The organism is Chryseobacterium hagamense (genome assembly GCF_007991455.1).
Classification (GTDB): domain Bacteria; phylum Bacteroidota; class Bacteroidia; order Flavobacteriales; family Weeksellaceae; genus Chryseobacterium; species Chryseobacterium hagamense.
The window spans coordinates 115,344-230,686 of record NZ_BJYJ01000003.1; the positions used below are offsets into that span (position 1 = coordinate 115,344).

Genomic DNA, 115,343 nt, shown 5'->3' on the forward strand with positions numbered 1-115,343 from the left:
CGCTGACACCGGCAGAAGATAGCAGAAGCCCGCAAAACAGTGCTGCTGCCTGCTTAGAACATAAAGATTTTTTTACCATAAAATTAATTTTTGTGAAGAACTAAATCTAATCACAAACCCAGACAGCCGCATCCTGCCCCGTCCTGTTTACCTTTTATGAATCAGCCATTTATGGAATAAAAAAAAATTAAATAACCGGAAGGGTCTGAAAATGGAAGACCCATACTGTACCGAAATCCATCCGTTCTATCCGAGTTTTACCGTTAGGGGCTGTAAAATGTTTTTAAGCCATAAAGTGTCGGTATTAACATAACGTGAACTTGAAGAAAAACCGGATCAACAGGTCCGAAGCCGGAAGCCGGATGCGGGAAGTTTCTCTTGTAAAAAATACGATCAGAGGCCTTGATGATCAGACGAAACCTTTTATCATTTTATTCAACGTAAGCCCGATGCAGAAATGTGATCGCAAGGCTGGAAGAGGGAGACAGGATGCGGGAAGTTTCTCTCGTCAAAAATATGATCCGAGGTCCTAATGATCAAACTGAATCTTTTGTCATAGACCTGGTTTTATTTTTTTCAACTCAATAAACGATTCAATTCAAATTGAATAGAGCAAAATTTACTCTGCTTTAAAGTTCTGAAGGAACGGCTTACTCTTAACTTATTTTGGATTTATAAATAATCCTCAACCGATTACTGCCGATCTGAAAGATGAGATACAATTAAATCTTATCTTTACCAGGGTCAGCTGGACTCAATCAATTTGCAGATTCAATCATAAGAGAATATTCTTTGAATCAAATATTTCTTAGATTTAAAAGCCGGCTGACTACGGAATACCAATGGCTCAACCATTTCAATTGATTGATCCTCAGAATTCTACAGTATCAGTAAAAACTTTTAAAAGATAAATGAGTGACATGAAGAATTTTTTTCTCTTTCTAAAAGGTGATCCGCAAATCACCAGGTCAGCGGGAATAAGACCCAAGTTAAAGCTCACCGCTCTGATGCTCCCTGCCATGTTTTTTGTAATCGTCATCTCCTCGCTGGTGCAGATTTTATTGGTAAAATGGGGAATTATCGGCCAGGTAAAATCACATGGGATGATCCCCGATTATATGAAACCGATGTCGCGATTACAAATCGTCCTTGAGATTGCACTTCTCGCTCCTTTGCTGGAGGAAACAGCTTTCCGCGGATTTTTACAGAATAACTCTGCCTGGTTTAAAACAGCTGTATTTTCTTTAAGCTATCTCATGATCTGCCGTATTGGCGGTCTTAATTTCTATGAATTGAATCCATTAACCGGCTGTATCCTTTTTGTCTCTGCTTCTTCCTATTTGATTTCAGAACGAATAATCATCAAAATGATGTACTGTCTTAATCAGCCCTATTGCCGAGGTATTCTCATCTGGTGCAGCGCATTTGCTTTTGGCCTGTGGCATTTTTATAACTTCGATTTCAGCGGGGCAGATTTGTTGACCGTGATGATAAGCCTCCTTCCGTTCATTATAAATGGATTGATTCTTTCCTATGTTACGGTAAAAAACGGGCTTTTGTGGAGTATTTTCCTGCATGCCTCCAATAATATTTGGCCGTTGATCCTGTGGTTATAGCGTTAATTACAATTGCAGATGTGACTTTCAACAGGCGTCCTGCATTCCATACCCTGAAGTTATCATCTATTTCAGGATTCAGGAGTACACTATCGGTCAGTTAACGATATTCCTACAGCCCGATCATCTCATTATGTAATAGTTTTCACTGATCCTAAAATTTCCCGGATTCGCTTTATCTGCTCCGGAGACAGTTCTTTTTTAGGAATCAGTATTGCAGATCAATTGTTTTGATAGATCAGAAACCACTGTTTCTTTTCAACTATTTTATAAATTTTCGGCCATAGAATTTCCATGTAGAACGATTCGCCCCCTGCCCTGATCCTGATCTCGTCTTCAGCCAGATCCATATCCAGGGTTTCTCTCAGATGATTACTTGAGTAGTAATTTCTTATAATGGTAATAAATATCACCATAGGCTGAATGACGGCAATTAAAAGCAGGGTGATATACTGATAAATTACAGGTTCCGGAAGATTTAAAATCTCTAAATGGTAAAGCGCGATCCAGAGCACCAGTAAAGACGCAAAAGAGACAAGCAATATCATCAGCGGCTTTGTATAGGCCAGGCTAAATAATATGCTCAGATATTGCCGGATGGTTACCTTAACTTTTAATTTCATTCGATCCTTTTTGAAATTATTTTTTGCGATGACATTCTTCCGCTTGCAGAAGTGACGGGTTCAGAAATTCTAAGATTCCTGTTTATCTCCTGTGAAAAACCAAAACTGATTTTTAATTTAAATCCTGAATCCGCCATTTTTGCCGGCTGCTTTCAGCAGAAATTTTTCTATTTGTTTAATTTTTCCAGTTCGGGCAATTCACTTTTATACTTTTCAACGTCCCAGGTCAGATTCCAGTTTTTAACATAGCCGGAAATTGGGGCCAGGCCGACTTCAGCTCTTCTCTTGTCTACATTGTCGGGATCGGCTAAAGGTAAAACATAGAACGCTTTATTATTTGGATTGGTTCCTATCTGACTTCCATAGATTTGCTTTCTACCTTCCCGGATTTCTATTCTGTCAATTAACAAAGCAAGAGAACCCGGACTTGCATTCCCTCTTGTTACAGCTTCTTTCATCATCGGCAAATATTTTTTCTGCGTTTCCAGATCTGCATGTTGAATGACCAGGAATAAAGTACTGTTGGCTTGTGCACCTACTTTTTCTTTACCCACCCAGCCATTTTCATCTAATATTTTTTTTACTTTCAACAGGTTGACTGAATCCGTCTGATTTGTGATTTTCCATAGATCCTGCATTTCCTTAGATTCCGGACCGAATTTTTTTTGAATTTCATTCATTTGGATTCTGTATTTCTGATCTTCTTCAAAAATCGCCAATAGTTCGGTCTGCAAGGGTTTGTTATAGTTTGCTTCCATTAGCTTCAACTTTTTTTCTAACTTTGCAGTGGTTTTCTCCCATTCTTTTTTTGAATGTAAATTTTCTAAATCGGTATCAGAACTTAAGTGCTTCAGATTTGTCCAGCCGTTATCGATCGCTAAGTTCAGCCATTTAAATGCTTTTTCGGTATTTCCTGCTAAAGATGATGCGCACGCCCCGTTGTATAAGTGATTGGGATTTTTACTTTCCATTTTAAAAGCTTTGCTGTATAAATCAGCAGACATTTTATAATCTTTTGATTCATATAACTTATCGGCTTCGTTTATTAATTTCGAATATTCCTGAGCATTAATGCCTGTGAATAAAAATAATAATACCAAAGTATAAATACTGTTTCTCATTTTTCCCGGATTTAATATTTTTTTTAAAAATTTAGTTAATCAGTAAATTCGTGTTTATTTTAAATTTTCCTTTACCCTACAGTCTGCATTCAGCCGGAATGCAAAATGACAATCCTCCTGCAGCGGTTGAACAGCCATTTACACTAAAAAGATATTTCTTGCTATTATTAAGATTTTTAAGCTGATGGAAAAAAGACAGGGATTTGCCGAATAGATTCAATTCAATAATTATTAATTCAGACTGCTGTTTTAACTCTGGAATTAATTTTTCCAACGTGCTGATAATTTCCAGGCAGCAGCTGAAATTAAAACTGAAGTTAATCCTCTTTCAGATATTGAATTTAAGACAAATTTAATTAAATATAAATTTTATTCGCCATTAAAAGCTAAAATAAGAAATATTTTCTTTAAAAAACAGATGTGGAACAGTGGATGTTATCATTTCATCCAATAAGGCAAAATCGGTGTCCGGGAAAAAATGAGGACCGGGCTTCTGAAATCCGGGAGGCTTCAGATGCATTTGTCCCATGTTCATTTTGATGGCAAATGAGCATTCAAGGCGGAGAAAAGCAAGCTACCACAACAGGAAAAAAAAGAGAAGCAACCGGTTCTTTATATCTTACCGACAGAACACAGCATTCTCCTCCTGTAAGCGAGCCTGAAAGGTTGATCTCTGCTTCCATCCGTAACTTTACAGTGAAAGAACCGACGCTCGGCAGAATGGCTTCAGATGTAAAGCTTAATTATCTTTTTAATCCTACACACCGATATATTTTTTAAGTACTTCAGAAAGGTCTGCCTGACGTATCGGTTTGGGAAGGAAATCATTCATTCCGGATTCGAGACATTTTTCTTTTTCACCCAGCACATTTCCGGCGGTAACGCCAATAATCGGTACCTGGCCGTACCCCGGCAGCATTCTGATATTTTGAGTTGCTTCAATACCGCTCATCACAGGCATCTGTACATCCATAATAATAATGGAAAATGCTTTTTTCCGGCATTCCTCCAGAGCCTGCATCCCATTGACTGCTTCCGTCAGACGTATATCCGGAGCGAGAGCCTTCATTATCCTGTTGTTCAGGAGCATATTCACCGGGTTATCATCAACCAGAAGCACTTCCAGTTCTGAAGCAAATGTATGCGGCCCTTTTCCGGGCTGATCCTGAATAATTTCAACGTTACCGTTTTCGTCTGCCATCCTGAGGATTTTGAACAGGTCATGTGATTTGATGGGTTTCAGCAGTAAATGAGCATTTTCTGTCTTCCGAAGCGAATTAATGACATCCAGTTCTTCGGAAGAAGAAGAGAGTATGATCATCGGAGCAGGCTCTTTTCGCTGGCTGAGTAGCGCTTTTATCCTATCTATTGTTTCCAGTCCTGACATGACCGGCATATGGTAATCCATCAGGATCACATCAAAACGTTCGCCTTTCAGCAGGATTTCCAGGGCTTCCAAACCGTTGGAAGCCAGGGTAGACGTGATGTTTTTGTAGGTAAGCATGTGTTCCAGAATGATCCTGTTGGTTTCGTTATCATCTACCACCAGGGCTGTCTTAACAATCATCTCTTCCTCTTCAATCAATTCGGAGATTTCGTAAGGAACCTCAATATCGAAGAAAAATAAGGAGCCCCTTTCCTTCTCGCTGGTCAGCGACAGACGGCTTCCCATATATTCGAGAATATTGTTCGAGATCGTCAGTCCGAGTCCAGTGCCGCCATACCGTTTGCTGATGGAACTGTTTTCCTGGGTAAAGGCATCAAAAATATATTTCTGCTTCTCAGCAGGAATGCCGATCCCCGTATCCCGTACCGAAAAGCGCAAAGCAATGGTATGGTCATCCATGCCCAATTTCTCTACTTTCAGCTCGATTTCCCCTTTTTCCGTAAATTTCACAGCATTTCCCAGAAGATTGATCAGAATCTGTTTCAGCCGGGCTTCATCAATGAAAAGGGTTGCCGGAAGCCCCGGCTCAATATTGAGAAGAAGTTCGATATTTTTTTTCCGGGATTGGTAAAGAATGACATTGATGACCTGGCTCAACATACCATAGACATCGCATTTATCAATCAGAAGTTCCATTTTCCCGGATTCTATTTTAGAAAAATCCAGGATGTCATTGATGATGCTGAGCAGGTTTTCCCCTGATTCATTGATATAATTCAGATACTGGATCTGTGTTTCATTCAGCGGTGTTCTGAGGAGCAGGTCTGAAAAACCGATCACTCCGTTCAGAGGCGTACGGATCTCATGGCTCATATTGGCCAGGAATTCGGATTTTGCCCTGTTGGCGATATCTGCCGTCTCCTTTGCATTTTTCAGTTCTTCATTGATTTTTACGGCATTGGTAATGTTCTGTACGGAAATGATTACCCCTCCGACTTCATCTTTTGTAAGGTACCAGGGTCCGACTTTAAGGTCGTAATGCTGAATTTCCTCTCTTCCTTCCACCATCAACGTAAAATCCGCATTGGTATACAATTTTCCCAACAGTGCATTCCTGTAAATCTCTTTTCTTTCTTCGGGTACATTCGGAGATATGGTAAATAGATTATGACCGATTAGATCGACGTCTTTCATATTGAATTCTTCCCTCCACCGGCTGCTTACCGCAACATAGTTAAGGTCTTTGTCGAACATTGCCAAAGGAATGGGAACATCAGTGGCAAAGGACTGCATCATTGCCTCCTTCCGGGTAACTTCCAGAAACATTTTCTTTAACGCATCAATGTCCTGAATGATTCCGAAAACCCTGTTGCAGAGGTCATCTTCAAATTCGGGAACCCCTTTTATCCTTACCCAGATCGTAACACCGTCATTACGCACAAGCTGAAGTTCCTCATCAAAAGAAATCCCTTGTCTTATGGCCCTGTTAAAGAGATATTTTATTCTTTCTCCGCTCTTTCCTTTGTAAAATTCCAAGGCATTTTCAAAAGTGGGCTGAAAATTATTTTGGGTTTTGTGAATTTCTCTTGTACATTGGGACCAGGACAGCTTCCGGGTCTTCAAATTGGCTTCCCAGCCTCCAACCTGGGCAACCGCACTGGTTTCCTCAAGCATTTCCTTGGTGTGAAACAGATCTTTTTCCAGCTTATCCCGGCGGATGAGGTCGGACTTCAGCTGTATATACACGAAAATAATGACCCCAACAGTGGCCACCGCTGAAAAGATGATAAATAAAACGGTCCAGTTGGAAGACTTATTCAGATTTTCATTTTTTACAGCAAGCTGGACTTCCTCGTATTTTACAAATTTCTGAACGAGCGTACGGCACTTATCCATGGCCCTCTTATTCTGCACCAGCTCCTCCGTGGTCATTAATATTCCTTTTTTACGGTTATCAATATAAGAGGCATATCCTTTCATCATCATTTCTGAAGTACGCAGCAGTTCAGCCAGGATATCAGTCTGGTGTTTATCCTTAAGATTAAGCCTGTCTTTTCCGGAAACAAGCAGCGGATATTCATTCCCGCTTTCCGTGAAAGGTTCAAGAAAATTTTTCCGGCCGGTAAGCTGATATCCCCGATTGCCCGTTTCAGCATCCAACAGCGTATTCAGGATATCTTTTACCAGACTTATCGATTCCTTACCTTTTAAGAAACTTTCCCGGTTCTCCATCTGGTTATGGATGCTGACATAAGATGCTATAGAACTCGCAATAAGTAGGATCAAAGAAAGTACTACTCCTATCTGGAAATTCCTTATCGTGTTTTTAGGCATTAAATAATAGTTTGGCGGGAAGATACTAAAACCAGATCAAAAAAAGAAAAACAGCTTACAGGAAAATCAAAATAAAAATCAACTTTTCATCATCAATAAAGCAGAAATCCAATACTGCCTGTACGATCAGTACAGAAGCAGAAAACAGATATAAACATGGCTGTCAACTATATACCTATCAGCTCATTGAGAGCAGGTCTGCACATTGAAAATATTATTTCTTAATTCATGTGATGTTTAACTAATAAAGTAAACTTTTGCCGGCAAAAAAGAAGATCCGAAAATACAAATAAGTCAGATACCGGTTGTCTAATACGTAAGGCTGGGCTTTTCTTCCGGTACCGGCATTTATGAAGAATATCAGATCAGTACTTTTGAATTTGCCCGGGAGTTTGCCGATGCGCTTCAGGAATACAAAAGCCTGTGCAGGGAATTCGCTTAGAATAAGTTCCATAAATATAATGAGATACATCCTGAGACTGCATTATCGCATCATGAAAGACAAGCTAGAAAAGTTCTTTCCTTCAAAGCCTGCCTGCTTTTATTACTTTCAATTCCGTTTTTCAGAAGGGTACGGAATATAACGGGATACATCACAATCATCAGGCATCATCCCTGATACGGTTCATAATAAGCAATGGAAACCTGCGGATGAAAAGCAAACATGAACGTTTCAAACCCTTTGTTTCCGTTAATGTCTTTGCTGAGCAGATATCTGTTGTCTATTATATCAATCAGCAGCAGGTCGGGCGTATGGAAAGTAAGCCCGATCTTATGCTTTAAGGGATCTTCCACGTTGGAGCTGATGAGATCCAGAGTAAAGTTTTCAACAGGAAAAAAAGTATTTCCGAGGACATCGGGGAGACTCCGGATTTCGCCTTTTAATTGCGAAACATAATTGGCGGCTGCCGAACTCAGTAAAAAGGGAATTTTCCCCGCGTGCGGGTTTTTAGACAGCAGTTCCCAATAATTCTTCACCGGATTTTCAGGATCATCAAATACCTGGTGCTGAATTTTATATTCAAAGTAGGTATCCTCAAAGACATAACGGTCCCAGACCATTTCGGAAGTCCGGTCGATCACGATCCGGAATGCAAGCTTTATTTTTGCCTTCATCTTTTCAGGTTTAATAAATAAAAAACAGGGCAGCATGATGATCCTGCCCTGATTCAAAAACAAATTAATATAAACTTCTAACAAAAAAAATATCCGGTAGGTACTCTTCGCTTTAAGAATTCCGTTCAATCCATCCTGAGAATATCGCTCCGGTTACGGTGATGATGAATATGTAAACCGGCTGTAAAGTTTAAAATTCCATTTTTTTCCGGGCTGTCTTATATCTCAAAAAAAAACACAAGTGCATTTTCACTTAAAGCTTCAAATTCCAGAGTTTCAATACCGTGCAGCACTATGGCATCCCGGGTTTCAAGCAGGCGGTTCTGAAATTCAAAAGCACCGTTGATCACCATTCCGAAAATTGAGGTATCAGGATGATGAAGAGCATAGACCTGTTCCTTCCGGCCTTCATAAAGCCCGATGAAATTCGGAAATTCCAGTTTTTCCGAAACCGGAAACAGGATATTCCGCTTTCCGATACGGAGCTCTTCCGTAAAAAATGCGTTTTCCGGCCTCAGCGATTGCAGCTCGATCATCAGGAAATCACTTTTTTCGGCACTCAGATAATTCTTGATGCTCACTTTTGATTTTTTTGTTGATTTTAAAGTAAAAACATTTTCCGGACTAATAATTTTCCGGAAACCGTTGATCCGGATCTTTCCGTAAAGCGTAAGAATGATCAGTGTTGAATTTTCCGGTATTTCCCATTCTAAACCGCCATTTTCATCCAGTATGACCTCGGTAACCTTTTTCAAATGGCCGGCATGACCTTCATCACCGATGATCCGACTGACAACGGATTGATTTTCTTTTGTCCATGATCCAAAATCAGCTTTACGGATCCGGGAAGGCGTCTGAACCAACATAATTTTAAGCATTAAAAAATTAAAAAAGCGGCATCTGACACCCTCTCCATCATCCGTTGCATGGTCATCTACCGCTTCGTAAAAACTAATAACGATCTTCTAAACCGATACTTTTATGGTATGAGACAACGCAAAACCTCCGCTTACGCTTCCCGAAATGCTGGACATTTCATTGGAAGTCCCGTCGCTGAAAACATTATCATTTGAATTATAGGTATAACCGCTCATGCCTTTATACCCCGTACTTGCCGCCACCTGCACCACTGCACTGTCGTTTCCTTCAGGAAATGCGATCTGGGTGACCAGCAGAGACTGGCCGGCCGTATTGTAAATATGAACGTGAATATGGGTAGCCCTGCCGCTGTACCAGCCCGGGAAAATAGAAGTGAATTTCACTTTTCCCTCCGCGTCCGTGGTCTGTCTCCCCCTTAAAAAATGGACGGATGTATAATTTGCCGACTGCATACCCGTTCCTCCGTATTCCGAGTAATTCCCGTCTTTATCGCAATGCCAGATATCGACGATCGCTCCCTGTAAAGCGGCACAGCCTGCTTTTACATTCTGGACGGTAATGGCAATGGTAAAGGGAACCCCGGTCCTGTCGCTCACGATATTGGATTGAACCAGACCGGAGGGTGACTTGGTGGGAAAAGGACCTTCGGTTTCCGAATTGGTGACGGAACAGGCCGTTGAGATGGTGTTGTCAATAGTCCCTGTAACAGAATCTGTGTCATCATCATTTCTGCAATGAATAAATATCGGGGCGGCCAAAGCCGTTACGCCGGCCAAGCCTAAGCTTTTTAAAAAGCTTTTTCTGTCAATGGTTTTCATACTTTCTCATTTTTTCTTGGATCAAAAGTATCTTTAAAATAACCGCTTGTGAAATTTATGAGGTAAACGGAAAAAATGTGTCGGTGAAATGTTTTTTAATCTCCGGATTGTTCAGAACTTAAAAATTTCCCTGAACTTATTGAATGTGAATCCGACCGTATTCAATTTATCTTTAAACGGTTACTTAATTAAGAAATAAAGTCAGGATTACTTCAGTCAGAACTTTAATTGGAATTCCTTCTGGTAAAACGAATAATCGGTTTACGCTTCTGGCCGGATTTATCCTATCCTGTAAAAGCCGTTCTTCAGGACTTTAAGACCATGTTGATTCAGCCGTATTCAACTTGAATTCACTCTTTTATAGAATTAAAAAAAGTTGAAGCCATTGACGCAGGATTCTGCATAAGAATTTTCATTAACAGAATTATTAAAGATTTAATTTGATGGTCAAGACCTTTGATCCTATTTTGACAGGATAAACTTCCTGCATCGGCAACCTCTTCCAGCCATTTAGTACTGATTTTACCCGGCTTTAGATTATTTATTTAAAATTCTAATCACCTCCTCTTTGTACGTATCTCCAATGGGAACAATAAACCCTCCGATATGAATATTTTTATTCACTACGGTTCTGATGTTTTCTAAAGGAATAATAAACGACCGGTGCACCCGGATAAAATCTTTCTCCGGAAGTTTTTCCAGGATACTTTTCATTGAAGAACGGGCGGTGATCGTTGCAGCATCTTTAAGATGGATCCGGATATAATCGTCAAGGCCTTCGATAAGCTGAATGGTGTCGAAATTGATTTTGTGAAGCTTGTAATCGGCACGGATCAGGAGATGCCTGGCCTCATTCGGCTCCTCAATATTTTTCACCTTTTCCACCGCCGTTCTGAACCGTTCAAAAGAAAAAGGTTTCAGAAGGTAATCCACGGCATTTACGCTGAATGCATCCACGGCATACTCCGAATAGGCGGTCGTGAAAATAACTTTGGTGTTTTGTGAGATGCTTTTATAAAAATCCAGCCCGTTTTTTACAGGCATCTCAATATCCAGGAAGATCAGGTCTACCGGAAATTTGTTAAGATGCTTCCGGGCATCGCTCTGCCTGTTGAACACCTTCTCCAGGGTTAAATTTTCAATTTTCCCGGCATAATTTTCTATAATCCTGAGGGCGAGAATCTCATCGTCCAAAGCAATGGCTCTGATCATATTTTACCTGTTTTTAGATTAAACTGACGGTTAAATCAACTTCGTAAATTTCTCCATTTTCACTGATCTTTACCGAATGTTTTCCGGGATAAGCCTGCCTGAGGTGTTCAAAAGTATTTTTCAGGCCGATTTTAAAACTGTTCTGACCATGAACGGAAGCATTGACAATTTTATTGTAAACCACAAAATTCAGAACACCTTCCACAACAGCGATTCTTACGGAGATCTTTGATTTTTCCTCCGCATTGAACCCGTACTTGAAAGCATTCTCAATAAAATTGATCAGCAGGAAAGGGACGATTTTCAGATTGTTGAAATCTCCGGCTTCGGTATAGGTAAAGTCCAGGCTGCTGTCCGTACGGATCAGCTGAAGGGCAATATAATCTTTGAGGTATTCGATTTCTCTGGTTAGATCGACAAGGTCCTTACTGCTTTCCTGTACAACATACCGCATCACATTGGAGAGCTTCAGGATTCCGTTCGGGGCATCGTCCGATTTCAGTAATGCCAGAGAATAGATTGAGTTGAGGGTATTGAAAAGGAAATGCGGCTGCAGCTGGTATTTTAAATTTAATAATTCAGCTTTCGCTTTCGACCTTTCAAGTTCTTTCTTCTCTATATTTCGGAAAATGAAAACCGAAGAGAGCAGTGAGAACAAAAACGGCAGCAGTGAGGAAAAAATCATCTGATAATAGGAAGTTTCATGCTGCGGGCCAAATCCGGGAAAAGGATGCCCACCGTCCATTGGCGGCGGTCTGTTGCCCACAGGCACCCGGTTTCCCATCTCCACCGGCGGTAGGTTTTGCCCGAAACTATTTCCCGACGTCAGCAGGTCGGGAACCATCACCATCAGGCCGAAACAGATCAGAATGCAGGCGGCATACACGGAAAATCTGTTTTTGCTGTACAATTTCGGGAGAAAGAGATTGAGGTTCAGGTAAAAGAATAAAATAACCAGTACGAACCGTATAAATTCCCTTTGAAACGGCGAAACCCTGAAGACGGATAATGTTCCGTCAAAATCCGGCGAAGAGACAATAGGAATCGACATCAGCAAAGGGATCAGGATAATATGCGGAAGAATTTTTTTCATTGAAAACTAATAAACATAAGACTTTGCACCCGGAGATTTTAAGTTTTTGTAATATAGGATTTTATCCGTCGATCTGCAAACTATTTTCAATCCGGGGGGAACATGAACAAACCGGGAATCTTCTGAATGCGATGCTAAGAAGTTAAGACTAAGTACAGCAACTCGGAAAAGTTTTTAGTGAAGGCAACTCATCGATGTATGGTCCGTTCAATCTGATTATTCGGAAATTGGAAACAGTCGTAACAGATTCATTGGGAAATACCGGCTGGCCTACGATGGAAAATCAATCTTTCATTTTAATTAAAAATCCGGCCGGCTGGCATTATCTGTTCAGTTGGGACAGCCTTTGGGGGCAGAACTGAGCAAGTCGGGCACTGAGACGATTTCGATATCCGTGAATGTTCTTAAATAGGCTTCAATAAACGGTTTATGAGCTGCACCGACAACCAGCAGGGCCCGGCCTCCCGCAATGGGGGCCGTCGCTTCCCGGATGGCCACGGCCATCCTTAAATTCTGAGCTTCCCATGCCGCAACACGTTGACGGCCGGCCTTTCCCATTTTTACGCTCCGAAGCATGGAAAACCACTGCGCATCGGCATCAAGCTCCCCGAAACGGGCCGAGTTCTTCCATTTCAATACCGGCATGACCTGAGCAGCAGAGCTCAGCTTCATGGTGTCTTCAGGAATAGCGCGGAAAGCTGCCGTATGGTGGTTGAATAAATCTTTTAATCCCGGTTCTGCGTTTACCGCATCCTGCATCTCTTTATTATCAGGAAGCAAAACATCACTGGCATGGTCGCCCGCTCCGTATACGCGCTCCAGGCCAACATCGGCAGCCAGACGGGCCGCTATGGATGACAGCTCGCTGCGAAGCTCAGCAAACCGGGTCAGGCGCTTTGCCAGTGAGACGGAAATTCCGTCCTGGGCGATCCGGTCGGCGGGAGCGAGGCGCATCCACTGTACCGTTGCGGAAAACGGCTCGGCAGCCGCTACAAACAAGGCAGCGAGGGATCGCCGCTGAGACGGGTTAAGCTCTTTTTTCTGAACCAGACTGTCTGCCTTTACCAATGCCCGGGCCGCGCTCAGATGCAGTTCGGCCTGGGCTGTTTTTGCCATTTCCAGCGTAGGCCCTGCATATTTGCCGGCATCCCCATGATAAGCCGCATAAGCGTCAAGACCCATGACCTGTTCGCCGGATAATGCTTCGGTAAGGATAACCTGCGGATCATAAGTCCGGAGCCGGCATAGAAGAGGTTCCAGCCAAGCTACCTGAAACCTGGCGGAGGCGGCATCGAGATGAGAGATTCCCAACACCATGACTTTGGTCTGAGGCAAGCCCAACTGTTTTTTGGCAGCTGCAGGATCAAAGGCCGTATTTTTTTGGGCATCTATAAATTCTGAAGAGATAAACATCAGAAAAGCAAACAGAAATAACCTGAAAATTAATTTCATAGAAAGTTTTTAATAACGGCCCGGGCGCCTTGTGTTTTATTAAACCCGGAAATGTAAATATAGGATAATTCGGGACTCGTTTCCGCTTTTACAAAAATACTGATCCTCCCATTTTCAGGTAGATCAAAAATTTTTAATGTCCAAGTAATAATTATTTTCAGAATTGCAGTTATTCTCAGCAACAACCGGCGGATGGCATATCGTTTGAGAATATCAGATATCAATAAATATGTATTCCCAAAGCCCATAGGCTATAATTTTGAACCCCTTTTATAAATATGAATAAACCAGAAGCCACCGGCGCTGAAGACAGTGATTTCAATATAAAGAACTTTTTTGCTTCTCCGGTTCGGGACGACAGCAATGACAGGTTTGCCCTCCTCATGACCGAGGCCATTAAGGGCATCAATTCCCTGAAGCCCATATCCGGGAACAGCAGTGCATTTCTTGGTGAAAACCCGGAACTTACCGTCACCCGGGATAAGGCCCAAAAAGCGGTACTGAAACCGGAAGGTGAATCTTTTACCGACGTTTTAAACCATATCATTTCCACATTCGAAGGTTTGCCGAATTGGGGCCACCCGTTGAATATGAGCAACATCTGTCCGCAGGAAAATTACGGAGCGCTCGCGGCATCGATGCTTACGCAGCTATTTTCGCCCAACATCCTGGAAGCGGAGTATGCCTGGAACACCTCCATTGCCGAACTGGAATCTTCTGCGATGTTGGCTGATCTGGCAGGCTGGGACGCCGGGAAGGCAGGGGGTATATTTACCTACGGGGGTTCAGGCTGCTGGATGTACCAGTTGAAATATGCCCTGAGCCGGGTTCTGCCAGGTTCAAGGGAGCGGGGCATCAGGACGGATGCAAAGGTATTGTGCTCGGAACAGGCCCATTACGCCATGCTGAACAGCACCGACTGGACAGGCCTGGGAATAGATAATCTTATTAAGATAAAGACCCTTCCTGATACCAACACCATGGATATTGCCCATCTGGAACAGGTACTCAAAGATTGTTTTGACCGTAAAATCCCTGTCGCTTCGGTTGTCTGTACGATGGCCAGCACGGATGCCTGTGCTTTCGATCCTGTGCAAGCTGTGAGGAAACTCCTAGACCGCTATCCGAATGATGATCAATACGGAAAAACCTTGCTGTATTGTGATGCTGTAATCGGATGGTCCTGGCTGGCTTTTAAAGACTACGACTTTGCCGCTAATCCTCAAAACTTTCCGGAATCCGTTTTGGAACCGGCTCAAAAGAATTGCCGTGCCATTCAGGAAATCCAATATGCCGATGCCTTTGGGGTGGATTTCCATAAAAATTTCTCTCCATTGGTAAGCAGCGTTTTTATGTATAGAGACCGGTCTGAATTTGAAATCCTGCTGAAGCGGGAAAGTTCGGCCTATCTGCAGGAACGCGGCGATTACAATCCTCATCATTACACCCTGGAAGTATCACGTTCCGCCGGCGGTTCAATGGCAGCCTGGGCCACCTTAAAATTTTTAGGTGCCCGGGGTATCCGGAGTGTTCTGGCTCACGGACTCCGAAATAAACATTATATGCTCCAGCAGCTGGAACCTTACCCTGATATGACCTGCGTAAACAGGGCTGATCACGGTGCCGTCCTGCTTTTGAGAATTTATCCCGAAGATACCGATGCCGCCCTGCAGTACACACAGGAGCTGCATGACGAAGCTTTCCGGAACCGGTTAATTGAACATAACACCTTTATTGAGAAAATATCTGACCGGTTATGGAAATGGTTCAGGGAGAAAAGGCAGATCGACGGAAAGTTTACGCCCTATCTCAGCATTACCAAAGGATTCAGGCCTGCAATGTATAATTTAAATGCTTCCGATCCTGAAGCCGTCATATATGCCCTGAAAGTTTATCCCGTAAGCACCTATATCACCAGGGCCGATATGCGGCATGCCATCCGCTGCATCAGGCTGGCCCGGAACGAAGTGGTTGAAGACCTTGCCATTCAAGTGTAAATATTTACAGGAATATCTAAATTAACGTGAACTCGAAGAAGGATCTGGATTAACAGGCCGGAAGCCGGAAGTTGATCCTGTCAGGATATGATCAAAAACCCTGATCCTGAACCCAAATATTTTTTTCATTCCGCCAAAAAGCGTTCTTATTTAAACCTCAATGCCTGATTTATATTGTTTTAAAGTTACGAAGGGATGGCTTACTACAGGATAGGATGAAGTCCTGTCAGGTGTAAGTGTTTATTTGTTCTGCCAGGAGGAATTCCATTTAAAATCCTGACTGAATCAGTTTAAATTTTGTTTTTGAATCAAGTAAATAGCTCAATATAATTTCAATACGGCCAAATTCACGTTAAATTACAGGAAGAGGAAGCTTCAAAAAGCTTTCTCTTATTTTTTAATTTATTGGTAAACTGAAATCCGTATCCGGAAATCCGCAGAAATAATCTTCAGTAGCGTTTTATTGCCGGTCCGCCGAATTTATTACGGCATGATCCAGCCCCATCATTCAGTATTCATAAAATCTTCTAACTGAATAATTTCCTGAACTCCAGCGGTGAAACATTGGTTTTGGTCTTAAAGAGCTTGCTGAAAGACTGTGAATGCTCAAAACCCAGCTCATAGGCAATCTCCGAAACGGAAAGTTTTGTGGAGGACAGTTTTTCCTTCGCTTTTTCGATCACGGTATTCTGAATGTACTGCTGGGTATTCATCCCGGTAAGCGAACTCAGCATGTCACTCAGGTAACGTTGTGAAAGTTTCAGTTCCGCACTGATGTATTTTACGGAAGGCAATCCGTTTTTCAGGCTGTTTTCTTCTTCAAAATAGCGGCTTAATAACCGATCCATTGCTGTAATGATATCATGGTTTACAGCTTTCCGCGTGATAAACTGCCGGTTGTAAAAGCGGTTGCTGTAGTTCAGTAACAATTCAATCTGGGATACCAGGACGTCCTGGCTGAAGGCATCGATATTCGTATCCAGCTCCCCGGCGATTACATCAAATAAACCGGCGATAATTTCTTTCTCCTTTGCTGAAAGAAACAGGGCTTCCGAAACATCGTAAGAGAAAAAGCCATAAGCATTCATCCGGCTTCCGAGCGGATAATTCCGGATAAAATCCGGATGGAAATACAGGGCCACCCCCTCATAGCTCTGCACATCCTCCGGCGGAAGAACGATCTGCTTAGGCTTCAGAAAGGCCAGTCCGCCTTCTTCAAAATCGTAATAATCCTGGCCGTATTTTATCTGTCCCCTGAAAGAAGGCTTAAAGGAAATTTTGTAAAAGTCCAGGCTTATTCTCTGTCTTTTGGGAAAGATTTCAACCGGAACCTTTTGATAATCAACCAATGCAATCAGAGGATGCAGGGGGGCAGGAAGTTCCAGAATACGCATCAGCCCGGATATGGTATTGATTTGTCGGATGTCTGTATGATGTTGCATTTCGGTAACGAATTTAATCAATTTTGTTTTGAAGGGCGAATAACAAGATCGCCGATTTCAATATCGGCCGGCTGGCTTATGGCGTAGAGCACCGCATCGGCAATAGCTGCAGGGTTGATGCCCATCTCCTCCATTCCATTCATAACCATGGTTTTCATTTCTTCGTTTTTGATATTTTCCGCAAAATCCGTTTTTACGAATCCCGGTGAAATCCCGGTGATGCGGATGCTGCCGTCCGACTCCTGCCGGAATGCTTCCGTAATGGTCCGGACGGCATTTTTAGTTCCTGCATAGACGCCCATCATCGGTACGATCTTCAGTCCCGCCGTTGAAATGATATTGACGATGTGCCCCGACTGCTGGCTTTTGAAAATCGGAACTGCCGCAGCCATTCCGTACAAAACCCCTTTGAGGTTAACATCAATCATTTCTTCCCAGCCTTCAATATCCAGTTCGTCGATGCGGCTTAACTGGCTGATACCGGCATTGTTGACGAAGACATCCAGTCTTCCGTAGTGGTCAACGGCGGTAGCCGCAAACCGCACCAGGTCGGCCTTATTCGTCACATCAATTTCAATACCGATGGCCTCCCCTCCGGCAGTTTTAATTTCCGCGACCAGTGCATTCAATTTTACGGTATTTCTTGCTCCAACAACAAGTCTGGCTCCACTTTCAGCCAGTTTCAGGGCAATAGCCCTGCCGATTCCGGCACTTGCGCCTGTAATGGCAACTGTTTTTCCTTTACTATTTTCCATCAGGGTCTGTCTTATTTGTCGATCTGTTCTTCTAAAAATTGGGGATACCGGTCACCGGAAAGTATAATTCCACCTGTTTTTTCGTCAATGGCTGCCAGGTCACCGGCTGTCAGTACAACATCTGTACTGCTGATATTTTCTTCCAGACGGTTCAGCTTGGTGGTTCCCGGAATGGGTACGATCCAGGGTTTCTGAGCCAGCAGCCAGGCTAAGGCCAGCTGCCCGGTGGTTACATTCTTCTGTACGGCAATTTCGGAAAGTGCATTGACCAATACCAGATTGGCATTTATATTTTCCTCAGTGAAACGGGGAAGCACATTCCTCCGGTCGACCTCATCCAGTTTTGCCGTGATCATACCGGTAAGGAAACCTTTGCCCAAAGGACTGAACGGAACAAACCCGATTCCCAGTTCCTCTAAAGTCGGGATGATCTCGTGTTCAGGTTCCCGCCAGAATAAGGAGTATTCGCTTTGCAGTGCTGCTACCGGCTGAACCGCATGCGCCCGGCGAATGGTCTTGACACCGGCTTCAGACAGGCCGAAATACTTTACCTTGCCCTCCTGTATCAGGTCTTTTACCGTTCCGGCCACCTCTTCTACCGGAACATCAGGATCCACCCGGTGCTGATACAACAAATCGATGTAATCGGTTCTCAGTCTTTTCAGAGAGGCTTCGGTAACTGCCCTTATCGTTTCAGGCCTGCTGTCTAATCCTGATGCGGGTCTCGCCTCTTTACAGCCGAATTTTGTAGCGATGACCACTTCTCTTCTGTATGGCCGCAATCCTTCACCAACAAGTTCTTCATTGGTGTACGGTCCGTAAGCTTCCGCCGTATCAAAAAAGGTAATTCCCCTTTCTACCGCATTGTGCAGCAGCCTGAAGGCATCTTTTTTCTCCATTCCTTTTCCGTCCAGAAAATTCAATCCCATACAACCGAATCCTAATGCGGAAACTTCCAATCCGCCGTTTCCTAATTTTCTTTTTTCCATACTACTTTTTAATATTTTTAAACTGACATTAATTTCTTTTACAAAATTGCGGATTGCCACCGTTTAAAAAGTAGCCGGATTGGTAATTGTTGTATCCGGATTTTCAGAAGGTCCGGAAACGGGACCGTTAATCAGCTTCTGATCTCATTGCAATAAATATAATGTGCTGCCGAGGGAAAATGACTTACAAACAGGAAGCCGGATGCCGGAAGTTTCTGTTGTTAACAAAAGGATTTTATGCAGTGAAACAATATACGCCGGAATATTTTTATTCCGGCCTTCCGGTATCACATCATACTTTCCTGCTCTGGTCCGGAGGCTTGACGGCTAACGGAAAACAGCATTTTCCAACCGTTCCAGACGGCTGAGAATATCCGTAGGTAAAGCATGCTCTCCAGCGGACACGTGCCCTTTAATCCTGTAAAGCGGATGGTGCTTTACGTCTTTTTCATCCTTACCGGTAAAGCGCTGCAGAAATCCTGTTCCGTCAATCCAGACCAGCGGTGAGGAACTGCCTGCTTTTTCGAGGCTTAAAAATAAAAGATCGCCTTCCTGATAAGGATATAACCCGGGTGTATTTTCCCTGAACTCATAAATCAGATCGACGTTTGCTAATATTTTTTGCAAAATAACATCCTGTACGGGATCGCCATTTGAATAATACAGGATGTTATCCGTCTTGACGGCCGTTTTATCAGACTCAAACATCAGATGGTCGATATCGGAAACACTTACCAGCTGATTCACCTGCAATGTTTCCGTCAAGAGTTTATCGAGGTTGAGGTTAAAGTGGTTGGCCACCTTCAGTATCGTTTCAATTTTAGGTTCGGCCCTCCCCTCTTCATAAGAACTGATGACTCCCCTGTTCAGATCAAACAGATCGGCAAATGCTTTCTGACTCAAGCCTTTTACCTGTCTTATTTTTTTGATGTTGATGCCGAAAAAACTCATAAGCCTATTTTTTTAGCAAATATAGGAATTAAAATAAATTAATGCTAAAAATATTTGCAATTATAAAATTTTAATCTATATTTGTGTAATAAAATTTGAATAAAAACAGATGATCATGAAAAATCAGATATTCAGAACGGTTAAAGAATGGCTGCTGGATGCGGAGTTCACTATTACCCTGGAAGACGAAGCCCAGAGAATCCTGATTATTGAACAGGAATCAAGCGGAATTAAAAATATGATACTCATTGTTTCCGACTCCATCCTTATCATGGAACAGTTTCTTTTTGAAATTAAAAATCCGTCGGAAGCAATCTACCGCTCACTGCTAAAGAAGAACAGGGATATTGTGCACGGTGCCTTTGCCCTGGACCAGACCGGGAAAAGAGTGATTTTCCGCGATACGCTGCCAACGGATAATATGGCACAAAATGAAGTGCTGGCTTCCATCAACTCTCTGGGAATCCTGGTGGGTGAATTCAGTAAGGAAATGATTGAAATGAGTAAATAAAAACACCTAAAAAGAATTAAAATGAATATTTTTTCGAGACTGCTCAACATAGGGAAAGCTGAGATCCATTCGGTGGTCGACGGTTTTGAGGATCCCATCAACCTGACGGAACAGGAAATCCGTGAGATGAAAGAACAGCTGAACAACGGCACGGAAGCCCTTGCACAGCTCAAAGCGCTTTCGATCCGGAAGAAAAATGAAGCCGAAGCAGAGCAGCAGACAGCTACCGATTATTACAACAAAGCCTATATCATTCTCCAGAAATCAGAGCTTGGGGAACTTGAAGCGGCAGAGGCCGACCGCCTGGCAAAGGAAGCACTGAAAAGACAGGGTACTGCCCGCAAAAACGCCCGGCAGCTGGAAGGCGAATATACGGAACTCCATTCTGCATGCGAAAAAATGCAGGGAAGCATCAACCATCTGAAATCGAATATATCCAAGTGGGAAAACGAGCTCAAAACCCTCAAAGCAAGAGTGCAGGTAAGCGAAGCCACGCGCGATATCAATAAAAAAATGACGCTGATGGATACCGGAAGCACGGTAAGCATGCTGGAAAAACTCAGGGAGAGAGCCGCTCAACAGGAAGTTCTCGCAGAAGCTTATTCCAATATGCCGGAAGCAGGAAGGACCATTGATGATGAAATTGATGCAGCCGTGAACCGGTCCGACAGGCAGGCTGAAGAAGCCCTGCAGAAAATAAAGGAAAGCTTAAAAAAGGAATAAACTATGGCCAGCCAGCAGGAATTTTTACAGACCGCTTTTACCCCGGTGAATACCGTTCTGAGCGTATTGCTGATTATGGCGGTCCTGTACTGGGTCTTCACCATCATTACAGGACTGGATATAGACGTCGGCATGGATGCCGATCCTGATATCGACCTTGATGCCCCCGACGGCCAGGTGCATGTTCCCGAAGATCCTTCCGCATGGATCCAGTTTTTAACATTCCTGAATCTGGATATTGTGCCGGCCACTTATTTCCTTACCCTTGCGCTTCTTTTTACCTGGCTCGGATCATTTTATGCGGAGCTGTTTTTTTCTTTCGGAACCTGGCTTGCAGCATTGCTTGTTTTGCCGCTTTTCAGCACCAGCCTCCTGCTGACCAAGCTGATTTTAAAGCCGCTGAATCCCTTTTTCAGGGAGATTAATCATAAAGGGGAAAAAGCCCATGATTTCCTGGGAAGAGAAGGTAAACTGAAATCCACCATTTACGGGAATAAAACAGGAATTCTTGAGGTTTTCATCGGGAGCGATCCTATGACCCTGATGGCGAAAAGCAAAGACGGCGAAAGAATCGAGCATGGTACCACCGTTATCATCGTGGACGAAGACCCCCAGAGGAAATTTTATTACGTCGCAACGGAGATCCGGTTTTAGGAGATCATCAGCTTTATCTTTCGATACGGATTTACGGCTATGACCTTCCGGATTTCCATACTTTGAATACAGGCCCGTTTACCGGTTCTGTTAAATCGGCATGCTGAAATAAACGGGTGCAAAAGCTGCATCCGACCTATAAAAACATATATTAAAATCAATAAACTATACAATATGAATACTACTTTAATTGCAGGAATTGTCGTTATTGTGATCGCATCCATCGGATTAATTTTCTGGATCCTTTCCATGTACAAAAAAACCGTTCAGGGGATTGTGATCCTGAGAACGGGTTACGGGGGCACCAAAGTGTTCTTCAATGCCGGAATCGTCATTCCGGTTATCCACAGGATGGAATCAATGGATATTTCCGTAAAGAAACTCGAGATTGCACGGGAAGGAAAAGCCGGACTGATCTGTAAAGACAATATGAGGGCAGATATCCAGGTGGCCTTCTTCATCCGGGTAAACAAGTCGGTGGACGATATCGTGAATGTAGGACAGACCATCGGCTGCCAGAGGGCGTCCGATATCCATACGCTGAGGGAGCTATTTGAAGCCAAATTCTCGGAAGCGCTGAAAACGGTTGGTAAAAAATTCGAATTCATCGAGCTTTATGAGGCAAGGAGTGAATTCCGTCAGGAAATTCTCGACATCATCGGGACGGACCTGAACGGCTATGTACTGGACGACTGTGCGATCGATTACCTGGAGCAGACTTCCATTGAAAGCCTGGACAAAGATAACATCCTGGACTCCGAAGGGATCAAAAAGATTACCGAATTAACGGCCACCCAGAACATCAAAGCCAACCAGGTGCGCAGGGATGAGGAAAAAACCATCACCAAACAGAACGTGGAAGCCCGCGAAGCTATTCTGGAACTGGAAAAGCAACTGGCTGAGAAAGAAGAATCCCAGAAAAGAGAGGTAGCCAACATCAAAGCCCGTGAGAATGCAGAAATCCTGAGAGTAAATGAAGAAGAAAGGCTGAAATATGAAACGGTACGGATTGCCACCGAAGAAAAGCTCCAGATTGCAGAGGAAAACAAGCTGAGACAGGTGGTTATCGCAGCCAAAAATAAAGAGCGTGCAGATCTGGTGGAAACGGAAAGGGTACAGAAAGACAAAATGCTGGAAGCCACCGAAAGAGAAAGAATTGTTTCCCTGGCACAGATCGAAAAGGAAAAAGCAATCGAGCTGGAGAAGAAAAACATTCAGGATGCGATCCGCGAGCGCCTGACCATGGAAAAGACCGTGGTAGAAGAACAGCAGACCATCAAAGACCTGGAAGCCTTCAAGACTGCAGACCGGATGAAGCAGGTGGAAATTACCCTGGCCAACCAGGAAGCAGAGAAAAAACTGATCCAGGAAACAAAGGCTGCGGAAGGCAGAAAACTCGCAGCAGAGAAGGATGCCCAGAAATACGTTATCGAAGCCCAGGCCAAAAGAGATGCTGCCGAAAAAGAAGCGGAAGCCCGAAAAATTATTGCGGATGCCAAAGCCAAAGAAGAGGCAACCGTAGGATTGTCCGAAGCCCAGGTTCTTCATGCCAAGGCGGATGCTGCCGAGAGACAGGGAATCGTAGAGGCCGTCGTGATCGAGAAAAAAGCGGATGCTATAAAAAAAGAAGGTATTGCCCAGGCCGAAGTCATCAAAGAAAAAGCACTGGCAGAAGCTGCCGGAATTACCGAGAAAGCGGAAGCCATGAAGAAGCTGAACGACGCAGGAAAAGACCACGAGGAGTTCAGACTGACGCTGGCGAAGGAAAAAGAAGTGGAACTGGCCCAGATCGCCATCCAGAAAGATATTGCCCAGGCCCAGGCCGGCGTTCTGGCAGAAGCCTTCAAATCCGCGAAAATCGATATTGTAGGCGGTGACCATACTTTCTTTGACAATGTGGTGCGGCAGGTTTCTGCAGGGAAAGGACTGGATAAATTCATCAGCCACAGCGAAAATGCGCAGCTGGTAAAAGAGCACCTTCTGGGAGACGGTGAAAATATGATCGGGAAAGTAATGGGAATGGTCGACAAATACAATATCTCTTCGGAAGATATTAAGAATATGAGCATTGCAAGCCTTATCTTCAGGCTGAACGGTGTGGCCAATCCGCAGGAAAGAGGCCTGCTGGAACGGGCTTTGGATATGGCTAAAACTTTAGGGATCGACCAGAAACCGGTCCGCTAACCCTCATCCGGCCATGTGATAAAACGCTCATTGGATTCATGATGATCCCCGGGACGTTTTATCCGGGCGGATCGGTTAAAAGCATTTTACTACAGATGACAGCCTGAAGGCTGCCTAACATTTAATACCACACACGATGTCAGAACAAATTCATTCAGGGACATACGAAATCATTCAGAGCCGTCTGAACGAACAGAAAAACGATCTTATCCAAAGGCTTCAGAAGCTGAACGGAAAACGCAAAGAGATTTTCGGCGGAGCAGATTTTTCACTCATTGCCAACGAAAGGATTTCCACGGAACACAACTGCATTGCCAAGGATATTTTTTCGCTGAAAGATCTTCTGATCTTCGGTTCGAATGCGCATCTGGGCCTGCAGAACGAGATCAGTATCTCGGATGTGTTTTCAGTGTACAGAATCAGTAACGGCCGTTTTGAACCGCAGGAGGTTTCACTGATAGGAGACGATACCTTTAATGAAGAATTCAAAAACCTATATAAATACTACAGGAATACCTTTTTTGCCCGTTTTCATTTTACCGAAAATTATCTGTACATGGTTTTTCAGCTGTCTGAAAGCCCTTCGGATACCAAAGCGTTCAAATGGCTGATCCGGGATTCACAGCTCGTTTATGTGGACTCACGGAGTGCCTCCGAAGTTACTTATCCACCGCAGCACGGATTTAGCTGGACGAAAGCAACGCGCGATATGCAGCGCAGCGGAAAATTTCCGCATGTCTCGCTGGCAGATAAGGTTTTTGTGGAATCCATGGGCGGAGATCTTACGATTAAGATCGAAGACAATACCGATACCGGAAAAGGGATTTATTCCGAAGACGTCCTTCATAAAGACCAGAACCTTGATGATGCGGAAATCCACTTCTGCGATCTGGACAATCTGGTTCTGTTTAAGATCAAGCCCTATCAGGAAACCGAGAGGTATTTTATCTACAATCATAAAGAAAAAACGGTCTCCAGAATCGATACGCTGAAGCATTCTGCCGTCCTGCTGCCGGAAAATCAGGGCGTCCTGTTTTCAAACGGCTACGCGCTGCAGACCGGCGGCCTGAAAGTTATTTCCCAGGAGGTCAACCGGCTTCATTACCTGAAAACGGTTCAGGAGCCGAACGGTGAAAATTTCCTGTATGTATTTTATGACGACAGGACTAATAATTACCAGCTGATTTCCTACAACATCATTACCCAGACCATCGAAACGCCGATCCGGTGCAGCGGCTATTCGCTGCTGTCTGACGGCAGGCTTATCTATTTAAGGGAGAGTGTGGAAACCACCAAGCATCACCTGGCCCAGATCTGGCAAACCCCTTACTCCAAAGAACTGCTTCCGGATCAGGATCAGTCGGATACGTTTCTCTATAAAATCGGCAACAAGGATATTGTGAGGGTAATGGCAGAAAGCCAGGAGCTGATTACGCTTCTGAATAAAAAAGATTCTTACAGCGGGCTGTATGACGATATCGTAAAACTTTCCACTGCAATCCTGGATGCTTATTATTTCCTCGGCAATGAAGAGGTGGAGCATATAGACCGGCCTCTAAAGGAAATCAGGAATATTGCCCACGCGGCCATCAACGAGTACGAAAAGGTGGTTGAGCAGAAAAAAAATACGGGTGAAGCTGTTGAAAAGATCAGAACAGCCTGTGATAACATCCTGGAAGAAACGAAGAGAATCCATTACTCGCAACTGACGGAATATATCGACATGCTCTCCCGGATCCGGGCACTGCGCGGGGAAATCACCGGTGCAAAAGACCTGAAATATGCTGATGCGGCAATGCTGGACGCTTTGGAACAATCGCTTGCCGACAGGTCCCAAGCGCTTTCCAATGCCTGCGTGGACTTCCTGCTCCAGGATGATGCCCTGCTCCCCTACCAGGGCAGGGCAAAACGGATTTCAGAAAGTATCGTCAATTTACAGAAGGCGGTAGAAACCAGACGGGTAGAAGAAGAAATCAATGAGCTCTCCGGACAACTTGACCTTTTGGTTGATGTTGTCAATAATTTAAAAATCGAAGACACTTCCCAGTCAACACAGATTATTGAAAACATCTCGGTAATTTTTGCCAGGCTGAACCAGGAACGGCTGGAACTGTCCAAAAGAAAACGGGAGGTATCCGGAAAAGAGCAGTCTGCGGACTTTCAGGCGCAGATGACATTGTTTGACCAATCGGTTATTAATTTTCTGGAACTTTCGCAGACGCCTGAAAAATGCGATGAGTACCTGACCAGGCTTTCCGTGCAGCTTGAAGAAATGGAAACAAAATTTGTGGATTTCGATGAATTCATTCAGAAGCTCGGTGAAAAACGGGAAGAAGTATACAGCCATTTCCAGAATAAAAGCGTTCAGCTTACCGAAGCGAGAAACAGGCGTACCGAACGTTTGTATGATTCTGCCCTGCGGATTTTAAAATCGGTTCAGAGCAAAGCCGAATCTTTTGGCTCCGGGAATGAGATCAACGGATATTTCGCCACCGATCTGATGGTTGAAAAGATCAGGGATCTTTCCAGACAGCTGAAGGAGCTGGAAGATGCTGCTAAATCGGAAGAAATTGAGACGTTGCTTAAAACGGCCCGGCAGGAGGCGGTCCGGAAGCTGAAAGATAAAAATGAAATCTATGCCGACGGAGACCATGTGATTGCTTTGGGCGATTACAGATTCGCCGTGAACCGTCAGCAGCCCGACCTGACCCTCGTCCTGCGGAATGCACAGTATTATTATCACCTAACCGGAACCGCTTTCTATGAACCCCTTGATTCCGGAGCCATTTCGGAATATCAGGAAGTGTGGAACCAGGAATATATTTCGGAAAACAGCCAGGTAAAGCGTTTTGAATACCTGACGTGGAATGTTTTTTCACAGAATAAAAATTTAAGCACTGAAGAAAAGAACCGGAAATCCATACGGTATTTTATAGCGGAGCACTTCGGGGAAGGCCTGGTAAAAGGTATCCATGATGAGGATGCCCTGACCCTGGTTACAAAGCTACAGCAGATGACCAATGAATTGGGACTGATGCAGTTTACCTTTGAAGAAAGAGCCCTCGCCCAGCTGTTCTGGTATTTTCTGGATCAGGAAAAAAAAGACTATTACCGGAAACAGTTTGAAGCGGCAGACCTGATCTCATCATCGTTTATTACCGATAGCAGCTTCGGGTACCTCAATATGGAACTGGCAGATGAAATCGGATCGTTTGTTCAAGGAACCCATCTTTTTACCGGAGTTAACACGTTGAACGCGGCGGATTACCTGAGAAAAGAAAATAAGCAGGCATTTCTGGTTTCGGAAGAAGCAGGCTCACTATATGGATTATTCATGAAGGATTTAGCGGAAAAAGGAAAAGATCTGGAATTTACCGACCGGTTGAATGCATTGAAAGCCTATCCTCAGGCATGCTTTTTTATTGCCGAAAGTGCCCTGACTGCATTTTTACAGCATTCCGGGAAGCAGGATGATCATGATATTAAAAAAGAAACGGCTGTTTTTCTGGTTACGCAGGCTTTTAATGCTGAAAATATCCGTCATGCAAGTTATAAAATGACGTTGCCAAGCCTGAAGTCACTGGAAAAAGATACCGGATACCGTTTAAATTATTATGAATTCATTTCCCGGTTATCTTACTTTACCGAGACGGTTGTCCCTAAATACAGGCAGCTTCAGGAGCTCAAGGCAAAATGGGTGCGGGACAAAAAGAAAGCCCTGAAAATCGATACTTTCAAATCCCGGGTTTTAAGTTCTTTTGTTAGAAACAGGCTGATCAATGAAGTGTATTTTCCGCTGATCGGAGCGAATATGGCCAAACAGCTGGGAACCGCAGGCGCCGACAAGCGTACCGACCGGATGGGCATGCTGCTTCTGGTTTCTCCGCCCGGTTACGGCAAGACCACGCTGATGGAATATATGGCAGACCGGATGGGACTGGTTTTTATGAAAATCAACGGGCCCTCCATCGGGTACGATCCTGTTTCCACCGATCCCGCTGAAGCGAAAAATGCCGGGGCCAGACAGGAACTTGAAAAGCTGAACCTGGCGTTTGAGATGGGCGATAACGTGATGCTTTACCTTGATGACATCCAGCACTGCAACCCCGAATTCCTGCAAAAGTTCATCTCGCTGGCGGACGGACAGAGAAAGATTGAAGGAATTTATAACGGAGAAAGCAAAACCTATGATTTAAGGTCTAAACGTTTCTGCCTGGTCATGGCCGGAAATCCATACACGGAAAGCGGTGAAAAATTCCGGATCCCGGATATGCTGGCCAACCGTTCCGACACCTATAACCTGGGAGAAATTTCAGGCAGCAGGACGGAACTTTTTGATCTGAGCTTAATTGAGAATGCCCTGATGTCCAACGAATACCTTACCCGACTGACCCAGCCCGGAATGGAAAATCTTTACCGTCTCTATGACAGTGTTCTTTCCGGTTCGCCGACAGTGGACCTGGAAGGAAATTTCAGTACAAATGAAATCTCGGATTTCAGGAGCGTGCTGGAAAATACCCTGCGCGTAAGGGATGTGGTTCTGAAGGTCAATAAAGAATACATCGCTTCTGCTGCAATGGCGGATGAATACCGGAATGAACCGGTCTTTAAGCTCCAGGGTTCCTACCGGAATATGAATAAGCTGATCGCACAGATCCAGCCAATCCTGAAGCATGAAGAAGTCGTCCAGCTCGTCCTGAATCATTACCGGAACGAAGCTCAGACCCTGACGACCGGAGCAGAATCTAATATGCTTAAGCTGAAGGAACTGATGAACCTGATGACTGAAGATGAAGCTTTGCGCTGGCAAGAAATAAAGAAGACCTTTCTTCAAAACAAAAGCATGAAAGGCTTCGGTGAAAATGACCGGATGGCGCAGGTAATCGCTATGCTGGCCCAGTTCAGTGAAGGCCTGAACGGAATAAAGGAGGTATTGAAAAACCACTAACCCGGTTGATGCGATAAAAGGACCTGTATGTTCAGTGCGGTTTTTGATGCTTAATCCTGTTCATCAGTTTACTATTTATAATTTGATTAATTTACCCTATGGAACTGTTTATCCTGTTTTCCAGCCTTATTACGCTGGCTGCTTTTTTTTCTTATCTGAATGTAAAATTCTTCAGGCTTCCTTCCGGGATCAGCCTGATGCTGATGGGCGTGCTTTCCGCCCTGGGCATCATTACGGCCGGTTATTTTTCTGAAGGATTTACCGAAATGATCCGGGAGAAACTTTTGTTAATCGATTTTTCGGAATTCCTGCTGGGCATCCTGCTGAGTTTTCTCCTTTTTGCCGGATCGCTGCATGTATCCGTTCCCGATTTACGAGAATCGTCCAGAAGCATCATCAGCTTTGCTACCTTAGGAACCCTGATTTCAACGGCTGCCGTTGGGTTTGCTTTATTTTACATCCTGCCGTTATTCAATCAGGAGGTCCCGATCCTCTATTGTATGCTCTTCGGGGCTCTGATCTCCCCCACGGATCCCATTGCTGTCATGGGGATTCTGAAAAAAGTGAATCTCTCTAAAAAAATAGAAACCAATATCGTGGGAGAATCCCTTTTCAATGACGGGATCGGCGTGGTTATCTTCGCTACCTTGCTGAAAACAGCTTCTGCCGGAACCGGAAACTTCGGAGCGGCAGATATTGCCGGGCTCTTTGTACGGGAGGCTTTCGGAGGGCTTCTGGCAGGGCTTGCCATCGGCTATGCCGGTTACCGGCTGATGAAATCCATCGATCATTTTCAGACTGAAATCCTGATTTCGCTGGCCATGGTAATGGGAGGTTACAGCTTATGTCACGCCCTTCACGTATCCGGACCGCTGGCGATGGTAATGGCCGGCATAATGACCGGAAACCGTGGCAGGGAGCTGGCAATGAGTGATATGACCCGGGATTACCTCGGAAAATTCTGGGAAGTGACGGATGAGGTTCTGAATGCGGTGCTATTTATGTTGATCGGGCTTGAAATTGTGGTGGTTGCATTTGATATCCATTATCTTTTCATCGGTATTATCATTGCGCTGGTGCTTATCGGAGTCCGTTTCTTTTCCCTGTATGTGCCTACTTTCCTATTCCGGTTTAAAAAAGCGTTGGGGAACAGGTCCCTGCTGATCATGACCTGGGGAGGGCTCCGGGGCGGTATATCGGTAGCCCTGTCATTATCCCTTCCGCCAAGCCCTTATAAAAATATCATTGTTTCCATTACATTTGTTGTGGTGATTTTTTCCATCATTGTTCAGGGAATAACGGTTGAAAAAGTAATTAAAAAACTGAAAAGTTGAGATTCCTGATCAAATGACCTGAACCTGAAGTACGCTGACTGAAGGGTTGGATGCGGGAAGCTGGATGCCGGAAGTTTTTACCGTTAATAATAGAGCCGGAGATTATGCATGCTATTTAGTTTTTTTGTTACCGGCCAAGATCTTATCCGTACTAAAAGCTAGGAAGGCAAGCCGGATATTTTTCAGATTACTATCCGAAAACTTTATTTAAGACAGCTTAGATGAGCCAAATATCCTTACTTTTATATTATGTTGACTAAAGAATCGGCTTTATCCCAGAGCATTACTATCCGGGCAGTATATTTAAACAATTAACAGCTGCTGTTTCCCGGATCCTATTTTTAACTTTACAAAAGGAAGCCCTTTCAAAAAGGCATAGTAAAGATATAAAAAAGCCATTCAATTTACTGAATGGCTTTTCTTCATCTCAAAATTAGTTTATTAATACACTATCAATTTTTAGGTCGTACTCTTTTCTGCAGTCAGTTTTCCGGCTAGCTTTGAAACCTTCAGAAGACCTTTTCCGAGCTTTTTAATAGAAGCACTGTCTTTTGTATTTTCAGCTTTATCAGCCGCTTCTACCGTTGCATTCCCCAGCTTTTCCAGCAGACTGCAGATCTTTTTGTTATCTTTTGCAGACATGGCTTCCTTCAGCTTTTCCAGATCATGTAAGATAGGCGCAAATCCTCTCCTGTCTTTAAGGATTTTAATCCATCCGGTAATATTGGGTGCCGCACCGGTCTTGGATTCTTTTTCAATTCCGGTTTCTACCAGTTCGATTGTTTTTTCAACGTGTTCTAATTCAGATTGTTGTTCGCTCATAATTTTGTTTTTTGGTGTATACCGGATCAGACAATACATATGCCAAAACCTCTAAAAAATCAAAAATATGGTATATAAATATTCTTTTATTTTAATTTTAAGTCAAATAATTTACCTATTTAACGAATTAAAAATCAACCCTTTGAAACTTTTGAATAGTGTTTTTAAGAATATAAAAAATCCACCACCAGAAGACTTGTGGTTCCCGGTGATGGATTTGTAGTGAAGTATACTGCTATTTTTTAGTTGACGTTCATTTTTTTACCAGATAAACTCACATGGGAGTTGGCTTTCGGCGATTACTCTCAGTGATTTGGTTACATATAACCTTAGGAAAGCACCTGGCTTGACACTATAAACAGGTTTACCCTGTACAAGAACAGTCATAGGATAATCTTTCTGATCGAAATTGTAGATCACAATCTGCTGTTTAGGATAAATTTCTTTGAAATTAACAGACATTTTAATCTCCTCGCCGATAATGTGGATTAGCCTGTTTCTGTCGTTCACTTCAAGATTGCCTGAAGAATCGATCTCGTAATGATGCGGATCCAGCCGGATGGCATACTCGGATTCGTCATTGACGATTTCGTCCCTTAACTGCGCAGTACTGCCGTCACCGACAAAAACTTCATCACTGATCGCATTTGCACTGATAACCCCTGCCGATGCCATGATTGGAGCAACAAACTCTTTTGCGCCGGATATAAGTTGCGTTCCAGTTGTCGTAACAAAATCATTAGAATTAAAGCTGCTTTGACTTACGTAATTATCCGTAAGATATTTTCTCTGTACAAAACTACCATCAAACATTGGAACTTTATACTGAGCGAATATCCCTTCATTGTTAATATTATAGGCATTGGAAGAACCATTGTTCGAAGAAGTAATATATACACCTCCTGGGTATAGATTTAAGTTACTGAAAATTGTACCATTCTCATTGGCCGCTACATTAAATCCATTTTCAATGTCTGCTAATAATTGAAAGCTTTGACCAGGAAAATATGAATTATTATAATCCGAAACCCAAAGTTTACCTTCGTAATATTGGTCCCTACCAATTTGCACTTTAGAATCAGGCGTTGAAAGAAGACCAGTTAGATTATTGGTTCCGGTTAATGGGATATAATCGCTTTGATTATTATAAGCGTCAGTCCAATTATCAATATCTGATTGAGTGAAGTCATTATTTCCCCAATGTCTTACCCAGTTGCTCCATCCTCCATCAGCTTTGGTTCTTGAAACAATATTGCCATTGTATCTTTCAGCTTGTATCTGTGTAGCTGAATATATATTCTCTGTTTCTAAGTGAAGTAAAGCTCTATATCCATCTTTTGCACCGGTATAATTACCAGAATTAACCGCTCCATAAGCAATACTGTAAAATCCTGTTTGAGATAGAGTATTTAAATCATGATTAGAACCAGTGTAGTCAATTGCAAACTTGTTTAAGTAATTGGTTAATTGATTTATAACCCATGTCTGGTAACCATCAGGATTAAAATTACCTGCATGATAAACTAAATAACCATTAACATAAGCTCCTGATGCATTTGCCAAAAACCAATTTAAGTTTTCATTATTATACGGTTTGACAACAAACCCTGTAGATACGCCAAACCCATCGGTATCATCGTTAAATCTTTGAACATAGTGTGCAGAATCACTATACCCAGCAAGGAGTAATTTTTGACCGCTTGTTAAGCCTATTCCTGCATTAAATGTCTTTTGATGAATTATGGTTTGAGGTGTATCTAAGGTTACCGGGCTTAAATTTACGTTATCCCAAATTCCCCTCCATGAAGCACCGTTAGCACCATCTGGATTATAGAATGTTTTGTAATACAAGCTATTACCATGTCTTCCCATAAAATCAGTGGTAAAAGAGTTTGCAGACATTCGCATAAAGGTACCATATTCATTCATTGGAAAATTAGTATTTCCTGTACCATTGGGTATCTCTACTGATGCTATTTCTGTGCCTATTGGTAACTGATTAGCGTTGGTATTTGAAGTAAATGTAATACCTCTGTTCATCAATGCGGAACTATAAGCTTGTTTCCATTGGGCCGAATTGCCATCAATTTCACTAAAAATTCGCCCTGTCTGATCAAACGTAATCACATCACCTTGTGTTCCTCCACCTGTAACATAAAAGTTTACTCCTGTTGGTGATTGATAGATGCTCCAATCTTGTGGTACATTTGGGTCGTTAAGAACAAACCCTGCTTGCTGATAGAGTGTTCCTGTCATGGTATCACCTGATTTTTTAACAGAATTCGTAGCCAAATCATATCCTTGCTTCCATTGGGCCGAATTGCCATGGGTACTGGAATAGATTGTTCCGTTGTTCCCAATATACACTGCAAAATTTGAAGAATCACCAAAATGGAAATTGATACCTTCACCATATTCTATACCACCAGCATTAAAACCGCCTTGCTGGTAAGAAAGACCATATTGATCTGAATTAGCAAAAGACCATATTCTGTTCCTTCCAGCCACATAATATGTATTTTGAAAACCATTATCTGAGAGTGAAAGCCCTGCTGTCCTTATATTACCTTTTGAATAAATACCCAGATACGGAATATTGCCTTCGTCTTGAAAAGCGTTGGAGACGAGCAATCCACCCATATATGCTTTCTGAGCTTCACTTCCATTTAAAAAACCAAAAGGTGTAGAAGCATTAATACCTGTGTAACCGGCAATGGTATACTTCTTCCAATAATCTCCTAATTGTGATGATAATGCAAAATCGGATAAAGGCTTATGACCGCCGCCGGCTAATAAAATTGAATTGTCATCTAATCCGTTTTTTATGAATCCGTTTGTCTTAATCGGGAAATAGCCATTCCAATCAGTACCAACAAAGTGAAATCCACCACCATCGAATCCTAATTGCCCAATGCTAATACCTTCTTTATAAAATGTCATCGCTGGATTTACCGGATTTATGGCATAAACTATCAATGAGTTATCGCCCCAACTACTGCCATAGGTATCAAAAAACTTTCTGTTTGTTATATGCTGAACTGTATCGGTAGTTAAAAAATCAGATAATGATTTATGTCCTCCACCGCCTAAAAGAACATAGCTATCATCTGAATTTTCTTTACAAAAAGCGTTTGAATAAACTGGTTCAAAACTGGTATTATTAATATTTCGGAAATAAAAACCATTCCCCCTGTATTGAATCGTTGCTGCGTATGAACCACCTTGATGGAATGATAATGCTGGGAAAATTCCTGGACTGGCAGACCCACCACCTCTTATTTCTAAGGCTGTTTCATTATATGCGTTACCAGTTGCACCACCAATACTTTTTCTTCCGTTAATATTTTGGAATGTATTAAGTGTAACATAATCAGAAACCATGTTATTCCAGGAATCTACATTAGCTTGATTGAAATGACCTGAATGCCAGTAATCAACAAAAGATTGATAAGTTGCAGGACTTTGGAAGGTTCCTTGCCATTGTCTTAACCCAAAACCGTTCTTTTTAAAAGCTATCAAATTTTGATTACCACCGGATGCGTCCGGATAACCACCAAAATGTAAAAAATCTGCCCAAGGTGCAGTATTATCGTTATTCCATGCTGTAAAGCCGAATTGTAATTTAGCTACTTCAATATTTTCCGGCCGTAAAATTCTGGCATCACCATAGCCTTTGTAAGTAAACCAACCATCTAAATAGTTTTGAGTTACTCCATAAGCAGGATGTGTTTTTGGGATGAAATTTGCATTAGTCCAATTTCTTGTAGCTACTTCGCTATTGTTATAAAATAACTCACCACCGTAAGGCTGTAAGCTTAGTCTATAAGCATTTTGCTGTCCATCTGCTCTTTGTTGCTGAATATATCCAGTTCCGTCTGATTCGGTAAAAAATACTGTGCCATATTTAGCAACATCACCAGAATTAGCTAAAAACAATTTGTAGTTTGCGGGTAATGTTCCCAAATTTAATGAACCAATAGAATCAGGACTATTAATTGTAAGTCCACCTGTCATGGTATCGCCTGATTTATTTAATTTAGAATCCGGATTAAAATTATGTTGATCCCAAATTACTCCAACACCATGTCCAGTTCTATTATGAAATAGATTATTATTATCACTTTCTAAATAAAAAGCAGCAACCGATGGATTACCCATGTATAGAGTATCAGCATTTTCAGCATTGAAAACTTGTCCACCAGATAATAATAGTGAAGTAAACTTTTTTCCATAAAAAATACCCCCTGTTGAAATATCTCCTTTTGAGTAAATTCCATTGTTTGGAATGTATTGATTATCAGCATATATATCAGATACTAATACTCCGCCTGTTAAAATTTTTTGCTGAGTATCGCCTTCAGTTAGAAACGCAAATGGTTTATCTGATTTTATTCCGTTATAAATACCCGCAATATCATACTTTTTCCAGTAATTTCCTAATTCTGATGAAGCTGCAAAATTTGCACTTACCCAATCTGTATAGGCAAGTTCTCTCCAATTACTCCAATTACCTGCACCTAACCCACGGAAATATATTTTATAATCACCGTTAAATCCTAATTGTCCACCATAACCACCAGGGTGTGTTGAAATGCTCAATATAGAATTTGCATTATTTACCATTGGGAACATATTTGAAGAACCGGTATGTATTCTCTGATTAAATTTAAATTCACTTTCATGAAAAAGAGAATTTGCATCTACATCTAAAGTGTCTGGTGAAAATAAGCTTTGATGTGTATGATTATGACCAGGTAAATAATTATCTCGTTTGAAATCACTTGGTGTTGCTTGACCTTCATTAATAAGTCCAAAAATACTTCCATCAAATTCCGCGCTCCAATTCTGAGCATCGAAAGGTTCATCATCCCAACTATATGCCATAAAGTCAGTTATAGCAATTCTTGGATAGCCTAACCCAATTACTATATTAACATATAATATATTATTTGAATCTTTAAGAAACTCTATTCTAGTTATATCCTCTGAGTTTCCAGCCTTCCATGTAACGTTGGTACCATAGTTACTATTATTATACTTGTAGTTATTAATATTAAATTCATAGTAATCATGAGCGTAACGGTATAACTTAACTGTAAATGTTCCCATGTTCCCAGAAGTAAGACCAGTTTTTATAAGCACTGATGAAAAGTAACCACCAGCAGCATTATTAGCTAAAGTTAAACCTAAATTGTTATGCTTAATACCACCATTAGTAAATAAGCGATTTATATTTGTTAAGCTTTTTCCATTGAAGTCAGGATTTTTTATGGCACCGGTATAGGGTATTAATGAAGATAATTCCTTATGTCCACCACCTGCTAATAAGAAGTAATTATCATCAAAACCATCTTTGATAACACCGCCTGTTTTGATAGGTAAATATTGATTTCCAGATTCATTTAAAAAACCAAAATAGTTCCCATAAAAAATAATTTGTCCTGCTGAATCGACATTTCGGTAAAAAGTAATGGCTGGCCACGAACCATCATTCGAAAATGCCATCAATGCATTGTCCGTATAAAATGAAGTATTGCCTTTGGTGAAAAATCTTTTTGTACCTTTTACATCCTGCTCTGTATTCGTCGTCATCAATTCATCCAAGGACTTATTGCCTCCGCCACCTAAAATAACGTGGTTATCATCGGAACCGGCTACTTTTACCCCCGCTGCATTAATGAATTTATAACCGTCATTATTGGTATTGGTAAAGTGGAACTCAGTATCGAAGTTTAAAATAGCGGAATCCGTACCGCCTTTAACAAAGCCAATCCCTCCTTTGGAGCCGTTATTACCCCATACCACAAGGGGCAATTCACCGAAGTTCTGGCCCTGATTGTAAAATATCTTCTTGCCGGTTACTCCCTGGTCGGTATTTAAAGTAACATAATTACCAATAGAATGGTAGGCTTCATTCCACTGGTCCGAATTCCCGCCCGGTGTCGTAAATTTAGGAGACGTGGTATTTCCGTAAAAGTTTGCATTCTTGCTTACTCCGTCAATGTCTAATAAAGGATGGGCATAGGTATTGGATGCATCCCTCCAGTTAACCTGCCACTGGGAATTCCACATATAGAAGCCGATATAGTTGGGCAGGGCGCCTGACGCATCGGGAAAGGCCAAAAATCTTGGAATCACCCAGTCGGTGGTGGTAATCTTTTTAAATACTTTATCCGCAGTGATGGTTTGCTCCGTATTTTTTGTCACCAGGTTAGGAAGATCAGCAGAAGATGCAAAATCCGAAACAGCCTTATGGCCTCCTCCTCCGAGTAAAACGTGGCTATCATTGGAACCCGATTTTTTATACCCTTCTGATAAAACCAGACCGTATCCGTCGGTATCGGAATTGGTAAAAATATAATGGCTTCCGTCGTACTGCAGAGTCCCGGCATTGGTCCCGGATTTATAAAATACCATGCCGGGATTGGAGCCGTCTTCAGAGATAATTCTTAACCGGTGATTAAGATAGGCGCTTCCGCCAGCTGTTCTGAACCACTTTGTTCCTTCTACATTCTGCTCGGTATGGGTGGTCAGTATTTTAAGATCAGACACAATTTCAGCATGTGTTCTGATGCTTAATTTATTCGTCACAGAGTTCCAGACGACCACAGAACCTGTGTCATTCGGAACTCTCTTCACAACAATTTCGCCTTCTACGGCGATATGATTATTAAAATATTCAGGTGCAATCATCAATCCAGTCTTGCGGTTAAAGTAATTCTGTATTCATTTGGGGTAAGGGGAACCAGTACGTCAATCTGTACTTCATTGGGCGAAACGGGCACACAGCTTACATTGATCTTCCGGTTATCGGCATTCCGGTAGCATAGATAATCTACATCCCGGGTATTCCAGCCATGGGTGATAGGAAAAGTAACCGAAGAACCGTCGCCGATCTGCCATGTTTTGGATTTAATCTTTGCATCCAGGACGGCTTTTGTAGATCTTGGGGTCATTGCTTTACTGCTGTCGGTACCAGTAATCGCTTCTACATCCGTTGCAATCTGGATCAGTCCTTTTACCGAATCCGTAGCATCAACGATGTCCGGAATCCCTTTTTCGATAATCTGGTAATTGGCCGTCACATTTGACGCATTATCGGTATTGGCAATAAGGTGGTCACCTACCGAAACGGGTTCATTACCCACCCAGCCGTTGGTGGTAATCACCCATACCATCCCTGTTTTGATGGTGGCCGAAGTAACCGGTGACGGTGCCGTCATGGAACCTTTTACAGTGGCAGGAACATAACCTCCCGGCTGATAAATCAATGCGCCCGTCAGGCTTTGTCCGATCAGGTTTTCGATATAGGTTTTGATCTTGTTTGAAGACCAGGTATAGGTACCCGATTGGGTAGCATCATTCAGGAAGATCGAAACGATATCGGCATTGGTAAGATTCCGGCCCGCTACCTTGATGACATGCCCCGAGCTGTTGGTAAGGATCTGGCTGAGCAGCATCAGCCCGCTGGTCTGATCGGTCTGAAAAGGATTGTTTGTAAGCGGATATTCAGGATGTACGTAAGCCAGGTTGATCCATTCGCTCCCGTTCCATTGGTGCAGCTTCCCTTTATAGTCAATCACCCAGCCGGCCGGTACGTCGCTCGTGCTTGGCAATGTATCGTAGTAGTGAAAGCGGGTACGTCTGAGTTCTCCGAAAAAATTATCCTGATGTGCGTTGTTGCTTATTACTGCGTTGTTGTTCATATGTTTTGTTTTTATGGTTTAACTTTTAAAATAAGGATGTTAATGGGGTTTTCGACACCACCCAACAGATTAACTTCGATGATCTGATTAGTGGCATAATCGTCGATATTTATTTTTTTTCCTGTCACGCTGTCCCGGGCCTGGATGATTACATGTTCCGTTTCGAGGGTATTGGGAAATCTCGTGCTTTCTGTCACCTGCACCACTGCACTGGTACGCGTCTCTGATATTAAAATGACCTTGTCATGAATCTGCCTGTTGAATTCCTGCTGATTTTTAGGATGGTTCAATCCGTCATAGTCATGCAGAAGCTTCACTTTATCTTCGGATAAACCTGCCTCTAAAGCTTCAAAATCATCACGGCTTTTTTTGATAAAGTCAACAATTTCCTGGAGTTCATCCAGAGACAGATCATTGGATATCAGGATCTTTTTAATATTTCCGATTTCTGCGGTGAGGTCTTTATCCGTATTTTTTAACAGGTCAACAAAAGCATTGATTTCTGTTTTGGTATAGGCATTACCCGGCTGACCGGAACTGTCTACGGTAGCCACATTGCCGATTCCCAGTTTATTTTTCCAGCTGCCGATATGGGCTGGGCTTAAATTTCCCGCATCCAGTAAAGCCAGATACTCCGAATGGGCTTCCGAATCGGATAAATGTTCCTCAAATGCTTTTGCTGAGGCAAACGACTGAAGAATTTCCTTCAGCCCTTCAATACTTTCTTTGGGAATTGGGTAATCTTTATGGTAAAAAGCTAAAAAGGTGGCTTTAAACTGAGCTTCTGTGGGAGTCTCTCCGGTTTTAAACCAATCGATAATGGTATTTAATGGTGTATTCATTTATTGCTGGAATTAGTCTTATAAAAAAATTGATTACTGAAAAACGTGCGCATCACCTGAGGTTCCGCCCCTTTATGAATTCCGTGTTTACAGGAACGGATTTCATACTGCCACTCTCCCATTTCGGGATATGCATTTTATAATGATGATCCTGAACTTATTTTCAGGAATGACTCCGGTTGATTTTTACGGCAATTAAAAAGACAGGTGCGTCCATATTCTGTTCTCCGTTGTGCCTTTTTCCGGCGGATCATCAGATGACGGAACTGATCCATGCTAACGGTTTTCAGAGTTTAATTTCATCTTTGTTATGTTTTTATAAAAGTTTTTTACCACTCCGTCCTGTAGCTGCAGCAGACCGTTCTTTCTGAAACCAGGTGATGATGCTGATGGTAACAGGGTTCAAAATTCACTTTTTTTTAATTCCTGTGAAAGTTTTTTGCCTCCCCGGTTCTGTAGCTGCAGCAGACATCCGCCGTATACAAATTAATTACCGTATGATTTAAGATTTTAAGTATATTGAACCTTTAAATTGATGACTGCAGGAATACATGAAGGCAGGATCATTTATTAATATTAATTTATTCAGACCACAAGCCATGACGTTCACTTCAGCTTTTCCGGAAATCCTTCAGACCGCTTTCTCCCTGTATTTCGGACAGGAAACCCGCTATAAATCCCTTTCCGAAATCCCTCTGGACGGAAAAGCATTATCTGATCTTACCGGACAGAACCTGACCCGGGACGAACACATCATTTTGCTTCTGGCCCTGATGCCGCACCTCAATCCGCAGGCTTTGGATCTCTTTTTTGTGCGTAATGCAAACCTTGACCGCCCCTACACCGAATTCGGAGGCTGGCAGGGAATCTCCCATACCGGATTTCTGCCGACCGGAGAAACAGCTGCCTTTTTATTAACCATCGGCAATCCTGACAACCGTCTGCAGATCATGCAGTTATTCAGCAGGACACATTGGTTTTACCGGCGGAACATTTTACGGCTGAAAGGACAGGGAAAAGACGAACCTTTTCTGAGCGGAAAGCTTTGCCTATCAGAAGAATTCCTGGCAAAGGTGCTGGAGAACGGAACATCCGGGACTGGTTATGGTGCTGAAACTCCTTGCAAGCGCATAACTACTCCTTCAGATTGGGAAGATCTGGTCGTTCCTGCTGAAGTGTTGGAGGAGTTGGAAAACGTTTCCGGATGGTTGCGGCATGATGAAGAAATCCGCTCACGCTGGAATCTGGAAAAATACATCAGGCCTGGTTACCGCTGCCTTTTTTACGGTCTGCCGGGAACGGGAAAAACTTTTGCGGCAGCATTATTGGGAAAACGGTCCGGCCTGGAAGTCTACCGCATCGGTTTATCGGTACTCACTTCCGGGGAAACCGGTGAAACGATTAAAAACCTGGCTGAAATCTTTGATCTGGCCAGACAGAGAGACTGGATTTTACTTTTTGACGGGGCAGAAAGGCTTTGCGGAGAAGATCATGAAAATTCCTTATTGGACAATCGCCGGATCAATGAAGAAATCCTCACTTGTTTGCTTGGGTGCACGGAAGATTTCCCTGGTCTTGTTATCATGGCTGCATCGCTACAGGACGATCCGGACCAACGGTTTTTACGGTATTTTCATTCAGCTCTTCATTTTCCGATGCCCGACCGCAATGCCCGGATCAAACTCTGGCGGCAGATGATTCCCGGAGAATGGCTGTATGAAAATAAGGAAGCTCTTATACAGACCGCCGCCGAAGCAGAATTGCCTCCCGGAAGTATGGTAAATGTCATCCGTCAGTGCGCCGTCAGATTGTTAACTTCTCATCAGAACCGGCTGACGGCCGAAATTCTGAATGCAGCTTTGGCTAAAGAGAAAGCAAAATATTAATGCGATCTAACAATCAATGCAAACCCGATCGTAACAGGTTTTTTTCAGTAACATAAAGGGATTGAAGTAAATATGGAATTTTATAGAGTTTTTTTTAGATTTATCCAGGAAAATTATTTTAATAATCAATCCGCCAGAAGTATCTTAGCTGAAAAACTGCCAGCATCCGGCTTTCCTCTTCTAACCCTTTAATCAGGTTTCTACTCCGAATTCACGTTAATTAAAACGAATAAACAGAACCTGACCAAACAATGACTTTTGCTTAATGGACAGCCGGATTACAGAATCCTATAAAAAAATCACCGATTAACCGCATTTCCTCATTTCAGTTTTATATTTTTTATTCCGAAAAAAAACTGGTTGACCGAAAGTTTACCATTTGAGGCATCCCCCTTTTTAATCTTGAAAACCTCCGGATCGCAAGTTTACCGGCAATCGGAAACACAACCGGTGTAGTTTTTAGATAAAAAGCCCTAACTTTATTCGCAGTAAACAAGTCTGTTTTTAATTAAACGACAACGGTTTGCAACAGCAGATATGACAAATTTCTCCAATAAACAGGCCTCTGAAAAGCAAAGGGTTGCCGAAACGGAAGCCCGCCTGAAAGCCCTGATCGAAGCAACTTCGGATGTGGTGTATTCCCTGAGCCCGGACTGGAGCGAGATGCGTGAACTCGACGGCAGGCGTTTCCTGAAAGATGCAGCGGTACCGACGACCAGTTGGAAAACGGATAATGTGTATCCTGATGATCTTGATATGGTCAATGCAACCATTGAAAAATGCATCCGCGAAAAAAAAATATTCCAGCTGGAGCACCGCTTCGTCAGGGCAGACGGAAGAACAGGCTGAACCTCTCCAAAGCCATCCCTATTCTGGATGGGGAAGGAAACATCACTGAATGGCTGGGGACGGCCAAGGACATCACCCAGCGAGAAGAAGCGGAGGAAGCCCTTTCCAAAATCAGGGTACGGTCTGATCAGCAAAAAAGGCTGTATGAAACCATTGCCTCTTCAACACCGGACCTGCTGTATGTTTTTGATCTCGGTTACCGTTTTACGTATGCCAACAAGGCCCTGCTGAATATGTGGGGCAGAACATGGGAAGAGTCAATCGGGAAAGGACTGCTGGAAATCGGCTACGAGCCCTGGCATGCCGAAATGCACGAGCGGAAGATCGACGAAATCATCAGAACCAGACTTCCCATACGTGGAGAGGTCTCTTTTCCCCACGCTACTCAGGGCACCCGTGTTTACGATTATATTTTCACTCCGGTCCTGAATGAAAACGGTGAGGTAGAAGCCATTGCCGGCGCAACCCGGGATGTAACCGAACGTAAAAAATGGGAAGAAAACCTGAAGGAGCTCAACAGAAAACTTGCCGGTACCAACCGTGAGCTTGCCGCAACGCTTGAGGAAGTAGCCAAGGTGAACGATGAATTGATCAGGGCCAATGAAAAAATCGAGGAAGGGCAGATTGCTTTCCGGCTGGCAGTGGAGGCGGCCAATTTCGGCACCTGGTTCATTCATTCCATCACCCGGGAATTTATTCCCGATGCCCGTTCCAGGGAACTTTTCGGTTACCGTGAAGATGAACCTTTGTCTCTTGAACAGGCCCTGGCACAGATTACCGATGAATACCGGCCCTATGTTACGGCAAACTTGAAAATGCCATTTACAACAACGGCGATCATGATGTTACCTATCCTGTGGTCGGGTATTATGATCAGCGCCTTCGCTGGCTGCGTGCCATCGGAAACCTGAAAGCAGATTCTTCGGGTACGTTTTCCGCTTTTACCGGCGTTGTGATGGATATCACGGATCAGTATCTTGCGGGTGCCGAAATCAGGCGTGCAGAGGAGAGCCTGAGAATGGCAGTGGATGCAGCCGGTTTAGGGACGTTCCAGATCGGTGTGGAAGACCGCATCTTTACCTGTTCGCCGAAACTCAAAGAATTTTTCGGATTCCATCCGGATGAAGAAATGTCTTTTGAAGATGCCATGAAGCAGGTACATCCTGATTTCCGGAACCTGATGGCTGCGAATGCAGAAAAAGCATTTTCAGAAAAAGCCCGCTTTGATATGGAGCACCTGATCATCGGCTATCATGATGAAAAGCCGCGTTGGGTACGCGCCATCGGTGAAATACAGCAGAAAGAAGGGAAAGAATATTTTGCAGGTGTGCTTCATGAAATTACCGAAAAAAAATTAGATGAGATCCGGAAGAACGATTTTATCGGTATCGTAAGCCACGAACTGAAAACCCCGCTTACTTCCATAAAAACATACATTCAGCTCATGCAGGCCAGGTCTGCAAAAATTGAAGACGGGTATATGGTCAGGATACTGGACAAAGCCGACCTCCAGATTAACAAAATGAACACAATGATCAATGGCTTTCTGGATATTTCAAGGCTTGAATCCGGAAAAATACACATCAACAGACAGTGGTTTGATCTTTCAGATCTGCTGAAAGCCGCCGAAGAGGAAACAAAAGCTACGGTAGACAGCCATATTACTGTTTTTGAACCGATCCGTTCCGTACAGGTAAATGCCGACCGGGATAAAATTGCACAGGTAATCCATAACCTCATCAGCAATGCCGTTAAATATTCTCCTGCCGGCAGTACCATCTGGATAAGCTGTACTTCGGATGACCGGTTTGCGTATGTAAGTGTTAAAGACCAGGGGAAAGGAATTAAAACTGAAGATATTGCCCATATTTTTGACCGGTATTACAGGGTGGAAAATGAAGAAATGCAGTCGATTTCAGGTTTTGGGATCGGATTTTATCTGTGTTCGGAAATCATCACCCACCACCACGACTTTATTTCCGTAGAAAGTAATCCCTGCTCTGGATCCGACTTTGTGTTTTCACTTCCGCTGAATATGGATTAACCCTCCTGCCTAAAATATTTCAACCTTCAGCAGTTGTAATAAAAAACTATCTATATTAACAAACAATATTTTGTAGAAATATTTCTACAAATCTGACATTTCATTTCTACATATTTGGTTTTTAAAGTATTGTTAAAATCTATATTTTTGCATTGTACTTAGAGTAAAGAACATGCCGTACAAAATACTTTTTATTGCATGACTTTTAAAAAACCTGGTAGCCGGAATTATAATTTCATCATAACCGATATTAATGATCTGATGAATTTTGTAAATCATGACCCTTAAAATCCGGCATGCTTCTTAAATGTTTGTTCTCTTATAAACGGATCGATATTTAAGATGACCTTAAAATCAGGCAATAAGTATTGGAAAACACAATGTAGATTATATAACCGGATGGATATTGGCCCACCATTTCATCAGGTTAGTTTTAAAAAGTTACAGGAAGCAGAATATGACCCTTAAAGTTCAGCCTTTCTGTAACTTTTACGTTTTTAATCCTGTTTTTTGATTGGATAAATTTCCCGGCTGTACAGTAAGTTTTTATTAACTTCACTAAAAATGCAGGCGCGTAACCGGTCAAGTAATAAATTAATGTATTATTGCAACAAAATTTGATTTTGTCCAACAGGCTGTTGTTTTTTCTCTTCATTCTCCTCTGCCTGCCTCTTTATGGCCAGCAGTACAGCCTTACGCATTACAATACGGATAACGGGCTTCCGCAAAACAGTGTAAAAGACATCACCAAAGACAAATATGGCTTTATATGGCTGACTACCGAAAACGGTGTTGTACGCTATGACGGCTCTGCATTTCTGGTTTTCAAGGATTTTCCGATCAACAACCAGCGTTTTACCTTTTTTTACGGCAATATCAAAAACGACAGCATACTTACCGGTGCCGGCTATCACACCATCCTGCTTAATAAAAGGACGGCAAAAGTCTTTAAAGATTCCCGGCATTCCGGCATACGCTATGAATATGGCCCTCATCATAAACGGTTTCCCGTAAGCTATAATTACCATCCTAATCAGGGAGGTTCTTTTTATCTGATGCTTAAAGAAGGACGTTATTTTATAACCGATTCTTCCGTTACATACCAACAGCCGGTCTCTCTGAAGGAAACCTCGCTCAGGCTTAAAACGGTATTCAAAAATAGAAATACCGTTTTCACACTAGATGAAAAGCTCTACAATATTAATTATGCTACAGGAAAAGTATGCAGGATCACCAAAGGAAAAATAACGGCGTCTTATGATATTCCGCTTTTAACGGATAAAAACAGTCTGGTCTTATGGAGCCAGATCAACAATGCCGTATTTATCGTTAAGGACCAAAAAATCTATACCCTCTCTCATGAAAAAGAACATTTCAGGATAGACAGGCTTGCCGAACTGGGCACGCTCAACGTTCAGCATCTAACATGCGCTTTTTATGATAAAACGTATGACAAACTGTACCTCGGAAGCAGTATCGAAGGAATGAAGGTGCTGAGTTTCCATCAGTTTTTTTCAACAAAAGAACAGGACAGCAACACTACCGTATTCTATTCTACCCTGCCCTATGATCATGCAAGTGTAATCACTCCGAAAGGCCAGATCTACAGCCGGAACGGCATGCTCGCAGACAAAGTATTTGAAACGGACAGTCAGTATTTCGTAAGCTACGATCCGGATAAGAACATCATCGTACAGGACTCGGGAAAAATATACGCCTATCTGAAGTCTTCTTCTTTTTCAACCCGCCGCCTCATTACGGAAATCCCGGATATTTTCGTAGATTTTATCCATGACCAGCAGCGGTATTATGCAATTACCCGTCCTACATCAAGGCAGTATACCGGAGGGCATCTGGTGATTTATAAAGACCGCTCATTCAGCAGGATAGAAAAGCGTATTCCTTTATCGGCCGAACCGACCAAGCTTTTTATGGCCAATGGTTTCCTGTGGGTCGGAACCATCAGGGGAATGGTTAAAATCTCCTTAGATTCCTACCGGAAGGAGAATATTGGTCCCTACAAAGATATTTATATCCGGAACATTGTCAGGAGCAACAATGGCCGCCTGTGGATTACGACACTGGGAAAAGGATTTTATCTGCTGAAAAACAATGAACTCATCAAAATGCCGCTGGATGCAGACAAAAACTTACTGTCGGCGCACACCATTATGGAAGATGAAAAACATTTTTTATGGATCCCGACGAACAACGGCCTCTATAAAGTGCATGAGCAGAAACTTCTGGAAGCCGCTGACGGTAAAAAAAACGAAGTCAGCTACTACCGGTATACAAAGGATGCCGGATTTAATACCAATGAATTCAACGGCGGCAGCAACATCTGCGGAAACCGGTTGAAAAACGGTGATTTCGTCCTGCCTTCACTGGACGGACTGGTCTTCTTCAATCCGCTGAAAACAAAAAGCAGATACCCTGAGGATTTTTATCTGGAAAGAGCCCTGGTCGATGGAAAAGAAATCAGGTTTTCAGAAGGTTTCACCGTTGATCAGGAAGTACAGAAGATCGATATTTTCATCGACGTCCCTTATTTTGCCAACCGGAACAATGTGGTAATCAAGCTGAACCGCGGCACGGGAAATAGGTGGGAAAACATCGAACCGGGTATGAAGATTTCCCTTTTCAACCCTTCTTACGGCGATTATGGGTACACCCTTAAAATCCTTACCTCAGACAACGGGAACTGCATCTATAAAAAAATCCGGATCCGGGTTACTCCCTATTTTTATCAGACAGTATGGTTTAAATTGGCCGGGCTTCTGCTCCTGTCCATGCTGATTGTTTTCATCATTAAAATCCGGACCCGAATTTTAAAGAACAAAAACCTGATGCTGGAAGAGATCATTGAAGCACGTACCCAAAAACTTTCTGCTGCCATAGAAAATCTTGAAAAGACCAAAAGCCAGCTGAATAATGAGATTGAACAGCAGAAAAAACTGATCGGCACCATTACCCATGACATTACGACACCCATTAAATTTATTGCATTTGCCGCTCAGGATATTTTAGACAACGGTGAGCATGATGAAGAAAAGCTGCGCCGGATTCTTACTTCCATTTCAAAGTCTTCCGGACAGCTGTACAATTTCACTCTTGCCCTGAAAGAATATGCAGACATCTATAACCATCACAGGAGCAGCCAGAAAGAAAGGTACAGGCTGTACGATCTGATCGAGGAAAAAAAAGAACTTTTTGACCCGATTGCCGTTGACCGCAATACCGTAATTGAGAACGGCGTCAACCCGGGTATTTACCTGGACATCAATAAAAATACATTATCCGTCATCATTCATAATCTGCTGGATAATGCCGTAAAATTTACCAGGCAGGGCCATATCCGCATTGAATCCGGGACTGAGGAGGATTCTGCTGTTATCGTGATTAAAGACAACGGCATTGGCATGAGTCCTTCGCAAATGGAGTATTATACTTCGCTTCACCGGAATATGGATGACAAGAAACTGCTGCTCCAGAAATACGGCATGGGCCTGCACCTCGTCCTGCAGCTGATCCACATCCTGGACGGAAAAATCGAACTGGAAAGCAATACGCCTTCCGGCACTGTTTTCAGAATCATAATAAAAAGTATAACCGATGCATAAAAGAATTCTTATTGCTGATGATCATGACATTGTTTTAACCGGTACCAGCCTCATCCTGGAATCAAAGATCAGAAATATTACGATAGACACGGCAGAAAACTATCTTGAAGTATTGGAAAAAATGGCCCTGCAACCCTTCGATCTGATTATATTGGACATCAATATGCCGGAAAGCAGAAACAAAAGGATGATTTCGGAAATCAAATCGATCTGCGCCAGTACCAGAATCCTGATATTCTCTGTGCACGATGAGTCTGTAGCGCTGCAGTACATTCAGGAAGGAGCAGACGGTTACCTGAACAAACTCAGCAAAGTCGAGGAAATTGCGGAAGCGGTAAAAAAAATTCTTGAGGAAGGCCATTATTATCCGCTGAAAATTACGCAATACCTCCTTAAAACGTCAAACATGCTTCACCAGGTGAATCCTCTGGAAAAATTATCGGATCGTGAGCACCAGATTCTTCATCTCATGGCCAGAGGCGAAGGCAATCTGGAAATTTCCAACATCCTTAATATCCAGATGCCCACCATCAGCACGTATAAAAAGAGGATTTATAAAAAGCTCGGGACCAGCAATATTGCAGACCTGATAAAAATCTATGAGAACTTTTCCGGGGAAAACAGATAAATCTAAGATTTAGAATAACCAATTAGACCAGCGATTATCTCATAAACAGAAATGTACTATGCTGAGCATGCTGAAAATATTGAATTGCATTAATTGTATTGTATATCAGATTCTGTGATTGCTCGATAGGCATTTAGAGATAAGGAAAACGTAGTAGTACCGGCGGTTAAGGCTTTTGATCTTTATGTTGAACGTAAGAATATCCGGCTCCCTTCCTCTCTGTTTCATTATTTGATCTGATCCATATCTTCAGTTTACAGCGGACGGGAGAAAAATAATCAGCTCCGGGTCATCCTTTGATCCGGATTGGCAGTAAAGTTGTATCTCTACCTCAGGCAAAACCGGAAAAATAAGGAAGTTTCATACTCAATCCGCTTTGCCGGATGCCGGATCAGACAGCGGCATTCCTATTACGTAAATCCATCAAAACAATACATAAAATGAAAGTATTATTTGTCGTAACGTCACATGACGAACTCGGAAACACAGGAAAAAAAACAGGATTTTGGGTAGAAGAATTTGCAGCCCCCTATTATTCGCTGAAGGATGCAGGATTCGATATCGTAGTAGCTACCCCGAAAGGCGGGCAGGCACCGATTGACCCTAAAAGTGAAGATCCTGATGCACAGACGCCTGCCACGGAAAGGTATTATCAGGATAAAGAAGTACAGCAGATCATTGCCGGTACGCAGAAATTAAGCGATCAAAAAGCGGAAGATTTCGATGCCGTATTTTATCCGGGAGGACATGGACCTCTATGGGATCTGGCCAACGACCAGGATTCCCGGAAACTGATCCTAGACTTCTACAACAGCAAAAAACCTATTGCTGCCGTATGCCATGCGCCGGGCGTTTTCAAAAATATACAACTGGAAAACGGCGAACCGTTTGTTAAAGGGAAAAAAGTAACCGGTTTTTCAAATACCGAGGAAGAAGCGGTACAGCTTACCGAAGTGGTGCCCTTTCTGGTAGAGGATGAATTGAAAAATGCCGGAGGAGAATATTCCAAAACCGATGACTGGGAAATCCATGTTGTACAGGACGGTCTCCTGATCACCGGCCAGAATCCAGCCTCATCCGAAGAAGCTGCCAAGAAACTGATGGCCGCTTTAAAGAAATAAAATAAGCTGAAAAAGTTCAGCAGTTTCCATCATTCCGGATAAAGGTGTCTTCATCCGGAATGATGGATTTTTTTTGTGCTGATATATTTGATTGGTTTTCTGCTCAGATTCAAAAGCCTTTTAGATTTTGATCCAGAAACGCTCCGTTATTTCTCTTAATTTTCTGAATTAAAACAAACCGGTTTACTCATTTTATTGCGATGATTCATGAAACCGCTGAGCAACCGGCCCACTGATTTCCTAAGCTAAAAATCTTAATTTCAATAGTGAAAATATAGGCTGAATTCAAGCAGTCAAGTCATTAATCAGCAGCAACCGGATTTTAGTTGATATCCTCCAGACTGCGGATCATCCAGATGGTACAGGAATCATGTCCGGAATTGCACAACGGCTGTTCCAGCAACCGGAACCCTGATTTTTCATACATTTTTACAGCTTTCGAGAACTCCGGCAGGCTTTCCAGGTATACCTTCTCATATCCCATTTCTTTTGCACTGGCAATGCTTTTCATCATCAGGCTTTTTCCGAGTCCTATGCCTCTGGCCTCCGGACGGAGATAAAATTTGGCCAGCTCCGCACATCCTTCCGGTAATCCTTCCGTGGGATAAATTCCGCAGCATCCGGAGATAACGCCATCAGCTTCTCCTACCCAAAGCACGGATTTTTCTTTCCTGAATAACGTATATAAATCGAAAACGGCAGGATCGGAATAGACCGTTCCTTCTTTCGGGGCGTTAAATTCTGTAAAGGTATTCCTGATCAGTAGTGCAAGTGCTTCATTGTCTGACTTTTCAACTTTTCTGATAACGATCTTCTCCATAATAGCTCTAATTGATTCAAAATTACTGCAATCCTTTTCAGCAGACAAAAAATTCCGTAAAAACATCCGATTTGAGTCCGGATTTCTTAAAGAGTTTGATTTAACCTTACAAAAAATACCATTTGACCTTTAGAACGTCCTGATACAACCGGAAAATTTTCCCGCTCCGCTTCCCTCTTTCAACACTTCAAATCTGATTAAATAAATTCAGTTTGACAAATAAGAGACGATTCGTATAATCATCAACGCCTTTATCGCATTTATGACAGAATGAACTTCCATCATCCAGCTTCCCTCTTCCAGCTTGTCACTATTCTTCCTACTTTGGGTTCACGTTAACTTAACGTGAATTCGATCTTATAAAATCATATTCAGGATTTTACTTAATTCAGGAATTAAGGTGGATTCATTCGGGATTTTAAACAGAATTTCTTCTGGCGGAAGGAAGGAATGGTTCACTCTTCTGATAGGATTTTATCCTATACTGTATTAAGCCGTCCCTCCGGGACTTTAAGACAACATAAAATCATCCATATTCAATTCATATTCAATATTTTAAATAACATGAAACCGTTCATATCAATACTATATTCAGATATTTAATTAATTCAAAAATAAAATTGAGATTATCTTATTCAGGATTAAATAAGAACTTCATCTGACAAAACGACAAAATGTATATGATCAATAGGATCTGCAACCCTGTTTTTGACAAGATAAACTTCCGGCATCCGGCATCCCTCTTCCAGCCTTTTCATCCGAAGTCACGTTAACTTATATCCCGGATTGAAATAATTTCGCCCTTTTCAAAAGTAAACTCGGAGACACCTCTTAATTTCAGCATTTCCCCTTTCTTCATTCCATTGGGAAAATCAGCGGCAAGTTTTCCGGTATAGTCAATTTCTGCAGTTACGGTATTGCCGTGACAACTCATTTTTTCGATTTTTTGGTGCCGTTCCGAGAAATAAGCCACTGCTGCTTCGGCCTGCTTTTTAAAATTTTCAATTCCTGTAATGTTCATTTCCACATTTCCGCCGGAGATGTTTTCAAAGATAATCCCGTCACTGAGCTGGCGGCACATCCCGCTAACATCGAAACGGTTGTATGCACCGATATAGTTTTCTATCGCAGCCAGGTAATGCGCATTTATTTCCATTAAGATCCATTTAAAATTGCAGATAAAAATACGGAAATCCGGATGAAAAAAAGATCAGTTATGAAGGGTTATTTGTTCTGTATTTCCGTTTAAGATGATAATACCGGAACAGCATGTGATCATACCATAGGGCAAACAGCAGGATAAACACCGGAATAAAAACCGTTGGCAGAAAAAAATACTGATACAGCCAGCCGCCAGTGATACCCCCGGAAAAAAAGCCGCTGATGATCATCAGCTTTAAAAATATACTTCTGGAAAGCAGGGCTTTCTGCGGTTTGCTCTGGGTAAACAGCTGGGAAAGTTCGATTCCCAGATCGGTAAATAGCCCGGTGAGGTGTGTCGTTCTTACCACAGACCGCGAAACCCTTGTTACCAATGCATTCTGAAGCCCCATGGCAAAAAGCAGCAGGATGGAAATCAATTTCGGATAAGCGGGATAAAACCGGATACTGCTGAATGATGAAAGTGCGACCAGTAAAAGAACCGCTATTTCAACGGACACCGGAATCCTGTAAGAAGTATGGGAATACCTTACGGAAGCCAGTTCCATTGCCAGGCCGGATACGAAAGCACCTGACAAAAAAGCAAAAATATAAAGCAGGAACGTAAAAGCGGACGTGTAGTTTTCCAGAAAAAACTGTTCCGAAAAATAAGCGAAATGGCCGGTTACATTCGTCGTCAGCGTATGCACGGAAAATACACCGATGCTGTTAACCATACCGGCAACACCTGACAGTAATGACGCCAATTTTAAATTATGCCGGTAAGTTCTTCCTTTTCCCGTATGCCTGAACATCAGATTGCTTTATGCAAAAATACAAAATGTACAGGAGTATTTTACAGAATACTTCCAATGTCCAGCTTCCTGAAAGAATGCTTTTTAATTTAGCCGCCGATAGATCAGGGTACAATACAATTTTGAAATGGTTTGTTTAGAATTTAACGGAAACCGTCTTTAATTTCAATATTGAATCAGTGTTTCAAGATCGGAAGTTTTGTCCTCGCGGTAAAAATGCCCGTGAAAATCATTCAGTTTTTTCAGAAGATCCAGCAATGTCGTTTTTTCATTCTCATCCAACTGACCGGATAAAAATTTTGAGGTGATATTCACCTTATTTACGGATTCGTGAAATACCTGCTCCCCTTTTGAAGTAAGGTTCAGCCTTTTGCTTCTTTTATCCTTTTCATCATTTTTTTCCGCTACCATCCCGGATTCCAGCAGGCGCCTGATAATCTGGGTTCCGGTCTGCTTTTCATGGCCGTTCCGCTCGATCAGCTGCATTTTGGTGAGGTTCGGTTCATCTTTGAGACGGTACAGGTAGGTAAATTCTTCATTGGCGAGCTCAGGAAAGTCTTTGAGCCCTCTACGGATGGCCTGTTTCGAGTATCTTCCCAGCAGGAGAACCTGCTTGCAGATCTCATTTTCCGTAAAAGAAACTTCATGCTGTTCTTTTTTAAAAAGCTTGGTGGGGCTTTCTTCCCTGTACTTCCTGTCATTCAGCCACAACCGGAAATCCTCGGCAGAAGAATGAGGTTTACAGGCTCCGGAATTTTCAAAATCTTTTACCTGATGAAGCAGATCTATGAAAAAGTCAGTATTCATAATGCAAATTTAATCTAAAATAAAATAAGAAAACCCAAGCTATAATTTCACACTGCCCATTCCCCCGTCTATTCCGAAAACCTGTCCGGTAATCCATGAAGCGTGATCCGAAATCAGGAAGGCTGCCATGGCCGCAATTTCTTCAGGATTCCCGGTTCTCTGCAGCGGATGTCTTTTGGCGGAAGCCTCGCGTTTTTCAGGGGTCGATAGCAGCTGTGCTGCCAGCTGGGTATCCGTTAGAGAGGGCGCAATGGCATTCACCCTGATTTTCTGTGCGGAAAATTCGGCAGCCAGGCTTTTTGTCAGTCCTTCCACCGCATTCTTACTGGCAGAAACCGAAGCATGGAAAGGCATTCCCAGCTTTGCCGCCACGGAACTGAACAAGACCACGGAAGCACTTTCAGACTTTTTAAGGTTAGGCAATAGTTTCTGGATTATTTTTACCGCTCCCAATACATTGATTTCAAAGTCGTTTTTAAAATTCTCCACCGAAAGCCGGTTAAAAGGTTTCAGGTTGATGCTGCCCGGTGCATACACCAATCCGTCCACTACCTCCGGAAAAGCAATTTCGTCGGGATTCCCTGAAAGGATATCCATTACATGAAATTCGATATTCGGATGGTTCAGTTCCGGATTGCCGGTTTTTGAAATTCCGATGATGTGGTGTTCTTCCGAAAGGATTTTTGCCGCGGCCAGGCCGATTCCTCTTCCGCAGCCGATGATGACGATGTTTTTCATATTTATTTTTTATGTTATCTTTTGAATGTTTTTTGAACACAGAGTCCGCGAAGCTTTTTTAACTACCAGCCGCTTTCAGGTTTCACAAAGGCATTTCATTTATAAAAGCCCACAGCGCATTTTTCATACATCCGTTTATCTTAATGTCATGCTGAACCAAACTTCTCCTGGATCTGACGAAGGAAAACCATGTTATTGCTTAGGTTCTTTTGAATACAGAGCCCACGAAGCTTTTTTTACTACTAACTGCTTTCAGGTTTCAAAAGGCATTTCATTTCTAAAAGCCCACAGCGCATTTTCATACCTGGGCCTTACGAAGGAAAGCTTTGTTTCCTACCTAATTTATTTTGACTGTAAGCCAGAAAAAGATCTCTAATCAGCACTAAACTCAGCTTCTGATCATAGTACCCTAAAACTTATATTTAACTGATTTTAACCCATTTCTTTGTCTCAGTCTTAAGTTTTACCTCTATCTCTTCGAAATCTTATTATGGCTGATGATCCGCTGGCGGCTGCTTTTGAACCGCTGGATTTCCTCACTCCGTTTTTTCAGGTGCTTCTGGCTGACTCCCGAATTCACTCTTTTTCTCCAAAGCTTAAAACTCGATTCCTTAAGCTCGGAACGCATGAGTTCGATGACTTCCGCTTCACTGATCCCGAACTGGAACCGGATGGCTTCAAAAGGGGTCCGGTCTTCCCATGCCATTTCGATGATGCGGTCGGTTTCCTGTATGGTGAAATTTTTATTCATTGTTTTTATTTTTAATTGAACCTGGAGTTCATGAAGTTTTTATTAATTATTATATTGATTACTTAATTGTCTGGCTGAATCAAGTTTCTCCTGAGCCTGACGAAGGAAAGCAATGTTTATAGCTCAGGTTCTCTTGAACACAGAGTCCACGAAGCTTTTTTTACTACTAACTGCTTTCAGGTTTCACAAAGGCATTTCATTTATAAAGCTCACAGCGCATTTTCATACCTGGGCCTGACGAAGGAATGCCTTATTTATTGATGAGCTTCTTTTGAACACCATGCTTACAAATAAATTCTTTACGACTATCACAAAGCTACTTCGACAGGCTCAGCATCAGCTTTTTTCACTTACAGAAGCATCACCAGACTTAATCTATCACTCAACCCCAGCCTTAATCGCTCAAACCCTTAATCACCTTTTCAGCGGTTTTCAGGTGCTGTTTTCTTTTTTCTTCCGGCATTTTTTCCAGGGTGCGTACCATCATTGAGAGCCTTGGATTCTTCAGGAAGAAATCCTTATGTTCGTGAATAAAATTCCAGAACAGTGCGTCCCATTTTTCCGTCCATTCGCCGCTGGGGTAATCGCTCATTTTTTTCAGGTAGTTGCTTCCGCTGATGTACGGCTTCGTGCTCATCTTCCCGCCGTCGGAGAAGCTGCTCATGCCGTAGACATTCGGAACCATCACCCAGTCATAGGAATCGATGAACATTTCCATAAACCACTGATAGACTTCATCCGGATTGAACCGGCAAAGGTTCATGAAATTGGCAAAAACCATGAGCCTTTCAATATGATGGGCATAGCCGGTCTTCAGGATTTTTTTCAATGAACGGTCTATCGGGTGAATACCTGTTTCAGCCGTATAGAAGGTTTCCGGAAGTTTATTCTGATGGTTCCAGTAATTTTTATTCCGCTGATAGGTTCCCTGGTATACATAAACACCACGCACGAATTCCCGCCAGCCGACAATCTGCCGGATAAAACCTTCCAGCGAGTTGACCGGAATATCGTCTTCTTTCGCAAAGGCAATTGCCTTCTCCAATACATTTTCTGCAGTCAGAAGGCCCACATTCAGCAATGGGGAAAGGATGCTGTGATGCAGGAAATGCTCTTTTTCCACAATACTGTCTTCATACACCCCGAATTCGGCAAACCGGTTTTCAAAAAACTGGACCAGCCATTTTTCCGCTTCCCCGAAAGTGGTGGGATACAGCTGTTCTTCGGTCAGGCTGCCATAGTTATCGGCAAAATGTTTTTCCGTATATTCTTTAGCCTCTTTGAAATAAACATTGTTCTCAGGGAAATGAATCGACGGTGCTTTCCGGTTCTTGGGATATTTCTTCCGGTTTTCCGTATCAAACGTCCACTTTCCGCCCAGCGGCTTTCCGGTTTTCATCAGGATGTTCCGGGTGATCCGCTGCTGTTTATAAAAATCGGTCTGATGATAGGATTTTTTATCCCCGAAATATTCTTTAAGGTCTTCTCTGGTGTTGATAAACAACGGGCTGTCCAGGATCTCAAGTGCAAGTTTTGTTTTCCGCAACCTTTTTTCCAGCCAATGGTCGCAGACATCGGTTGTTTTTATGGCTTTAAAGCCTTCCTCCTCAAGCTTTGGGATCAGTTTCCTGAGGTCTGAAATTTCAGAAGAGCTTTCAATATATTCCACTTTAAAACCTGCTTTTTCCAGAAAATCCTCATAAAATTTCATCGTAGCACGGTGGAAGGCAATTTTCTGTTTGTGGAAAGCATACTGCCTGAAAAACAGGAATTCTTCCAGCAGGAAAACCGGCTGGTTTTTATCTAAATACTCCGTGTCTTCAAACAGCTGGTGCGGGAAAATGAGCTGGGCGGTATGTTTCAGTTTTGCAGCCATAGTTGTATAAATTCCTGGTTGGGATCGTACATTTCGGCCTGCTTTTCAGGATTGAAGATCCGGTCGCGGTTATCATTGCCAACACCGGCCAGGTACATCCAGTTGCCGTAATTGCTGTGGACATCATAATCGATCAGCAGCTCTTCAAAATAAGCCGCCCCGGTCCGCCAGTCCTGCTTCAGTACCTTGCAGAAATAGGAAGCTACATTCTGCCTTCCGCGGTTGCTCATCCAGCCGGTCTTGTTTAATTCAATCATATTGGCATTGATGAAATCCGAATCCGTGGTTCCTTGCTTCCACTTACGGATCAGTTCATCATCATGTTCCCACACATATTCTTTTTTTCCGATTCCGTTTTTCCGGAAAATCAGGTCCTGGTACTCCATAGAAACATACCTGAAAAAATCCCGCCACAGCAGTTCAAAAACCAGCCAGTACGTCGATTCGTTGCTGCCGGATTCCTGTTCGTACTTTTTAATCTCGTGATAAACGGTAACCGCGGAAAGGCTTCCGTCGGACAGCCAGGCCGAAAATTTGGAACTGTAATCAATTCCGGTTAAACCGTTCCGGGTTTCCTTATAGCTGCTGACATTCCGGGTCTCTGAAAAATAGGACTTCAGCCTGTTCAGGGCCTGCGTTTCTCCGCCACCGAAAGGAAAGGCCGTTCTGTTATCCGTTTCAAAATCTTCATATCCCAGCGATCCGAGGGTAACCTCATCACTCTGAACTTTGATCATGGCTTTGTCATAACTTATGTTTCCTGAGGCAAATTCAGGCCGGATCAGCAGATTCTTCTCAACCTTCTGCCTGAAGGCTGTAAACAGCATCGGTATTTTATCCATCGTCCTGGAAACAAACAGCGGATGCACCAGAAACTGGGAATAGGATTTTTCCCAGCCTGCCATCGGCAGAACATTTCTGATTTCATTTTCTTTATCCCTTTCTTCTTTGGTCCATTCCTGCTGGCAGAAAATTTTTACGATGTCGAATTCACCGGACAATTCTTTAAAAACGGTTCCGGTAGTCCCCTGTCTTATCAGGAAAGGAATATTTCTCTTGTTTAAACTTTCTTTCAGATCTTCTATCGTTTCCAGCAGGAATCTTGCGCGGTATTTCCCGGTTTTCCTGCTGCCAAACTGCTTACTTCCGAAATCACGGCCGTCAAAAACATACACTGCAAGGAAAGGCAATCTTTCCTGCATAATGTTGTATAACGGTTCCGAATCTCGGGTCCTCAGGTCTTTGGTGAACCAGAGGATGTTGATTTTTTGTTTTTCCGGCATCTTTCGCTGCAATATTTTACTTCGTCCCAGTTTTTCTTCCATTTTTTTCGCCAGTTGAACGGCAATCCGCAGACTTCGCAGATTTTGGAGGGTAATCTGGACGGCATATTAAGGTTTTATAAAATTTCTGAAGTTGTTGATCCTGATCCCTTTTGCTTTCAGGTCGTGCATCATATTGTACAGTCCGAAGAAGGTCCGGTTCAGGTAAATAAAATGCCGCGAACCGCGGTTGGTATTCATGCCTTTCATATCGCTGATTTTGGAATACCGCTGGCCCAGATCTGCGATTTCATGGAAGAAGCCTTCATCTGAAAAATCGAATTCCTCCTGATTGAAAGGCCGGGTAAACAGTTCCAGCAGCTCATAAAACAATTTGGCAAAAAACTCTTTTTCCTTCGGCGTATCTTCTTCCCGCAGAATTTCCAGGGTAAACAGTTTCTCTCTGAAAATTTCAGGATTTTTAAGGTTTTCTTCTCTGGCAAGCTCAAAGTACGGCACATAGAAGTCTTCCGGAATCTCCTTGATACAGCCGAAATCAATCACCGAAAGCTGAACATCGTCCGAAACCAGGAAATTGCCCGGATGCGGATCGGCATGTACTTTTTTCAGGATGTGCATCTGGTACATATAGAAATCCCATAAGGTTTGCCCTATTTTATTCAAATCCTCCGGAGTATTCTGCTTTTTGGTAAATTCCGAAAAATGGATCCCGGACATCCAGTCCATGGTGATGATCTTCTCGCACGAATATTCAGGGTAATAATCGGGGAACCGGACATTCGGAAGGTGGCGGCAGGCAGCGGCAAACAGCTGGCTGCGTTTCAGTTCCAGGTTATAATCGGTTTCCTCAAAAAGCTTGTCCTCCACTTCCTGGAAATAAGCTTCCGACCCTTCCTTTTTAATGTTGAACATTTTCATCGCGATGGGCTTCACCATTTTCAGATCGCTGGAAATACTTTCCCTCACGCCGGGATACTGGATCTTTACTGCCAGGTTCTGATCTCCTTTCCTGGCTTTATGAACCTGCCCGATGCTGGCAGCATTGACGGATTCCTGGGAAAATTCATCAAAAATCGCTTCCGGGTTTTTCCCGAAATATTTCCTGAACGTCTTTTTTACCAGTGCTCCGGACAACGGCGGAACGGAAAACTGCGACAGTGAAAACTTCTCCACGTATTCCACCGGCAGGATATTCTTTTCCATACTCAGCATCTGGGCTACCTTCAGTGCGGAACCTTTCAGTTCTTTCAGGGAGTCGTAAATATCCGATGCATTGTCTTCATTCAGGATTTTCCGGGCTTCCCCTTCATCTTTTGTTATTTTGTTCCCGTAATATTTCAGGTAATTGACACCGACTTTTGCCCCTGCTTTCAGAAGGCTGCCGGTGCGTTCAATTTTCCCGGTCGGGATTTTATCTAATGTTTTCATTTTTAAATTTTAGGTGTTTAATACAAAGTCCGCCATGGTCATCCAAAGCCGTCAGCAAGCCGCCAAAAGCTTCAAGCAACTATCTGAACTTTTCTTTCCAAAGGAATTTGCCCAGGTCAATGACTTTCCTCAACGGCTCATTCTCTATCAGTTCAAAACCTGTATCAATGGTCTTCTCGACAAAAATATCGGTCTTTTCAAAATCCGGCGAGGTATCCTTTTTCCAGAAATCGATGGCCGAAACAAAATGCAGCCACAGGGTTTCCTGTCTGGCCTTTTCATTGAATCTCCTGAGGTCCTGCTTTGCTTTTTCAATCATTTCCCATTCATTGAAATCGAGGGTGGCAACAAACCGACGGTGGGTTCTCCGTAAATTCTGGAGGACCTGGATTTCCTGAGCTTTCGCCGTTCCTAAAATCGACAGTACCAATGAACGGTTTATCGTCAGGTTTTCAAAGAAAATGAAATAGACGTTCAGGAGTTTTTCCTTCGTTAATATTTCAGGTGAGGCATTTACTTCTTCCGCGAGCTCCAGGGATTTCCTGAACAGATGATCCAGCATTTCTTTCTCGATCTGATCGAATCCGGAGAAGAAATGGTAAAATTCCTTTTCTTCAAAACCGTTATCTTTAGCAAAGAGATAAACGTTCTTCGGCCGTTCGCCATGGTTCAAAAGGTAGTCTCCGTACTGTTCAAATATTTTTTCCTGGGTAAGAGGGGTTTGTTCTTGCATGATAGAATTTATTTATAAACAAATTTAGTAATTAATTTTATTTTCAATTGAAATAAAGTATAAATTTGTACTATATAAACTATTTAATTTTTGAATTATGTTAGCGATACAGGCACAATCAAACATCCCTACCGACTTCGGAACATTCAGTGTTTATGCATTTTCCGAACATGAGGACGACTGGAACCCGCATCTGGTATGGGTTGCAGAACCTACGGATTTCAGCAAAACCGTGAATGTCCGTTTTCATTCGGAATGCATTACCGGCGAAGTGTTCCATTCCAGAAAATGTGAATGCGGACAGCAGCTGGATGCCTCTATGAAGTATATGTCGGAGAACGGCGGGATGATCATTTACCTACGGCAGGAAGGCCGCAACATCGGGATCATCAATAAGTTGAGAGCTTATGCATTGCAGGAAAAGGGTTTCGATACGGTGGAAGCCAACCTGAAGCTGGGATTACCGGCAGATGGCCGTGACTTTGGCGTTGCTGTGGAAATGCTGGATCTCCTGAACATAAAAGAGATCAACCTGATGACCAATAATCCGGAAAAACTGAGAGCCCTGGAGAACAGCGGGATTAAATTAAACCAAAGAATCCCTCTTGAAATTGAATCGAATGAAACCAACGAAGGCTATCTGAGTAAAAAGAAAGATTATTTCGGGCATCTGCTGGAAAAGGTATAATTTTCTCATTAGCTGAAAGAAATCCGGATGATCTGTTTACAGCTAATTTAAATTGACTGATCAACAACAGATTGCTGACTTCCGGCCAACCAATCCAAATTTTATGAAAAAAATTCTGCTCACCGGGGCTACCGGTTATATCGGCAAACGGATGATTAACGTTATTGCGGCACAGGGTTACCAGGTCATCTGCTGCTGCAGGGATGCCGGACGTTTCTCGAAAAGCGTGGATATCGACGATGCCCAGATCGAAGTGGTGGAAGTGGATTTCCTGAAGCCCGAAACCCTGGAAAACATTCCGAAGGATATTTCCGGGGCCTATTATCTGATGCATTCCATGAGCAACAGCAACGATTATGCGGAGTCGGAAAAACAATGTGCCGTTAATTTTTCGGAATTTATTGAAAAAACGGATTGCGAACACATCATTTACCTTTCCGGCCTGGTGAACGAGAAACATCTTTCGGCGCATCTGAGTTCCCGTTTTGAAGTGGAAAAAATCCTGATGGAATGCAAAGTTCCGGCAACTGTTTTACGGGCGGGGATTATTATCGGGTCCGGAAGTGCCTCTTTTGAGATCATCCGCGACCTGGTGGAAAAGCTGCCGGTAATGGTCGCCCCGAAATGGCTTCACACCCGGTGCCAGCCGATCGGCATCGCCAATGTGCTGGATTTTTTGATCTTCACCTTATTCAAAAAACAGGCTTACCATAAAAATTTCGATATCGGGTGCGACAATGTCCTTACCTACAAAGAAATGCTTCTGGAACTGGCAAAGATCCGCGGGTTGAAGAGAACGATCATTACCTTACCTGTGATGACCCCGAAACTGTCTTCCTACTGGTTATATTTCATTACGTCTACTTCGTATAACCTTGCCCAGGCACTGGTAGGAAGCATGAAGATCGAAGTGGTCTGCAGACCTGAAAGCCTCAGAGAAATAAAAGAAATTACCGGCGTACAGCCCTTTTCTTATGACACGGCGATCCGGAGGACCCTGGCAAAAATTCAGGATAACGAGATTGCATCGAGCTGGAAAGACAGTTTCATCAGCAGCCGCAGCGATTCCAGCCTCAAAGACTACCTTGATGTTCCAAAATACGGATGTTTTACGGATCTGCGCTCTGCCGAATATGACGACCGCGAAAAATGCCTTGACCGTGTCTTTGCCCTGGGCGGAGCCAACGGGTGGTACGGACAAAGCCTCTGGAAAATACGGGGCTTTCTGGATCTGCTGGTGGGCGGGCCGGGGTTAAGAAGAGGCCGGACCAGTTCCACCCAGCTCCATGAAGGTGATGCGCTGGATTTCTGGCGGGTACTGCATGCCGATAAAAAAGAAGGCAAGCTGATCCTCTTTGCCGAAATGAAGCTTCCGGGAGAAGCATGGCTGATGTTTAAAGTACATAAAGGCAAGCTTTGGCAGAAGGCGGTGTTCCGCCCGCACGGACTCAGCGGAAGGCTTTACTGGTATTCCGTTCTGCCGTTCCACGGAATTATTTTTAAAGGGATGGTACGCAAACTTGCCCATCCGCAACGACCTCCTGAAACTCCATAAAATCCCGGCACATTTAATTTAACATTCCCGGGCTTTCATTTAATTTTTGACACTCATATTAATTTTTATTTCATTTATTAATACCATGTTACCGGATCCTGTAAAGAATTAACATTTATTTTAAATAAAAAATTTTCTGATGTTCAAATAAATCACTAGATATTGATTTCCAAACACTTAGTATACGAACAAAATTTATTTTACGCGTTACCGATAGGATACAGCCTCATACAAGCCCTGTTAATAAAATATTCACAGTCAAATATTTACTATAAATCACCATGTAAAGAATAAATAACATCTATGATGCAGCCTTTTTTGTAAAAAAAATTTTGTTACATTTGCTTTAAAGTAATAAGTAGCCGTATACCACGTTTTACTTATTCCGGAAATTTGATTGTAAAAACATTAAAACCAGCTTATGAAAAAAATAGTTCTACTCTTTACGTGCCTGTTCGGAATTTCAGCTTTTGCACAGATCAAGGTGCTGAAGAATGAGACTTTAGTGGAAATCGGCAAAGACAATTCCGTAGGTTTATATAAAAAAGACGACCGTTTCACCGTGAATTACCAGGATCTTAATACGGCTAATCTCAACACCTTCCGGTCTTTTTCTTTTCAGAACCTGAACAAGGATGTTGCAGGGCTGTATGAACTGATCGCCAACGGATTTATCGATACGCCCGAAAGCAATATCGTTCTCGAACTTCCCAGCGACATCATCGAACTGCATTTTGAAAAAAATTACGGTACACCCACCGTACAGTTTATCCAGTACATCAACAAGAACAGGAAGTATGTAGGAAAATCACAGTTCCTGAACAAGAAACAGGTTGACAAAATCTTCGGAAAGACCAACGGGAAGGCTGCGCTTTATGACAAGCCGGCAACGATGAACAATATTCATAACAATAACAGCAATATAAATAATCAGCAGGCGGCCACCCAGGCTTCTTCAGCAGCTCCGGTTTCCAACGGCAGCCGGAAGCCCCGAAAATAAATCAAACATTTTGAAATATTACTGAACTCATTCATCTGGATGAGTTTTTTTATTTTATTTTTGCAAAAAGATCGTTACGACATTATGCCTCTTCAAATCCATAACCTGACCAAACAATTCGGTGAGCAGACCGCGCTGAACAACATTAACATTTCCATTGAAAACAATGAAATCATCGGTCTCCTGGGCCCGAATGGTGCCGGAAAATCCACCCTGATGAAATCAATTGTCGGTGCCCTGAAAATTGATGAAGGTGAAATTATTTTTAACGGACAGAATATTACGGATCATGAAATTGCAAGTAAGAAAAAAATCGGCTTTCTTCCGGAAAATAATCCGTTGTACCTTGAAATGTATATCAAGGAATATTTGATGTTTGTGGCCAACATCCATAAAATCCCGGAATCCAGAGTGGATGAAGTGATCGAACTGGTAGGCATTACCCCGGAAAAGTCCAAGAAAATCGGGCAGCTTTCCAAAGGGTACAAACAGAGGGTCGGACTGGCCCAGGCCATTATCCACCAGCCGGACCTTCTGATCCTTGATGAGCCGACCAACGGCCTCGATCCCAACCAGATTATTGAGATCCGGAATGTGGTAAAAGAAATCGGCCGGCAGAAAACCGTGTTGCTTTCCACCCACATCATGCAGGAAGTGGAAGCGCTCTGCTCCCGCGTTATCCTGATCCACAAAGGCAATATCCTCCAGGATTGCCCGATCGGCGAATTCAAAGGAAAATTTGAAAGCCTTGAGGAAGCTTTTGCAAGTTATACGGCTTAATTTATATATAAACCTCACAGGTTTCGGAAACCTGTGAGGTTTTAGATTTTCCCACATCAGATACACTTTTTGCTCAAAAGGCAGGCTTTCTGTGGATTATTTCCGTTGTTTTTATATTTTCTGACATTTCATTTTTAATCAATTGCCTACGGATGCAGGCCAGCTGCAAAATCAAAATAAGGTTGATTATAATAATTTCATAGTAAACTGCAGATTTTTTTCCCGATATTTTGTTGCGGATGTGGAGTGACGAAAAAACAACAAGAAAGACCGTCAGCACCGCGATTAAAAGCTGAATAATGGCAATCATTAATCTTATTTTAAATATAATTAAACATTGCCCTCCGGCTTTTCTTCAATTACCAAAGGAGTTGCTGCTGCATTTTTCATCTGCACCTGTTCCAGAAGCTGAAGCCCCAGAAGCCCGCTGATTCCGCCGTTTGCCGCATCACCGTTACCGCCGATCAGAACTTCCGGCATAATCCTTACCTTCTGGCTGGCAATATTTTCCATGATTTTCAGCTGGGTAAAATTGTTTCCGCCCATGGCTTCCACCGACAGTTTATAGGATTCGGCATTGGATTTCCCGATGGCCAGAATCTTTTCCGCTTCCGCATTCCCCGTGAGGGAGATCTGTTCGGCACTTGCTTTGGCCAGCCATTCTATCTTTTCAGATTCCGCTTTGGCAAGGAGCCTGGTTTTTTCTGCTTCCCCGGTAGCCAGAAGTTTCAGCCGGTCCCCTTCCGCTGTTGCCTGCAGCCTTACCGAATTGGCATCACCCGTGGCTTTTTTTACGGAAGCATCGGCAATTCTTTCCGCGATCAGTACGCCCTGGTCAGCTTTTACGATTTCTTTCTGCATATCGGCCACTGCCGTTTCTTTCTCCAGAGCCTGCCGGGTTTCCTGGGCAAGCATCTCGGTTTCGTAGGTGATTTTCTGCTCCTCGGCCAGCTTACGGTCGGTCAGTGTCTTCATCAGGCTTTCAGGAGGAACAATGGCTCCGATCAGCGTATCGACGGCATTTACATTGTACTGTTCCAGCACGCTGCTGATATGGTCTTTGGCCGACTGCTGCCTTTCCTTACGGCTTCCGAGAAAAGCAATCACGTCGCTGTCCTGCGCCGAATTCCTGAAGTAGTTTCCGATCGTCGGTTCCAGCACCTGACTTACCAGGTTAATCATGTTTCCGAAACGCGCAATCACTTTCGGGGCTTCGTAGGTCGGAATATGGATGATCTGGGAAACATCCAGGTTGAACGGGAAACCGTCTTTACTCCGTACGGTGATGGTAGAAAGGTTTTTATCGAGCTGATGGGACTCGCTTCTTTCATAAGCCCAGTTCAGCACCAGGTTGGTGGTCGGAACCAGCTCCACTTTCATGATGTATGGGTTGATCGGGTATTTTCCCGGTCCTATCGGTTCTGCCCAGACCCCTTTATGCCCTTTTTCCACGATATTTCCATGTTTAAAATCCACACCGCTCAGATCTTTTCCGTCTTCTCCTACATAGCTGATGATGACGCCTACATGCCCGATCGGGATTTCCGTCATTTTCACCATTTCCACCTTGGTGAACCATGGATTCAGGAAGTAAGAACCTGCCAGGATTACCTGTTCCTGAAGGCCTTTGTAACCGCCGCTGTTCAGAAAAGTGTCGACATCCTGGAATTTGTTGTGTCCATGGATGATCTTTCCTGCGATCTGCCCTTCTTCCAGCGGACTTCCTTCCATCGTGGTGATGATTCCCACAGCGTTATCGGGAATCTGCGTCATATCCGTCAGTTCGATTTCAAAAAGCAGGGTATTGATCCGGTATGATCCCGGTGCGATGATGGCGGTCTGTCTTCCTTTCCGGCCGCCGTTTTTCAGAAAAGCTTCGGCATCCTGAAAGGAATCACAGTCTACTTTTCTTGCTAAGATCCTTCCGGTTTCCAGCTCTACCCCGTCTTTGGCCAGAAGCAATCCTATTTTGCCGGTCGGGATCACGGTAAAGGGCTGGAAATCGATGGAATACTGCCAGATCCATTTGCCAAAATAGACGCCCGGCGCCAGGGTCTGTGCCTGGAAACCGGCCTCTCCGTTGGTAGCAATAATCCGGCCTTCCGGTAATTCCTGCTTACCGACGAGCACAAATTTTTTGGTAACCAGGCCGATCCTGTCCTGGGGAACAATCACAAGACCGAAGAAAATTCTTAAGATAAATTTGTAAAAAATAACGCACACCAATGCGATGACGGCCGGAATCATCCAGCCATGAAAACTTAATTCCATAGTTTTTGTTTTTGATTAAAAGTGAAAACGGGAAAGTTGCCCTGTTTTTTCAGAACTTGAAAACAGGGTACGAATTATATGATAATTCTTTTAAAAAATTAAGAAAGTGCAGGTGGAGAAGTATTAAAAATCGTGAAGATGATTTCTGATACTTTTAATAGAAAAAACTTAAAGTTAATGAGTTTCATTTAGATCATAAAGGAAAGAGATCCTTTTGCTGTACAAATGTACGCAAGAAAAATAATCAGTTGCTGAAAAAATTTTAAATATTTTCCAATGGATAACACAAATTATTGATAATCAATTTAATTATTTTACGGTTTACTCAGTTTATCTATTTAAAATTAGGATATTTTAATAAAAAACAAGCAGAAAAATGAACAGGAGCACCGCGATTCTGGCTTTAAATTTGATAAAATTTTACCCTAACCATTACCATTAAAAAGATGATCAAAAAAATTGCATTGGGTATTTTTTGTGTAGCCCAGTTTTCACTGATGAATGCTAATACCATTGTTAACGAAGCACCGGTTTCAAAAGTAAATTACCAGAAGGAAAGAGTTCCGAAGTCCGTTATTATCAAAACCAAAAAGTTTAAAATAAAGATTGACCAGCAGCCGGACGGAAATTACCTGTATCAGGCCTGGGGAGTTAACGGAAAGGTAACCTCCAAGCCGAGCATGATTATATCAAACGGCGAACTGATCCCGGACGGTACCGGCGGAAACTATTATTACGAATTCAGCAACAACGGTTATACTTACCAGATCTGGAGAAATTATTTAACCGATTCAGCCAAGAAAGCACCGTATACGTTAATGGTAACGGATCAAAATGGTAAAACGGTCGTCAACCAGGACGGATATGTTGTTAAAAATTAAAACCGACAGTGAATATAGATTCCTGGCTTTAAAGCCGGGAATTTTTATTGTGAATTTTGCTAAAGCAGATCAATGATCAATCGTTAAAAGGAAGAATTGGCAAGCGAAGCGGATTCACCATTCACCATTGATCCTCAAACGATTCGTTCTTCTTCTTTCAGCACATTATAAAACCGGCTTTCATCAAAACTGTCTTTTGCCGCGTGGTAGCCGATGTTGAAAATCTGTTCGAGGCGGTCTTTTCGTCTTTCAAAAGTGCCGTAGGTGGATAGTTCCTGGGAGGAAATAAACCAGTCGCAGTGGTCGAACTTTATTTTCTCAATGCGGTAGGACAACAGGTCATAGGATCGGGAAACAATGGCTTTGATGGATTTCAGGTCACTGATCTTGATGTCATGGGGCGGTGAGACGAAAACGCCGATCAGTTTATCGCAGTCTTTCCGGATGATGTCTGCCGGAAAATTATTCAGCACGCCGCCGTCGCAGTACATTTCATCATCGATGATGTAAGGCGTTGTGACACCGGGGATAGAGCACGAAGCGATAATTGCATCCACCACTTTAAAGTTATTATCGAAAATCTTCTCGGTGCCGCCCACCAGTTCCGTTGCTACGATTTTCACTTCTTTATCCAGGTCGCCGAGCTTCATCTCTCCAAAAACAGGATTCAGGTAGTTCCTGAAAATTACGGATGAAACCAATCCGGGCTGATTGAAAGCAAAATGTTTCCAGTTGAAAAAATAGATCGAACTGAAAAATTCCATGATTTCTTCCGGTTTTTTACCGATGGCATACATGCATCCGACGATGGAACCTGCGCTGCAGCACGACAGTACATCAGCAGCAATATTTTTTTCGGCTAAGAATTTTAAAACCCCGGCATGCGCAATGCCTTTGGTTCCGCCTCCGGATAAGACCAGTCCTACTTTCTCAGAATTCATGGAATAAATATAAGAAAACAGAACAAAAGAATAAGTCACATTTTTCCAGATCCCGTGATTTTGCCATTTTTTAACACAAATAAAAATTAGATTAATACGGGTCGAAAGGCGGGAAGAAGGATGTTGGATGCCGGAAGTTTTTATAACTGAAATAATATGAGCTCAACTTAATTCCTGTTTAAGCATTAAAAAAGCCCGGAAGTTCCGGGCTCAGGTATTTGAAAATATGATTCTAATTATTAAGATACTTCTCGAAAATCCTTGAGAAATCTTTCTGATTGTATTTATCAAAGCTGGTGGTATTCCAGGCGAAAATATACTCGTTGATGGCTCTTAATTCCTGGCTTTTCGAAACATTTTCCTGCTTTCCTGAAGCCACTGAAGTAATGGCTTTCTGGATGCTGTCGTTCGAGAAATTCAACAGCGAATGGTTGTGGTGAACTTCCTGCTGAATCGCCAGCAATGCCTTATACAGGTCTTTCAGCTGATCGATCTGACCTTTTGCCACGCTGATCATCATCGGAACATTACCGATATTGAATGAAATCTCCACATCCAGGTCAATGGTTCCCGCCGTTTGCAAAGCGATATTGGAAAACGGAAACTGATAGTATTCGTATCTTTTCAGGACTCTTTTTTTATCCAGAGCACTTGCTCCGTCGATATGGATCAGGGCCCTGTTGGTAAAACAGTATTCGTCCCTTCTGGATTTAATCAGGAAGAAAATTTTCTCATTGTCTTCAGACAGGATGTAATCGTCAGAATCTACTTTATCGTAATCCTGAGAAGAAATGATTTTTCCGATATCTCCCAGTCCCAGTGCTTCTGCCGCCAGTTTTTTAAACATCGATTTTGGTATTTAATTATTAGTTCAGGTATTTTTTAAATGTGGATCACTTCACCGTAAGCCGCCGCTGCCGCTTCCATAATGGCTTCGGAAACCGTCGGGTGAGGGTGGATGGATTTGATGATTTCGTGACCTGTGGTTTCAAGCTTTCTGGCTACCACCGCTTCAGCCACCATATCGGTAACGCCTTCGCCGATCATGTGGCAGCCTAACCACTCACCGTATTTCGCATCGAAAATCACTTTGATGAAACCGTCGGTATTTCCGTTAGCTGTCGCTTTTCCGCTGGCAGAAAGAGGGAACTTCCCTACTTTGATTTCGTATCCTTTTTCTTTAGCCTGCTTTTCCGTAAGGCCTACCGATGCTACCTCAGGGTGACAGTAGGTACATCCCGGAATGTTGCCGTAATCGATCTTCTCCACATGCATTCCCTTGATTTTCTCAACGCACGTGATTCCTTCCGCAGAAGCAACGTGTGCCAGAGCCTGAGTTGGGATCAGGTCTCCGATGGCATAGTAACCCGGAACTGAAGTTTCGTACCATTCGTTTACCAGTACTCTTCCTTTATCCGTCTGGATGCCCACTTCTTCAAGACCGATGTTCTCGATGTTGGCAGCGATCCCTACGGCAGAAAGTAAAATATCCGCTTCCAGGGTAATGTTCCCTTTGGCTGTCTTTACCGTTGCTTTTACGCCCTCTCCGCTGGTATCCACGCTTTCTACGGAAGCATTGGTCATAATCTCGATGCCGGTCTTTTTCAGGGATTTTTCAAGGTGCTTGGAGATTTCCTCATCTTCTACCGGCACGATGTTCGGCATGAATTCCACAACGGTAACTTTGGTTCCCATCGTATTATAGAAATCGGCAAATTCTACCCCGATGGCTCCTGAACCTACAACAATCATTGATTTCGGCTGTTCCGGAAGAGAAAGGGCCTGTCGGTATCCGATTACTTTTTTACCGTCCTGCGGCAGGTTCGGTAATTCTCTTGAACGGGCTCCGGTAGCGATGATGATGTGCGTTCCGGTATATTCGGTGGTTTTTCCTTCCTTATCGGTAACGGAAACTTTTTTCCCTTTCTGAACCTTTGCGGTTCCCATGATCACATCGATCTTATTTTTCTTCATCAGGAATTCGATCCCTTTGCTCATTTTGTTGGCTACGCCACGGCTTCTCTGGATCACGTTCGGGAATTCGAAAGTTCCTTCCACTTTATTCAGTCCGTAATCCTCAGCGTGGTTGATATAATGAAAAACCTGTGCAGATTTTAACAAAGCTTTTGTCGGAATACATCCCCAGTTCAGGCAGATCCCTCCCAGGTTTTCTTTCTCGATAATGGCAGTTTTGAAACCCAACTGTGCTGCTCTGATCGCTGTAACATATCCACCAGGACCACTTCCGATGACAATAATATCGTAGTTCATTATAATAAAAATTTTTATGCGAATTTAAGGAAAAATATCGGAAAAGGCACATTCCTTAAAAATTGGCAGGCCGTGAATTTCCGGGATGGTTTTAAAAAGAAGGAAGGTATTTTAAATGGAATCAGGTTAGCAGGCCGGAAGTAGGAAGCCGGATGCCGGAAGTTCCCTGTGTCAGTATGATAATCAAAGGTAATAATCATCACAAGAAATTATTTTTCACTTTAACAAAGAGGGATTTACCGGATGTCTTCTTTAGTAATCTGACTTTTACTTTCTACGCTGATAACCGGCAGAATATAAACTAAATGTAATCGAATTTACCTTATTCTAATTCAGGCAGAAAAAGATGGTCAAAGGCTAACGCTTTTTAGAAAAAAAGAAATGTAAAAAGCCTGTTCCAAAGGATTGTAACAGGCTTTTTTATGTATCAGGATAAAGGGTTGATGCTACCTTGCGCTTCTCAGCAGGCGCTTTTCATTGGCATACCTTTCATTCAATGCTCTCAGCTGGTCCCGCTTCATTTTTTTTGTGGCCAGCGGATGGTTCAGGATCAGCTTTTTCTCCCGGTTGTATCTCTGTGCCAGCTCCTGGGATTTGCTGCTGGTAAGCTGGCCTTTTGAAGGGTGTGGCGGTACCGGGGGACGTCGCTGTCCGTAAGCATTCATCGATAATCCCAGCAAAATGACGGTTGATATTAAAAACTTTTTCATGATGTACTTTTTTCCGAATGATTTTAATGTAAATGATGCTCCATTAATTTCACTCCGTTCTCAGTCAATGATCAGCAGATATCATACCATATTTTCAGGACTATCTGATTTCGATATTCTGTTTCAGCGGAAGGTTCTTCGAGGAGTTTCCGACCAAAATCCGGTATGTCCCTTTTTCGACGGTCCGGTTCATCTTTTCGTCCGGAAATTCCAGTTCTTTCACCGGGACTTCAATGGAAACCTGTTTTGATTCTCCCGGTTTTAAATAGACTTTCTGAAAGCCTTTCAGTTCGATAACAGGTCTTGAAACCGAAGCCAGCAGGTCTTTCACATACAATTGCACCACTTCGCTTCCTGCTTTTGAACCTGTATTTTTTATATTTACTTTAGCTATGATTGTATCGTTGGCGGAATAAGCTGACTGATTTAATTCCAGTCCCGAAATCTCAAAAGTCGTATAGCTTAGCCCAAAGCCGAACGGGTACAACGGTTCGCCGCTCAGATCGTAATAATCATTTCCTCTTCCGGTCGGATGGTGGTTGTAGGATAAAGGCAGCTGCCCTTCTTCCACCGGAAAAGTCACCGGCAGTTTCCCGGACGGGTTTTCGGCACCGAACAACACTTTGGCCACGGCATTTCCTCCTTCTTCCCCCGGGTACCAGATATCGAGAATGGCCCCGACCTCATCTTTCCAATGCGTTGTTTTAATCGCAGAACCGCCGACCAATACTACAGCAACCGGCTTATTCAGTTTTGAAACGTCGTGAATAAAAGCTTCTTGGTTTCCCGGCAGACTTAACGACGAGCGGTCCTGGAATTCCCCTTCATGGATCCCGGCGGTTACCATAATATAATCGGCATTTCGGGCCTGTTTCAAAGCTTCATCATAATCTTTCTGATACTCATTCAACCCGTAATTCCAGATGAGCTCGATATTCGCCCCGCCCCTGTTTTCATGGAATTCTACGGCAAGGTCATAAGATTGTCCTTTAACAAAATCAAGATCGGCAGTCCTGGTGGAATAGCTCAGTTTTTCCCAGTGATCAATCAGTAATTTTCCGTTGAGGTACAATCGGAAACCATCGTTTCCCCGAAGGCCCAGCTGGTATTTTCCTGATTCCGGTGCCTGAAGCTTTCCGGTCCAGCGCACGCTGTAATTATCAGGCTGCAACTTGTCAGGATCCGGCGAATATAAGGTCCATTTGAAATTCAGCTGTCCGTCCTGTTTTTCAAAAGCAGGATTTCCCGTTAAATCCGGATTGGCAAAATATTTTCCAAGCAATCCTTTTTTATTTCCGGAGGATAAGAAATCAGTAGGAACGGTCACAAACTTTTTCAGGTTCCAGTCTATTCCTTTTGAATAGTTGATTTCAACATTTTTATTTTTAACGAAATTACGGATTCCCTCCAGAATGCTTACTTTTTTGTTTCCCGGACCGGAATAGCCGCCCAGCCTCGCATCGGCCGCATCGGTACCCACCACCAGGATCTTTTTCACATGTTCAGGAACCGGAAGCGTTTTGTCATTATTCTGAAGCAGGACAAAAGATTCAACAGCCGCCTTTTCAGCCAGCGGTTTATGATTGATTTTTTTCAAATCCTGAATGTCTTTATCGGAAACATAAGGGTTTTCAAACAATCCCAGTTCAAATTTCGCTCTCAGGACCCTTGCCACGGCATCATCAATCCGTTCTTTTGAAATCCGCCCGTCCAGGAACGGCGGGATAAAAAGCTGATAGTGCTTGTATTCGGTCTGGAAAATGACATCCAGTCCGGCGTTGATGGCCTGCGCCGAAGCATCATCGTAATCTTTTGCCGTAAAATGCAGCACATTGGCTCCTCCGACGGCACTGGCATCGCTGATGACAAAGCCTTTGAAATTCCATTCTTTTTTCAGTTTTTCCGTCAGCAGCCAGTAGTTGGCCGTCGAGGGCCTGCCGTCCAGCAGGTTGTAGGAAGTCATGACCGACCGGCTTTTTCCCTTACGGAAAGCTTTTTCAAACGGTACCAGGTGTGTTTCCTCCAGATATCGTCTGCTCCAGTGGATCGGATAGGAATCTCGGCCGCCTTCCCCGACGTTGGCCAGGAAGTGTTTCGGCGTGGTGATGATGCCCATGTTTTCAAAGGAACTGACAAAACTTACGCCCATCACCGAAGTCAGGAACGGATCTTCACCGTAGGTTTCTTCGGTTCTCCCCCACCGGACATCGCTCGCTAAATTCACCACCGGCGTCAGAATCTGCCGGATGCCTCTCAGCTTAGATTCTCTGGCAATGGCCGTCGACACCTGTTTCATCAGTTCAGGATTAAACGTTGCGGCAAGACCGATGGCCTGAGGAAAAGCCGTGGCTCCTTCCCGGACCAGTCCGTGCAGTGCTTCGTCAAAAGGAATAACCGGGATGCCCAGTCTGGATTCCTCAATGAAGTATTTCTGAATGGCATTGATTTTTCTGGCCAGTTTATCTGCATCTTCGTTGGCATTATAGGTCAGCATCTGTCCTGCCGCACCGCCGCCCTGATTGGCGGCACTCACCTGCAGCCCGAAAATTCCGTGAGCATACTGCCCTTCCGGAACATGATCGAGATCACCGGGGATCATGAAGCACTGCCAGAATTTTTCTTCGGGTGTCATTCTTTTCAGCAGATCCTGAACCCGGGCTTCCACCGGCTGTTTCGGATCTTTGTACAAAGGTTTCTGGGCAGAAATGAATACGGAACCCAATAATGAAATTCCGATAAGCGTAAAATTCAATTTCATTACTGAACGATTTGGATAACGGTGGCATATTTTAATCCGGCTCTCTGCTCGGGCAACTGAACATCGACGGAGCTCCCGGTCTTTTTCCACTGGATTTTTCCCGGCAGCCCCAGTACTTTCAGTGATTTCGGGTTGCAATTTTCAGGAATGGTGAAATGTAAGGTTGAAGGGGACCTGTAGTCTGCTTTTTCATCCAGGTGGAAAACATTCACCGTTTTGCCGTCTTTGCTCCGGGTATAATAAAAATTACCGTCGTGATAAGGCGCAATGCTGCGCGTTGCAAAAACGGCCGACTGATTCTGATCCATCCAGCCTGAAATTTCCTTTAATCTTTCGTAAACCACGGGATCATAATCACCGTTCGGACCGGGTGCGATATTCATCAGGTAATTTCCACCCCTGGAAATGATTTTTACCAGGGTTTCAATGATTTTCTGCGAAGATTTATAATTGTCGTTCGGCACATAGGAGAAGGAGTCGCCCATCGTGATGCAGCTCTCCCACGGAATATCGAGGGCCTTTTCGGGAACCGCCTGTTCCGGCGTTACGTAATTTTCCCATTTTCCGGGAACGGTACGGTCCACCACAATGATTCCGGGCTGGTTTTTACGGGCCATGGTCCCGATCTTATCCATATTGATATCCTGTTCCACTTTGATCGTCCTCTGCCATTCCACCTTCGGATCGATGGTATTAAACGGGCGTACCCAGCCTCCATCGAGCCAGAGGATATCGATCCTGCCATAGCCGGAAGTGATCTCATTCAACTGGTTAAAAGTAAATTTCTTAAAATTTTCCCAGCGTCCGGGATATTTTTTCGGGTCATAATTCACGTTACGGTCCTTCGGCGGAAAATAGGACCACCAGTAATCGTCGGAATGCCAGTCGGGTTTGGAAAAATAAGCCCCGATCTTAAACCCTTCGTTTCTGAACGTGCTGAAAATTTCCTTCGTTACATTCGCCTTCGGATTCTTCGAAAAAGGCGTTTTGGCGGACGTTATTTTATAGTCCGACTCTTGGGTATCGAACATGGCAAAACCGTCATGGTGTTTGGTGGTAAAAACCACATATTTCATCCCCGCTTTTTTTGCAGCATCCGCCCATTTCTGCGGGTTGAACTGCACCGGATTGAAAGTCGTCTGAAGGTTTTCGTAATTCTTCACATATTCAAAATACGATTTTCCGTGTTCCGGCTTCCGCCGGGTCCAGGATTCATCTTCCGGGCAAAGGCTCCAGCTTTCCACAATCCCCCATTGGCTGTACGTTCCCCAATGCATAAAAAGTCCGAATTTCAGGTCCTGCCAGTTTTCAAGATTCTGTATAACCAGGGGATCCGTCGGTTTTTGATAGCCTTCTGAGACATTGTGGGCCTGGGAAAAAAGAGCGGAAGAAAGGAATAAGGAAGAGCGCAGTAAAGTCTTCGTTTTTGGTAAGATGAACATTCAGTTAAGTTTTTGCTAATTTAATCATCCTTTCAAGAATGCACAAACGATTTTTTAATAGATAAGGTTTTAGCAGTATGAGGTAGATGAGATTTAGACTGAGGTTTTAAAATAGTTTTGATAATCATGATCTGCAGCTTACAGTCGACTGCAAAAATTTTAACCACAAAAGATTCAAAAGACTTACTTGCTGTTTAATAAAGCTGAAAAACCGGACGCCGGATGAGTTCACAAAAGCGTTAAAAAAATCAGAGATTTTTATGCTCCATCCCCGATCTCCAGAATCTGCGTGAGATAAAAACGCAAAACAAAACGATTTCCGCAAAAATTCAGATGTGAATCTTTTCATACATTCATTCATACTACGTTTAGATCCCTAACCGGAATGACAAACAGGATGTAAAAATTTTTAAAATACACGCAAAGATCTGTGAAAATCTGTGCAAATCTTTGGTTCGAATCCCACTCCAATCTTTTAAAAATCTTTGATTTTTAATCTTATGTGTTCTAAAATATACGGGCTTCGACTACCCTTAGCCACCAGAAAATCAGAGCTGATGCGTTAAAGTCATACGCCATCATTGTGAAAGCCCATGTCATTTGTGGGAGATTTTTTACCGCAAAGAAACAGCAATCCGGCGGCTGATCGGAGCCGAAGCCACATGCATCCTTAATTTTTACGGATTAAATCTTCAAACGCCTTTTCAATAGTAGGATAAGTAAAATGAAAACCGCTTTTGACCAATTTTTCAGGATATACATTTCTGCTTTTGAGCAACAGTTCGGTTTCGGTTCCTAAAAATACGGAGGCGATCTCCAATTGCCATACCGCAGCGTTCAGCCCAAAAGGGATTTTCATGGCCTGCCTTAATTTTTTCATGAAAGTCTCATTGGATAAGGGATTGGGTGCCGTGATGTTGATCGCTCCGGAAATTTGTTCATTATCAATAATATGCTCAACCGCCCTGCAGAAATCGTCGATATGAATCCAGCTGACGTTCTGGTCTCCCCGGCCCTGCTTTCCCCCGAGGCCGGATTTCGTCAGCACTTTCATTTTCGGAAAGGCACCGCCGTTATTTCCCAGCACAATGGAAGTCCGCAAAGCCACTTTTCTTACGTTGTCCGTATTTATTTTAAAAAATTCCTGTTCCCAGCTTTTGCAGATGTTCATAGAAAAATCATCGCCGATGATTCCGTTTTCTTCGGTGTTGAGCCGGGTTTCGGAATGGATGTAAATGGTAGCCGAACCGGCATTCAGCCAGGCTTTCGGTTTAAAACGGCATTGGTCTATGGCCTGCTGCAGGACTTTTGTGCTGTCGATCCGGGATTCATAGATTTCCTGCCTGTTTTTTGGCGTGTAGCGGCAATCCACGGATTTCCCGGCCAGGTTGATGAGTACATCGGCATTTTCAAGCAGGTTTTTCCATTCGCCTAAGGTCCTGGCGTCCCAGTGGAATTCGTTTTTGCGTTTTGGGTTGCGGGTCAGGATAGAGACCTGATGGCCTTTGGCGGTAAAACACTGTTCAAGGTTTTTTCCGAGGAAGCCGGTTCCGGCAGCGATGATTATTTTCATGAGAGGAAGTTTAAAGTTTAAGGTTTAGGGTTTGAGGTTTAAAGAAAATCAGCTTTTTACTTTTCATTTTTTACTCCCGCCAGATTTTAATAACCTTGATTATTAAATAAGCAAATAATAAAATAGCGACAATGGTCTCAGCGAAAAGAATCAGTAAAAAAGCATGTGATAATTCCCTACGGATATTTTGCTGGAACAGGAAAAATACGGATATGAACAAACTGCTGATTATAAATTTAGATATTTTTTTCATTTTTGCATGCTCCAATACCATATTGATGACAACCAATGAAAGTATAGGAAAAATCAACCATGAAATAATCAATACCAGTATCATAAAACCCAAGTCAAAAGGGGCTCCGATCATGATCTAATTTTTTTTTCGTTAAATGTATATATTTTTTGTTTGAGGTATGTACTATAACTTTTTCTTAATCGCCATTGATTATCTTTGTAAATGTTTCTTCATATTTAAGATTACAGGATAAAGATTCCGGTCTTCTATTTAAACCTTTGCCTCTGCCGTGCTTTTAATCAGCCGGTTTCTTTCCAGCAGGAATTTTTTCATATAATTTTTAAGGAAAATGGCGTTGAATACTTTCCCGATGATTCCCAACGGAGATTCAAACTCAAAAATATCCTTCATAATCGTGTACCGTCCTTCCTGCCTGAAAAGATGCTGATGTTTCATGGATCTGAATGTACCTTTCAGCATAATATCCGTGAAATGATAGGGTTTCTGCATGGCGACGATCTTCGTGGTCAACGTCTGCGTGACGCCGAGGTGCCTGGCTTTCCAGGTAACGGTTTCGCCAAGTTCGATCAGTCCTGACGTTCTTCCGGCAATGGCTTTTTCACCGGTCCGGAAAGTGGATTTCTGATGAAGATCGATGTCCCGGGCCAGATCGAAAACTTTCCGGATGTCAGCTTCGATGCGGGTGTGTAAACGGATCACAGACATTTTTTTATTTTTTAAAGGTTAATTAAAATTAAAACAGCCAGAACGGCCATCCTGAAAAGCGTCCAGGAAAGCGTCGGCAGCAGATTAAGTCCTAATACTTTACCCCTTCTGATATGTTCGAAAAACATGACGGTAACAACGGTTCCGAAATAGATGAATGCTGCCGTAATGTTAAGGTCTATAAACAATCCTGGAATCAGGAGAAGGGTTCCGATAAGGGAAACGGTCATCATATTTCCTAAGTAATCCCAAAGCTTTTCCTTCAGATATACTTTCAGAAAAACGGTCTGCCATAAGATATGTCCGGTGCAGATTCCGGCTTCCCTGAAGAAATTCCGGTTCAATCCTAATTTTTCGGAAAACAGGCTTAAAATACATCCTGAAAAGACGGCAACAAAAACGAGGTAAGCCAGTCTGTATTTCAGATTGAAATCAGGATTACAGGCGTCTGCTCTATGACCGTTCCTTGAAGGAATGATCTGTTTGCGGTTGTACGAAACAAAAGAGTACAGCTTTTTAAAAAACCAATACAGAGGCTTGATACGCGCTGTTTTTTCCAGTATCGGAAAAGAATTGCCGATGATCAGTAACAGGCTGTCGAGGCCGTAGGTGACTTTATTTTCATCATGGTTCACCAGAGCAATTTCATTTTTTGCCCGGTTAAAATCAATCCGGTTTTCAGTTTCAACACTCAGTTCCGTAAAAGCTTCCCTTCCGTGCTGATCCAGCATTCCTGCGGCGATAAAGCCTTTGGAATAGAGGTTGCACATCGGGCATTCGCTGTCGTAAATCAGGGTATGGTTTTTCAGGGTTTTCATGAGTTATTTTTTTATAGATTCATATAATTATTTAAAGAAATAAGCTGTCATAACGGTCAATTATTGAGCTCGCAACCATTGGAAACAGGGAAACCAGCATGGACTGAAAATAAAAATCGTTGATAATAAAAGTTTTCATGGTTATCGTTTTTAATTAATTTTTCTGGTGAATCCCGAAATAAACAATCAGGAACAGATGGATGAATAAGTTTTTCATAATTATAAAATTTTCAATAATTTTTGAAAGTTTAAATTAAATAAAAAAGGCGCTTGCCTTTGGGGTCCGACTTTGTCAAAGTTGAAATCTTTGAAAAAGTTTTCGCGGCTGACTGCTATTTCAACAGGTTGGTAATCTTCCCTACCAGCCAGTGGTCGTCGCTTTTGATCGCCAGATCCATGATGTTGTTGATTTTCCCGGTCACGGTGCTGAAATCATTCATCAGTTTAATGAATTCTTTGGCACCTTCCGTATCCTTATCTTCAATATCCTTCAGCTCTTCCAGAAAGGAAATCACCGGTTCTATTTCCCGCTTCCGGCGTTCTTTGGTAATCTGCTTAAAAAGAAACCATACGTCTTTCTCAGCTACGAAATATTCTTTCCGGTCCCCTTTCACGAACTCCTTTTTTACAATCCCCCAGTCCATCAGTGCCCGGAGGTTCATGTTGGCATTCCCCCTGGAAATTTCCAGCTGCTGCATCACCTCATCGGTCGAAAGCGGCTTATCACTCACGATCAGCAACGCATGTACCTGTGCCATCGTTCGGTTGATCCCCCAATTGGTGGCGAACGTGCCCCAAGTCTGGATGTATTTTTCTTTAGCTTCCGATAAAGTCATTGTCTTACTGTTTCAGTTTCTTATGACAAAGATAATTATATTTTTTGAATTTTCAATAATTTTTGAAAATTATTTTTTTAGCTGGATTACTTTGATTTGATTACGTCACTCGCCGCTCCTTACAAATTTGCGCTGATTAGTGGGTACAGTACCGCTATGTTCAGATCTCCCGAATAGATGACCGCTCCCTTTTTATCAATCAGCACGATCTGGGGAAAGGCGGATATGCCGTAATTTTTGTTTACCGCCTCATCACCGGATAAGACCTCGTAATTTACCTTATGCCTGATTATAAACTGATCAATCGACGACCGGCTGTCTGTTGTATTGACAGCAAGCAATTTGAACTTTGACGGGTCGTATCTATTGTTTAATTTATTTAATTCCGGAACCGCGTTAATACAGTAGCTGCAGTTTTTGATCCAGAATTCCAGTAAGACCACCTCTCCTTTGAATTCATGCAGCCTTACTTTTCCTCTCGTCTTACTTTTATCAAGGGTAAAATCCGGGGCACTTTGCCCAACATCGATTATCTTCACAGGATTCCTCTCTTCCGGTGTGTATTCTTTTAAATAAGTTGAATAGTACCAGCTGTCTTCTGCCGGAGGTACCGGATGAAGCACAATATCTGAAAACTCGGTCCGGTTGATGTCCCGGCTTCCTTTTTTAAGCTGTATAAAACTTACAGGCAGGAAACTTTTCCGGTCAACAATTAATTTGTTGTAGAATGTAATTTTTTCAGTGGTTGCCGTAAAATCCGTCCCGAGATAATTGGGAAAGCGGTCCTGTACTTTAAAGTTGAGAAGATAAAAGTGTTTTTTGCCCATCAGGGTATCCTTTACGTGTTTTTCAATATGCTCATCCTTGATTACCGTGGGCAGAATATTCCTTAGAGTGATTATTGAATTGTACAAAGCGGACAGGCCTTCAAAATCTGCAGCTTTCATTTTGTTTTTTATATGAATCGTCCTGTCAGCTGCAGAGGTTTCAAAAAACCCGGAATTATTGAAAACAGAAAATCCGTTCTGATCTTTATACTGATACCTGAAGCCCGCGAGATCATATTCTTTATTGAAATCAATATATATGCTGCCTTCCGACTTGCTGTGATAGTCTTCTGCAGGGTAGGTAAATTCTTGTGTGTAACGATAGGTAATCGTTTTTACCGACTGTAATTTTTGGGAAAGCTTTCTGAAGATCTTCAATTCCTTTTCCGGAGTTCCTGCATTTAACCATAGACAGGTACATGCAGACACGAGGATGATAAACCTGAAAAAAAAGCTGAAATTTTTCATGATCCGTTTTTAATAGTTTCAAAAATACAAAATTTTGTCCTGTAACTAAGAAAATAAATCAATACTTCCCGAATGCCCGGTAATAACCATTGTTAAATAAAAAAAAGCAGGCATTCCTGAGAATGCCCGCTTCACCTAACTTAATATATATATTTACTTAATGAAACTTCGGTAATCTTTGATCATCTTTACAAATCCTGACCGGTAGCCTTCCGGGTCTTTCCCGGTATTCTGTCTGGCCAGGCTTTCGATCTCGGAGAGGCTTTTTTTCCTGATTAATTTAGAATCCCTTAAAACCAGCCCGAACCAGGCAACGGAAGAGGCAAACTTAAAATCGGAAGTCACCGCCGGAGTATCTGAATTTCTGATCGCCTGAACAATTTCCGCACTCTTTGATCCGTGTGGCGTCTTATACCTGAATTTCACGGTTCCCAGTTCATCACCGGATCCTTTTGCCGCAGATGCTGTAGCATATTTAAGCTTATTTTGTTTCGGTAAAAACTCCGATTTGCTGCCGGCCGGAATAATTTCATACAAAGCCGTTACGGTATGGCCGCTGCCCAGTTCTCCCGCATCGATTTTATCATTTACAAAATCTTCATTTCTCAGTTTCCGGTTTTCGTAACCGATCAAACGGTACGATTTCACATATTTCGGATTGAACTCGATCTGGACTTTAACATCTTTTGCAATGGTGTAAAGGTTTCCGGCGAATTCTTTTCCCAGGAATTTATTGGCCTCCTGCAGGTTATCGATATAGGCATAGTTTCCGTTTCCTTTATCGGCCAGCGTCTCCATCTTATTGTCTTTGTAATTTCCCATTCCGTAGCCCAGGCAGGTCAGGAACACCCCGGACTTACGCTTTTCTTCAATCAAACTTTCCAGATCACCTTTGGAAGATTCGCCCACGTTGAAATCGCCGTCAGTTGCCAAAATAACCCTGTTGTTCCCGCCTTTGATAAAGCTTTCCTGAGCCAGTTTGTAGGCCAGCTCGATCCCTGCTCCTCCGGCCGTGCTTCCTCCGGCACTCAGCTGATCCAATGCATCGGTTATCTTTCTTTTTTCGGCTGCTGAAGTCGGAGGCAGTACTACGCCGGCGCTTCCGGCATACACCACGATGGCCACTTTATCCGCCGACCTCAGCTGGTCCAGCAATATTTTTAAGGAAGACCGCAGCAACGGCAGCTTGTTTTCTTCTTCCATCGAACCCGAAGTATCGATCAGGAAAACGATGTTGGAAGGAGGCAGGCTATTCATCGGAATGTTCTTTCCTTTCAACCCGATTTTCAGCAGTTTATGGCCGGGATTCCACGGTGCAGTTCCAAGTTCCGTATTGATGGAAAAAGGCTGCATGTTTTTAGGCTGCGGATAATTGTATCTGAAATAATTGACCATTTCCTCGATCCTCACCGCGTCCTTCTCGACTTCCCCATCCTGAATCATCCTTCTGACATTGGAATAGGAAGCATGGTCTACATCAATGGAAAAAGTGGACAGCGGCTGATTTTTAGTCAGTTCAAAAGGGTTTTCAGCCAGATGATCATATTCTTCATCATTGTACTTTTCGTTTTTCCCTGAAGTGTTCTTTACAGTCTGATGATGGGATGCCGGACGATTGTAAGATGGTTTCCGATAAGAAGTAACCACCGATTCCAATTCCATCGCCACCGCCATTTTCGGTTTCGGGCAGCCGTTGTATTCGGGCAGCCCGGGAACGGTCGGGCAGGCATCATCTTTATCAAGGATTCCGTCGCCATCGGTATCGGGCCAAGGACAGCCGTTGTTTTCTGCAGGGCCTGCTATGGCCGGACAGGCATCGTCTTTATCGAAAAGTCCGTCGCCGTCGGTATCCGGCCACGGACAGCCCTTGTTTTCTGCCGGTCCGGCGATTTCAGGACACTGATCGTTTTCGTTTCTGATGCCGTCCTGGTCCTTATCTTTTTTAAAGCTCCATTTTTGCAGCAATTTATCCTGATCCGGAACGGTTTTGGTTTTGCAGCCCTGCAGTATCATCAGTACCAAGAAGGCGATTACTGTTTTTTTCATGTTTATTATTTTTGATGATTTTAAATTTCCTTTTAGATAGGATGTGAAAATCAGAAAAGGTTGCAGTGGAAGTTATTTATCTGGTCAAATCATTTATTTCATCTCTTTAACTTTTGTATAAGACGTGGTGAGGAAAAAGAAACTTCCGGAGAAATTTCTTTTTCTGATGTATTGTGAATGGATATGAGTTCGGGATGATACAAGCGCTACTTCAGGGGAAGTTTTTCCTGAAGCAGCTTCTTCAGCCTCCGCTTTTCTTTTTTTGAGATGTCTCTGGTTTCCACCAGGACAACACCATTGACTGCTTTACTTCCGAAAAGTGCAGTGGCCTTCTGATCCTTAAAGACCTGTATGGATACAATTTTTTTAGGATCGATTTTTTTGAACACTTCCGAATCGGTTTCCTTCCCGTCGACAATAAACAACGTACTCTTGTTTGATCTTACGGAACTCTGACAAGTGATCGAGATATCTACTTTACCCGAACCGGGTGTCTCTGAAATGGAATTGATATTTACTCCCGAGACTTTTCCCCGGATCATCACAGAGGCTTCCCTGCCTCCGATTCTGTTGGCCATCAGTTTGTTTCCGTCGCCTGAAGCAGAAGCCGTAAGATTGCTTCTGACCAGGCTGTTTTTGTTATAAGCTAAAATTTCAGGTTCCTGATTTTCATTTCTTAAAGATGGTGAACGGTCCGGATAGATCGCTTCCGCGGTATCGGCAATGGCAGTCAGATCAGACATTTTCTTTTTCGAAACAGAGGCTGCCGAAAGTTCCTGAACCATGGAAGCCTTCTCTTTCCTGATGCCCATGGCTATAATTTCTTCGGTATTTCTAAGGTCCGTCCTGTCTACGATTACTTGATCGTCCGGAACAGAGGCTGTTTCCCGAGGAAAGGCTTGATACAAAGGCATGACCGAAACAGGAACCATGATATGGGTACCGCGTGTTTCCGGAACTTTCCCGTAGGCTGTTTCCGGCGCCGGAGATTTCAGGATCTCCTTCATGATATTTGCCTTTACGATGCTGTCGGTTTTGCGGACCGGCGCAGCCATTTTTGCAGGCTCTTCTTCCTTTTGAGACACGTTCTGGTATGCGATGGCCTTCTGAGGAGACCCTGTGCTGTCTTTTTTACTGGTGAAATAAAATACCCCGGAACCGATCAGCAGGCTGGCAGCAATCCCATACGGGATCCATAAGCTGATGGTCTTTCTTTTTTTCTCCTCTTTTTTATCCAGCTTCTCCCCCACTTTAGCCCAGACCTTATCAAATCCCGGGAAAGTTGCAGGTTCCTCCATAGTTTTGGAAGCCTCGTTGAATGTTTTATCTATATTGGTATTTTCCATTGTGTTTTAAATTTAAATATTATGGCTGACCATCAGCTGCTGAAGTCGTTTTCTGGCAAAATTGAGCTGGGACTTGGAAGTGCCTTCGCTGATGGAAAGCATACTTGCAATTTCTTTATGGGGATATCCTTCGATGGCAAAAAGATTAAAAATAGCCCGGCATCCTTCAGGCAGAAAGTTCAGCAGGCTCAGGATATCCTTTTCGAAAGACCCTTGTTCAGAAACGGAACCGGCTGAAAAAGCATGGTCTTCCTCCAGCGAAATATGAAGTTCTCTTGACGTACGCAGCTTCTGCAGGCATTCGTTCACTGCAATCTTTCGGGCCCAGGCTTCAAAGATATCCGGATTCTGCAGCTGGTTTATCCTGGTAAAAATTTTGTAGAAACTGTCTGCCATCGCCTCCTCGATATCTTCATCATTCTTCAGGTAGCGCCGGCATACCGCATACAGTTTCCCTGCCATCTTTTCATAGACTTTACGCTGGGCATTGCGGTCGTTCCGCTGGCATTCCAATAAGAGCTCTCGTTCCATAATCAGGCTTTATATCTACATAGATGCAGAAAGTTTCAAAAAGGTTGGAAACCGGTTAATTTTTTTTTAAAAATAGTTCAATCCGGTAAAGCCGGCAAATCCGGAGTTTCTTTTCATTCTGAGAAATTTAAGAAAGGGGATACCGAAACAAATCATTAAACAATTCATCAGTTTTTAAAATAAAACAGCACGCCTGCCCTGAGTCTCAGCCCATCCGGTTTCTGCCTGATGATCTTTTCATAAAAACGGGTTGATCGATTTAACCTTTCCTCCTGTAACAAATCTCAGGTAATAACGACTATTCGTATAAATAATCTTTTTATAGTAATGAAAAAAGCCAAATTTGTATCATTACTTTTTGTTTTGTCTGCAGGAAGTATGATGTTTGCCCAGGATGATTTGATCAACAAGCTAAAAAACAACCAGTCCCAGAACGCCAATTTTCAGTTTACCACCCTGAAAGACGTCGGAGCGACTTCGGTAAAGAACCAGGGTTCTTCCGGAACATGCTGGAGCTATTCCGGAAATTCTTTCCTGGAATCCGAAATGCAGAGGATGGGTAAAAAGCCGGTCGACCTGGCAGAAATTTTTACGGCAAGAAATTCTTACCATGACAAAGCAAAATTATACGTTCTGAACAACGGCGCCATCAGCTGGGGTGACGGCGGGGAACTTCATGATGTCATCAACATGTACAAAAAATACGGTGCGGTTCCTCAGGATGTCTATACCGGACTGAGACAGGGACAGACGCTGAACAATTTCTCTGAAATGCAGGGCAAACTGAAGCCCGTACTGGACAGCCTGGTTCAGGCAGGATCGAAAGGAAAACTGACTGATAACTGGATGTCTTCCGTAGATGCCATTCTGGATGAGTATCTGGGAAAAGTTCCGGCCAATTTTACCTATGAAGGGAAATCGTACACGCCTCAGACTTTCGCAAAAGAAGTAGTAGGCATTAATGCCGATGATTATGTGGAACTTTCCTCTTATAAAGATTATCCGTATTACCAGAAATTCGTGGTTCCGATTCCTGATAACTGGAGCCATGACTCCGACTGGAACGTCCCGATGAAAGATCTTACGGCGATTATCGATTATGCTGTGACTAAAGGATATTCCGTAGGCTGGGCCACTGATGTTTCGGAACCGTATTTCTCTTATAAAAATGGTGTGGCGTATGTTCCGGATATGGACCTGGACCAGATCAACAAAGATAATAAGGGAACATTATTCAACGAGCCGAAGAAAGACAAAACCATTACCGAAGATATGCGTCAGAAGGCTTTGAACAACCTTTCCACAACGGATGATCACGGCATGCACATCGTAGGTCTTGCCAAGGATCAGTCGGGGAAAGAATATTATATGGTTAAAAATTCATGGGGTGTAACCAACGATTTCGAAGGCTACCTTTATGTAACAAGACCGTATGTGGAATACAAGTCAACCGCTATCCTGGTTCACAAAAATGCCCTTCCGAAAAGCATCAGCAAACAACTGAAGCCGACCAAAAATATTGGTCTCTAAATCGAATCGATTTTGTCATCCAATGGCAATTGCAGATATTTAATCTTGTTAAAAGCCGTTTTCAATTCTGAAGACGGCTTTTTGTATGTTATCCGTCATCTCTGTTTAACCCAAATTACGCAATAGGAAAAAAAGTAGTATTTTGGGTTTTAGAAACCCAACTGCGTAGCAGTAGAAAATTTTGAGTTATGAAATTCGAGTTATCCTTTACCAATAAAGAGATTACACCTTGGGGTGGAATGGTATTTTTAAAGCAAATGTTGGATAAAATTGAGTTTAAACAAGAAATTGAAAGATGTGAATCCTTACCTGTTTCACTTTCCAATAATTCGTATAAAAAAGAAGTTTTGCTTGAGTCATTTATCACGAGTATTTGGTGCGGAGCCAATCGTTTTTTACATACAGAAATTACTCGTTCAGATAAAGCATTAGGAGAAATATTTGGATGGGGTAAAACTCCTGCACAAGATGCTTATAAACGTTATTTTGGAAAATTTACCCCAAATATCAATCAGCAAGTTGGTCATCATTTTTTCAGTTGGTTTTTTAACAATCTAAATCTTAACTATTTTACGCTGGACATCGATTCTTCGGTTATTACCCGATACGGTGAGCAGGAAGGAGCAAAAAAAGGCTATAATCCCAAGAAAAAAGGAAGGAATAGCCATCATCCTATTATTGCATTTGTGAACGATGTAAAGATGGTTGCTAATTTTTGGCTCAGAAGCGGAGACACTTCTTCCGCAAACAATTTTGTGGGATTTTTAGAGGAAACACTCTTGAATTTTGGAGATAAAAAAGTAGGATTAGTACGCTTGGATAGTGGCTTTTTTCAAAAAAGCATTATGGATTATCTTGAATTAAAACAACTCCAATACATCATTGCAGCACGATTTACCCACCCCATTCAACACTTGATAGACCAACAAAGTCTGTGGATAAGAGTAGATGACGGCATTGAGATTTGCGATAAATTTCATCAAGCAAAAAACTGGGAAAAACCAAGAAGAATCGTCATTGTAAGGCAAAAAATAGCACAACGCCCCAAATCATCAGGAAGAACATTGAGTCTTTTTCCTGAAGATGAACTCCATCGAAATTATCGTTATTCAGCCTATATCACCAATCAAGAACACTCGGCTACTGATGTTTGGAGAACGTACCGAAACAGAGGGGATGCTGAAAATAGAATCAAGGAATTAAAGGCAGATTTTGGAGCAGAAAGTTTTAATCTCAAAGAGTTTTTTCCTACAGAGGCTGCTCTTATATTTTCGATGATTGCCTACAATTTAATGTCTGTTTTCAGATTATTTGTTCTTCAGGAAAAAACACAGAAAACTCTATCTACACTCAGATACAGAACCTTTGCCATTGGAGCTTATTTCGAAAAAGTAGGCGATACACTCAAACTAAAAATAGCACTCACAAAAAAACGAAGAAAATGGTTCGCTGGAATTTGGGATTACCCGATTGATTGGACTAAGAAAATTTCAACTGCGTAATTTGGGTTTAATCCTTTAACATCAATAACGTGAACTGGAAGAAGAACTTTGATTAACAGGTTGGAAGAAAGAAACTGGATGCCGAAAGTTTCTCCTGTCAAAAAAAGATGATAAGAGGTCTTGATGATGAAAGCAGATCTTTTGTCATTCTATTATCCGGAGTTCTTATTTAAATCCCTGATAGACAGCTGCAGTTTTATCTTTAACTAAACAGGCAACTGAATATAAATTAAATATAGCCGGATGTATGTTGTTTTAAAATTCCGAAGGAACGGTTTTCTACAGGATAGGATAAAATCCCATCAGAAGATTGAAGCATTTATTCATTTATCAGGAGAAGTCCCATTTAAAATCCTGACTGAATCAGTCTTATATTTTTGGATTAATTAAAAATCCGAACATAAGTTGGATCCATTCCAATTCATGTTAAACAGGAAGGAGAACAGGTTTTATTAATACAAATTTAAAATTTATCCGGATTATGTACCATATCTTCAAAAAATACTTATACATTCGCTTCATTAGATAATCAGGTGAAAAATAGCGGAGATCCGGAATTCGGATCAATTTCTGATGCCAATCATCATCGCGACGGTAAATAACCTTAAGATTAATAAGAGGAAAAAAGTCTTTAAAATACAAATGTGTTATGAAAAATTATAAAAATATTCATCTGGGCAAGCTTATCAAAGCCCGGGTACAAGAAAAGGAAATGAACGTGCGGAAAGTCTGCCGTTCTATGAAAATTACAGAGGAACAGCTGTACGAAATCTATGAATCTAAAAGTCTCGATTCCGAACAGATCCTGAGCTGGAGCAAGCTGCTGAACTATGATTTTTTCAGGATCTACAGCCAGCATCTGATCCTCTACTCACCTCCGGCATCAGACAAAACGGATGAAAACACAAAAGAAGAAAAATCGTCACTGCCGCAGTTCCGTAAAAATATTTACACCACAGAAATCATTGATTTTATCCTTGAAATGATAAAAAAAGGTAAAAAAACCAAGCGGGAAGTGATCGAGGAATACGGTATTCCCAAAACCACTCTGTATAAATGGCTGAGTGATATCAATAAAACCAAAAACTCTTAATTCCGAAGGATAGCAGCAAAGGCTCCGGATACGAGCCAGGAGAAAGTTCGGAACCAAGTCTTCAAAATCCATATTTAATGGTTTATTTTTTCTGTAGGTCCATGGGATAATATCTTTACGACTTACCAAGATAAAGACTTTTAAAAAATGTAAGGAGGTTAAAAAGACCTGAATTGCAAAGGAGCAGCAGGAATGTCTTATGGATAGAAAAAATGCGATGACCCGACAGAAATAGAACCCCGGCTACCTGAAAACACAGCTCTTCCGCCACCGGATGCCCGGATTAAAAAACCGCTTCAGAAAAATTTCCGAAGCGGTTTGGTTTAAATAATTGATAGGTAAAATATATGAATGGTGCATGGTCAATCCGCTGTGCTAGTCAATTGGTTTTGCACAGAACAATTCACCATTGATTTGCGAAAGCAAATTTTGCCATTTACCTTTTAGTACAGAACGGCCATGCTTTCCGGTTTGAAATCCTGAAGCTCTTCCGTTTTTCCTTCTTTGATTTTCTGTACCCAGTGCGGGTCCTGCAATAGGGCACGGCCTACGGCAACGAGATCGAAATCTCCCCGCTCCAGCCTTTCGGTCAGTTCGGATAAATCGGTTTTTCCGGTTCCCTGTCCGGCAAAAGCAGCCATGAAATCGCCTTCCAATCCTACGGATCCTACCGTGATGGTCGGTTGTCCGGTAATTTTTTTAGCCCAGCCTGCAAAATTCAGATCGGAACCTTCAAATTCAGCTTCCCAGAATCTTCGCTGTGAACAGTGGAAAATATCGACACCTGCTTCTTTCAGCGGCATCAGCCATTCTTCCATTTCTTCCGGGGTCTTAGCCAGCTTCGCGGAATAATCCTGCTGCTTCCACTGGGAAAGGCGGATGATGATCGTGAAATCTTCTCCTACGGCAGCCCTGATGGCTTTAACGATATCTATGGCAAACCGGCTCCTTTCTTTCAGCGTTTTTCCTCCATACTCGTCGGTTCTGGTATTGGTTACTTCCCAGAAAAACTGATCGATCAGATAGCCGTGGGCACCATGGATTTCCAGTACGTCAAAACCTAAGTCTTTAGCCGATTTTGCCGAAGCGGCAAACTGGGCAATCGTATCCTGGATATCCTCAAGGGTCATTGTCGATGCTTTTTCCATCGGAACCTCCGGATAATCGTCTGAACTGCGGGTATCACCGACGTGCCAGATCTGAGGTCCCATTTTTCCACCGTTATCATGGACGGCATTGATTACGTTTTGCCAGCCCTTCAAAGCTTCGGTTCCGTAAAAATCGGGGATATTCTGCATGTTTTTGGAGGCGGGCCTGTCGATCACCGTTCCTTCAGAAATAATCAATCCGACTTCCGCTTCGGCTCTCCGTGCGTAATAGTCTGCAATCTGTTTTGTGGGAACTCCGTTATCGGATTGAGCTCTCGTCATCGGGGCCATCACGATTCTGTTTTTCAGTTCTAAATTCTTATACTTAAAAGGCTTAAACAATGCGTCTGTGCTCATTTTTTAATATCTATTTTATAATTGTTACACAAAGTAACTAATAATAGTTCAAATTTGTATCCTTGTAGAAAAAAAAGTAGTAACTTCGCGGTAACTGATATTGGTAACGCGGAGGTAACTCAGGGAGTCGCGAAAGGTAAAAGTTGAGAAAAAGGCTTTCCTCCGCCGCGCTCAGGATGAACCGGGTTCAGCCTGACAATAAGATAAATGCACGTATAAAAATGCGCTGTGGGCTTTTATAAATGAAATGTCTTTGTGAAACTTAAAAGCACTTAGTAGTTAAAAAAAGCTTTGTGGACTTTGTGTTCCAAGGAGCTTAAGCAATAAACAGGGCTTTCCTTCGTCAGGCCCAGGTATGAAAATATGCTGTGGGCTTTTATAAATGAAATGCCTTCGTGAAACTTAAAAGCACTCAGTAGTTAAAAAAATCTTCGCGGGCTTTGTGTTCATAAAAGCATATCAGCCAAAAATTATAAACAAACTGTCATGAAAAAGAACGAATTAATGCAGTACAGCTGCCCTTTAGGCAAGGCCATGTCGGCTTTGGGAAGCAAATGGAAACCGATCATCGTACTGGTCATCAAAGACCGCAAACTGCGTTTCGGGGAATTGGCCGTACGCATCCATGTGATTTCCAGGAAAGTCCTTACCGACCAGCTGCGGGAAATGCAAACCGACGGACTCGTCATCCGGGAAGAGTTTAAGGAACTTCCGCCAAGGGTGGAATATTCCCTGACTGAAAAAGGGCTGGCCCTGCTCCCGATCCTCCACCTGCTGGAAGAGTGGGAAATGAAATACCATGTGTATGATCCTGAGAAAGTGAAGGATTGTAAGATGATTCTGGAAGGGAAAAAGATACAAAAGACTATTGTTTAAAAATGAGCTAAAACTTATTTAAATTTGGAGTCTATTTTTTACCATTAAGGCATTAAGATATTTTAACTTAGAAACATTAGCTGCCTAATATTGTATTATTCAATCCACTGAGATTGAGCAAAAGATTCCATAGTGTTAAAAGTTAAAAATAAACAAAGTTTATTTTAATTCAGAAAATTAAGGTGAAGAAAAATTACAGAAAATTTCTGAATCAAAATTTATACAGGTTCTTAAAAGGAGGAGGAATAATATTCTTTTTGTTTTTCTAATTGTATTAATATTTCTTTATTAGCATCTTCAAGTTTAGCAAATTCTTTTCCGGGGAAACTTGTATAACGACAGATGCCATTTTCATCATAATATTCATAGTCGCTATTACCGATATATCCATAGATTTCAGTTTTGAAATTAAATCGATCATAGTAATAAATAGCAATGCTAAATTTACCATCCTCTTTAAAAATTAAAGTAACATTGATATCATTCTTAAACGGGTAAAAACGAATGGCACGTTCATATGAACCCCCATGTAGTATTATAATATCTGTCTATTGCAATCTCTTCCTCTACTTTTTTCGCTATATCATTAAAAAATTCTTGAAGATGATTATTGGCAAAAATTATCTGAGAAAAATTCTTCTCATAAAAATCAAAATAAGATTGGTCCATATCTATTAATTTACTGCTTGAAAATTGCTGTAAAAAATCGTGAGCAAAATAATCCCATTTATTATTAAATATATGCAATTGTGCACTGATTATTTTGTCAAAAATGCTTCGGATGTTTAAATATTTCCAATTATTAGGGCAGTCCTCTTTTTTATATGAAAAAATGACATATTTTTTATTATGAAGTGGATATTTTAAATTAATATCATTTTCATAATCATCGAACGGATTTGCCATCCAATGTTAAATTTTATTTTCAAAAACCAGAATATTACTCTCATTGTATAAAATCAAATCGATGCGTTTTCCATTTGAAGTTATAAACTGGGTATTGACTTCGCTGTTTGCCATCAAACTATTTAAAAAATCGTCATCATTTAAATCAGCTAACAGTATTTTCATAAACTCATCCCGCCGCTGATATTCTGTTTTCTTTTTTAATAGATATGATAATACCTCTGTAAAAGGATTTTCATAAAAGCCTCTGGTACCGATCGAGAAAAGATTATTAGATTTTAGATTTGGATTTTCAGGAATAGTATTAAATATTTCTTTAAGCTCAGATAGATCATTCTGCATTTTAGGGGTTATTAATTATCATGTAAAATACGATTATTTAATTAAAAAAAGATAAACCGCTTCCCAAAAAGAAAGCGGTTTAAATTTTATTTCAAATCCCAATTAAGATATCGCAGGATATTTCTGAGGATTGGTTTCATTAAACATCGCGTAGATTTTCTCGACCATATCGTCTGCGGACGGCTTGCTGAAATAATCCCCGTCGCTGGCGTAGGCCGGTCGGTGATCATTTGCTGCAATCGTCAGCGGATCGGAATCCAGGTATCTGAAGGCTTTCTGCTTTTCCAAGATCTGCTGTAAGATGAAAGCAGATGTTCCGCCTTCCACATCTTCGTCGATCACAACTAAACGGTTGGTCTTCTTTACGCTTTCAGCGATTTCATGTGTCAGGTCAAAAGGAATCAGCGACTGAACATCGATTACCTCTGCCGAAATACCGATTTTTTCCAGTGCTTCCGCCGCTTCCATCACGATTCTCCAGGTTGAGCCATAGGTTACCAGGGTAACATCGCTTCCTTCTTTCGTCACTTCGATCTTTCCTACCGGAACGGTGAATTCCCCTAAGTTATCCGGCTGTTTTTCTTTCAGTCGGTATCCGTTCAGACATTCAACAATTACCGCAGGATCGTCGCTCTGAAGCATGGTGTTGTAGAATCCGGCCGCTTTCGTCAGGTTTCTCGGAACCAATACCAGGATTCCTTTGGACAGATTCAGAATTCCCGCCATCGGAGAACCGGAATGCCACACGCCTTCCAGACGGTGCCCCCTGGTTCTGATAATGACCGGTGCTTTCTGTCCGCCCTTGGTTCTGTACTGTACGGTCGCCAGGTCATCACTCATCCCCTGCAGACAGTACAGGATATAATCCAGATACTGGATTTCAGCAATCGGACGCAGCCCTCTCATGGCCATCCCGATTCCCTGCCCCAGGATGGTTGCTTCACGGATTCCCGTATCGGCGATACGCACATCGCCGTATTTTTCCTGCATGCCTTCCAGCCCCTGGTTTACGTCACCGATATTTCCGGCATCTTCACCAAAGACTAAGGTTTCAGGATATTTTTCAAAAATTCTGTCAAAATTATTTCTTACCACTACCCTTCCGTCTACCTCTTCGGAACCGTCGGAATAAACCGGCCTGATCTCTTTTACGTTCTCCGCCTTCCACTGGGATTGCGAATATAAATGGGAAGAATAATTATCTTTCTCCACTTCAAAGATTTCCTGGTATTTCTGCATCAGCTGGTTTCTCTCCTGAGAATCCGAACCTCTGGTGGCCAGCAAAGCTTTTCTTACCAACTGGAAAACATCTTTCTTGGCCTTGGAAACGAGTTTATTGAACTGCCCGATAAACCCTTCAATTTCAGAGTTCTGTCCTTTCAGGTTCTCTACCAGCGGCAATACCGACTGTACCAGATCCGTAATGGTCTTCTGATAACTTTCCCAAGCTGTTTTCTGGCCTGCCTTTACTTTCTTTTTTGCTTCGTCATCGATAGCATCGAGTTCTTCTGCTGTAGCCAGCACTTCTTCTTTACCATCGATTTCAATGGAGTAATTCAGGATCCATTCCCTGAATTTTACGAGTCCGTCGAACTGGGATTCCCAGGCCAGACGTTCTTCATTTTTATATCTTTCGTGAGAACCTGAGGTCGAGTGTCCCTGAGGCTGTGTCACCTCAATAACGTGTACCACTACAGGAATACTTTCTACCCTTGCGAACTGCTCCGCTCTTGCATAAGCATCCAGCAAGGCAGGATAATCCCATGCCTTTACCTGAATAATTTCACATCCCTGGAATTCCCCCTCTTTTCTCTGGAAACCGCTCAGCATTTCGGCAATATCGGCTTTGGCCCGCTGTTTCATGGTAGGAACCGAAATTCCATAGCCATCGTCCCAGATCGATACGATCATCGGAACCTGAAGCGCACATGCCGCATTCAGTGTTTCCCAGAAATGACCTTCCGCCGTAGAGGCATCACCAATGGTACCGAAAGCAACTTCATTTCCTCCTTTTGAAAATTTTTCAGAACCTTCGAAGGTTACGGATTTGTATATTTTGGAAGCCTGGGCCAGCCCGAGCAATCTCGGCATCTGACCTGCAGTAGGAGAAATGTCGGATGAAATATTCTTTTGTGCCGTTAAATCTTTCCAGCTTCCGTCTGCATTAAGACTGCGTGTGGCAAAGTGGCCGTTCATCTGTCGCCCTGCGGAGGCCGGTTCTCTTTCAACGCTGGTATCGGCATACAGCTGTGCAAAAAAGCTTTCTACCGTAAGGGCATCCACTGCCAGGGCAAAAGTCTGGTCACGGTAGTACCCCGAACGGAAATCCCCGTCTTTGAAAACCTTAGCCATCGCCAGCTGAGGAAGCTCTTTACCATCCCCAAAAATACCGAATTTAGCTTTTCCTGTAAGGACTTCTCTTCTCCCCAAATAGGACATCTCACGGGAAACCCTTCCTAACTTATAATCTTCAAGTATCTGATTTTTAAAATCTTGAAAGGAAATCTGCTGGGTTTCAATATAGGTTGTCTGCATAGCCCGATGTTAAATATTTTTAATGTTGAAGTATTTTGCTAATATACACTTTTTAAATTAATTTTAATTTTTAATAATCTTTTTTAAAAATTTGATAATAAAAAAAAATGTGTCTATCTTGGGATAAATTTGTAGGCAATGGAGAAAAAGTCCACCCATATTCTTAATGCTTCAAGCAATCTTCTGGGATTTTCGCTGGTGATTATTACCTCATTAAAGATCTCGAGAATAAGCCGCAGCACGCATTTGGATGAATTTGCCGGGATGGCGTGCATGTTTTTTGCCTTCAGCTGTTTCTTTTCGTTTCTGGCGATCCGGACACAGCATGAAAAACGGGCAGGCCGGTTTGAAACCATTGCGGATTATTTATTTTTAATCGCTTTATTTTGCATAGTTTCAGCGGTTATCATTGTCACCCTGAAAATAATTTAAATCAGAATTTCCTTTCAATCACATAATCGAGCATGATGTGCAGCGATCTTTTCGCTTCGGAATCCGGAAATTCATTCAGGATGTCTTTAGCTTTCTGCTGAAAATCTTTCATAACAGTCATGGCATAATCCAGGCCGCCGGAATTTTTAACAAAATTAATCAGCTCCTTGACGCGTTTCTGGTCGGTATTGTACCGCTTAATGGTGTTGAAGTAATATTTCCGGTCTTTCTCCCCGGCCGTTTTCAAAGTATGGATGAGAGGCAGCGTCATTTTCTGTTCCTTGATATCGATTCCTACCGGTTTCCCGATGACATTGGACGTCAGGTAATCGAAAAGGTCGTCTTTGATCTGGAACGCCATTCCGGTATAGGTTCCGAAGTCCATCATTTTTTTAGCCAGATTTTCACCGGCATCATTGGACAGGACGCCGATTTCACAGCAGGCTGCAATAAGGGTAGCCGTTTTCTGGCGGATGATTTCGTAATACACATCTTCCGTGATATCCAGTTTTCTGGCCTTTTCCAGCTGCAGCAGTTCGCCTTCGGACATTTCGCGGATCGTTCTTGAAATGACACCCAGCAGATCATAGTCTTTATGGTCGGTAGAAAGCAGAACTGATTTGGAAAGCAGGTAGTCCCCTACCAAAACGGCAATCTTATTTTTCCATAAAGCATTAATAGAAAAAAAGTTACGGCGCTTAAAACTTTCATCTACCACATCGTCGTGCACCAGTGTTGCCGTATGGATCAATTCGATCATGGAAGCCCCGCGGTAGGTTTTTTCATTCACCTCCCCTACCAGTTTGGCGCAGAGAAAGACAAACATCGGACGCATCTGTTTCCCTTTTGTTGTCACGATAAAACGGGTGACTTTATCCAGTAAAGGTACTTTACTCTGCATGGATTCATAAAACTTCTGCTCGAAAAGTTTCATCTCCTCATTGATCGGTCGTTTGATTTCTTCTACGGTGTTAGCCACAATCTTCGGATGATAGATAAATTATTAATTCCCACAAAGATAATTTTTTTCAGGCAATTTCAAGGGATTTACTCTCCCAGTTTATCTTTCGGAATAAAATAAAGGCTTTGTTTTCCTCCTCCCAGCGGCGAATGGAACTTTTCCCCGGAGATATAAACCCCGTCCTGATCCGCTGCAATGCCTTCAATCTGCCCGATGGACAATGCACTTCCCAGATAATAACGGCGCGGGATGCCTTTAAAAAAAAGTCCGGCTCCGGTTTCTTCAAAAATGTCCAGAAAGACTTCTGTTTTTTTGGTATAGCCGATCAGATATAATTTCTTATCAAAATAAGAAGCATCGGTCACCATAAAACCGGTTTTGTAAGTTTCTGTTTTCTGTGCTTTCTGCTTTCCGGGTATTTCCGGATTGATGAGGTAATGGGTTGTCGATTTAGCACCCCATTCTTTGGTGAAAAGATGGATTTTCCCATTCAGGTACACCATGGCTTCCGCATCGAAATTGGTTGCGGAATATTCCGGCACAAATTCCTGCTGCTCGGGATATTCAAACGAAATTAATCGGAGGGAATCGTTTAAAGAAATATCCGAAGGAACCTGATAAATTTCCAGATCTTTCCTGGTCCCGCCATTGTTTCCGAAATCACCGATGTAAAAATAAGTTCCGTCGTTTGCCAGGGCTTCCCAGTCTTTGTTTTTCCCGTTAACTTTCAGGGTATTGATGATTTTCCCTGTTTTTTTATCCAGTTCAAAAAGTTCCGGTGTATTGCCGCTGTCATTAAAAGTATACAATTTTCCGTTCATCAGGCTTAAACCAGAGCTTTCCCTGACTTTTTCCTCCAGTTCTGTGATCCTGTACTTTTTTATTTTCAGCAGACTGGACTGTTGTGCCAATGACAGAGCAGAGAGCGTTATGGTAAAGGTCAGCAATATCTTTTTCATCAGGTAAAAATATTTATTTAAATATAAACGGAAAGGTAATAATCAAAATTTATTCCTCCATACTTTCTGTCGAAATTAAACCAATGAATCTTTATTACGGTGCTGAGATTCCAAAAGTACAATAAACAGCAGTTGAAATTTTTGCAGACCAGATTTTATTCCCTGTAGTCTTAAGGAAAGTCCTTCACGGTGACGAAGAACTTAAGGCATGCCGGAATCTGTAAAAATCTGAGCTCTATGTGGGAGATCGCTAATCACAACTTTTCAGCAGAAAAAATTTTTATGTCAATTCGAAGAAGAATCTGGATTAACAGGCTGAAAGAAGGACACGGGATGCCGGAAGTTTCTTTTTTAAGGTCTTGATCATCAGACTGAATACTTTGTCATTCTATCAGATGGAATTCTGATTTAATCCTGACTCATAACCTTAGTTTGATCTTTCAACCAGGATTGAATTGATATTGCTTTAAAGTCCTGAAGGCACGTTTTACTGCAGAACGGGATGAAATCCTGTCAGAAGGGCGAACCGCATATTCGTTTTGCCAGAAGGAATTCTGTTTAAAACCCTAACTGCATCAGCGTTAATTTTATTTTTGAATAGCATCAATAGCTGAATATAAATTCAATACAGTTGAATCCATTTTAAGCTAAAAAAAGGAACAGGCAAAAACCAATTCCTTTGATATGTAAATTACAGATAAACCGGATTGATAATTCTTTATTTCTGAATAAAGCTGAGCCTAAGCCCGAATCGAGCCTATCTAGGCCGATTTCTTTTGCCTGTCTTGCCGCTGTCTGCTTTTTCTTTGGAAATAATCTTTCTGGTACTGCCTTACGGTTTTTCCGGTTCCGTCATGGCGCCATCCCGGCGAGTTAAAAATGTAATTGATCCGGTCTGAAAATTTCAGTCCCGGCTGTTTGATGTCTTTCCAGATTTTACGCCACTCGTAAAAGAGGACGGTATCCGGCCTGTTGTCGGGCATTTTAGGATAAATTCCGTATTTTACAGGTACCGTCGGGTCTTCTTTTTCAAAGGTTCCGAACAGCTTATCCCAGATGATAAGGCACATGCCCATATTCCGGTCCAGATACTTGATGTTGCAGGCGTGATGAACCCGGTGATGGGAAGGGGTTACCAGAATATATTCCAGAAAGCCCATGCTTTTTACCGTTTGGGTATGCACCCAGGTGCCGTAGACCTGACCGATCGCATAAACCACCATGATATGCCACGGATCAAAACCTAAAAATGCCAGCGGTGAAAAATAAAGATACCGGTATAAAGGCTGGAGAACCGGACTCCTGAAACCGGTGGTCAGGTTGAAATATTCCGAATTGTGATGGGTAATGTGCACCGCCCAGAAAGCCCGTGAATGATGGTCTACGTAATGCAGGACATAATAGGCAAAATCGGTAATGACGAAACAGAGCAGCCAATACCAGATGGTAAAATCCCAGGTAAAAAGCCTCATGTTGTAAAAGAAAAACATCACTCCCATGGCAAACGCTTTCATGACCAGGTCCAGCCCGAAATTGAGAAGGGCAAGATAAACACTTGTAGCCACGTCTTTTCCGTTGTACAGCTTAGCCTCCGAAACATGACTGTAAATCATTTCGGCTAAAATAATTGCAGCGTGAACAGGAATGGACCATGCGTACACATTTTCCAATCCGTTTTCACCCAAAAGGTAATCCACCATCACTTCAAATTTGAGCTACAAATTTAAGGTTTTAAGGATTCGTTAAGAAAAATTTCTGATTTTTTTAAGTAAAATTTAATCTGCCGTTTTATTGGCAAGCTGTCCGCAGGCTGCATCAATATCGCCGCCGCGGCTTTTTCTTACCATACAGACGATCCCTGCATTTTCCAGCTGACGGATGTAGTTTTCTTCTGCCTGCTTGTTGCACTGGTCATATTTCCCGTCACCGATCGGGTTATACTGGATTAAATTTACTTTAGAAGGAACCTGCCTGCAGTATCTGATCAGGGCTTTGATGTCTTCGTCACCGTCATTGATACCTTTCCAGACACAATATTCAAAAGTAATAACAGAACCTGTTTTTTTGTACCAGTACTGAAGGGCTTCCATGATTTCCGTCAACGGGAATTTATCGGAAAACGGCATAATCCCGTTCCGTTTGGACTCGATGGCGGAGTGCAGCGATAAAGCCAATTTCACCCGCAGCTCTTCATCGGCCAGCATCTTTATCATTTTAGGGATCCCGGAAGTAGATACGGTAATTCTCCTCGCCGACATTCCCAGACCTTCCGGCTGGGTGATCTTGCGGATGGCTTCCACCACATTTTTGTAGTTCATCATCGGCTCGCCCATTCCCATAAAAACGATATTGGAAAGCGGCCGGTCGAAATACATTTTACTCTGGCTGTCGATCAGTGCCACCTGGTCTACGATCTCGGCCACTTCAAGGTTTCTCATTCTTTTGAGCCTTGCCGTCGCGCAGAATTCGCAGTTCAGTGAGCATCCCACTTGTGAGGAAACACAAGCCGTCGTCCTGGTTTCCGTTGGAATCAGTACCGATTCCACCAGTAAACCGTCGTGCAGCTTCACTCCGTTTTTGATGGTTCCGTCCGTACTTTTCTGCAGGAGGTCCACTGAAACAGGATTGATGGTGTATTCCTCGGAAATTCTTTCCCGAAGGGTTTTCGAAAGATTCGTCATTTCATCAATCGAATGAAGATTTTTACTCCATAGCCAGTCATACACCTGTTTCGCACGAAACGGCTTTTCTCCCAAAGTAGCAAAGTATTCTTTGAGCTGGTCGAGTGATAAAGTCCGGATATCTTTCATAATATTAAAGAGCCAAGGTAAAAGTAAAAAGAATCAGATTGAAGGCAAACAAAAGGATTCAGGTAGAAAATGTAAGGAACCAGGTTAAATTAAAAGTTTACCGTTTTGTATTGTTAACAATTGCAGCTGAGATATTTTTCAGTTCGATACTTTCGTTTAATAAAGCATTAAACTCCTCCGAATCATAACCGTCCAATTCTTTTAAAACCCGGAGCAATAATTACTTTCGCGGGCTTCTCTTAAAGCAATTTTTACTTTATTTTTAAAATCTGCTCTGGAAGATCCCGCCTGAGATTCTTTATAATTGGCACCTGCTGAGGTTGCTGATTTTCCAAGCTGAAACCGGATGAGTTTACTTTCAGGATCATTGGGAAGCCTTCTTAAAAACTGAAGGCAACTCAACCCAAAAGTAAAGGTTCTTATAAGAACGTCGTTCTGTTTCACCTCGATTACTTTTTACTTTTAACCTGGCTCCTTTTACTTATTTTTTACAAAATTAACATTGCGTCTCCGTACGAGTAGAACTTGTATTTCTCCTTTACGGCTTCTTCATAAGCACGCATGATGAATTCTTTTCCTGCAAACGCCGCGATCATCATGATTAAAGTAGATTTCGGTGTGTGGAAGTTGGTGATCATACAGTTTGCTACCCCGAAATCGTGCGGCGGATAAATGAATTTATTTGTCCATCCGTGGAATGCGGAGATTTTCTTGTTGGAAGAAACGGAAGTTTCCAGCGTTCTCATAGTGGTTGTTCCAACGGCACATACCCTTCTGTGAGATTCTACAGCATTGTTGATGATCTGTGCATTTTTCTCGTCGATAAAGATCTCTTCAGACTCCATTTTGTGCTTGGAAAGATCTTCCACTTCGATCGGGTTGAAGGTTCCCAGACCTACGTGAAGGGTCACCTCAGCAAAATCGATCCCTTTGATCTCCAGTCTTTTCATTAAATGTCTTGAAAAGTGAAGACCTGCAGTAGGGGCAGCTACGGCACCTTCTACTTTAGCATAAATCGTCTGGTATCTTTCAGCATCTTCCGGCTCAACGTCTCTTTTGATGTATTTCGGAAGCGGGGTTTCACCCAGTTCTTTCAATTTGGAACGGAATTCTTCATAAGACCCGTCGAATAGGAATCTCAGGGTTCTTCCTCTTGAAGTGGTATTGTCGATTACTTCCGCAACCAGAGATTCGTCTTCCGTAAAGAACAATTTATTTCCGATTCTGATTTTTCTTGCAGGGTCTACCAGCACGTCCCATACGCGGGTTTCCTTATCAAGCTCCCTTAAAAGGAAAACCTCGATTTTCGCTCCTGTTTTTTCTTTGTTTCCATATAAACGGGCCGGGAATACTTTGGTATTATTGAAGATAAAAAGATCTCCTTCATCAAAATAATCCACCACATCTTTGAAAAGCTTATGCTCGATGGTTTCTGTTTTTCTATCCAGAACCATCAGTCTTGCTTCGTCTCTGTGTTCGGATGGATGTTCTGCCAATAATTCTGCAGGAAGATCAAAATTAAAATCTGATGTTTTCATTTTTTAAATTACGGTTTAAAAATTACTGAAATTACAAGGTGTAATTTTCGGACTGCAAATATACGACATCAGGCACCCCTTTGTCAAGTATTATTTACGCGGATGTTAAATTAATTTTAAATCCGGAAAGAAACCGTGGATTTACGGAACTGACAAAAGTTTGATGAACGGGAAAATGATATGCTATTAATCAAGGAAAAAAGGTATATATGCTTTTTCTGAACAACGAATCGGTTTGTATCGCGATCACTATCCATAGTATCCCATCAATTTTGCTGAAGCCCAATACATAGGCATTTACTGATCCGAATTACCACAGTGGCCTGGGCCGGTAACCTAAGCCCGGAGCTGAAAATTCACATTTCTTTCAACAGCCTGACCGGAAGAAGAAGCGGGGAAGAGTTCCGGATGAAGTTTTCCCGGAACGATGGGTGCTGATTCAGCCTTATGAAGAGATTTACAGGATTGAAAAATAAAATATTGATAAACAGAATCGAGGGAAATAGATTCCCTTGATTATTAATCTTTAAATCTTAATTGCGCTTCATTGACTTTTATATCAAAATCATGGGGTTCAATAGCAAGTAATGTTAAAGCATATGTTCTGTTATTTGATTTTCCTGTTGCAGATTTTAAAATGCCGTTATTTTCAAACTTGATTTTATTATATATTTCATGATAATCAAATAACAACCGTAACCCTACAAATGAAAGATTATCATTGAAGCCGGCAAAAACTACATTTGCTGAAAGCCTTTCTTTATTCATCTTTTCATCTGAAAATTCCTTGATTGAATAATTATACAGATTTCCGTCTCGCTTATCAAGCAATTCAGCCTTAAAGAACCTGTGCTTCGCTTCATTTTCAAACTGCTTTTTTACCGAGGGTATCCTTACTGAAAATTTATAAACAAAATTTTCGCCTTTCAAAGGAAAATCAGTGTTTTTCAGATCGAAATGGTGTTGCAGGCTATTTTTAAAATCAGTGAGAATAGCGGATAATTTATTTTTACTTTCTGATTGGAAAGTTATTTGATAAAAATAATTTTTAGAATTTACTATATGCTGAAAATCTCTAATTTCAGGTTTTCCCTTATCAACAGTCAGTTCGTGTCTGTATTTTAAATAATAATCAAAATGATATTCCTGGGAGAAAAGCCGGATAAAGGTAAAAATAAAGAACAGCGGTATCAGTTTTTTCATAAATAGCTTTTAATCTTCTTCCATTCCTCAAATTTCTTCTCAAAAGAAATGGTATGGAGCGGACTTGTTGAAGGCAGTAAAAATACAGGAATTTTGTAATTCTTACCTAACATCTTCTGTAGATTTTTGTATGACTTTCCGCCGTTGCAGAAAATGGCTTTGATGTTCGGATGGCTTTCCAGCAGCTCATCGATCCTATTGGCTTCTTCATTTCTGATCTCGGAATCAAGACTTCCTTTTCTTTCACATGAATCGATCACGTCCCAGAGCGCGATATGGTGTTTCCTGATGATCTCAATTCTTCCGGAATAGCTATCGGTAAAATCCTCCTCAAGCAATTCAAAAATAATTTTCCAGAATTTGTTCTGCGGATGGGCATAATACTGCTGCTTTTCCAGTGATTTTACTCCGGGAATTGATCCCAGGATTAAAATTTCGGAATGGGTATCAATAATGGGTGGAAAAGATGAAATACGGTCGGACATCATGGCAAATAATTTGGCTAAAGCCGTTTTCAGGGTATCAACAAAAAGCGGGCTAAAGCCCGCTTCTATTGATCTTATTAATTTTCTTACAGATTTTAAGCCTCTTCAGATTAGAAAAACCAGACTATAATGTCTCCTTCAGCCAGCTAAAAAACTCCCTTTGCCATACCAGCCCGTTCTGCGGATGAAGCACCCAGTGGTTCTCATTCGGGAAATACACCAGTTTGGATTTCAGTCCGCGGAGTTTTGCCGCCTGGAAAGCTTCCTGCCCCTGCTCGTAAGGCACCCGGTAATCGATTCCGCCCTGTACGATCATGATCGGCTTGTTCCACTTGTCCACAAAATTGCTCGGGTTGAATTCCGTGTAGGCTTTCGGTAAAGGCTTTTCCCATGGTGAGCCCAGGTCCCAGTTGGCGAACCATAATTCTTCGGTGGTCAGGTACCAGGATTTCATATCAAACAATCCGTCGTGTGCGATGAACGTCTTGAAACGGTTCTGATGGATTCCAGCCAGCATGAATACGCTGTATCCTCCGTAGCTCGCTCCTACCGCTGCTACCCGGTCGCCGTCTACATAAGGCAGGGCCTTGGCATAATCGGTAGCTGCCAGATAATCCCGCATCGGCTGTCCGCCCCAGTCTCTGGAGATCTCTTCGTTCCATTTGGTTCCCCAGCCCGGCATTCCTCTTCTGTTCGGTGCCACGACGATGTAACCGTTGGCTGCCATTAAAGCAAAGTTCCATCGGGTACTGAAAAACTGGGTAAGGGCCGATTGCGGACCGCCCTGGCAGTACACCAGCGTCGGGTATTTTTTATTCGGATCGAAGTTCGGCGGGTAATGGAACCACACGCCCATTTCTTTGCCGTCGGTAGTTTTTACCATTTTCAGCTCGGATTTCCCTTCGGCAAGATTGGCATAAGCATCTTTATTGGGCTCCGTGATCTGCTTCATCTCCCCGTTTTTAATATTTACAGAGAAAAGATCCGTTGCATGATTGATGTCCGTTCTTCCCACCAGAAGCGAGTTTTTCTGATCGGCAAAAATTTCATTCACATCAAAATTCCCTTTCGTAATCTGCTGAACCTTCGCATTTTTAGGATCCAATGAAAAAAGCTGCTTGGTTCCCCTGAAAGCCGCCGTAAAGTAGATGGTTTTCGAATCGCCGCTCCAGAAAACGTCTCCGGAAACACTGTCGTCCCAGCCGGACGTAAGGTTCGTTATTTTCCCGGACTTCCAGTCCATCATTTTAATGTCGTTCTTATCCGCTTCATAACCATCTCTGGCCATGCTTTGCCAAACCATTGACTTCCCGTCAGGACTGAATTTCGGATTGACATCATAGCCTTTGTTGGTTTCCGTTAAATTTTTTGTCGTTCCCGAAACCAGGTCGTAAGCGAAAATATCGGTATTCGTGCTTGTTGAATATTCTTTTCCGCTTTTCGGCTTGGTGACGTATAAAAGCCGGGAAGAATCCGGGCTCCAGATAAAGTCTTCAGCTCCCCCGAACGGCCGTTGCGGCGAATCCCACATTTTTCCTTCCAGCAGATCTTTGGCAGCCTCTGCCTTTTCAGACACATTCACTACGAAGACATGGTTGTATTTTCCTTCACTGAAATAGTCCCAGTGGCGGTGATTCAGGTCGGTATAGACCTGCGCTGTGGTTTTCGGAGTGTCTGAATATTTGTCCTTGCCCATCACCTTTTCCATCAGCACCTGTCTGCTGAACGCTATTTTTTTTCCGTCCGGGGCAATAACGATGTTGTCGGCTTCCCCGATGGTATAAAATTCCGTCCATGTTTTGCCACTGTCCCTGGAAAGGAAAATCTTATCGCCTTCCTGTGCATAGATCCCGTTTTTGTCCCATTGGATCAGGGCTTTTTTGCCTAAATCTATTTTGGTTGACTGCTGATTCAGAACATTGAGGAAATAATTCTCATTTTTTGTCTTTTCGGTTTTTAGGTCCACCTGTCCCACTTTATAAATCAGGGAAGACTGGTCCGGAGAAACGGCCTGTACGACTACTTTTTTCAAAGTCCACAGGATTTCAGGCGTCATGAGTTGTTGTGCATTCATTAAAAGCGGAGCTGCCAGAGCCAGCAGACTGTACTTAAGTTTCATATAATACTATTCATTTGTTATGACCGGTGACCTGTTGTAGAGGCACCTGCCTTATTCATTTCAAAGATGGCCAAAGTTAATTATTTAAAATAAAACAGGGACCGGGAATCGGGATTAATTTAACGGAAGGCTGGAAGAAAGAATCTTATTTAAATCTGATTTACACATCCAACGTTATTTACTTTACTAATTTTCTAAAAATAAGATTAAAAGAAAAAACCAAACGGGTTTTGAAAACCCGTTTGTTTTATTTACTCCAGTTTATGAATTTTTATAATGATGATTTCATCTAAAGATCCGGCCAAAAAAAAGAACGAACCGAAGCCCGCCCAAGTTGATATATACCTTTGATTGATTGATTTCTTTTATTAATCGCCATCCGAAAACATCGAACTGGCAAGAGAAGTGACCACAGAGAGCAGGATGCTGAAAATCAGGGCCGACAAAAATCCGTTCACTTCCATGCTGTCTACAAAATAGTCGGCAATCAGGATAATGACGGCATTGATGACCAGCGTAAACAGGCCTAACGTAATAATCGTAAGCGGCAGTCCCAAAAGTTTGAGGACCGGTCTTACAAATAAGTTCAGCAAGCTCAGAACCACTGCAAAAATAACTGCTCCGGTAAATCCTGTAAAATGCACCCCCGGTAAAATCCAGGTGAGTAAATAAGCTACAATGGCGGTTACCAAAAGGCGGATGATAAGATTCATACGTTCATTTTATCGGAGGTTTGCATGCAAAAGGCATTCCATTTTAAAGAGGAAATTTAACAGACGCTGGGTTGGCCGATAAAAAGTTCGATGAGATATTGAATCTTGGCGATCGGGCCGCACCCGATGCTGTTTTAAGTCGTCCTTTTGGAGTTTGAGAATTCCTGAATAGAGATTTTAATACTCAATAACTATTGGCGTCATGTTGACAAAAACTTCGGCACCCGGCATCCCTCTTCCAGCCTATATTCAATTATTTTATTTTCATCATTGTCACCAGGGAAGTCGAGACATGACTTTCGGAACCGCCGTTTTCATCAACGGTGTAAATTTCCGTGCGGATGACACTGATTTTCGCGCCGCCTTTCACCACATAGGATTTTGAAACCAACGCTTCACCAATGGCCGGCCGCAGGTAATTGACTTTCAGTTCGACCGTCACGACATAGCAGTCTTCTTCGTAATGACTGACGGCAGCATAGCCTGAAGAAACATCCACCAGGGAAGCAATCATCGCCCCGTTGAACATACCGGCTTTACGGGTCATCAGGTCCATTTTCGGGATCTTCATCGAGATGAAGCCGGTTTCCGCTTGAAGGAGTTCGGCTTTATAGAATTTTAAGGTTTCGGAACGGTTGAAGCTATCCGCAATCAGTTGCTTTTTTTCTGGGGTCATATTTCCGGTTTATGACAAATGTAGTGCAATAGGAAAAATCCTGAAAGTTTTTTGATTAAAAAAGGGGAGTTGGAATAACGCAACGGCGCAAAGTTTTTCCTGAATGCTTTGCATAAAAAGACGCAAGGATTTTATCTTTGATAAATTGTACCGCTGATTTCGGAAGAATAAAAATTTTGAGGATTAGTATTAGCGATGTGAAAATTTGACCGCGTCAAATTCTTTGCATCTTAAAAGCAGTTGGCAGTTACATAATTCTTGCGGCCTTCGCGGATTCCAGCTATATTTCCGGTTGAATTACATAATATAAAACGGTCTGTTACAGTTGCGGCTTCTTTATAAATTCAATAACATCTTTGCTGAGTTCTTCCGCCCTTTCGATCGGGACGCCGTGGGAGGCACCTTTATAGATTTTGAGCTTTGCGCCAGGAATTTCTTTGGCGATGTATTCGGTGTGGGAACGGAGGATCAGATCATTTTCTCCTGCTACCACCAGAACTTCTGCTTTGATATGGTTCAGCTGCTGTTTTGTGATTTTCGGTTCATCAATCATCAGCTGTAGAAGGCGTATTTCACTTTCCGGTTTTTGCTGTGCTCTTTTTTCAGCTGCTTCTTTTTTCATCGACTCTACCTCATTCTCGCCTACGCCGGCGGGAAAAACGTTGGCCCCGCTGGTGATAATCCTGTTTGTTCTGTCCGGATATCTGATGGCAAATTCGAGCGCGGTATTGCCGCCGTCGCTCCATCCGAGGATGTTGATTTTCTTTAATTTCAGTTTATCAGACAGGAGCTTCACATCATCAGCAAATTTTCTGTAAGTCAATGGTTCTGTGGATGTATCCGTACTTTTCCCCTGCCCTCTCGTGTCCATGGCCACAATCATGAAATGTTTTGAAAGTCCGGGAATTTCTTTGGAAAAAGCGTCAATGCTGCCTCCGTTTCCGTGAAGCAGGAACAGCGGTTGTCCTTTTCCGTAGACTTCGTAATAAATATCGGCGTCTTTCAGGTGAAGGACTTTTCCGGCTGCGGGATTTTTACCGAAACTATGGGTTTGTGCAAAGCCGGGTGTACAGATGCAAAGGATAATCAGCCCGATTATTTTTTTCATGCTTTGAAAATTTTAGCTGAGATTAAAGGTAGCAAATTTTGCCTGTATTCCGGGACTTATCCGTTTTATTACCCTTACGCAGATCGTGCGGATTGCGCAGATTTTTTTTTAAAATAATGAAATGAGCCCGAATGCAATTCAGGCAAGAACTACGGCAAAGTTTTCATCCATAGATAAAACGCCTTCAGCCAGTGCTTCCGGATGCGAGGTAAAGCCTTTCAGTTTTGAAGTTTTTCCTTTCATGACCAGGTCCATCAATTGTTTGTCCGACAGTTTTTTCCCGAAGATCTCAAAAGAAACTTTGAAGCCGCAGTTTTTGAAATCGGAACATCCGACCGCTGTTTTTCCTTTCAGTAAATGATGCGCTTTGCATTTCGGGCATTGGGTTTCCTCCCAGGACGCCAGTTCTTTTTTTACCGCCGGTTCCCGCCTTTTCTTTTCTTTAACCGCTTCAACCTTTTCTTCTTCCAGGGAAATTACCTTTCCTTTTCCGTCTACCACTTTTTTGGTGAGTTCCGTCACCATCTGAATCAGTTCTTCTTTAAACAGGTTGGCTTCGTACTGCCCGCTTTCGATCTTACGGAGCTTGGATTCCCACTCTCCGGTGAGCTCGGGACTTTTCAGCAATTCGTCTTCGATGGTATCGATCAGCTGGATCCCAGTTTGGGTGGCGATCAGGTTTTTCCTTTTCTTTTCGATATATTTCCGTTTGAAAAGCGTCTCGATGATGTTGGCACGGGTCGAAGGCCTTCCGATGCCGTTATTCTTCAGCATCTCGCGGAGTTCTTCGTCTTCCACCTGTCTCCCGGCGGTTTCCATCGCCCTCAGCAGGGTGGCTTCGGTATAAGGTTTCGGCGGCGACGTTTTCCCCTGGTGGATCTTCGGATCATGAGGTCCGGTTTCGCCCACGATAAATTCGGGAATTGTCTGTTCCTCCTCCTTTTCTTTTTCCTTGTCGGCGGTTTCTTCTTTCGGCTCTTTGGCGTATACTGCCCGCCAGCCCGGCTCAAGAACCTGCCTGCCGCTGGTCTTAAACGGAATCGTCCCTACTTTCCCTTCTACCAAAGTGTTTGAAATCTTACATTCCGGATAGAACACGGCGATGAAACGCTTGGCCACCAGATCGTAGACCAGTTTTTCTTCACGGCTTAAATTCTGGGAAGGCGGAACTTCCGTCGGGATGATCGCATGGTGATCGGTAACTTTCGTATCATCGAAAACCGCCTTCGATTTTGGGATCGGTGCTTCCAGCAATGGGGCAATCAGATCCTGATAGAAATACATCTTCCGGAGAATACCTTCTATTTTCGGATGCAGGCTTTCGGATAGATACGTGGTGTCTACTCTCGGATAGGTTACGTGTTTTTTTTCGTAAAGGCTCTGGATATAATTGAGCGTATTTTCCGCCGAATAGCCATATTTTTTATTGGCCTCCACCTGAAGAGCCGTTAAATCGAAGAGTCGCGGGTTCTTCTCTTTTCCTTCCTTGATTTCAAAGGAAACGATCTCAAAAGGATTCTGTTTCAGGTACTCCAGGCCTTTTTCTGCACGTTCCAACGTTTTCAGCCTGTCGATTGCGGCATTGAAAATCACGTCACGGTATTTGGTTTTCAGCTCCCAGTATTCTTCGGTAGTGAAGGCATCGATTTCTTTCTGGCGCTGCACCAGCATGGCCAAAGTAGGCGTCTGTACCCTTCCGATGGAAAGGACCGCCTTGTTTCCGCCGAACTTCTTGGTAAACAGACGGGTGGCGTTGATGCCCAGCAGCCAGTCGCCGATGGCCCGCGCATTTCCTGCGAGGTACAGGTTTTTATATTCTTCCGCCGGCTTTAAATTCGAGAAACCTTCTTTAATCGCCTCTTCGGTCAGGGATGAAATCCACAGCCGCTGAATCGGTTTGTTGCATTTCGCTTTCTGCAATACCCACCGCTGGATCAGTTCCCCTTCCTGCCCGGCATCCCCGCAGTTGATCACCTCATCGCATTCTTCCACCAGTCTTTCAATCACCTTAAACTGATTTTCAACGCCTTTGTTCGGAATCAGTTTAATCCCGAAATTCTGCGGAATGATAGGCAAGAGAAAAAGGTTCCAGGATTTGTACTGCGGACCGTAATCGTGGGGTTCCTTGAGGGTACAGAGGTGTCCGAACGTCCATGTCACGCAATAGCCGTTTCCTTCCATATAGCCCTGCTTGGGCATCGTGGCGCCCAATACTTTGGCAATATCTCTGGCAACACTGGGTTTTTCGGCAATACAAAGTTTCATGAAGTTCTCGGGATTTTGAAGAGGGCAAAAATCGGGAATTTTTTTGGAATTTGCTAATTTGTTAAACCGGATCATCGTCGGTCCGACAAAATTAGAAAAGTTTTCAGATGTTTATTTATTGTTCCAATGTGTGTTAATTGCTGTAAAGACAACTTATTCTCTTTTTTAAGTCTAATTTCCGGGACGTCCGTTAAAGACAATATTTAGCTGATATAACATGACTCCAAAGAAAAAAATCAGGTTAAACAGACTGGAAAAGGGGAGTTCGATGCTGGAAGTTTCCTGGTCAATATTACATCAAAGGTGATGGTGATCGATCAAAATACAATGCCGGCACAAGCGTGACGCTTATGCCGGCTCAACATATCTGCAAATTAAAATTCCTTATATGGTTATCGGTACTTCCATCAAAAGAATCTCCGTATTCTCCGAAGTCACTTTGATATTGATTTCCGAAACTTCGCTGATACCGAAACCGTCTTTGGCCCCTAAATGTTCACCTTCGATTTCTGCGCTTCCTTTAATGATGAAGGCATAGACACCATTTCCGTCTTTTTTAATCTCGTAACGGGTTTCCGCATTGTTTTCAAAATGGCCCAGATGGAACCAGGCATCCTGGTAGATCCAGATTCCTTCGTCTTCAGGATCAGGGGAAAGGATCTGCTGGAAGCGGTTTTTACTTTTGGCCAGGTCCAGCGTCATCTGGTCGTATCTTGGGGTGACGTTCCTTTGATTCGGATAAATCCAGATCTGCAGGAATTTCCCGAAGCCGCTTCCCTCCTTCCCGAATTCGCTGTGCATCACGCCGGTTCCGGCACTCATCACCTGCACGTCGCCGCCTTTTATTTCCGTCCGGTTGCCAAGGTTGTCTTCATGAACCAGCGTGCCTTCCAAAGCAATGCTGATGATCTCCATATTGTCGTGCGGATGGGTCCCGAAACCTTTTCCGGCTTCAATGGAATCATCATTCAGGACCCTTAGTGCCCCGAAACGGATGCGTTCAGGATCATAAAATTCGCTGAAGCTGAATATTTTTTCGCCGGATACCCAGCCCATATCCGTTATTCCTCCGGAACCGGCACGGTGAACCACCCTTTTTTCAGGATCTCTGCTTTCAGCAAAAAGTTCTTCCACTTCACTGCGCAAGAGACCGCTGCCGCCACCGTAATGTTCGATCACATTAACCTTCGGATCAAGATTTTCACAGAAAGTTTTGATTTCTTTCTCAAACCGGTCTTCCAATCCGGAGCTCAGCAGAACGATATCCGCCTCATGCCGGGTGATAAAATCCCTGCTCTGACTTTCATCACTAAAAATTTCAGCGCTCCAGCCTTCATTTTTTTCAATGATCCTTTTCAGGGTATCCAGGATTTCCTGATTTTTTCCGATGACTACGAAGTTCAATTTTTTCATTTTGTTTTTTAATTAAATGTTATATGGTATGAAAAAGTGTTGGTTTTTTAAAGTCCTGAGCTAATGTAACACAAAGCCCACAAAGTTTTTTATGCTTAATGTTTTCCAGGTTCATAAAGCCGAAACTCATAAAAGTTCACTGGGTTTCTTCAAGTCTGTTCCAGCTCAAGAACAGTACCGTTTTTAATGGCTTGAGCTAATTTAATACAAAGTCCACCAAGTGTTTTTTTAAATACTGAGTATTTTCTAAGTTCACAAAGCCGTAAACTTATAATAAGCCCACTAAATTTCTTTGAGACGGTTCAGATCAATAATTCTTAGTTTTCTTATTATCAAACCTGTTTCCTGTTTAGGATAATCAGATCGATTTCTCCTGATTTCATTCAATAATTAACAGGCCTTTATAATTGACATTGCTGTTTAATAATCATAATTGCTTATATTTTTGACCATTCACACAGATTTTCTACATCTGTTCTTTCAGCCAGACATCATTATACTCGTCAGGATGCCTCTTGAATTGTGCATGGACGTACGGACACAGCGGAACGATTTTCAGATCATGCTCCCTCGCATAGCCTACCAGTTTTTCAAGAAGGATCCCGGCAAAACCCCGGCCTTCAAACCCGTCACTGACTTCCGTATGATACACGGTAAGCTTACTTCCGATAACCGAAATATCCATTTTCCCGGCTTTCTTATCGTCTGAGAAAAGCTGAACTTCTCCCCTAACCTTTCCTAAAACAACTTCCGTTCTTTCCATAATTCTGATTTTAATGTTACCGTAAAATTAAGCGGTTTGAAATTCTCCGGTCATGATCTATGGTAACTTTTTGTCTTTTCAGGGAATTTACTGCTGGAGGTTTAGAATCCGGTTAATTTAATTAGAAATCAGATTAACCGGCTGGATGCCGGATGCCGGATGATGGATGAGTGATAAATGATAAGTGATGGGTTAAATTTATGAATTAATCTTGATACGTATAAATTTTCGTTATTTAAAATTATGATTATCAATCATTTAAATTTATTAATTAAAATTAATCACAAAAAGTCTACTTTTTTAGTGGACTAAAAGAAATTTATGTCTTATCTTTGCCACCGTAATCAGGACATGAAAATAAAATGAAGTCAGTTTTTAAAACCCAATCTATAAGAAAGCATATCACCATTAATATGATGATGTATTGCTGTATGCCTCACATACGAAACTACGTTGGTTGACCTTACTTTTATATGACATATTTTTTTTAAAGGCTTTACCACGTTGTAAAGCCTTTTTTATTTAAACAGAACAGATCAGAAAATGATAGAAATTAAAAATATTTCAAAGACCTTTTATCAGAAAAACCAGTCTTTCAAAGCTTTGGATGAGGTGAGCCTGAATGTCGCACAAGGCGATATTGTAGGCATCATCGGGTTTTCGGGAGCCGGGAAAAGCACCCTGATCCGAACGGTTAACCTGCTGGAAAAGCCGGACCGCGGTGAAATCATCATCAACGGTAAAGATTTTACAAAGCTGAGTTCCCGGCAGCTGGCCAGGGAACGGAAAAAGATCGGGATGATCTTCCAGCACTTCAATCTCCTGTCGTCACGGACGGTTTTTGAAAATATAGCCCTTCCATTGGAACTTGACGGTACGGATAAGGCAACCATCCGTAAAAAGGCGGATGAACTTCTGAAGATCGTAGGACTCGAAGAAAAAGCCCGCGATTATCCCAAAAGCCTTTCGGGCGGACAAAAACAAAGGGTGGCCATTGCAAGGGCTCTGGCCAATGATCCCTATCTCCTGTTGTGTGATGAGGCAACAAGCGCCCTGGATCCGGCAACCACACAGTCGATTCTGCAGCTGCTGAGGGACATCAACCAAAGGCTGGGTATTACCATCCTCCTGATCACCCACGAAATGGAAGTCATCAAATCCGTCTGCAACCATGTTGCGGTGATCGACAAAGGAAAACTTTTAATTAAAGGAACCCTTTCGGAGATTGTCTCCAATAAGGAACATCCGATTATCAAACAATTTTTAAACTCCGGTGTTATGACCATCCCCCAGGAACTGAATAAAAAAATACAGAAAGAGCCACAGGCAGGCCTGTTCCCACTTGTTGAAATAGAACTGAACGAACAGATTTCCGTTGAGGAACTGCTCGCTATCGTCTATGAAAAATATAAAATCCCATACAAACTGCTGAAAGCCGATGTGGAATATCTCGGAGACTCGAATTTCGGGAAACTGCTGCTTCAGCTCCAGGGCGAAGAAGAGCACAACCAGCAGGCCCTCTATTATTTCAACCGGAATAAAATTCAAAATACAGTAAGAGGATATGCTTAGCGAAACGGTAATTTCTCTCTTGTCAAAGGGAATTTGGGAAACGGTTTTTATGACCTTCGTATCAGGATTTTTCGGTTTTGTACTGGGCCTTCCGGTAGGAATCCTGTTGTTTTTAACGCGAAAAGGTCAACTGCTGGAAAATACGATGTATAACAGAATCTTGTCGGTTCTGGTCAATATTTTCCGGTCCATTCCTTTTATCATTTTAATCGTGTGGATGATTCCTTTTACAAGAAGCATGGTCGGAACTTCGATCGGAGTGAACGCTGCACTGGTTCCGCTGAGCATCGGTGCCGCCCCTTTTATTGCAAGACTGGTGGAAAACAGCCTCCTGGAAGTCCCTAACGGACTGATTGAAACGGCAAGGGCCCTGGGTGCCACACCGTTGCAGATTATCCGGAAAATCCTGTTGCCGGAAGCTTTGCCTTCTCTGATCAACAATGCCACGATTACTTTAATTACCCTGGTCGGTTATTCGGCGATGGGTGGTGCCGTGGGAGCAGGCGGTCTGGGGCAGATCGGATACCAGTACGGATACATCGGGTATGATGCCGTGATCATGAATCTTGTCCTGGGTTTGCTGGTGGCACTTGTTTTTATCATTCAGTTCTCGGGAGACCGGCTGGCGAAGCGTTTTGACCACCGTTGACTTTTGGGCGGGAAGGTTTGAGTGTGAGAGTTGCAGGGTTTGAGGATTTGGGAGATGAGAGAATGTGCTGTGATAAGATTGTGTAAGCTTTTTTAAATTATAGTGTGAATGTGAAATAGTGTGGTGGTGCGGACATCCGGCTACCATTCGGCGGAAAGGAAATCCCTGCAGGTAAAAACCTATTTATGAGTTGTTTATTAAAGATTCCATTTTTTTTCCTTTTCGCCGTTTTTTGAAATGAAAATAATTAACAATGAAAAAAATAAAGATTTTAAGCCTTTTGACGGCAGGTCTGATGATGTTGACCGCTTGTAATTCCTCGAAGAAAGACGACCCGAACTTCATCCGTGTCGGGATCACTTCGGGGCCGGAACAGGAAATTGCTGAAGCTGCCAAGAAAGTAGCCAAAGAAAAATACCATCTTGAGGTGGAGCTGGTGGCATTCAACGATTATGTAATTCCCAATGAAGCGCTGAACAATGGCGATATCGATGCCAATGCTTTTCAGCATGTTCCTTACCTTACGGAGCAGTCGAAACAGAGAGGCTATAAACTGGCGGTGGTAGGAAATACTTTTGTCTACCCGATTGTGGCCTATTCAAAAAAAATCAGGAATATCAGCGAGCTTCAGAACGGA

93 protein-coding genes (2 of these 93 cut by a window edge) are annotated in these 115,343 nt (G+C 42.6%); 30 read left to right on the forward strand and 63 right to left on the reverse strand.

All coding sequences use genetic code 11. The features are described 5' to 3' along the window. Positions 1-79, reverse strand: partial view of a LamG-like jellyroll fold domain-containing protein gene (locus tag CHA01nite_RS05230; RefSeq protein ID WP_146940215.1) — the 5' end (the start) only. The gene continues 2,927 nt to the left of window position 1, outside the view; only the first 79 of its 3,006 coding nucleotides appear in the window; its start codon is at positions 77-79; its stop codon lies beyond the left edge, outside the window. A gap of 235 nt (positions 80-314) precedes the next feature. Here CHA01nite_RS05230 and CHA01nite_RS05235 point away from each other — a divergent pair, with 235 nt between their 5' ends. Further along, positions 315-533, forward strand: a complete 219-nt coding sequence (locus CHA01nite_RS05235; protein ID WP_146940217.1) for a hypothetical protein — start codon at positions 315-317, stop codon at positions 531-533. A gap of 387 nt (positions 534-920) precedes the next feature. Further along, positions 921-1,616: a CPBP family glutamic-type intramembrane protease gene (locus tag CHA01nite_RS05240; RefSeq protein WP_170234687.1), complete on the forward strand. Its 696-nt coding sequence runs from the start codon at positions 921-923 to the stop codon at positions 1,614-1,616. 221 nt (positions 1,617-1,837) lie between these two features. Here CHA01nite_RS05240 and CHA01nite_RS05245 read toward each other — a convergent pair whose 3' ends face one another. After that, positions 1,838-2,239, reverse strand: a complete 402-nt coding sequence (locus CHA01nite_RS05245) for a hypothetical protein (RefSeq protein ID WP_146940221.1) — start codon at positions 2,237-2,239, stop codon at positions 1,838-1,840. 167 nt (positions 2,240-2,406) lie between these two features. Next, positions 2,407-3,360, reverse strand: coding sequence for a DUF6624 domain-containing protein (locus CHA01nite_RS05250; RefSeq protein WP_146940223.1), 954 nt, complete (start codon positions 3,358-3,360; stop codon positions 2,407-2,409). A gap of 546 nt (positions 3,361-3,906) precedes the next feature. Here CHA01nite_RS05250 and CHA01nite_RS05255 point away from each other — a divergent pair. Next, positions 3,907-4,140 (forward strand): hypothetical protein, encoded by a 234-nt coding sequence (locus CHA01nite_RS05255; RefSeq protein ID WP_146940224.1) that lies wholly within the window; start codon positions 3,907-3,909, stop codon positions 4,138-4,140. Here the strand turns inward: CHA01nite_RS05255 and CHA01nite_RS05260 are convergent. The 7 genes from CHA01nite_RS05260 to CHA01nite_RS05290 form a co-directional block, all read right to left on the reverse strand. Further along, on the reverse strand, positions 4,118-7,081 hold the full coding sequence (locus tag CHA01nite_RS05260) for a response regulator (protein WP_228458344.1): 2,964 nt from the start codon (positions 7,079-7,081) through the stop codon (positions 4,118-4,120). The two genes, CHA01nite_RS05255 and CHA01nite_RS05260, sit on opposite strands and share 23 nt — an antisense overlap. A gap of 609 nt (positions 7,082-7,690) precedes the next feature. Further along, the gene (locus CHA01nite_RS05265) at positions 7,691-8,197 is read right to left on the reverse strand and encodes a hypothetical protein (protein ID WP_146940226.1); all 507 of its coding nucleotides are present in this window, start codon (positions 8,195-8,197) and stop codon (positions 7,691-7,693) included. Between the two features lie 218 nt (positions 8,198-8,415). Continuing rightward, positions 8,416-9,063, reverse strand: a complete 648-nt coding sequence (locus CHA01nite_RS05270; RefSeq protein WP_170234688.1) for a pirin family protein — start codon at positions 9,061-9,063, stop codon at positions 8,416-8,418. 99 nt (positions 9,064-9,162) lie between these two features. Continuing rightward, positions 9,163-9,894 (reverse strand): dioxygenase family protein, encoded by a 732-nt coding sequence (locus CHA01nite_RS05275; RefSeq protein ID WP_228458345.1) that lies wholly within the window; start codon positions 9,892-9,894, stop codon positions 9,163-9,165. A 537-nt stretch (positions 9,895-10,431) separates the two neighbouring features. Continuing rightward, positions 10,432-11,106 carry a LytR/AlgR family response regulator transcription factor gene (locus CHA01nite_RS05280; protein ID WP_146940228.1) on the reverse strand — a complete coding sequence of 225 codons (675 nt, stop codon included), beginning with the start codon at positions 11,104-11,106 and terminating at the stop codon, positions 10,432-10,434. Positions 11,107-11,119: 13 nt separating this feature from the next. Then, complete coding sequence (locus tag CHA01nite_RS05285) at positions 11,120-12,199, reverse strand: sensor histidine kinase (RefSeq protein WP_146940229.1); 1,080 nt, start codon at positions 12,197-12,199, stop codon at positions 11,120-11,122. A gap of 330 nt (positions 12,200-12,529) precedes the next feature. Continuing rightward, the gene (locus tag CHA01nite_RS05290; RefSeq protein WP_146940230.1) at positions 12,530-13,651 is read right to left on the reverse strand and encodes a DUF5694 domain-containing protein; all 1,122 of its coding nucleotides are present in this window, start codon (positions 13,649-13,651) and stop codon (positions 12,530-12,532) included. 278 nt (positions 13,652-13,929) lie between these two features. Here CHA01nite_RS05290 and CHA01nite_RS05295 point away from each other — a divergent pair, with 278 nt between their 5' ends. Next, a complete protein-coding gene (locus CHA01nite_RS05295) occupies positions 13,930-15,648 on the forward strand; it encodes a pyridoxal phosphate-dependent decarboxylase family protein (protein WP_146940232.1) in 1,719 nt (572 codons plus the stop codon). Positions 15,649-16,175: 527 nt separating this feature from the next. Here CHA01nite_RS05295 and CHA01nite_RS05300 read toward each other — a convergent pair. The 4 genes from CHA01nite_RS05300 to CHA01nite_RS05315 form a co-directional block, all read right to left on the reverse strand. Next, on the reverse strand, positions 16,176-17,090 hold the full coding sequence (locus CHA01nite_RS05300; protein WP_146940234.1) for a helix-turn-helix domain-containing protein: 915 nt from the start codon (positions 17,088-17,090) through the stop codon (positions 16,176-16,178). 17 nt (positions 17,091-17,107) lie between these two features. Continuing rightward, entirely contained in the window at positions 17,108-17,845 is a 738-nt protein-coding gene (locus tag CHA01nite_RS05305; protein ID WP_146940236.1) for an SDR family oxidoreductase, read from the reverse strand. A gap of 11 nt (positions 17,846-17,856) precedes the next feature. Next, entirely contained in the window at positions 17,857-18,834 is a 978-nt protein-coding gene (locus tag CHA01nite_RS05310; RefSeq protein WP_146940238.1) for an aldo/keto reductase, read from the reverse strand. A 327-nt stretch (positions 18,835-19,161) separates the two neighbouring features. Next, positions 19,162-19,785 (reverse strand): helix-turn-helix domain-containing protein, encoded by a 624-nt coding sequence (locus CHA01nite_RS05315; protein ID WP_146940240.1) that lies wholly within the window; start codon positions 19,783-19,785, stop codon positions 19,162-19,164. Positions 19,786-19,900: 115 nt separating this feature from the next. Between CHA01nite_RS05315 and CHA01nite_RS05320 the strand changes: the two genes are divergently transcribed. The 6 genes from CHA01nite_RS05320 (at position 19,901) to CHA01nite_RS05345 (ending at position 30,139) form a co-directional block, all read left to right on the forward strand. After that, on the forward strand, positions 19,901-20,296 hold the full coding sequence (locus CHA01nite_RS05320; RefSeq protein ID WP_146940242.1) for a YbjN domain-containing protein: 396 nt from the start codon (positions 19,901-19,903) through the stop codon (positions 20,294-20,296). Between the two features lie 21 nt (positions 20,297-20,317). Beyond that, on the forward strand, positions 20,318-21,019 hold the full coding sequence (locus CHA01nite_RS05325; protein WP_146940244.1) for a PspA/IM30 family protein: 702 nt from the start codon (positions 20,318-20,320) through the stop codon (positions 21,017-21,019). A gap of 3 nt (positions 21,020-21,022) precedes the next feature. Next, entirely contained in the window at positions 21,023-21,673 is a 651-nt protein-coding gene (locus CHA01nite_RS05330) for a hypothetical protein (protein WP_146940245.1), read from the forward strand. A 174-nt stretch (positions 21,674-21,847) separates the two neighbouring features. Next, positions 21,848-23,857: a flotillin family protein gene (locus CHA01nite_RS05335; RefSeq protein ID WP_146940246.1), complete on the forward strand. Its 2,010-nt coding sequence runs from the start codon at positions 21,848-21,850 to the stop codon at positions 23,855-23,857. Between the two features lie 136 nt (positions 23,858-23,993). Next, the gene (locus CHA01nite_RS05340) at positions 23,994-28,805 is read left to right on the forward strand and encodes a DNA repair ATPase (RefSeq protein WP_146940248.1); all 4,812 of its coding nucleotides are present in this window, start codon (positions 23,994-23,996) and stop codon (positions 28,803-28,805) included. Between the two features lie 98 nt (positions 28,806-28,903). Further along, the gene (locus tag CHA01nite_RS05345; RefSeq protein WP_146940250.1) at positions 28,904-30,139 is read left to right on the forward strand and encodes a cation:proton antiporter; all 1,236 of its coding nucleotides are present in this window, start codon (positions 28,904-28,906) and stop codon (positions 30,137-30,139) included. 459 nt (positions 30,140-30,598) lie between these two features. Here the strand turns inward: CHA01nite_RS05345 and CHA01nite_RS05350 are convergent, their stop codons facing one another. The 4 genes from CHA01nite_RS05350 to CHA01nite_RS05365 form a co-directional block, all read right to left on the reverse strand. Next, positions 30,599-30,961, reverse strand: a complete 363-nt coding sequence (locus CHA01nite_RS05350; protein ID WP_146940251.1) for a hypothetical protein — start codon at positions 30,959-30,961, stop codon at positions 30,599-30,601. A 261-nt stretch (positions 30,962-31,222) separates the two neighbouring features. Continuing rightward, positions 31,223-37,654, reverse strand: coding sequence for a pyocin knob domain-containing protein (locus CHA01nite_RS05355; protein ID WP_146940253.1), 6,432 nt, complete (start codon positions 37,652-37,654; stop codon positions 31,223-31,225). Continuing rightward, positions 37,654-38,667, reverse strand: coding sequence for a hypothetical protein (locus tag CHA01nite_RS05360; RefSeq protein WP_146940255.1), 1,014 nt, complete (start codon positions 38,665-38,667; stop codon positions 37,654-37,656). Before CHA01nite_RS05360 ends, CHA01nite_RS05355 begins: the two co-directional genes overlap by 1 nt. Before the next feature lie 11 nt (positions 38,668-38,678). Beyond that, complete coding sequence (locus CHA01nite_RS05365) at positions 38,679-39,509, reverse strand: hypothetical protein (protein ID WP_146940257.1); 831 nt, start codon at positions 39,507-39,509, stop codon at positions 38,679-38,681. 599 nt (positions 39,510-40,108) lie between these two features. Between CHA01nite_RS05365 and CHA01nite_RS05370 the strand changes: the two genes are divergently transcribed. The 7 genes from CHA01nite_RS05370 (at position 40,109) to CHA01nite_RS05400 (ending at position 49,657) form a co-directional block, all read left to right on the forward strand. Then, the gene (locus CHA01nite_RS05370) at positions 40,109-41,395 is read left to right on the forward strand and encodes an ATP-binding protein (protein ID WP_170234689.1); all 1,287 of its coding nucleotides are present in this window, start codon (positions 40,109-40,111) and stop codon (positions 41,393-41,395) included. Between the two features lie 537 nt (positions 41,396-41,932). Continuing rightward, positions 41,933-42,244 carry a PAS domain-containing protein gene (locus tag CHA01nite_RS05375; RefSeq protein WP_146940261.1) on the forward strand — a complete coding sequence of 104 codons (312 nt, stop codon included), beginning with the start codon at positions 41,933-41,935 and terminating at the stop codon, positions 42,242-42,244. Next, a complete protein-coding gene (locus CHA01nite_RS05380; RefSeq protein ID WP_146940263.1) occupies positions 42,175-43,155 on the forward strand; it encodes a PAS domain S-box protein in 981 nt (326 codons plus the stop codon). The genes CHA01nite_RS05375 and CHA01nite_RS05380 overlap by 70 nt, the downstream gene beginning before the upstream one ends. Beyond that, positions 43,101-44,288: a PAS domain-containing sensor histidine kinase gene (locus CHA01nite_RS05385; RefSeq protein ID WP_228458346.1), complete on the forward strand. Its 1,188-nt coding sequence runs from the start codon at positions 43,101-43,103 to the stop codon at positions 44,286-44,288. The genes CHA01nite_RS05380 and CHA01nite_RS05385 overlap by 55 nt, the downstream gene beginning before the upstream one ends. 605 nt (positions 44,289-44,893) lie before the next feature. Then, positions 44,894-47,908, forward strand: a complete 3,015-nt coding sequence (locus CHA01nite_RS20805) for a sensor histidine kinase (RefSeq protein ID WP_146940265.1) — start codon at positions 44,894-44,896, stop codon at positions 47,906-47,908. Beyond that, a complete protein-coding gene (locus tag CHA01nite_RS05395) occupies positions 47,901-48,536 on the forward strand; it encodes a response regulator transcription factor (RefSeq protein ID WP_146940267.1) in 636 nt (211 codons plus the stop codon). The genes CHA01nite_RS20805 and CHA01nite_RS05395 overlap by 8 nt, the downstream gene beginning before the upstream one ends. Before the next feature lie 440 nt (positions 48,537-48,976). Beyond that, positions 48,977-49,657 (forward strand): type 1 glutamine amidotransferase domain-containing protein, encoded by a 681-nt coding sequence (locus CHA01nite_RS05400; protein WP_146940269.1) that lies wholly within the window; start codon positions 48,977-48,979, stop codon positions 49,655-49,657. A 322-nt stretch (positions 49,658-49,979) separates the two neighbouring features. On the opposite strand, the gene CHA01nite_RS05405 is transcribed toward CHA01nite_RS05400, so the two are convergent. The 11 genes from CHA01nite_RS05405 to CHA01nite_RS05455 all read right to left on the reverse strand — a co-directional run bounded on the left by CHA01nite_RS05405 (position 49,980) and on the right by CHA01nite_RS05455 (position 60,048). Beyond that, entirely contained in the window at positions 49,980-50,477 is a 498-nt protein-coding gene (locus CHA01nite_RS05405; RefSeq protein WP_146940271.1) for a GNAT family N-acetyltransferase, read from the reverse strand. Positions 50,478-51,246: 769 nt separating this feature from the next. Further along, positions 51,247-51,633, reverse strand: coding sequence for a nuclear transport factor 2 family protein (locus tag CHA01nite_RS05410; RefSeq protein WP_146940273.1), 387 nt, complete (start codon positions 51,631-51,633; stop codon positions 51,247-51,249). Between the two features lie 58 nt (positions 51,634-51,691). Next, a complete protein-coding gene (locus CHA01nite_RS05415; RefSeq protein ID WP_307725976.1) occupies positions 51,692-52,384 on the reverse strand; it encodes a YoaK family protein in 693 nt (230 codons plus the stop codon). 213 nt (positions 52,385-52,597) lie between these two features. Further along, positions 52,598-53,239 carry a MarR family winged helix-turn-helix transcriptional regulator gene (locus tag CHA01nite_RS05420; protein WP_146940277.1) on the reverse strand — a complete coding sequence of 214 codons (642 nt, stop codon included), beginning with the start codon at positions 53,237-53,239 and terminating at the stop codon, positions 52,598-52,600. 39 nt (positions 53,240-53,278) lie between these two features. Next, positions 53,279-53,977: an SDR family NAD(P)-dependent oxidoreductase gene (locus CHA01nite_RS05425; protein WP_146940279.1), complete on the reverse strand. Its 699-nt coding sequence runs from the start codon at positions 53,975-53,977 to the stop codon at positions 53,279-53,281. Positions 53,978-54,446: 469 nt separating this feature from the next. Next, entirely contained in the window at positions 54,447-54,728 is a 282-nt protein-coding gene (locus CHA01nite_RS05430) for a TIGR03643 family protein (RefSeq protein WP_146940281.1), read from the reverse strand. A 394-nt stretch (positions 54,729-55,122) separates the two neighbouring features. Next, positions 55,123-56,604 carry a cryptochrome/photolyase family protein gene (locus tag CHA01nite_RS05435; RefSeq protein ID WP_146940283.1) on the reverse strand — a complete coding sequence of 494 codons (1,482 nt, stop codon included), beginning with the start codon at positions 56,602-56,604 and terminating at the stop codon, positions 55,123-55,125. After that, entirely contained in the window at positions 56,589-57,887 is a 1,299-nt protein-coding gene (locus tag CHA01nite_RS05440) for a DASH family cryptochrome (protein WP_146940285.1), read from the reverse strand. The genes CHA01nite_RS05435 and CHA01nite_RS05440 overlap by 16 nt, the downstream gene beginning before the upstream one ends. Next, complete coding sequence (locus CHA01nite_RS05445; protein WP_146940287.1) at positions 57,839-57,994, reverse strand: DUF2256 domain-containing protein; 156 nt, start codon at positions 57,992-57,994, stop codon at positions 57,839-57,841. Before CHA01nite_RS05445 ends, CHA01nite_RS05440 begins: the two co-directional genes overlap by 49 nt. Before the next feature lies 1 nt (position 57,995). After that, positions 57,996-59,315: an ABC1 kinase family protein gene (locus tag CHA01nite_RS05450; RefSeq protein ID WP_146940289.1), complete on the reverse strand. Its 1,320-nt coding sequence runs from the start codon at positions 59,313-59,315 to the stop codon at positions 57,996-57,998. Positions 59,316-59,394: 79 nt separating this feature from the next. Further along, positions 59,395-60,048 (reverse strand): TetR family transcriptional regulator C-terminal domain-containing protein, encoded by a 654-nt coding sequence (locus CHA01nite_RS05455; RefSeq protein WP_146940291.1) that lies wholly within the window; start codon positions 60,046-60,048, stop codon positions 59,395-59,397. 97 nt (positions 60,049-60,145) lie between these two features. On the opposite strand from CHA01nite_RS05455, the gene ribA reads away from it, so the two are divergent. The 4 genes from ribA to CHA01nite_RS05475 all read left to right on the forward strand — a co-directional run bounded on the left by ribA (position 60,146) and on the right by CHA01nite_RS05475 (position 64,071). Continuing rightward, positions 60,146-60,736 (forward strand): GTP cyclohydrolase II, encoded by a 591-nt coding sequence (gene ribA / locus CHA01nite_RS05460; RefSeq protein WP_146940293.1) that lies wholly within the window; start codon positions 60,146-60,148, stop codon positions 60,734-60,736. Between the two features lie 103 nt (positions 60,737-60,839). Continuing rightward, the gene (locus CHA01nite_RS05465) at positions 60,840-62,291 is read left to right on the forward strand and encodes an SDR family oxidoreductase (protein WP_146940295.1); all 1,452 of its coding nucleotides are present in this window, start codon (positions 60,840-60,842) and stop codon (positions 62,289-62,291) included. A 421-nt stretch (positions 62,292-62,712) separates the two neighbouring features. After that, the gene (locus CHA01nite_RS05470; RefSeq protein ID WP_146940297.1) at positions 62,713-63,291 is read left to right on the forward strand and encodes a hypothetical protein; all 579 of its coding nucleotides are present in this window, start codon (positions 62,713-62,715) and stop codon (positions 63,289-63,291) included. 84 nt (positions 63,292-63,375) lie between these two features. After that, positions 63,376-64,071 (forward strand): ABC transporter ATP-binding protein, encoded by a 696-nt coding sequence (locus CHA01nite_RS05475; RefSeq protein WP_146940299.1) that lies wholly within the window; start codon positions 63,376-63,378, stop codon positions 64,069-64,071. A 330-nt stretch (positions 64,072-64,401) separates the two neighbouring features. Here CHA01nite_RS05475 and CHA01nite_RS05480 read toward each other — a convergent pair whose 3' ends face one another. Then, complete coding sequence (locus CHA01nite_RS05480; protein ID WP_146940301.1) at positions 64,402-66,342, reverse strand: SPFH domain-containing protein; 1,941 nt, start codon at positions 66,340-66,342, stop codon at positions 64,402-64,404. Positions 66,343-66,788: 446 nt separating this feature from the next. Here CHA01nite_RS05480 and CHA01nite_RS05485 point away from each other — a divergent pair, with 446 nt between their 5' ends. Continuing rightward, complete coding sequence (locus CHA01nite_RS05485; protein WP_146940303.1) at positions 66,789-67,223, forward strand: hypothetical protein; 435 nt, start codon at positions 66,789-66,791, stop codon at positions 67,221-67,223. A 134-nt stretch (positions 67,224-67,357) separates the two neighbouring features. Here CHA01nite_RS05485 and CHA01nite_RS05490 read toward each other — a convergent pair whose 3' ends face one another. The 14 genes from CHA01nite_RS05490 to CHA01nite_RS05555 form a co-directional block, all read right to left on the reverse strand. Further along, complete coding sequence (locus CHA01nite_RS05490; RefSeq protein ID WP_146940305.1) at positions 67,358-68,164, reverse strand: patatin-like phospholipase family protein; 807 nt, start codon at positions 68,162-68,164, stop codon at positions 67,358-67,360. Positions 68,165-68,396: 232 nt separating this feature from the next. Continuing rightward, positions 68,397-69,011 carry a PH domain-containing protein gene (locus CHA01nite_RS05495; RefSeq protein WP_146940307.1) on the reverse strand — a complete coding sequence of 205 codons (615 nt, stop codon included), beginning with the start codon at positions 69,009-69,011 and terminating at the stop codon, positions 68,397-68,399. A 35-nt stretch (positions 69,012-69,046) separates the two neighbouring features. Next, entirely contained in the window at positions 69,047-70,435 is a 1,389-nt protein-coding gene (lpdA, locus tag CHA01nite_RS05500) for a dihydrolipoyl dehydrogenase (RefSeq protein ID WP_146940308.1), read from the reverse strand. Between the two features lie 446 nt (positions 70,436-70,881). Then, a complete protein-coding gene (locus tag CHA01nite_RS05505) occupies positions 70,882-71,145 on the reverse strand; it encodes a hypothetical protein (RefSeq protein ID WP_146940309.1) in 264 nt (87 codons plus the stop codon). A 100-nt stretch (positions 71,146-71,245) separates the two neighbouring features. Continuing rightward, positions 71,246-73,903: a glycoside hydrolase family 3 N-terminal domain-containing protein gene (locus tag CHA01nite_RS05510; protein WP_146940310.1), complete on the reverse strand. Its 2,658-nt coding sequence runs from the start codon at positions 73,901-73,903 to the stop codon at positions 71,246-71,248. Beyond that, the gene (locus tag CHA01nite_RS05515) at positions 73,903-75,345 is read right to left on the reverse strand and encodes an alpha-L-fucosidase (RefSeq protein WP_146940311.1); all 1,443 of its coding nucleotides are present in this window, start codon (positions 75,343-75,345) and stop codon (positions 73,903-73,905) included. Before CHA01nite_RS05515 ends, CHA01nite_RS05510 begins: the two co-directional genes overlap by 1 nt. Positions 75,346-76,015: 670 nt before the next feature. Beyond that, on the reverse strand, positions 76,016-76,918 hold the full coding sequence (locus CHA01nite_RS05520; protein ID WP_146940312.1) for a TIGR01777 family oxidoreductase: 903 nt from the start codon (positions 76,916-76,918) through the stop codon (positions 76,016-76,018). A gap of 505 nt (positions 76,919-77,423) precedes the next feature. Further along, positions 77,424-77,879: an SRPBCC family protein gene (locus tag CHA01nite_RS05525; RefSeq protein ID WP_146940313.1), complete on the reverse strand. Its 456-nt coding sequence runs from the start codon at positions 77,877-77,879 to the stop codon at positions 77,424-77,426. 11 nt (positions 77,880-77,890) lie between these two features. Further along, positions 77,891-78,697: a DCC1-like thiol-disulfide oxidoreductase family protein gene (locus CHA01nite_RS05530; RefSeq protein ID WP_146940314.1), complete on the reverse strand. Its 807-nt coding sequence runs from the start codon at positions 78,695-78,697 to the stop codon at positions 77,891-77,893. A gap of 332 nt (positions 78,698-79,029) precedes the next feature. Next, positions 79,030-79,533: a GbsR/MarR family transcriptional regulator gene (locus CHA01nite_RS05535; RefSeq protein ID WP_146940315.1), complete on the reverse strand. Its 504-nt coding sequence runs from the start codon at positions 79,531-79,533 to the stop codon at positions 79,030-79,032. A 119-nt stretch (positions 79,534-79,652) separates the two neighbouring features. After that, positions 79,653-80,828, reverse strand: coding sequence for a TlpA disulfide reductase family protein (locus tag CHA01nite_RS05540; protein WP_146940316.1), 1,176 nt, complete (start codon positions 80,826-80,828; stop codon positions 79,653-79,655). Positions 80,829-80,981: 153 nt separating this feature from the next. Then, entirely contained in the window at positions 80,982-82,874 is a 1,893-nt protein-coding gene (locus tag CHA01nite_RS05545) for a YfbK domain-containing protein (RefSeq protein ID WP_146940317.1), read from the reverse strand. Between the two features lie 206 nt (positions 82,875-83,080). After that, positions 83,081-84,220: a TonB-dependent receptor plug domain-containing protein gene (locus tag CHA01nite_RS05550; protein ID WP_146940318.1), complete on the reverse strand. Its 1,140-nt coding sequence runs from the start codon at positions 84,218-84,220 to the stop codon at positions 83,081-83,083. Positions 84,221-84,232: 12 nt separating this feature from the next. After that, positions 84,233-84,751, reverse strand: a complete 519-nt coding sequence (locus CHA01nite_RS05555; protein ID WP_146940319.1) for an RNA polymerase sigma factor — start codon at positions 84,749-84,751, stop codon at positions 84,233-84,235. A gap of 327 nt (positions 84,752-85,078) precedes the next feature. Between CHA01nite_RS05555 and CHA01nite_RS05560 the strand changes: the two genes are divergently transcribed. The 3 genes from CHA01nite_RS05560 to CHA01nite_RS05570 all read left to right on the forward strand — a co-directional run bounded on the left by CHA01nite_RS05560 (position 85,079) and on the right by CHA01nite_RS05570 (position 88,876). Next, positions 85,079-86,281, forward strand: a complete 1,203-nt coding sequence (locus CHA01nite_RS05560; protein ID WP_146940320.1) for a C1 family peptidase — start codon at positions 85,079-85,081, stop codon at positions 86,279-86,281. Between the two features lie 188 nt (positions 86,282-86,469). Continuing rightward, the gene (locus CHA01nite_RS05565; protein WP_146940321.1) at positions 86,470-87,783 is read left to right on the forward strand and encodes an IS1380 family transposase; all 1,314 of its coding nucleotides are present in this window, start codon (positions 86,470-86,472) and stop codon (positions 87,781-87,783) included. Positions 87,784-88,432: 649 nt separating this feature from the next. Next, positions 88,433-88,876: a transposase gene (locus CHA01nite_RS05570; protein WP_146940322.1), complete on the forward strand. Its 444-nt coding sequence runs from the start codon at positions 88,433-88,435 to the stop codon at positions 88,874-88,876. Between the two features lie 443 nt (positions 88,877-89,319). Here the strand turns inward: CHA01nite_RS05570 and CHA01nite_RS05575 are convergent, their stop codons facing one another. Then, complete coding sequence (locus tag CHA01nite_RS05575; RefSeq protein ID WP_146940323.1) at positions 89,320-90,381, reverse strand: NADH:flavin oxidoreductase; 1,062 nt, start codon at positions 90,379-90,381, stop codon at positions 89,320-89,322. Between the two features lie 486 nt (positions 90,382-90,867). On the opposite strand from CHA01nite_RS05575, the gene CHA01nite_RS05580 reads away from it, so the two are divergent. Next, entirely contained in the window at positions 90,868-91,257 is a 390-nt protein-coding gene (locus tag CHA01nite_RS05580) for a winged helix-turn-helix transcriptional regulator (RefSeq protein ID WP_146940324.1), read from the forward strand. A gap of 513 nt (positions 91,258-91,770) precedes the next feature. Here the strand turns inward: CHA01nite_RS05580 and CHA01nite_RS05585 are convergent. The 3 genes from CHA01nite_RS05585 to CHA01nite_RS05595 form a co-directional block, all read right to left on the reverse strand. Further along, positions 91,771-92,163, reverse strand: a complete 393-nt coding sequence (locus CHA01nite_RS05585) for a hypothetical protein (protein WP_146940325.1) — start codon at positions 92,161-92,163, stop codon at positions 91,771-91,773. Positions 92,164-92,169: 6 nt separating this feature from the next. Then, complete coding sequence (locus CHA01nite_RS05590) at positions 92,170-92,505, reverse strand: PDDEXK-like family protein (protein WP_146940326.1); 336 nt, start codon at positions 92,503-92,505, stop codon at positions 92,170-92,172. A gap of 102 nt (positions 92,506-92,607) precedes the next feature. Beyond that, positions 92,608-95,040 carry an alpha-ketoacid dehydrogenase subunit alpha/beta gene (locus CHA01nite_RS05595; protein WP_146940327.1) on the reverse strand — a complete coding sequence of 811 codons (2,433 nt, stop codon included), beginning with the start codon at positions 95,038-95,040 and terminating at the stop codon, positions 92,608-92,610. Positions 95,041-95,178: 138 nt separating this feature from the next. Here CHA01nite_RS05595 and CHA01nite_RS05600 point away from each other — a divergent pair, with 138 nt between their 5' ends. Then, entirely contained in the window at positions 95,179-95,472 is a 294-nt protein-coding gene (locus tag CHA01nite_RS05600; protein ID WP_146940328.1) for a hypothetical protein, read from the forward strand. A gap of 1 nt (position 95,473) precedes the next feature. Here CHA01nite_RS05600 and CHA01nite_RS05605 read toward each other — a convergent pair whose 3' ends face one another. The 15 genes from CHA01nite_RS05605 to CHA01nite_RS05675 form a co-directional block, all read right to left on the reverse strand. Then, positions 95,474-96,451: a polyprenyl synthetase family protein gene (locus CHA01nite_RS05605; RefSeq protein WP_146940329.1), complete on the reverse strand. Its 978-nt coding sequence runs from the start codon at positions 96,449-96,451 to the stop codon at positions 95,474-95,476. Positions 96,452-96,519: 68 nt separating this feature from the next. Next, a complete protein-coding gene (locus CHA01nite_RS05610) occupies positions 96,520-97,392 on the reverse strand; it encodes a hypothetical protein (protein ID WP_146940330.1) in 873 nt (290 codons plus the stop codon). Positions 97,393-98,153: 761 nt separating this feature from the next. Continuing rightward, on the reverse strand, positions 98,154-99,092 hold the full coding sequence (locus tag CHA01nite_RS05615; protein ID WP_146940331.1) for a sterol desaturase family protein: 939 nt from the start codon (positions 99,090-99,092) through the stop codon (positions 98,154-98,156). 75 nt (positions 99,093-99,167) lie between these two features. Continuing rightward, positions 99,168-100,202 (reverse strand): dual-specificity RNA methyltransferase RlmN, encoded by a 1,035-nt coding sequence (gene rlmN / locus CHA01nite_RS05620; protein WP_146940332.1) that lies wholly within the window; start codon positions 100,200-100,202, stop codon positions 99,168-99,170. A 201-nt stretch (positions 100,203-100,403) separates the two neighbouring features. Then, entirely contained in the window at positions 100,404-100,646 is a 243-nt protein-coding gene (locus tag CHA01nite_RS05625) for a four helix bundle protein (protein WP_228458347.1), read from the reverse strand. 44 nt (positions 100,647-100,690) lie between these two features. Continuing rightward, entirely contained in the window at positions 100,691-101,740 is a 1,050-nt protein-coding gene (gene queA, locus CHA01nite_RS05630; RefSeq protein ID WP_146940333.1) for a tRNA preQ1(34) S-adenosylmethionine ribosyltransferase-isomerase QueA, read from the reverse strand. A gap of 519 nt (positions 101,741-102,259) precedes the next feature. Next, positions 102,260-102,943: a hypothetical protein gene (locus CHA01nite_RS05635; protein WP_146940334.1), complete on the reverse strand. Its 684-nt coding sequence runs from the start codon at positions 102,941-102,943 to the stop codon at positions 102,260-102,262. After that, positions 102,940-103,431, reverse strand: coding sequence for a DNA-deoxyinosine glycosylase (locus CHA01nite_RS05640; RefSeq protein WP_373869021.1), 492 nt, complete (start codon positions 103,429-103,431; stop codon positions 102,940-102,942). Before CHA01nite_RS05640 ends, CHA01nite_RS05635 begins: the two co-directional genes overlap by 4 nt. A gap of 121 nt (positions 103,432-103,552) precedes the next feature. Continuing rightward, the gene (locus CHA01nite_RS05645) at positions 103,553-105,547 is read right to left on the reverse strand and encodes a S9 family peptidase (RefSeq protein ID WP_146940335.1); all 1,995 of its coding nucleotides are present in this window, start codon (positions 105,545-105,547) and stop codon (positions 103,553-103,555) included. Between the two features lie 368 nt (positions 105,548-105,915). Beyond that, positions 105,916-106,260, reverse strand: coding sequence for a phage holin family protein (locus tag CHA01nite_RS05650; RefSeq protein ID WP_146940336.1), 345 nt, complete (start codon positions 106,258-106,260; stop codon positions 105,916-105,918). 253 nt (positions 106,261-106,513) lie between these two features. Continuing rightward, on the reverse strand, positions 106,514-106,936 hold the full coding sequence (locus CHA01nite_RS05655) for a PaaI family thioesterase (RefSeq protein ID WP_146940337.1): 423 nt from the start codon (positions 106,934-106,936) through the stop codon (positions 106,514-106,516). Between the two features lie 319 nt (positions 106,937-107,255). Then, positions 107,256-108,044, reverse strand: a complete 789-nt coding sequence (locus CHA01nite_RS05660) for an alpha/beta fold hydrolase (RefSeq protein WP_146940338.1) — start codon at positions 108,042-108,044, stop codon at positions 107,256-107,258. Between the two features lie 138 nt (positions 108,045-108,182). After that, complete coding sequence (locus CHA01nite_RS05665) at positions 108,183-110,309, reverse strand: type IA DNA topoisomerase (protein ID WP_146940339.1); 2,127 nt, start codon at positions 110,307-110,309, stop codon at positions 108,183-108,185. A gap of 384 nt (positions 110,310-110,693) precedes the next feature. Then, positions 110,694-111,722, reverse strand: a complete 1,029-nt coding sequence (locus CHA01nite_RS05670) for a pirin family protein (protein WP_307725978.1) — start codon at positions 111,720-111,722, stop codon at positions 110,694-110,696. A 466-nt stretch (positions 111,723-112,188) separates the two neighbouring features. Continuing rightward, positions 112,189-112,485, reverse strand: coding sequence for a GNAT family N-acetyltransferase (locus CHA01nite_RS05675; RefSeq protein ID WP_146940340.1), 297 nt, complete (start codon positions 112,483-112,485; stop codon positions 112,189-112,191). Positions 112,486-113,028: 543 nt separating this feature from the next. On the opposite strand from CHA01nite_RS05675, the gene CHA01nite_RS05680 reads away from it, so the two are divergent. The 3 genes from CHA01nite_RS05680 to metQ form a co-directional block, all read left to right on the forward strand. Continuing rightward, positions 113,029-114,057: a methionine ABC transporter ATP-binding protein gene (locus tag CHA01nite_RS05680; RefSeq protein ID WP_146940341.1), complete on the forward strand. Its 1,029-nt coding sequence runs from the start codon at positions 113,029-113,031 to the stop codon at positions 114,055-114,057. Continuing rightward, positions 114,050-114,706: a methionine ABC transporter permease MetI gene (gene metI, locus CHA01nite_RS05685; RefSeq protein ID WP_146940342.1), complete on the forward strand. Its 657-nt coding sequence runs from the start codon at positions 114,050-114,052 to the stop codon at positions 114,704-114,706. Before CHA01nite_RS05680 ends, metI begins: the two co-directional genes overlap by 8 nt. 253 nt (positions 114,707-114,959) lie before the next feature. Then, on the forward strand, positions 114,960-115,343 hold the start of the coding sequence (gene metQ / locus CHA01nite_RS05690; protein WP_146940343.1) for a methionine ABC transporter substrate-binding lipoprotein MetQ. The gene runs 429 nt beyond the window's last position; 384 of the gene's 813 nt are visible here — the first part of the coding sequence; its start codon is at positions 114,960-114,962; its stop codon lies off the right edge, out of view.

What these genes read in the sequence shown, in the direction of transcription:
- CHA01nite_RS05400 (WP_146940269.1), top strand. Translation starts at nt 48,977, where the DNA reads ATGAAAGTATTATTTGTCGTAACGTCACATGACGAACTCGGAAACACA.
- CHA01nite_RS05575 (WP_146940323.1), bottom strand. Translation starts at nt 90,381, where the DNA reads ATGAGCACAGACGCATTGTTTAAGCCTTTTAAGTATAAGAATTTAGAA.
- CHA01nite_RS05550 (WP_146940318.1), bottom strand. Translation starts at nt 84,220, where the DNA reads ATGGAAAATACCAATATAGATAAAACATTCAACGAGGCTTCCAAAACT.
- CHA01nite_RS05470 (WP_146940297.1), top strand. Translation starts at nt 62,713, where the DNA reads ATGAAAAAAATAGTTCTACTCTTTACGTGCCTGTTCGGAATTTCAGCT.
- CHA01nite_RS05305 (WP_146940236.1), bottom strand. Translation starts at nt 17,845, where the DNA reads ATGGAAAATAGTAAAGGAAAAACAGTTGCCATTACAGGCGCAAGTGCC.
- CHA01nite_RS05510 (WP_146940310.1), bottom strand. Translation starts at nt 73,903, where the DNA reads ATGAAATTGAATTTTACGCTTATCGGAATTTCATTATTGGGTTCCGTA.
- CHA01nite_RS05455 (WP_146940291.1), bottom strand. Translation starts at nt 60,048, where the DNA reads ATGCAAGAACAAACCCCTCTTACCCAGGAAAAAATATTTGAACAGTAC.
- CHA01nite_RS05520 (WP_146940312.1), bottom strand. Translation starts at nt 76,918, where the DNA reads ATGAAAATAATCATCGCTGCCGGAACCGGCTTCCTCGGAAAAAACCTT.
- CHA01nite_RS05635 (WP_146940334.1), bottom strand. Translation starts at nt 102,943, where the DNA reads ATGAAAAAACTGATACCGCTGTTCTTTATTTTTACCTTTATCCGGCTT.
- CHA01nite_RS05535 (WP_146940315.1), bottom strand. Translation starts at nt 79,533, where the DNA reads ATGACTTTATCGGAAGCTAAAGAAAAATACATCCAGACTTGGGGCACG.
- CHA01nite_RS05505 (WP_146940309.1), bottom strand. Translation starts at nt 71,145, where the DNA reads ATGAAAAAGTTTTTAATATCAACCGTCATTTTGCTGGGATTATCGATG.
- CHA01nite_RS05590 (WP_146940326.1), bottom strand. Translation starts at nt 92,505, where the DNA reads ATGCAGAATGATCTATCTGAGCTTAAAGAAATATTTAATACTATTCCT.
- CHA01nite_RS05615 (WP_146940331.1), bottom strand. Translation starts at nt 99,092, where the DNA reads ATGGTGGATTACCTTTTGGGTGAAAACGGATTGGAAAATGTGTACGCA.
- CHA01nite_RS05560 (WP_146940320.1), top strand. Translation starts at nt 85,079, where the DNA reads ATGAAAAAAGCCAAATTTGTATCATTACTTTTTGTTTTGTCTGCAGGA.
- CHA01nite_RS05660 (WP_146940338.1), bottom strand. Translation starts at nt 108,044, where the DNA reads ATGAAAAAAATAATCGGGCTGATTATCCTTTGCATCTGTACACCCGGC.
- CHA01nite_RS05320 (WP_146940242.1), top strand. Translation starts at nt 19,901, where the DNA reads ATGAAAAATCAGATATTCAGAACGGTTAAAGAATGGCTGCTGGATGCG.
- CHA01nite_RS05435 (WP_146940283.1), bottom strand. Translation starts at nt 56,604, where the DNA reads ATGGCTGCAAAACTGAAACATACCGCCCAGCTCATTTTCCCGCACCAG.
- CHA01nite_RS05355 (WP_146940253.1), bottom strand. Translation starts at nt 37,654, where the DNA reads ATGATTGCACCTGAATATTTTAATAATCATATCGCCGTAGAAGGCGAA.
- CHA01nite_RS05485 (WP_146940303.1), top strand. Translation starts at nt 66,789, where the DNA reads ATGATCAAAAAAATTGCATTGGGTATTTTTTGTGTAGCCCAGTTTTCA.
- CHA01nite_RS05670 (WP_307725978.1), bottom strand. Translation starts at nt 111,722, where the DNA reads ATGAAAAAATTGAACTTCGTAGTCATCGGAAAAAATCAGGAAATCCTG.
- CHA01nite_RS05245 (WP_146940221.1), bottom strand. Translation starts at nt 2,239, where the DNA reads ATGAAATTAAAAGTTAAGGTAACCATCCGGCAATATCTGAGCATATTA.
- CHA01nite_RS05425 (WP_146940279.1), bottom strand. Translation starts at nt 53,977, where the DNA reads ATGAAAAACATCGTCATCATCGGCTGCGGAAGAGGAATCGGCCTGGCC.
- CHA01nite_RS05465 (WP_146940295.1), top strand. Translation starts at nt 60,840, where the DNA reads ATGAAAAAAATTCTGCTCACCGGGGCTACCGGTTATATCGGCAAACGG.
- CHA01nite_RS05265 (WP_146940226.1), bottom strand. Translation starts at nt 8,197, where the DNA reads ATGAAGGCAAAAATAAAGCTTGCATTCCGGATCGTGATCGACCGGACT.
- CHA01nite_RS05350 (WP_146940251.1), bottom strand. Translation starts at nt 30,961, where the DNA reads ATGAGCGAACAACAATCTGAATTAGAACACGTTGAAAAAACAATCGAA.
- CHA01nite_RS05445 (WP_146940287.1), bottom strand. Translation starts at nt 57,994, where the DNA reads ATGCCGTCCAGATTACCCTCCAAAATCTGCGAAGTCTGCGGATTGCCG.
- CHA01nite_RS05290 (WP_146940230.1), bottom strand. Translation starts at nt 13,651, where the DNA reads ATGAAATTAATTTTCAGGTTATTTCTGTTTGCTTTTCTGATGTTTATC.
- CHA01nite_RS05335 (WP_146940246.1), top strand. Translation starts at nt 21,848, where the DNA reads ATGAATACTACTTTAATTGCAGGAATTGTCGTTATTGTGATCGCATCC.
- CHA01nite_RS05285 (WP_146940229.1), bottom strand. Translation starts at nt 12,199, where the DNA reads ATGAAAAAAATTCTTCCGCATATTATCCTGATCCCTTTGCTGATGTCG.
- CHA01nite_RS05300 (WP_146940234.1), bottom strand. Translation starts at nt 17,090, where the DNA reads ATGCAACATCATACAGACATCCGACAAATCAATACCATATCCGGGCTG.
- CHA01nite_RS05580 (WP_146940324.1), top strand. Translation starts at nt 90,868, where the DNA reads ATGAAAAAGAACGAATTAATGCAGTACAGCTGCCCTTTAGGCAAGGCC.
- CHA01nite_RS05420 (WP_146940277.1), bottom strand. Translation starts at nt 53,239, where the DNA reads ATGAATACTGACTTTTTCATAGATCTGCTTCATCAGGTAAAAGATTTT.
- CHA01nite_RS05255 (WP_146940224.1), top strand. Translation starts at nt 3,907, where the DNA reads ATGAGCATTCAAGGCGGAGAAAAGCAAGCTACCACAACAGGAAAAAAA.
- CHA01nite_RS05495 (WP_146940307.1), bottom strand. Translation starts at nt 69,011, where the DNA reads ATGTTTAAAAAACTGGCGGCAGAAGCACTGGGACTGGGAGATATCGGA.
- CHA01nite_RS05375 (WP_146940261.1), top strand. Translation starts at nt 41,933, where the DNA reads ATGACAAATTTCTCCAATAAACAGGCCTCTGAAAAGCAAAGGGTTGCC.
- CHA01nite_RS05555 (WP_146940319.1), bottom strand. Translation starts at nt 84,751, where the DNA reads ATGGAACGAGAGCTCTTATTGGAATGCCAGCGGAACGACCGCAATGCC.
- CHA01nite_RS05330 (WP_146940245.1), top strand. Translation starts at nt 21,023, where the DNA reads ATGGCCAGCCAGCAGGAATTTTTACAGACCGCTTTTACCCCGGTGAAT.
- CHA01nite_RS05640 (WP_373869021.1), bottom strand. Translation starts at nt 103,431, where the DNA reads ATGATGTCCGACCGTATTTCATCTTTTCCACCCATTATTGATACCCAT.
- metI (WP_146940342.1), top strand. Translation starts at nt 114,050, where the DNA reads ATGCTTAGCGAAACGGTAATTTCTCTCTTGTCAAAGGGAATTTGGGAA.
- CHA01nite_RS05450 (WP_146940289.1), bottom strand. Translation starts at nt 59,315, where the DNA reads ATGAAAACATTAGATAAAATCCCGACCGGGAAAATTGAACGCACCGGC.
- CHA01nite_RS05545 (WP_146940317.1), bottom strand. Translation starts at nt 82,874, where the DNA reads ATGAAAAAAACAGTAATCGCCTTCTTGGTACTGATGATACTGCAGGGC.
- CHA01nite_RS05260 (WP_228458344.1), bottom strand. Translation starts at nt 7,081, where the DNA reads ATGCCTAAAAACACGATAAGGAATTTCCAGATAGGAGTAGTACTTTCT.
- lpdA (WP_146940308.1), bottom strand. Translation starts at nt 70,435, where the DNA reads ATGAACTACGATATTATTGTCATCGGAAGTGGTCCTGGTGGATATGTT.
- CHA01nite_RS05340 (WP_146940248.1), top strand. Translation starts at nt 23,994, where the DNA reads ATGTCAGAACAAATTCATTCAGGGACATACGAAATCATTCAGAGCCGT.
- CHA01nite_RS05565 (WP_146940321.1), top strand. Translation starts at nt 86,470, where the DNA reads ATGAAATTCGAGTTATCCTTTACCAATAAAGAGATTACACCTTGGGGT.
- CHA01nite_RS05240 (WP_170234687.1), top strand. Translation starts at nt 921, where the DNA reads ATGAAGAATTTTTTTCTCTTTCTAAAAGGTGATCCGCAAATCACCAGG.
- CHA01nite_RS05645 (WP_146940335.1), bottom strand. Translation starts at nt 105,547, where the DNA reads ATGAAACTTAAGTACAGTCTGCTGGCTCTGGCAGCTCCGCTTTTAATG.
- CHA01nite_RS05360 (WP_146940255.1), bottom strand. Translation starts at nt 38,667, where the DNA reads ATGAACAACAACGCAGTAATAAGCAACAACGCACATCAGGATAATTTT.
- CHA01nite_RS05515 (WP_146940311.1), bottom strand. Translation starts at nt 75,345, where the DNA reads ATGTTCATCTTACCAAAAACGAAGACTTTACTGCGCTCTTCCTTATTC.
- CHA01nite_RS05530 (WP_146940314.1), bottom strand. Translation starts at nt 78,697, where the DNA reads ATGAAAACCCTGAAAAACCATACCCTGATTTACGACAGCGAATGCCCG.
- CHA01nite_RS05570 (WP_146940322.1), top strand. Translation starts at nt 88,433, where the DNA reads ATGAAAAATTATAAAAATATTCATCTGGGCAAGCTTATCAAAGCCCGG.
- CHA01nite_RS05325 (WP_146940244.1), top strand. Translation starts at nt 20,318, where the DNA reads ATGAATATTTTTTCGAGACTGCTCAACATAGGGAAAGCTGAGATCCAT.
- CHA01nite_RS05410 (WP_146940273.1), bottom strand. Translation starts at nt 51,633, where the DNA reads ATGGAAATAAATGCGCATTACCTGGCTGCGATAGAAAACTATATCGGT.
- CHA01nite_RS05250 (WP_146940223.1), bottom strand. Translation starts at nt 3,360, where the DNA reads ATGAGAAACAGTATTTATACTTTGGTATTATTATTTTTATTCACAGGC.
- CHA01nite_RS05650 (WP_146940336.1), bottom strand. Translation starts at nt 106,260, where the DNA reads ATGAATCTTATCATCCGCCTTTTGGTAACCGCCATTGTAGCTTATTTA.
- CHA01nite_RS05365 (WP_146940257.1), bottom strand. Translation starts at nt 39,509, where the DNA reads ATGAATACACCATTAAATACCATTATCGATTGGTTTAAAACCGGAGAG.
- CHA01nite_RS05370 (WP_170234689.1), top strand. Translation starts at nt 40,109, where the DNA reads ATGACGTTCACTTCAGCTTTTCCGGAAATCCTTCAGACCGCTTTCTCC.
- CHA01nite_RS05395 (WP_146940267.1), top strand. Translation starts at nt 47,901, where the DNA reads ATGCATAAAAGAATTCTTATTGCTGATGATCATGACATTGTTTTAACC.
- CHA01nite_RS05480 (WP_146940301.1), bottom strand. Translation starts at nt 66,342, where the DNA reads ATGGAATTAAGTTTTCATGGCTGGATGATTCCGGCCGTCATCGCATTG.
- rlmN (WP_146940332.1), bottom strand. Translation starts at nt 100,202, where the DNA reads ATGAAAGATATCCGGACTTTATCACTCGACCAGCTCAAAGAATACTTT.
- CHA01nite_RS05600 (WP_146940328.1), top strand. Translation starts at nt 95,179, where the DNA reads ATGGAGAAAAAGTCCACCCATATTCTTAATGCTTCAAGCAATCTTCTG.
- CHA01nite_RS05405 (WP_146940271.1), bottom strand. Translation starts at nt 50,477, where the DNA reads ATGGAGAAGATCGTTATCAGAAAAGTTGAAAAGTCAGACAATGAAGCA.
- queA (WP_146940333.1), bottom strand. Translation starts at nt 101,740, where the DNA reads ATGAAAACATCAGATTTTAATTTTGATCTTCCTGCAGAATTATTGGCA.
- CHA01nite_RS05595 (WP_146940327.1), bottom strand. Translation starts at nt 95,040, where the DNA reads ATGCAGACAACCTATATTGAAACCCAGCAGATTTCCTTTCAAGATTTT.
- CHA01nite_RS05475 (WP_146940299.1), top strand. Translation starts at nt 63,376, where the DNA reads ATGCCTCTTCAAATCCATAACCTGACCAAACAATTCGGTGAGCAGACC.
- CHA01nite_RS05610 (WP_146940330.1), bottom strand. Translation starts at nt 97,392, where the DNA reads ATGAAAAAGATATTGCTGACCTTTACCATAACGCTCTCTGCTCTGTCA.
- CHA01nite_RS05440 (WP_146940285.1), bottom strand. Translation starts at nt 57,887, where the DNA reads ATGCCGGAAAAACAAAAAATCAACATCCTCTGGTTCACCAAAGACCTG.
- CHA01nite_RS05275 (WP_228458345.1), bottom strand. Translation starts at nt 9,894, where the DNA reads ATGAAAACCATTGACAGAAAAAGCTTTTTAAAAAGCTTAGGCTTGGCC.
- CHA01nite_RS05280 (WP_146940228.1), bottom strand. Translation starts at nt 11,106, where the DNA reads ATGATCAGAGCCATTGCTTTGGACGATGAGATTCTCGCCCTCAGGATT.
- CHA01nite_RS05430 (WP_146940281.1), bottom strand. Translation starts at nt 54,728, where the DNA reads ATGAATAAAAATTTCACCATACAGGAAACCGACCGCATCATCGAAATG.
- CHA01nite_RS05315 (WP_146940240.1), bottom strand. Translation starts at nt 19,785, where the DNA reads ATGAGTTTTTTCGGCATCAACATCAAAAAAATAAGACAGGTAAAAGGC.
- CHA01nite_RS05295 (WP_146940232.1), top strand. Translation starts at nt 13,930, where the DNA reads ATGAATAAACCAGAAGCCACCGGCGCTGAAGACAGTGATTTCAATATA.
- CHA01nite_RS05665 (WP_146940339.1), bottom strand. Translation starts at nt 110,309, where the DNA reads ATGAAACTTTGTATTGCCGAAAAACCCAGTGTTGCCAGAGATATTGCC.
- CHA01nite_RS05680 (WP_146940341.1), top strand. Translation starts at nt 113,029, where the DNA reads ATGATAGAAATTAAAAATATTTCAAAGACCTTTTATCAGAAAAACCAG.
- CHA01nite_RS05345 (WP_146940250.1), top strand. Translation starts at nt 28,904, where the DNA reads ATGGAACTGTTTATCCTGTTTTCCAGCCTTATTACGCTGGCTGCTTTT.
- CHA01nite_RS05675 (WP_146940340.1), bottom strand. Translation starts at nt 112,485, where the DNA reads ATGGAAAGAACGGAAGTTGTTTTAGGAAAGGTTAGGGGAGAAGTTCAG.
- CHA01nite_RS05380 (WP_146940263.1), top strand. Translation starts at nt 42,175, where the DNA reads ATGCATCCGCGAAAAAAAAATATTCCAGCTGGAGCACCGCTTCGTCAG.
- CHA01nite_RS05310 (WP_146940238.1), bottom strand. Translation starts at nt 18,834, where the DNA reads ATGGAAAAAAGAAAATTAGGAAACGGCGGATTGGAAGTTTCCGCATTA.
- CHA01nite_RS05540 (WP_146940316.1), bottom strand. Translation starts at nt 80,828, where the DNA reads ATGAAAAATTTCAGCTTTTTTTTCAGGTTTATCATCCTCGTGTCTGCA.
- CHA01nite_RS05585 (WP_146940325.1), bottom strand. Translation starts at nt 92,163, where the DNA reads ATGGCAAATCCGTTCGATGATTATGAAAATGATATTAATTTAAAATAT.
- CHA01nite_RS05525 (WP_146940313.1), bottom strand. Translation starts at nt 77,879, where the DNA reads ATGTCTGTGATCCGTTTACACACCCGCATCGAAGCTGACATCCGGAAA.
- CHA01nite_RS05655 (WP_146940337.1), bottom strand. Translation starts at nt 106,936, where the DNA reads ATGACCCCAGAAAAAAAGCAACTGATTGCGGATAGCTTCAACCGTTCC.
- ribA (WP_146940293.1), top strand. Translation starts at nt 60,146, where the DNA reads ATGTTAGCGATACAGGCACAATCAAACATCCCTACCGACTTCGGAACA.
- CHA01nite_RS05490 (WP_146940305.1), bottom strand. Translation starts at nt 68,164, where the DNA reads ATGAATTCTGAGAAAGTAGGACTGGTCTTATCCGGAGGCGGAACCAAA.
- CHA01nite_RS05270 (WP_170234688.1), bottom strand. Translation starts at nt 9,063, where the DNA reads ATGTTGGTTCAGACGCCTTCCCGGATCCGTAAAGCTGATTTTGGATCA.